Source organism: Pseudomonas sp. KBS0707, assembly GCF_005937945.2.
Classification (GTDB): Bacteria; Pseudomonadota; Gammaproteobacteria; order Pseudomonadales; family Pseudomonadaceae; genus Aquipseudomonas; species Aquipseudomonas amygdali.
This window is the reverse complement of record NZ_CP041754.1, coordinates 777,672-893,014: the sequence shown is the minus strand read 5'-3', so window position 1 is coordinate 893,014 and position 115,343 is coordinate 777,672. Positions and strand designations below refer to the sequence as shown.

72 protein-coding genes, 4 tRNA genes, 14 pseudogenes and 1 other annotated feature (1 of these 91 only partly in view) are annotated in these 115,343 nt (G+C 53.9%); of the genes and pseudogenes, 55 read left to right on the top strand and 35 right to left on the bottom strand.

Annotation, left to right across the window (positions count from 1 at the left end):
* Nucleotides 1-88 precede the first annotated feature (88 nt).
* The 4 genes from FFH21_RS04160 to FFH21_RS04145 form a co-directional block, all read right to left on the bottom strand.
* Nucleotides 89-15,412 carry a calcium-binding protein gene (locus tag FFH21_RS04160; protein WP_011167723.1) on the bottom strand — a complete coding sequence of 5,108 codons (15,324 nt, stop codon included), beginning with the start codon at nt 15,410-15,412 and terminating at the stop codon, nt 89-91.
* Nucleotides 15,413-15,660: 248 nt separating this feature from the next.
* A complete protein-coding gene (locus FFH21_RS04155; protein ID WP_011167722.1) occupies nt 15,661-17,013 on the bottom strand; it encodes an HlyD family efflux transporter periplasmic adaptor subunit in 1,353 nt (450 codons plus the stop codon).
* Nucleotides 17,006-19,168: a type I secretion system permease/ATPase gene (locus tag FFH21_RS04150; protein WP_011167721.1), complete on the bottom strand. Its 2,163-nt coding sequence runs from the start codon at nt 19,166-19,168 to the stop codon at nt 17,006-17,008. Before FFH21_RS04150 ends, FFH21_RS04155 begins: the two co-directional genes overlap by 8 nt.
* A 146-nt stretch (nt 19,169-19,314) precedes the next feature.
* On the bottom strand, nt 19,315-20,721 hold the full coding sequence (locus FFH21_RS04145; protein ID WP_011167720.1) for a TolC family outer membrane protein: 1,407 nt from the start codon (nt 20,719-20,721) through the stop codon (nt 19,315-19,317).
* 188 nt (nt 20,722-20,909) lie between these two features.
* Here FFH21_RS04145 and FFH21_RS04140 point away from each other — a divergent pair, with 188 nt between their 5' ends.
* The 17 genes and pseudogenes from FFH21_RS04140 to FFH21_RS04060 all read left to right on the top strand — a co-directional run bounded on the left by FFH21_RS04140 (nt 20,910) and on the right by FFH21_RS04060 (nt 34,039).
* Entirely contained in the window at nt 20,910-21,539 is a 630-nt protein-coding gene (locus FFH21_RS04140) for a DUF1780 domain-containing protein (RefSeq protein ID WP_003430735.1), read from the top strand.
* Nucleotides 21,536-22,069: an MOSC domain-containing protein gene (locus FFH21_RS04135; protein WP_011167719.1), complete on the top strand. Its 534-nt coding sequence runs from the start codon at nt 21,536-21,538 to the stop codon at nt 22,067-22,069. The genes FFH21_RS04140 and FFH21_RS04135 overlap by 4 nt, the downstream gene beginning before the upstream one ends.
* A 13-nt stretch (nt 22,070-22,082) precedes the next feature.
* Nucleotides 22,083-22,190, top strand: a complete 108-nt coding sequence (locus FFH21_RS04130) for a DUF3094 family protein (protein WP_080164415.1) — start codon at nt 22,083-22,085, stop codon at nt 22,188-22,190.
* 96 nt (nt 22,191-22,286) lie between these two features.
* A complete protein-coding gene (locus FFH21_RS04125) occupies nt 22,287-23,585 on the top strand; it encodes an NAD(P)/FAD-dependent oxidoreductase (protein WP_011167718.1) in 1,299 nt (432 codons plus the stop codon).
* A 479-nt stretch (nt 23,586-24,064) separates the two neighbouring features.
* Nucleotides 24,065-25,282: a methyl-accepting chemotaxis protein gene (locus FFH21_RS04115; protein WP_081002650.1), complete on the top strand. Its 1,218-nt coding sequence runs from the start codon at nt 24,065-24,067 to the stop codon at nt 25,280-25,282.
* A 9-nt stretch (nt 25,283-25,291) separates the two neighbouring features.
* Nucleotides 25,292-25,660 carry a response regulator gene (locus FFH21_RS04110; protein ID WP_002553206.1) on the top strand — a complete coding sequence of 123 codons (369 nt, stop codon included), beginning with the start codon at nt 25,292-25,294 and terminating at the stop codon, nt 25,658-25,660.
* 23 nt (nt 25,661-25,683) lie between these two features.
* Nucleotides 25,684-25,974, top strand: a complete 291-nt coding sequence (locus tag FFH21_RS04105; protein ID WP_005732323.1) for a lipid asymmetry maintenance protein MlaB — start codon at nt 25,684-25,686, stop codon at nt 25,972-25,974.
* A 46-nt stretch (nt 25,975-26,020) separates the two neighbouring features.
* Nucleotides 26,021-28,123: a chemotaxis protein CheA gene (locus FFH21_RS04100; RefSeq protein WP_011167716.1), complete on the top strand. Its 2,103-nt coding sequence runs from the start codon at nt 26,021-26,023 to the stop codon at nt 28,121-28,123.
* Nucleotides 28,124-28,153: 30 nt separating this feature from the next.
* Entirely contained in the window at nt 28,154-29,809 is a 1,656-nt protein-coding gene (locus FFH21_RS04095; protein ID WP_011167715.1) for a methyl-accepting chemotaxis protein, read from the top strand.
* 50 nt (nt 29,810-29,859) lie between these two features.
* Entirely contained in the window at nt 29,860-30,399 is a 540-nt protein-coding gene (locus tag FFH21_RS04090) for a chemotaxis protein CheW (protein WP_002553202.1), read from the top strand.
* A gap of 9 nt (nt 30,400-30,408) precedes the next feature.
* Nucleotides 30,409-31,218: a protein-glutamate O-methyltransferase CheR gene (locus tag FFH21_RS04085; RefSeq protein ID WP_011167714.1), complete on the top strand. Its 810-nt coding sequence runs from the start codon at nt 30,409-30,411 to the stop codon at nt 31,216-31,218.
* Complete coding sequence (cheD, locus tag FFH21_RS04080; protein ID WP_011167713.1) at nt 31,215-31,748, top strand: chemoreceptor glutamine deamidase CheD; 534 nt, start codon at nt 31,215-31,217, stop codon at nt 31,746-31,748. Before FFH21_RS04085 ends, cheD begins: the two co-directional genes overlap by 4 nt.
* Nucleotides 31,711-32,787 (top strand): chemotaxis response regulator protein-glutamate methylesterase, encoded by a 1,077-nt coding sequence (locus FFH21_RS04075; RefSeq protein ID WP_054073006.1) that lies wholly within the window; start codon nt 31,711-31,713, stop codon nt 32,785-32,787. The genes cheD and FFH21_RS04075 overlap by 38 nt, the downstream gene beginning before the upstream one ends.
* A gap of 66 nt (nt 32,788-32,853) precedes the next feature.
* Nucleotides 32,854-33,006 (top strand): annotated as a pseudogene (locus FFH21_RS04070) (M20 family peptidase); the annotation flags it as partial.
* Between the two features lie 196 nt (nt 33,007-33,202).
* A complete protein-coding gene (locus tag FFH21_RS04065; RefSeq protein WP_005745450.1) occupies nt 33,203-33,400 on the top strand; it encodes a hypothetical protein in 198 nt (65 codons plus the stop codon).
* Between the two features lie 64 nt (nt 33,401-33,464).
* A complete protein-coding gene (locus tag FFH21_RS29880; RefSeq protein ID WP_019742039.1) occupies nt 33,465-33,641 on the top strand; it encodes a hypothetical protein in 177 nt (58 codons plus the stop codon).
* 173 nt (nt 33,642-33,814) lie between these two features.
* Nucleotides 33,815-34,039, top strand: coding sequence for a hypothetical protein (locus tag FFH21_RS04060; RefSeq protein WP_002553187.1), 225 nt, complete (start codon nt 33,815-33,817; stop codon nt 34,037-34,039).
* Between the two features lie 34 nt (nt 34,040-34,073).
* On the opposite strand, the gene FFH21_RS04055 is transcribed toward FFH21_RS04060, so the two are convergent.
* From FFH21_RS04055 to FFH21_RS04040, 4 genes are read right to left on the bottom strand one after another with little or no spacing between them, the layout of a single operon-like run.
* Complete coding sequence (locus tag FFH21_RS04055) at nt 34,074-35,690, bottom strand: hybrid sensor histidine kinase/response regulator (RefSeq protein ID WP_011167708.1); 1,617 nt, start codon at nt 35,688-35,690, stop codon at nt 34,074-34,076.
* Entirely contained in the window at nt 35,665-37,131 is a 1,467-nt protein-coding gene (locus FFH21_RS04050) for a TolC family protein (protein ID WP_011167707.1), read from the bottom strand. Before FFH21_RS04050 ends, FFH21_RS04055 begins: the two co-directional genes overlap by 26 nt.
* An 11-nt stretch (nt 37,132-37,142) precedes the next feature.
* Entirely contained in the window at nt 37,143-39,281 is a 2,139-nt protein-coding gene (locus FFH21_RS04045; protein WP_041924441.1) for a peptidase domain-containing ABC transporter, read from the bottom strand.
* A complete protein-coding gene (locus tag FFH21_RS04040) occupies nt 39,278-40,534 on the bottom strand; it encodes an HlyD family secretion protein (RefSeq protein ID WP_054073231.1) in 1,257 nt (418 codons plus the stop codon). The genes FFH21_RS04045 and FFH21_RS04040 overlap by 4 nt, the downstream gene beginning before the upstream one ends.
* Nucleotides 40,535-40,783: 249 nt before the next feature.
* Here FFH21_RS04040 and FFH21_RS04035 point away from each other — a divergent pair, with 249 nt between their 5' ends.
* Nucleotides 40,784-41,008, top strand: coding sequence for a hypothetical protein (locus FFH21_RS04035; RefSeq protein WP_011167704.1), 225 nt, complete (start codon nt 40,784-40,786; stop codon nt 41,006-41,008).
* A 62-nt stretch (nt 41,009-41,070) separates the two neighbouring features.
* Here the strand turns inward: FFH21_RS04035 and FFH21_RS04030 are convergent, their stop codons facing one another.
* Nucleotides 41,071-41,571, bottom strand: coding sequence for a hypothetical protein (locus FFH21_RS04030; protein ID WP_011167703.1), 501 nt, complete (start codon nt 41,569-41,571; stop codon nt 41,071-41,073).
* A gap of 335 nt (nt 41,572-41,906) precedes the next feature.
* Here FFH21_RS04030 and FFH21_RS04025 point away from each other — a divergent pair, with 335 nt between their 5' ends.
* Together FFH21_RS04025 and FFH21_RS04020 are read left to right on the top strand one after the other, a co-directional pair.
* The gene (locus FFH21_RS04025; RefSeq protein WP_011167702.1) at nt 41,907-44,924 is read left to right on the top strand and encodes an autotransporter domain-containing protein; all 3,018 of its coding nucleotides are present in this window, start codon (nt 41,907-41,909) and stop codon (nt 44,922-44,924) included.
* A gap of 611 nt (nt 44,925-45,535) precedes the next feature.
* Complete coding sequence (locus tag FFH21_RS04020; protein WP_041924439.1) at nt 45,536-45,907, top strand: LacI family transcriptional regulator; 372 nt, start codon at nt 45,536-45,538, stop codon at nt 45,905-45,907.
* Between the two features lie 213 nt (nt 45,908-46,120).
* Here the strand turns inward: FFH21_RS04020 and FFH21_RS04015 are convergent.
* Nucleotides 46,121-47,343 (bottom strand): IS3 family transposase gene (locus FFH21_RS04015; protein ID WP_086004858.1). Its coding sequence is split into 2 segments (ribosomal slippage): nt 46,121-47,058 and nt 47,058-47,343, totalling 1,224 coding nucleotides; the frame shifts between segments, so codons are not numbered across the junction.
* Nucleotides 46,949-47,065: a sequence feature (AL1L pseudoknot), on the bottom strand. Its footprint overlaps the gene before it by 117 nt.
* Nucleotides 47,344-47,451: 108 nt before the next feature.
* Nucleotides 47,452-48,345, bottom strand: a pseudogene (locus tag FFH21_RS04010) (IS5 family transposase); the annotation flags it as partial.
* On the opposite strand from FFH21_RS04010, the pseudogene FFH21_RS04005 reads away from it, so the two are divergent.
* The 3 genes and pseudogenes from FFH21_RS04005 to FFH21_RS30160 form a co-directional block, all read left to right on the top strand.
* Nucleotides 48,305-48,676: pseudogene (locus tag FFH21_RS04005) on the top strand (IS5/IS1182 family transposase); the annotation flags it as partial. The pseudogenes FFH21_RS04010 and FFH21_RS04005 overlap by 41 nt on opposite strands.
* A 179-nt stretch (nt 48,677-48,855) precedes the next feature.
* Entirely contained in the window at nt 48,856-49,827 is a 972-nt protein-coding gene (gene xopAH / locus FFH21_RS04000) for a XopAH/AvrB family type III secretion system effector (protein ID WP_011167698.1), read from the top strand.
* A 112-nt stretch (nt 49,828-49,939) separates the two neighbouring features.
* The gene (locus FFH21_RS30160) at nt 49,940-50,479 is read left to right on the top strand and encodes a hypothetical protein (protein ID WP_172685766.1); all 540 of its coding nucleotides are present in this window, start codon (nt 49,940-49,942) and stop codon (nt 50,477-50,479) included.
* Between the two features lie 436 nt (nt 50,480-50,915).
* On the opposite strand, the gene FFH21_RS03990 is transcribed toward FFH21_RS30160, so the two are convergent.
* The 4 genes and pseudogenes from FFH21_RS03990 to FFH21_RS03975 all read right to left on the bottom strand — a co-directional run bounded on the left by FFH21_RS03990 (nt 50,916) and on the right by FFH21_RS03975 (nt 61,224).
* Nucleotides 50,916-51,662, bottom strand: coding sequence for a hypothetical protein (locus FFH21_RS03990; RefSeq protein WP_041924437.1), 747 nt, complete (start codon nt 51,660-51,662; stop codon nt 50,916-50,918).
* A 208-nt stretch (nt 51,663-51,870) separates the two neighbouring features.
* Nucleotides 51,871-52,941, bottom strand: a pseudogene (locus tag FFH21_RS03985) (Y-family DNA polymerase); the annotation flags it as partial.
* A 984-nt stretch (nt 52,942-53,925) separates the two neighbouring features.
* On the bottom strand, nt 53,926-59,451 hold the full coding sequence (locus FFH21_RS03980) for a YDG domain-containing protein (protein WP_145119515.1): 5,526 nt from the start codon (nt 59,449-59,451) through the stop codon (nt 53,926-53,928).
* A gap of 45 nt (nt 59,452-59,496) precedes the next feature.
* The gene (locus FFH21_RS03975) at nt 59,497-61,224 is read right to left on the bottom strand and encodes a ShlB/FhaC/HecB family hemolysin secretion/activation protein (RefSeq protein ID WP_011167694.1); all 1,728 of its coding nucleotides are present in this window, start codon (nt 61,222-61,224) and stop codon (nt 59,497-59,499) included.
* Between the two features lie 585 nt (nt 61,225-61,809).
* On the opposite strand from FFH21_RS03975, the pseudogene FFH21_RS03970 reads away from it, so the two are divergent.
* Nucleotides 61,810-62,908 (top strand): annotated as a pseudogene (locus FFH21_RS03970) (IS630 family transposase).
* Nucleotides 62,909-63,246: 338 nt separating this feature from the next.
* On the opposite strand, the gene FFH21_RS03965 reads toward FFH21_RS03970, so the two are convergent.
* A complete protein-coding gene (locus tag FFH21_RS03965; RefSeq protein WP_011167693.1) occupies nt 63,247-63,885 on the bottom strand; it encodes a response regulator transcription factor in 639 nt (212 codons plus the stop codon).
* On the opposite strand from FFH21_RS03965, the gene FFH21_RS03960 reads away from it, so the two are divergent.
* Both FFH21_RS03960 and FFH21_RS30960 read left to right on the top strand, forming a co-directional pair.
* Complete coding sequence (locus tag FFH21_RS03960; RefSeq protein WP_134933031.1) at nt 63,884-64,159, top strand: hypothetical protein; 276 nt, start codon at nt 63,884-63,886, stop codon at nt 64,157-64,159. The genes FFH21_RS03965 and FFH21_RS03960 overlap by 2 nt on opposite strands.
* A gap of 171 nt (nt 64,160-64,330) precedes the next feature.
* Nucleotides 64,331-66,079, top strand: a complete 1,749-nt coding sequence (locus tag FFH21_RS30960) for a transporter substrate-binding domain-containing protein (RefSeq protein ID WP_082226994.1) — start codon at nt 64,331-64,333, stop codon at nt 66,077-66,079.
* On the opposite strand, the gene FFH21_RS03950 is transcribed toward FFH21_RS30960, so the two are convergent.
* The gene (locus tag FFH21_RS03950; protein WP_004663854.1) at nt 65,998-67,101 is read right to left on the bottom strand and encodes an IS5-like element ISPsy19 family transposase; all 1,104 of its coding nucleotides are present in this window, start codon (nt 67,099-67,101) and stop codon (nt 65,998-66,000) included. The two genes, FFH21_RS30960 and FFH21_RS03950, sit on opposite strands and share 82 nt — an antisense overlap.
* 101 nt (nt 67,102-67,202) lie before the next feature.
* Between FFH21_RS03950 and FFH21_RS03945 the strand changes: the two genes are divergently transcribed.
* From FFH21_RS03945 to FFH21_RS03920, 7 genes and pseudogenes are all read left to right on the top strand, one after another.
* On the top strand, nt 67,203-67,916 hold the full coding sequence (locus tag FFH21_RS03945; RefSeq protein WP_011167691.1) for a periplasmic chaperone protein: 714 nt from the start codon (nt 67,203-67,205) through the stop codon (nt 67,914-67,916).
* 71 nt (nt 67,917-67,987) lie between these two features.
* A complete protein-coding gene (locus tag FFH21_RS03940) occupies nt 67,988-68,503 on the top strand; it encodes a CS1 type fimbrial major subunit (RefSeq protein WP_011167690.1) in 516 nt (171 codons plus the stop codon).
* A gap of 95 nt (nt 68,504-68,598) precedes the next feature.
* Nucleotides 68,599-70,089, top strand: a complete 1,491-nt coding sequence (locus FFH21_RS03935; protein WP_134933246.1) for a TcfC E-set like domain-containing protein — start codon at nt 68,599-68,601, stop codon at nt 70,087-70,089.
* Nucleotides 70,008-70,610, top strand: a pseudogene (locus FFH21_RS30955) (hypothetical protein); the annotation flags it as partial. The gene FFH21_RS03935 and the pseudogene FFH21_RS30955, both read left to right, overlap by 82 nt.
* Nucleotides 70,611-70,614: 4 nt before the next feature.
* Complete coding sequence (locus tag FFH21_RS03930) at nt 70,615-71,361, top strand: CS1-pili formation C-terminal domain-containing protein (RefSeq protein ID WP_371217764.1); 747 nt, start codon at nt 70,615-70,617, stop codon at nt 71,359-71,361.
* Nucleotides 71,362-72,511: 1,150 nt separating this feature from the next.
* Nucleotides 72,512-73,243: pseudogene (locus tag FFH21_RS03925) on the top strand (CfaE/CblD family pilus tip adhesin).
* A 54-nt stretch (nt 73,244-73,297) separates the two neighbouring features.
* Nucleotides 73,298-74,134: an EAL domain-containing protein gene (locus FFH21_RS03920; RefSeq protein WP_230383651.1), complete on the top strand. Its 837-nt coding sequence runs from the start codon at nt 73,298-73,300 to the stop codon at nt 74,132-74,134.
* A 79-nt stretch (nt 74,135-74,213) separates the two neighbouring features.
* On the opposite strand, the gene FFH21_RS03915 is transcribed toward FFH21_RS03920, so the two are convergent.
* The gene (locus FFH21_RS03915) at nt 74,214-76,502 is read right to left on the bottom strand and encodes a hybrid sensor histidine kinase/response regulator (protein ID WP_011167687.1); all 2,289 of its coding nucleotides are present in this window, start codon (nt 76,500-76,502) and stop codon (nt 74,214-74,216) included.
* Nucleotides 76,503-76,546: 44 nt separating this feature from the next.
* On the opposite strand from FFH21_RS03915, the gene FFH21_RS03910 reads away from it, so the two are divergent.
* The 5 genes and pseudogenes from FFH21_RS03910 to FFH21_RS03890 all read left to right on the top strand — a co-directional run.
* Nucleotides 76,547-77,650: an IS5-like element ISPsy19 family transposase gene (locus FFH21_RS03910; protein ID WP_011167686.1), complete on the top strand. Its 1,104-nt coding sequence runs from the start codon at nt 76,547-76,549 to the stop codon at nt 77,648-77,650.
* Between the two features lie 313 nt (nt 77,651-77,963).
* Nucleotides 77,964-78,761 (top strand): thioredoxin domain-containing protein, encoded by a 798-nt coding sequence (locus tag FFH21_RS03905; protein ID WP_011167685.1) that lies wholly within the window; start codon nt 77,964-77,966, stop codon nt 78,759-78,761.
* Entirely contained in the window at nt 78,762-79,022 is a 261-nt protein-coding gene (locus FFH21_RS03900; protein ID WP_019742064.1) for a hypothetical protein, read from the top strand. It abuts the gene before it with no gap.
* Between the two features lie 204 nt (nt 79,023-79,226).
* Nucleotides 79,227-80,774 (top strand): XopAG/AvrGf1 family type III secretion system effector, encoded by a 1,548-nt coding sequence (xopAG, locus tag FFH21_RS03895; protein ID WP_011167684.1) that lies wholly within the window; start codon nt 79,227-79,229, stop codon nt 80,772-80,774.
* Nucleotides 80,775-81,108: 334 nt separating this feature from the next.
* Nucleotides 81,109-81,456: pseudogene (locus tag FFH21_RS03890) on the top strand (recombinase family protein); the annotation flags it as partial.
* A gap of 78 nt (nt 81,457-81,534) precedes the next feature.
* On the opposite strand, the gene FFH21_RS03885 reads toward FFH21_RS03890, so the two are convergent.
* The 3 genes from FFH21_RS03885 to FFH21_RS03875 are packed head-to-tail and all read right to left on the bottom strand — an operon-like array spanning nt 81,535 to nt 82,467.
* Nucleotides 81,535-81,756, bottom strand: coding sequence for a hypothetical protein (locus tag FFH21_RS03885; RefSeq protein WP_004663650.1), 222 nt, complete (start codon nt 81,754-81,756; stop codon nt 81,535-81,537).
* Nucleotides 81,757-81,790: 34 nt separating this feature from the next.
* Nucleotides 81,791-82,207, bottom strand: coding sequence for a TraR/DksA family transcriptional regulator (locus FFH21_RS03880; protein WP_005748016.1), 417 nt, complete (start codon nt 82,205-82,207; stop codon nt 81,791-81,793).
* Nucleotides 82,208-82,242: 35 nt separating this feature from the next.
* The gene (locus FFH21_RS03875; protein ID WP_041924429.1) at nt 82,243-82,467 is read right to left on the bottom strand and encodes a carbon storage regulator; all 225 of its coding nucleotides are present in this window, start codon (nt 82,465-82,467) and stop codon (nt 82,243-82,245) included.
* A gap of 1,680 nt (nt 82,468-84,147) precedes the next feature.
* Between FFH21_RS03875 and FFH21_RS03855 the strand changes: the two genes are divergently transcribed.
* The 6 genes and pseudogenes from FFH21_RS03855 (at nt 84,148) to pilM (ending at nt 88,799) form a co-directional block, all read left to right on the top strand.
* The gene (locus FFH21_RS03855; RefSeq protein ID WP_011167682.1) at nt 84,148-85,389 is read left to right on the top strand and encodes a lytic murein transglycosylase; all 1,242 of its coding nucleotides are present in this window, start codon (nt 84,148-84,150) and stop codon (nt 85,387-85,389) included.
* Nucleotides 85,390-85,627: 238 nt separating this feature from the next.
* Nucleotides 85,628-86,116, top strand: coding sequence for a DUF1440 domain-containing protein (locus FFH21_RS03850; RefSeq protein WP_011167681.1), 489 nt, complete (start codon nt 85,628-85,630; stop codon nt 86,114-86,116).
* 498 nt (nt 86,117-86,614) lie between these two features.
* Nucleotides 86,615-87,091: a TIGR03757 family integrating conjugative element protein gene (locus FFH21_RS03840; protein ID WP_011167680.1), complete on the top strand. Its 477-nt coding sequence runs from the start codon at nt 86,615-86,617 to the stop codon at nt 87,089-87,091.
* Nucleotides 87,092-87,107: 16 nt separating this feature from the next.
* A pseudogene (locus FFH21_RS03835) lies at nt 87,108-87,329 on the top strand (twitching motility protein PilT); the annotation flags it as partial.
* Nucleotides 87,329-88,327 (top strand): annotated as a pseudogene (pilV, locus tag FFH21_RS03830) (shufflon system plasmid conjugative transfer pilus tip adhesin PilV); the annotation flags it as partial. The pseudogenes FFH21_RS03835 and pilV, both read left to right, overlap by 1 nt.
* A gap of 31 nt (nt 88,328-88,358) precedes the next feature.
* On the top strand, nt 88,359-88,799 hold the full coding sequence (pilM, locus tag FFH21_RS03825) for a type IV pilus biogenesis protein PilM (RefSeq protein WP_011167678.1): 441 nt from the start codon (nt 88,359-88,361) through the stop codon (nt 88,797-88,799).
* A gap of 556 nt (nt 88,800-89,355) precedes the next feature.
* Here the strand turns inward: pilM and FFH21_RS03820 are convergent.
* The 7 genes and pseudogenes from FFH21_RS03820 to FFH21_RS30415 form a co-directional block, all read right to left on the bottom strand.
* Nucleotides 89,356-90,312, bottom strand: a complete 957-nt coding sequence (locus FFH21_RS03820) for a tyrosine-type recombinase/integrase (RefSeq protein ID WP_011167677.1) — start codon at nt 90,310-90,312, stop codon at nt 89,356-89,358.
* Entirely contained in the window at nt 90,309-90,854 is a 546-nt protein-coding gene (locus FFH21_RS03815) for a GNAT family N-acetyltransferase (RefSeq protein WP_011167676.1), read from the bottom strand. Before FFH21_RS03815 ends, FFH21_RS03820 begins: the two co-directional genes overlap by 4 nt.
* Before the next feature lie 332 nt (nt 90,855-91,186).
* Nucleotides 91,187-93,871, bottom strand: coding sequence for a glycoside hydrolase family 3 protein (locus FFH21_RS03810; protein ID WP_041924428.1), 2,685 nt, complete (start codon nt 93,869-93,871; stop codon nt 91,187-91,189).
* Between the two features lie 2 nt (nt 93,872-93,873).
* Nucleotides 93,874-94,158 carry a hypothetical protein gene (locus FFH21_RS03805; protein ID WP_134933121.1) on the bottom strand — a complete coding sequence of 95 codons (285 nt, stop codon included), beginning with the start codon at nt 94,156-94,158 and terminating at the stop codon, nt 93,874-93,876.
* A gap of 886 nt (nt 94,159-95,044) precedes the next feature.
* On the bottom strand, nt 95,045-95,683 hold the full coding sequence (locus tag FFH21_RS03800; RefSeq protein ID WP_011167674.1) for a TetR/AcrR family transcriptional regulator: 639 nt from the start codon (nt 95,681-95,683) through the stop codon (nt 95,045-95,047).
* A gap of 357 nt (nt 95,684-96,040) precedes the next feature.
* A pseudogene (locus FFH21_RS03795) lies at nt 96,041-96,385 on the bottom strand (type II secretion system protein GspD); the annotation flags it as partial.
* A gap of 20 nt (nt 96,386-96,405) precedes the next feature.
* A pseudogene (locus FFH21_RS30415) lies at nt 96,406-96,528 on the bottom strand (integrase); the annotation flags it as partial.
* 295 nt (nt 96,529-96,823) lie between these two features.
* Between FFH21_RS30415 and FFH21_RS03785 the strand changes: the two are divergent.
* From FFH21_RS03785 to FFH21_RS03755, 7 genes and pseudogenes are all read left to right on the top strand, one after another.
* Complete coding sequence (locus FFH21_RS03785) at nt 96,824-98,362, top strand: P-loop ATPase, Sll1717 family (RefSeq protein ID WP_011167673.1); 1,539 nt, start codon at nt 96,824-96,826, stop codon at nt 98,360-98,362.
* A gap of 287 nt (nt 98,363-98,649) precedes the next feature.
* Nucleotides 98,650-100,101, top strand: a complete 1,452-nt coding sequence (locus FFH21_RS03780; protein ID WP_011167672.1) for a toprim domain-containing protein — start codon at nt 98,650-98,652, stop codon at nt 100,099-100,101.
* 204 nt (nt 100,102-100,305) lie between these two features.
* Nucleotides 100,306-102,099 (top strand): hypothetical protein, encoded by a 1,794-nt coding sequence (locus tag FFH21_RS03775; RefSeq protein WP_134933120.1) that lies wholly within the window; start codon nt 100,306-100,308, stop codon nt 102,097-102,099.
* A 380-nt stretch (nt 102,100-102,479) separates the two neighbouring features.
* A pseudogene (locus FFH21_RS03770) lies at nt 102,480-103,307 on the top strand (integrating conjugative element protein); the annotation flags it as partial.
* Between the two features lie 145 nt (nt 103,308-103,452).
* A complete protein-coding gene (locus FFH21_RS03765; protein ID WP_011167669.1) occupies nt 103,453-104,985 on the top strand; it encodes a conjugal transfer protein TraG N-terminal domain-containing protein in 1,533 nt (510 codons plus the stop codon).
* Between the two features lie 72 nt (nt 104,986-105,057).
* A pseudogene (locus tag FFH21_RS03760) lies at nt 105,058-105,339 on the top strand (transposase); the annotation flags it as partial.
* Nucleotides 105,340-105,350: 11 nt separating this feature from the next.
* Entirely contained in the window at nt 105,351-106,568 is a 1,218-nt protein-coding gene (locus FFH21_RS03755) for a site-specific integrase (RefSeq protein ID WP_011167667.1), read from the top strand.
* Between the two features lie 311 nt (nt 106,569-106,879).
* On the opposite strand, the gene FFH21_RS03750 is transcribed toward FFH21_RS03755, so the two are convergent.
* The 7 genes from FFH21_RS03750 to rluD all read right to left on the bottom strand — a co-directional run bounded on the left by FFH21_RS03750 (nt 106,880) and on the right by rluD (nt 112,033).
* Nucleotides 106,880-106,956 (bottom strand) — tRNA-Pro (locus tag FFH21_RS03750).
* A 95-nt stretch (nt 106,957-107,051) separates the two neighbouring features.
* Nucleotides 107,052-107,127 (bottom strand) — tRNA-Lys (locus FFH21_RS03745).
* Between the two features lie 5 nt (nt 107,128-107,132).
* Nucleotides 107,133-107,209 (bottom strand) — tRNA-Pro (locus tag FFH21_RS03740).
* Nucleotides 107,210-107,238: 29 nt separating this feature from the next.
* Nucleotides 107,239-107,314, bottom strand: a tRNA-Asn gene (locus FFH21_RS03735).
* Nucleotides 107,315-107,609: 295 nt separating this feature from the next.
* Nucleotides 107,610-110,174: an ATP-dependent chaperone ClpB gene (clpB, locus tag FFH21_RS03730; RefSeq protein ID WP_004663469.1), complete on the bottom strand. Its 2,565-nt coding sequence runs from the start codon at nt 110,172-110,174 to the stop codon at nt 107,610-107,612.
* Nucleotides 110,175-110,345: 171 nt separating this feature from the next.
* Entirely contained in the window at nt 110,346-111,074 is a 729-nt protein-coding gene (pgeF, locus tag FFH21_RS03725; RefSeq protein WP_011167666.1) for a peptidoglycan editing factor PgeF, read from the bottom strand.
* The gene (rluD, locus tag FFH21_RS03720; RefSeq protein ID WP_002551999.1) at nt 111,071-112,033 is read right to left on the bottom strand and encodes a 23S rRNA pseudouridine(1911/1915/1917) synthase RluD; all 963 of its coding nucleotides are present in this window, start codon (nt 112,031-112,033) and stop codon (nt 111,071-111,073) included. The genes pgeF and rluD overlap by 4 nt, the downstream gene beginning before the upstream one ends.
* A gap of 149 nt (nt 112,034-112,182) precedes the next feature.
* Here rluD and FFH21_RS03715 point away from each other — a divergent pair, with 149 nt between their 5' ends.
* The 4 genes from FFH21_RS03715 to FFH21_RS03700 form a co-directional block, all read left to right on the top strand.
* The gene (locus FFH21_RS03715) at nt 112,183-113,205 is read left to right on the top strand and encodes an outer membrane protein assembly factor BamD (protein WP_005733851.1); all 1,023 of its coding nucleotides are present in this window, start codon (nt 112,183-112,185) and stop codon (nt 113,203-113,205) included.
* A 129-nt stretch (nt 113,206-113,334) separates the two neighbouring features.
* Nucleotides 113,335-113,574 carry a PP0621 family protein gene (locus FFH21_RS03710; protein WP_002551997.1) on the top strand — a complete coding sequence of 80 codons (240 nt, stop codon included), beginning with the start codon at nt 113,335-113,337 and terminating at the stop codon, nt 113,572-113,574.
* Nucleotides 113,564-115,156: a nitrogen regulation protein NR(II) gene (locus tag FFH21_RS03705; protein ID WP_011167665.1), complete on the top strand. Its 1,593-nt coding sequence runs from the start codon at nt 113,564-113,566 to the stop codon at nt 115,154-115,156. The genes FFH21_RS03710 and FFH21_RS03705 overlap by 11 nt, the downstream gene beginning before the upstream one ends.
* A gap of 2 nt (nt 115,157-115,158) precedes the next feature.
* Nucleotides 115,159-115,343 carry the beginning of a sigma-54 dependent transcriptional regulator gene (locus tag FFH21_RS03700; protein ID WP_011167664.1) on the top strand. The gene runs 1,153 nt beyond the window's last position, so 185 of the gene's 1,338 nt are visible here — the first part of the coding sequence; the start codon lies at nt 115,159-115,161; the stop codon falls past the right edge of the window.

Sequence of the window (115,343 nt, the reverse complement as noted above, 5' to 3'; positions counted from 1 at the left end):
CCCAGAAGATCGATCTGAATACGACTACCACTAAATCAGTTAGAAAAAGAGATGCATCGATAACCGATACACCTCTTTTCCACCTACCTTACTGCCAGTTTGCAGCCAGCACAGCATCTAACTGAGTTTGCTGTGCGGCAGTCAGATTCCGCTCGGCCCCTGCATCAATTCCGAAAGACGCCATTTTGTCGACCAGGCTTTGCACTTGGCTATCCAATAGCGTTTTGCCGTCGGCAGTTTTGAACTGATCCACCTGATAGTCATTGGCTGCGTACCAATTGCTCACCAGCACCTTATCGTTGGTATCGATGATACTGACTTCCAGGTCGCTGCCACTGCGACGGAACCAGAGGTCTTCAAGGCTTACATCAGTACCGAATTGCAGCGCATCGGTGCCGCCGCTGACGTCGTAGTTGTTGATAACGTCTCGCCCTGAGCCAATGTTGAACTCGTAAGTGTCACTGCCATCGCCTCCAGCAAGGCTATCGTTGCCAGTGCCGCCGTTGAGTACATCATTGCCTGCGCCGCCGTAGAGGGTGTCGTTACCGGCTTCTCCATACAACCTGTCGTTCCCCTCTTCGCCATATAGCATATCGATCCCTTTGCCGCCGTAGAGGCTGTCCTTGCCAGCGCCACCGGAAACAGTATCGTCGCCGTCGCCAGCGTTGATGACATCGTCACTCGCGTAACCGCGAAGTGTCTGGTCAGATGAGTTTCCAAGCAGTACTTGTGATTTGATGGTCGACTGACTCCATAGGGTGCCATCAGCGAACTGCAGTTGATCGATCTGATATCCGCTGGTTGCGTCCTCAGCGAAGTGATTCATCACGCGCAGATTATCGGTTGTACCGTTAACGCGAATGAGCAGATCACTGCTGTCCCGGGTGATACTGACATCACTGACATTCAGGTCGGCAAGTTTTACGGTATCAAGTTTTCCGACACGGGCTTCATTGGCATAGTAGATCGTGTCCTGGCCAGCGCCTTTGCCAAACAGATATGTATCATCTCCGTCACCACCGTTCAGTTGATCATTACCGGCACCGCCATCCAGAACATCATTGCCATCTCCGCCGTAGAGCGTGTCATTGCTGGCCCCACCTTGCAGCAAGTCGTTACCAGCGTCACCGTTAAGCATGTCAGCACCCGCACCGCCGGACAAAGTATCGTTGCCGCTACCACCGTTCACAGTATCGTCGCCAGCACCGGCGCTGATAACGTCATTGCCAGAGGTACCCGATAACGTTTCATCACTATCCGAGCCTTGAAGTACCTGAGATTTGATTTGCGTCTGGTCCCAGACGCTGCCATCGGCAAAAACGAGACGGTCGATCTGATAACCTCCAGCCGCGTCGCTCTGGAAGTGATAAACCACTCGCAAGCTATCGGTACTGCCTAACACACGGATGATGAGATCATTACCGTCACGGCGCACGCTGACATCGGAAGCATTCAGATCGGTAAGTTTGATCGTGTCCAGCTTGCCTTCGCGATTTTCATAGGCGTAGTAAATCGTGTCTTGCCCGGCGCCCTTACCGAACAGATAAGTGTCGTCACCCTCGCCACCGTCCAGTTGATCGTTGCCAGCGCCGCCGTCCAGGGAGTCGTTACCCACACCACCGCTGAGGCTGTCATTCCCTGCGCCGCCGAGCAACACATCATTGCCCTCGCCACCGTTCAACGTATCGGCTCCGGCATTGCCTGTCAGAGTGTCATTACCAGCAGCGCCATTGATGACGTCATCACCTGCTCCCGCATCGATAACATCGTTGCCGCCGGTGCCCGACAATGTTTCGTCCGCATCGCTACCCTGCAGAACCTGGTTCTTGATGGCGGACTGATCCCAGAAACTTCCATCGGCGAACTGAATGCGATCAATCTGATAGCCATAAGTCGCATCATTGGTGAAGTGGCTCATCACACGGAGGCTGTCAGTACTGCCTAGTACGAGAATGAGTAGGTCACTTCCGTCGCGGCGCACACTGACGTCTACTGCATTAAGTTCAGTAAGCTTCACGGTATCGAGCTTGCCGATACGGCTTTCGTAGGCGTAGTAGACCGTATCCTGACCAGCGCCTCTGGCAAAGAGATAGGTGTCATCACCATCACCGCCATCAAGACGGTCGTTACCGGCACCGCCATCAAGGATGTCGTTACCGAGGCCACCGTTCAGGGTGTCATTGCCCATACCACCTAGCAACAGATCGTCACCGGCCTCGCCATTGAGAGTGTCTGCACCTTTGCTGCCTGACAACGTATCGTCGCCACTGCCACCATTGACGGTATCGTCTCCCGCACCTGCGTCAATACTGTCGCTAATGGCTGTGCCCGCCAACGTCTCGTCGGCATCCGTTCCCTGTAGAACCGCAGATTTGATCGACGCCTGATTCCAGCTATTGCCGTCTGCAAACTGGATTCGATCAACCTGGTAACCATAAGTCGCATCATTGGTGAAGTGAGCTACCACTCGCAGGCTATCGGTGGTACCCAGTACACGAATGAGCAAATCATTACCGTCACGGCGCACACTTACGTCCGCAGCATTCAAGTCGATCAACTTCACCGTATCGAGCTTGTCGGCACGACCTTCGTAGGCGTAGTAAATACTGTCTTGGCCCGAACCTTTACCGAACAGGTAAGTATCGTCACCGTTGCCGCCGTCCAGCATGTCATTACCAGCACCGCCGTCCAGTTGGTCGTTACCGTTACCGCCGTAGAGAGAGTCCTTACCGTCGCCGCCATTCAATACATCGTTGCCATCCTCGCCATTCAACGTGTCGGCACCGCTGCCACCGGAGAGAGTATCGTTGCCGCTTCCCCCATTGACCGAATCGTCGCCCGCTGCCGCATAGATGACGTCATCACTGCCGGTGCCCGACAGCGTTTCGTCAGCCTCAGTACCTTGCAACACCTGCGCCTTGATTGCGGTCTGATCCCAGAAGCCGCCGTCCGCGAACGCAATTCTGTCTATCTGATAGCCAGCTGTTGCATCGCCCATAAAGTGATAAACAACTCGCAGAGTATCGGTCGTGCCAAGAATGCGTATGACCAGGTCATAGCCGTCACGAGCAACACTTACATCAGCAGCATTGAGATCAACCAGTTTGACTTGATCAACCTTGCCCGCACGACTTTCGTTGGCGTAGTAGATGGTGTCCTGACCCGAGCCCTTGCCGAACAGGTAGGTATCGTCACCCGCACCGCCATCGAGACGATCATTGCCGGCACCGCCATCAAGTACGTCATTACCACTGCCGCCTGCGAGGCTGTCATTTCCAGCGCCGCCATTGAGGTAATCATCACCTTCATCGCCATTGAGCGAGTCGGCACCGTCGCCACCCAACAACCGGTCCTGCCCGGCGCCGCCATACAACGTATCGTCATCGGCGCCACCATCGATCAGATCGTCGCTCGCGAAACCCGTCAGAACCTGAGCAGCATCACTGCGTGTTAGCACCTGCGCCTTGATGGCAGACTGATCCCAATTGCTGCCATCGGCAAATTCGATCCGGTCGATCTGATAGCCGGCGGTGGCGTCACTCATGAAGTGATACATCACACGTAGTGTATCGGTCGTGCCGTTGATACGGATTACGAGGTCATAGCCCTCACGCACCACACTGACATCGGCAGCATTGAGGCCAACCAGCTTGACCTGATCAACCTTGCCCGCACGGGTTTCGTTCGCGTAGTAAATGGTGTCCTGGCCCGAGCCCTTGCCGAACAGATAGGTATCATCACCGGCTCCGCCATCCAGACGGTCGTTCCCGGCACCGCCATCAAGCACATCGTTGCCAGCACCGCCGTTGAGGATGTCATTGCCCGCCCCGCCTTGCAGCAGATCGTTACCCTCTTCACCGCTCAACGTATCAGCTCCAGAGCCGCCGATCAGGGTGTCATTGCCAGCAGCGCCGTTTATTGTGTCGTCCCCGCCACCTGCGTCGATCAAGTCATCGGTAGCGTACCCTGCCAGATATTGGTCCGCGTCATTGCCCAGCAAGGCTTGGATCTTGATTGTGTCCTGCCCCCAAATGTTGCCATCGGCAAACTGGATGCGATCAATCTGATAACCGGAAGTGGCATCGCCCATGAAGTGATACATGACCCGCAGCGTATCGGTCGTGCCATTGACCCGAACCACTAGGTCATAGCCATCTCGCGAAACACTGACGTCCGAAACGCCGAGACCGACCAACTGAATCGTATCGACCTTGCCTGCACGGGCTTCATTGACGTAGTAAAGGGTGTCTTGCCCAGATCCTTTACCGAACAGGTAGGTATCGTCACCGGCTCCGCCATCAAGTCGGTCATTACCGGCAGCACCATCGAGCACATCATCACCTGCACCGCCGGTGAGGGTGTCATTACCCGATCCGCCTTGCAGCAAATCGTTACCCTCATCACCGCTCAGGGTATCGGCACCTGCCCCCCCTGCAAGCTTGTCGTTGCCAGCGCCACCCACGATCGTATCGTCCCCGGCACCGCCGTCGATTAGGTCGTCAGTGGCGTAACCCGCCAGATACTGGTCGGCGTCACTGCCTTGCAATACTTGAGACTTGATCGCTTCCTGATCCCAGGCGCTACCGTCGGCAAACTGGATGCGGTCAATCTGATAGCCCGATGTTGCATCACCTGCAAAGTGATAAACCACGCGCAAACTGTCGGTAGTACCGTTGACCCGAATAACCAGATCACTGCCATCTCGTGAAACACTTATATCTGCTGCGCCCAAGCCAACAAGCTGGATCGTATCAACCTTGCCTGCGCGGGTTTCATTGGCATAGTAGATGGTGTCCTGGCCTGATCCTTTGCCAAACAGGTAAGTATCGTCACCCGCACCACCATCCAGACGATCGTTACCAGCCCCACCGTCTAGCAAATCATTGCCTGCGCCACCGTTCAGGATGTCGTTACCCGTTCCGCCATCAAGCACATCGTTGCCCGCGCCACCGTTAAGGGTGTCATTGCCCGATCCGCCTTGCACAAGATCGTCGCCGTCATCACCATTGACGACATCGTCCCCTGAATTACCAAAAAGCTTATCGTTGCCAGCAGCACCGTAAACAGTATCGTCTCCGGCACCGGCCTCGATCAGATCATCAGTGCCGTAACCCTCGAGATACTGGTCAGCATCTGTGCCTTGCAGTGCAAGGGACTTGATGGTTTCCTGCCCCCAGATGTTTCCATCGGCGAACTGGATGCGGTCAATCTGATACCCAGATGTCGCGTCGCTTAGGAAGTGATACACCACTCTCAGGCTGTCGGTAGTGCCGTTGACCCGGAGAACCAAATCATAGCCAGCTCGCGAAATGCTTATATCTCCTGCATTGAGGCCGACCAGTTGGATCGTGTCAACCTTGCCTGTTCGAGCTTCATTGGCATAGTAAATAACGTCCTGACCTGATCCTTTGCCAAAGAGATAGATATCGTCTCCAGCGCCGCCATCCAGACGATCGTTACCAGCCCCACCATCCAGTACGTCGTTCCCGGCACCACCGTTGAGAACATCGTTCCCTGATCCGCCTTGAAGCAAATCGTTACCGTCTTCGCCATTCAACGTATCGGAACCCGTGCCACCAGACAGACTGTCATTTCCGGCAGCACCGTTGAGCGTATCGTCTCCACCGGACCCATCGATCACATCGTCGCTGGCAAAACCGGTTAATGTTTCATCAGCGTTACTGGATTGCAGTACAAGGGCGTTTATCGCTGCAAGACTCAATACGTCGCCGTCGGCAAACTGAATATGATTTATCTGGTAGCCGTAAGTAGAGTCGTTGATAAAGTGATTACTGACTCGAAGAGTGTCGGTCGCTCCTTTAACTCTGATTAACAGATCGCTACTTTCCCGGGTGATCACCACATCACTACTGTTCAGCCCTGTCAGCTTGACGACGTCAACTCTGGTCGAGACAGGGTCATAGGCCAAAACAGTATCCTGGCCCGAACCTTTCCCAAAGACATAGGTGTCATTGCCATAACCGCCATCCAGACGATCATTACCCGCACCGCCCTCTAGTATGTCATCGCCGCCATTACCATAAAGCGTATCGTGCCCCGCCCCACCGGTCAGTGTTTCATTTGCTTCTGTGCCCGTAATGGTCAAAGAGCTCACCGGTACAACTGTGGAGAGATTGGCGTTGAGATCGTCCTTGTTCCAAACGACCCCATCCGCAAACTGTATCTGATCAATGCCATAACCGTAGATCGCGCTGGCGTAGAAGTGCGAGCTGACGCGCAGGGTTTCGTCGCTGTCCTTGATCTGGATAACCAGATCATCCGACTCACGACGTATCACTACGTCAGAAACATTCAGCCCCTCAAGACGAATGACATCCAGCTTGCCGACCGTGGTGTCGTTATAGGCGTAATTACTGATGGTGTCCTGGCCCGAGCCTTTGCGGAACACATAGGTGTCGGAGCCGAAACCACCGTCCAGCGAATCATTGCCGCTGCCTCCATCAAGTAGATCATTGCCGTAGCCGCCACTTAACGTGTCACTGCTTGTGCCGCCCAACAGCGTGTCGTCGCCATCCTCACCATAGAGCGTATCCTTGCCGTCGCCGCCGTCGAGAATGTCATCTCCCTGGCGACCACTAAGCACGTCGTTACCAGACTGCCCGAACAGACTGTCAGCCGAGTCGTAACCCGAAACAGTGTCATCACCTTCAGAGCCCGACAGCATTGCTGACCTGATCTGCGCATTGGTCAGCACCGAACCGTCTGCAAACTGCACCTGATCAATGCCATAGCCATAGTTGGCATAGGGATAGAAGTGCGAGCTGACACGCAAGGTTTCGCCACTGTCCTTGATCTGGATAATCAGGTCATCAGACTCGCGGCGCATCGCCACATCAGACGCATTCAGGCCTTCCAGGCGAATCACATCCAGCTTGCCAACCGTGGTGTCGTTGTAGGAGTAGTTGTTGATGGTGTCCTGGCCCGAGCCTTTGCGAAACACATAAGTGTCGGAACCATAGCCACCGTCCAGCGAATCGTTACCGGCTCCGCCATCAAGGGTGTCGTTACCGTCGCCACCACTAAGGGTGTCTCGGCCATCGCCACCTTTGAGGGTATCGTCACCTTGCAGGCCGTAGAGCAAATCGTTGCCCGACAGACCCAACAGATTATCGGCAGAGTCGTAACCCGAAATGGACTCATCACCTTCGGTGCCAGTCAGCAGCGCCGTCCTGATCTGCGCATTGGTCAGCACTGACCCATCTGCGAACTGCACTTGGTCAATGCCGTAGCCATAGGTCGCATTGGCATAGAAGTGCGAGCCAACACGCAGGGTTTCGCCGCTGTCTTTGATCTGGATAACCAGATCATCCGACTCACGACGCATCACAACATCCGAAGCGTTCAGCCCTTCCAGGCGAATAACATCCAGCTTATCGACTGTGGTGTCGTTGTAGGCGTAGTTGCTAATGGAGTCCTGGCCGGAGCCCTTGCGGAACACATAAGTATCGGAGCCGAAACCACCGTCCAGCGAATCATTGCCGCTGCCGCCATCCAGAAGGTCGTTACCATAGCCGCCACTCAGCGTGTCATAGCCTGAACCGCCCAATAACGTATCGTTGCCTTCCTCACCGTAAAGCGTGTCCTTGCCGTCACCACCATCAAGAACGTCATCGCCTTGGCGACCGTAAAGTATGTCGTTGCCAGACAATCCAAGAAGCCTGTCAGCCGAGTCATAGCCCACGACACTCTCATCGACCTCAGTACCGGTCAGCAATGCTGTCTTGATTTGCGCACTTGTCAGTACCGTGCCATCCGCAAACTGCACCTGATCAATGCCATAGCCGTAGTTGGCATAAGGATAGAAGTGCGAGCCGACTCGCAGGGTTTCACCGCTGTCTTTGATCTGGATAACCAGATCATCCGACTCACGACGCATCACTACGTCAGAAGCATTCAGTCCCTCTAGACGGATTACGTCCAGCTTATCGACGGTAGTGTCGTTGTAGGCGTAGTTGCTGATGATGTCCTGGCCTGAGCCTTTGCGGAACACGTAGGTATCGGAACCATAGCCACCGTCGAGCGAGTCATTACCGTTGCCGCCGTCAAGTAGATCATTACCGTAGCCACCGCTCAGCGTGTCATTGCCTGCTCCACCCTGCAGTGTGTCGTTACCGTCCTCGCCGTAGAGCGTGTCCTTGCCATCACCACCATCAAGAAAATCGTCGCCCTGACGACCATAAAGTATGTCGTTACCAGACAATCCAAGAAGCCTGTCAGCCGAGTCGTAACCTACTACGCTCTCATCGACCTCGGTGCCGGTCAGCAATGCCGTCTTGATCTGCGCATTAGTGAGTATCGAGCCATCTGCAAACTGCACCTGATCGATGCCATAGCCATAAATAACGCTGGCAGAGAAATGCGAAGTGACGCGAAGTGTTTCGTCAGTGCCTTTAATCTGGATAACCAGATCATCGGACTCACGCCGCATCAAAATATCCGAAGCGTTCAGGCCTTCCAGATGAATAACATCCAGCTTATCAACTGTTGTGTCGTTATAGGCGTAGTTGCTGATAGTGTCTTGGCCCGCGCCCCTGCGGAACACGTAAGTGTCTGAGCCGAAACCACCATCCAGTGCGTCATTGCCGCTACCGCCGTCCAGAATGTCGTTGCCATAACCGCCATTCAGCGTGTCATTACCTGCACCGCCCAGCAGCGTATCGTTGCCCTCTTCTCCATTGAGAGTGTCCTTGCCTCGACCACCCTCAAGCAGGTCGTTGCCAGTTCGGCCACTGAGGATGTCGTTACCGTCTCCGCCGGACACGCGGTCATCGCTCGCGTAGCCTGTGATGCTGTCGTCGCTCTCTGCGCCTATCAGCAATGCCGCTGTGATCTGCGCTTGGTCCCAAACGATGCCATTGGCGAACTGCAACTGATTGATCGCATATCCATAGCTCTGGTCTGCGTAGAAGTGCGAATTGACCCTTAGCGTTTCGCCCGTCTGATTGATCTGAATAACCAGGTCGTCAGACTCGCGTTGAATACTGACATCCTCTGAGGTCAGCCCCTCAAGCCGAATAACATCGAGTTTGTCGACAGTGGTGTCGTTGTAGGCATAGTTACTGATGGTATCTCGGCCATAGCCCTTGCCGAACACATACGTGTCGGAGCCTTTTCCGCCATCGAGCGTATCGTTACCGGCTCCTCCGTCAAGAACATCATTGCCTATACCGCCACTAAGTGAATCGTTTCCTGCACCGCCGAGGAGCGTATCGTTTCCGTCCTCACCATTGAGTGTGTCCTTACCATCGCCCCCGTCGAGCACGTCATCGCCGCCGCGACCGCTGAGAATGTCATTACCGACCAGACCTGACAGTTTATCGCCGCTGGCATACCCCGTGATGCTGTCGTCACTTTCAGTACCGATCAACAAGGCAGCCGTAATCTGCGCCTCGTCCCAAAGGGTGCCATCGGCAAATTGCAGCTGGTTGATTGCATAACCGTAGGACTGATCCACGGTAAAATGCGAACTGATACGCAGCGTCTCGCCCGTCTGACGAATCTGAATAAGCAAGTCATCGGATTCACGACGAATACTCACATCGCTGGTATTCAGTCCCTCCAGACGAACGACGTCCAGCTTGTGGGCTGTGAGGTCGTTATAGGAGTAGTTGCTGATGGTGTCCTGCCCAGAACCCTTTCGGTAAATATAAGTATCCGAGCCCTTGCCACCCTCCAACGAATCATTACCAGCACCTCCATCGAGGGTATCGTTGCCCGCGCCACCGTTCAGGGTATCGTTGCCGAGACCACCGAGCAGGGTGTCAGCACCGTCCTCACCGTTGAGCGTATCGCGGCCTTCACCACCACTGAGCAGATCATCGCCAGCACGACCATTGAGTACATCGTCACCCTCAAGCCCTGCCAGCTCATCGGCAGTGGCATAACCGATAATACTGTCGCTGCCTTCCGTGCCTATCAAAAGCGCCGAAGTGATTTTGGCCTGGTCCCAGACAGTACCGTCAGCAAACTGCAACTGATTGATTGCATAACCATACGTTTGATCAACTGCGAAATGTGAGCTGACCCGCAGGGTTTCGCCCGTCTGACGAATCTGAATGACAAGGTCATCGGACTCGCGACGGATACTGACGTCTTCAGCGGTCAACCCTTCCAGGCGCACCACATCAAGCTTGTTCGGAGTACTTTCGTTGTAAGCATAGTTGTAGACGATGTCCTGCCCCGAACCCTTACGGAAGATATAAGTGTCCGAGCCTATACCGCCCTCAAGCGAATCGTTGCCCGTGCCACCGTCGAGGGTGTCGTTACCTTCGCCACCGGAGAGAGTGTCATTGCCTGCTCCGCCCAATAGGAAATCATCGCCAGCCTCTCCGTTGAGACTGTCCTTGCCGTCTCCACCATCTAGCAGATCATTGCCATTGCGGCCGTTGAGTGTGTCATTGCCCGCGAGACCCGAGAGCGTGTCGGCCGTGTCGTAGCCTGTAATAGTGTCGTTGCCGTCTGTACCATCAAGAAGCGCAGCAGTGATATGTGCGCGATCCCAGATGGTGCCATCGGCAAACTTCAATTGATCAATGGCATAACTCCAACTGCCGGAGTCGGATGCGAAATGCGAACGGATTCGTAGGGACTCGCCAGTCTGACGAACCTGCACAATCAGGTCATCGGACTCTCGACGCAAACTGACATCTTCACTGTTCAGGCCGTCGAGCCGGACGACGTCGAGTTTGTTAGCGGTTATATCGTTGTAACTGGAGTTATCGATTGCGTCGGAGCCAGCCCCCTTAGCAAAGATATAAGTGTCCGACCCCTTGCCGCCTTCCAGCGTGTCGTTTCCGGTGCCGCCATCCAGGACATCATCACCGTTACCACCCGCCAGGCTGTCGTTGTCGGCCCCCCCGAGCAGCGTATCTGCACCGTCATCGCCATATAAAGTGTCGCGCCCCGCACCTCCGCGAAGAGTGTCGTTGCCAAGACCGCCAGAAAGTGTGTCATTGCCGACCAAACCTTCAAGGATATCGTCAGTGTCGTAACCGGTGAGCGTGTCATTGAACTCGCCGCCCGTTAGCAACGAAGCCTTGATCTGATCTACACCCCAGACAGTACCGTCAGCAAACTGCAGTTGATCGATGGCGTAGTTGTAATAAGTGCTGGAAGGAGAGAAGTGCGAGGAAACACGCAGGGTATCGCCGGTTTCTTTGATCTGGATAATCAGGTCGCTGTATTCCCGACGCAGGCTTATGTCGCTCAGGTTAAGCCCTTCAAGACGAATGACGTCTTGCTTTCCAACCGTGCCCTCGTTATAGACGCCGTTGCTGATGGTGTCCTGGCCAGAGCCCTTACGAAAAACGTACGTATCGGAGCCGTAACCACCGTCAAGGCTATCGTTGCCCGAACCACCATCCAGCACGTCATCGCCATAGCCGCCATTGAGCGAATCATTACCTGCGCGCCCCAGCAATGTGTCATTGCCATCCTCACCGTATAAAGTGTCCGCGCCATTGCCGCCGTCGAGCACATCATCGCCTGCACGGCCGCTGAGCGAATCATTTCCATCCAGGCCAGACAGGCTGTCTGCGGAGGCATAACCAGTAAGAGTGTCGGCCTCCTCCGATGGCTGAACAACGGCAGCCTTGATCTGAGCGCCACCCCATACAGAGCCGTCAGCGAACCTCAGTTGATCAACCGCATAGGCAGTGACGCCATCCTGACTAAAATGCGAGCGCACGGTCAGGGTATCGCCTGTCGCCTTGATTTGAATGACAAGATCGTCACTGGAACGATAAAAGCGCAGATCGGCCGAATTCAAGCCATCCAGTTGGATAGCATCAACCTTATCGGTAGCTGTTTCGCCGTAAGAGTTGTTGTTGATGCTGTCCTGACCATATCCTTTTGCAAAGCGGTAAATGTCAGAGCCACGACCACCATCAAGCGTATCGTTGCCGGTGCCGCCATCAAGGATGTCGTTACCATCAGCGCCGTAGAGAATATCGCTACCGGCGTTGCCCGCCAGCAAATCGTTCCCTTCCTCGCCATACAGATAGTCTGAGCCGGAACCACCGCTCAAAGTGTCTTGGCCAGTACCGCCATACAAGGTGTCGCTGCCTTCGTCACCATTTACAACATCGTTGCCGGCAAGACCACTGAGGACGTCGTCCCCCATACCACCGACGATACGGTCGTCGGACGCATAACCGGTAAGGGCATCATTACCATCAGTGAAGGTAAAGGCCGCCATGCTCTTGATTTGTTCAACGTTCCAGTGAGTACCGTCAGCGAACCTAATCTGCTCTACGGTATAGGGAGTATCGCCGTCATTCTGGAAGTAGCCGGAAATCGTTACCTTGTCCGTGGAGTGTTTGAGTGACAAGACCAGATCATTGTATGAACGGGTAACAACGATATCGACCGGAAGAATATCCGCCGCGAACTCGATAGCATCTGTCTTTCCAGCACTCGAATCGTAGTTATTGATCGAGTCCTGACCCCAGCCACGGTTGAAGCGATAGACGTCAGAACCCTCTCCGCCTATAAGGTAATCATTGCCAGTACCGCCCTCTAGCAGATCGTTACCTGAATCGCCGTATAGAGTGTCGTTGCCTGCATCGCCTAGCAGTGTGTCATTGCCATCGCCACCCGTCAGGTAGTCCCCGCCTTCTCCACCAGACAACTGGTCAGCGCCAACGCCGCCATAAAGGCTGTCATTACCGTCCTCACCGAACAGAGCATCATTTCCAGCCTCACCCGAAAGACTGTCAGCACCGGCTCCACCCTTAAGGATGTCGTCGGAGGCATAACCCCAAACATTGTCATTGCCATCTGTCGTGAGAATGGATAAGGCTTTGATCTGATCCAGATTCCATGTCGTGCCATCGGCAAAACGGATTTGCTCCAACGCATAAGGAGTAATACCGTCATTTTGGAAATAGCCAGCAACCGTAATTTTGTCAGTCGAATTTTTAAGCGACAGGATCAGTTCAGAGTTAGAACGGGTAACAGTGATATCGGCTGGGAGAATATCCGGCGCGAACTCGATAGCATCGGTCTTTTCTGCGCTTGAGTCGTAATTGCTGATCGAGTCCTGACCCCATCCACGGCTGAAGCGGTAGACATCAGAGCCATCGCCACCCGTGAGGTAATCGTTTCCAGCGCCGCCATCTAATTCATCGTTACCGGAATCGCCGTACAGAGTATCGTTGTCTGCATTGCCTAGCAGAGTGTCATTGCCCTCGCCACCGGCCAAGTAGTCATTTCCAGCTTCGCCCAGCAAGGTGTCATCACCAGCCTCACCCGAAAGACGGTCATCGCCCAAGCTACCGCTTAGAATGTCATCGGTCGCATAACCCCAGACGTTATCATTGCCCTCTGTGGTGATTAAGGCCATGGTTTTGAGCTGATTGAGAGTCCAGGTAGTACCGTCGGCGAAGTGGATGTTCTCTAAGGCGTATGGAGTAATGCCATCATTTTGAAAATAGTTGGAGACCGTGATTTTGTCAGTGCTACTTTTCAGCAACAGAACCAGATCATAACCTGAACGGGCAACAGTAATATCAGTCGGAAGAATATCTGCCGCGAACTCAATAGTATCAGTCTTATCCGAACTGACATCATAATTATTGATTGAATCCTGCCCCCAACCACGGGAAAAACGATAAATATCAGAACTTTCACCTGCATTGAGGTAATCGTTACCAGAACCTCCATCTAAGGAGTCACTACCCCCACCGCCATACAAGCTATCGCCACCTCCAAACCCCATTAAATATGAGCCAGAAGAAGAGTTGGAATACAAACTATCTGCGCCCGAAGTACCAATATTAGAGCTCAATCCGGCCAGACCTATTAACAAACCAAAGTCGCCATCACCTCCACCAACTTGCCGAACTGACGCCAATACTCTCGCTCCGTACTCACCAATATCCTTGAGAGATTTAAAATAAACAGAAATCTCCTCCAAGGAAATGTCACCACGATCGTAATCAGCTCGCAAAGACTGTACTATAGCTGAAGAATCAACAACATAATCTCCCGAGTTCGGCGCTACAAGAGCCTGCCCCGTATATTTGGAATAGTGAGTTTGTAACGAAAGCAAAGAGTAATAATAATCACTAATCATACCAAATGCATTACCGAGTTCTATTGAAGCTGCCGGACCGGGATCTCTAAGTCCACCGTTAGTTCCCGAACCTTGGATAAAACCCTCACCAACAAAAGCTTCAACAGCAAAAATCTTCCTCGCATCGAGAGCATACCCCCCTCGATCATCTGCAGAGTATCTGTCACTCCCTGTCCACGCCAATATGATTTGATCGACAATATCTTTTCTTATAGAGAAATTTTTTTCAGAGGAAAACCTCTCAACTAAACCTTTCAAGTTACCAGACACATCCTTCATCATAGCTTGATGAAGATCATCCACGTTACCGAAGCCAATCAAATCAGGAAGTACACTTACATCATGTGTCACATCCAAATAATTACGCGCTTCAGTATCTGCCTTATCTTGTTGAAACCAAACATCGGTCATTGCGCCAACTACGCCATCCGCTCTTACAAAACTTCCTAGCTGGCGATGCTGGTTGCCGTTTTCATCTACGTAAGCGTCATCCCTAAACTGAAGACTCAAAGAGCTGATACCAGCTTCGGCAAGAGATATTAATTCTCCATCATTCACAATAGCATCTGCACTCTTATCCTTCCAAACTTTAAGTTTGGAAAAACCCTCATCTTTGCCGTCAACGACTCCATCATTATTACTATCAAATTCAGCAAGCGCCTCAAATCCGTTTTTTACTACAGCACCATCTAAAATGTAATTACTACCAAAAAGCTCCCCTCCATCATCTATAGCGTTGTTATTATTCCTGTCGTAAACAAGCAAAGCATCCTCTTGAGAGACCCACCCCGTAAGCTCAGAAAAACCATTTCCATCATGATCAAAGTGGACGTCACTATCTAGCCCTACCGTCTTAACACCATCCCCATTTAAATCCAGTATGATAGGCGAAACAGTCTCACCGGCCTCTCCGAATTTCTTCTTAAGCTTTTCTTTAAACTCAAGCGTCTCACCGTAAATCTTCTCCAACATTTTTATTATAAAGCCGGGTGTGAGAAGAGGATCTTCATTAGGAACAGGATCAGTGGGCTTAAGCCCCTCTAAATTATTATGCTGCTCGTAAATTTTCCTTAATCGTTCCAACTCAGCAGAAGTTCCCGGATCGGCAGGATAAGGTAAATCGCCTAGATTGGCTGGTGTATGACTCCACCACCCACCGGTAGACGGATCATACTGCCACCCACCGATATTATTAGGATCAATATAATACCCGGTAGCAGGAACATGAAAGAAAGCACCTGCACCTACAAACTTCGCCTGACCAACACCATTAAAAAAAGATCCAACAGCCATTTTCTGCCCACGAGACAAAGCCATAACACTCACCTCACAAAAATTATAATTAATGCAACCAAAGAAATCACAACACAAACCCCAACGACAGAAACGAGGTAAAGATAATTACTACGCTCTCCCTCAAACCTCCCAAAGGTGATAACAAACAAAAATATAAATCCAATCCGGTAACAGATTTTATTAAAAAAGTAATCAATAATTATGTCCATCCCCCCTCCAATATTGTTATAGAGCACGCCCCCCCCAGTTCATAGATCCATTTTGCAAAGCTACCGCTCCCTCAAACTCTCCAACGCATGCTGCTGCAACGGACTCAGGAAATACTCGATCACACGCCGCTTGTTGGTCTTCACTTCCGCCGTGACCGCCATACCCGGCGACAGCTTGATGTCCACACAATTCACGTTCAACGTGTCGCTGTTGAGGCGGATCTTGCTGCTGTAGATCAACCCGCGTTTTTCATCTTCGATGGCGTCGTTGGAGACACTGATGACTTCGCCGTCGATCGTGCCGTACTTGGTGAAGGTGAAGGTCTCGACCTTGACGGTGACAGGCTGACCGGCGCGGACGAAACCGACGTCCTTGTTTTCCAGCATGGCTTCCACTTCCACCGGCTGGCCGTCGGGGACCAATACCATCAGCGGTTGCGCGGGGGTGAGGTCTTCCTGGTAGCGGGCCTTGGTCAGGTCCTGATTAAAAGACGCAATCTTTTGATCGGCTTGCTGCAGCAGGTCGAGCATGGCGCGGCGGGTCTGGGCGACCACGCCTTCGCGACGACGCTCTGCTTCCTGGCGGGCGGCTGTGGATTGCAGAACGCTGGCTTGCTGTACGCTCAGTTGGCGTTCCAGGTCCAAGCGAGCCTGCTCCTTTTCCAGATAAGCGTGGCGGGCGATGTACTGCTTTTTCAGCAGGTTTTCATAGTCGCTGGCCAATTTGGTGGCGATGGGCAGGGTTTTCTGCAGGCTCGTGACTTGAATACGCGCCGCCTGAATGTCTGCCTGACGTTGCTGAATCTCGGCATCGACCAGGTCAAGGCTGCTGCGGTACTCCTGATACTGGCCCTGCAGCCAGCGCTCAGCCGCCAGCACATGCATCGGGTCGGCATCAACAATGGTGCCAGTCAGATCCCGAGGCGGTTTGCGCTGGTTGATTGCATCGAGCATGGCGGCCGCTCGGGCACTGTCAATACGTGCAGCCAGCAAATCACTGCGGACGCGTCCGACATCAGCATCGGCTGATTTGGAATCCAGCTCCAGAAGCAACTGACCGGCCTTGACCGATTGCCCGTCACGCACATGAATCGCCTTGACCACCGCCGTTTCACTGGACTGAATGGTTTTGGTCTTGCCGCTGGGGATGATCTTGCCGCTGGCGGTGGCGACTACATAAATCTTGCCCAGACAGGCCCACAGCAGCGCCAGTGCCGCGAACGCCATGATCGCCCACATGAAAATGCGCGGTGCGGGGTGGCTGGGTTTGTCCTGTAACTCCAGCGCGGCGGGCAGAAACTGCACTTCATGCGCCAGGCGCTTGGGCGCGTCCATTTCTCGACGCTGTCGCCAGGATTGCCGCCAGACACGGCGATAGCGTTGTAACAGTCCGCTGGATTCGGCGTTAGACATGGCTGCCTCCTTGCTGCAGGCGATGGAGGCGCGAGTAGTGACCGGCTTGATGCGTCAGCAATTCGGCATGAGTGCCCTGCTCTACAATTTGCCCGCGATCCACGACGACGATGCGGTTGGCATCGCGAACGGCAGACAGCCGATGCGCGATGATGATTACCGTGCGCCCCTTGCAAATGGCCTGCATATTCTGCTGAACAATGCGCTCGGACTCATAGTCCAGCGCACTGGTGGCCTCGTCGAAAATCAGGATGCGCGGGTTGCCCATCAGCGCGCGGGCGATGGCGATACGTTGGCGCTGACCACCGGATAACGACGCGCCGTGCTCGCCGACCATCGTGTCGTAGCCTTCCGGCAGCTCAAGGATGAAATCGTGGGCACCTGCCAATTTGGCCATTTGCATCACAGCTTCCAACGGCGCTCCGGCATCACTCAAGGCGATGTTTTCGCGAATGCTGCGGTTGAACAGCATGTTGTCCTGCAGTACCACGCCGATCTGGCGGCGCAGGGAAGACACGTCTGCCAAGGCCAGGTCCATGCCGTCCACCAACACCCGACCGCGCTCTGGTACATAGAGGCGCTGTAACAGACGCGTCAATGTGCTTTTGCCAGAGCCAGAACGACCCACCACACCGATGACCTGCCCTGGCGTGATAACCAGATTGATGCCGCGCAGAATCTCCGAGCCATCCGGGCGATAGCGAAAATGCACCTGATCGAACTCTATGCGCCCCTTGATCGGCGGCAATGCACTGCGGTTGACTTGCGAGAGTTCGTTGCGGGTATTGAGGATGTCGCCCAGACGCTGAACCGACACACCGGTCTGCTGGAAGTTGGTCCACAGCTGCGCAAGGCGCATGATCGGTTGCGCAACGCGCCCGGCGAGCATGTTGAATGCGATCAACTGCCCCACCGAAAGTTGGCCGTCAATCACCAGACGAGCGCCGAACCACAGCGTTGCAACCGTCACCAGTTTGCCTATGAGGGAGACACTTTCGTTGGCAATGGTCGACAGGTTCTGGGTTTTGAATCCGGCAGCGACATAACCCGCCAACTGGTTGTCCCACTTGCGAATGGCTTGAGGCTCCACTGCCATGGACTTGAGGGTGTCGATGCCGTTAACGGTTTCTACCAGAAACGCCTGGTTCTCTGCGCCTCGAGCAAAACTGTCGTTAAGGCGTTTGCGCAGAACCGGCGTAATGAGCACCGACACCAGAATGTACAGCGGCAGAGACAACAGCACGATCAAGGTCAGCCAGCCGCTGTAATAGAACATCACGGCAATGAACACGACCGAGAACAGCACATCCAGAAGCAGGGTGATGGCGTTGCCGGTCAGAAAGTTGCGGATGTTTTCCAGCTCACGCACACGCGCCACTGAATCACCGACACGCCGTGCCTGAAAGTACGACAGCGGCAAGGTAATCAGATGGCGGAACAGTTTGGAGCCCAGTTCAACGTCAATTCGGCTGGCCGTGTGCGCGAATATGTATGTACGCAGGCCGGACAACGCTGACTCGAACAGCATGACCCCGGCAAGACCGATAGCGATAACGTCGAGGGTGGTCAGGCCGTGGTGAACAAGCACCTTGTCCATGACAACTTGAAAGAACAGCGGCGTGATCAGCGAGAAAATCTGCAGAACAAAAGAGACCAGCATCACTTCGCCCAGCAACTTCCGGTATTTGACGATGGCGGGAATGAACCAGGTGAAATCGAAACTTGAGGACTCGCCCGGCGTGCCAGCTTCAGAACGAATAAGCAATAATTGCCCAGTCCAACGCGCCTGCAAGGCCTCGAAAGTCACCACTTCAGGGCGCTGAGCCAGTGGGTCGTGAATCAACGCCTTGCCTTGATCAAGGCGCGCAATTATAAAGATCCCGCCGTTGTTATCCGCGGCGATGGCAGGAAGGGGTGTGCGGTCCAGACGTTCCGCGGTGGTTTTCGCAGCCTTGGCTTTCAAGCCGAGCTTGCGGGCCGCAAGTAGCAGGCTATCTTGCGACAGGCACTGGTCAGGGCTGCCAAACTCATGGGCCAGTTGTTCTGGTGAAGCTGCCACCTGATGGAAGCGCGCAAGCATGACCAGCGAGGCCAGTCCGGTGTCGAGGCGAGGGACATTGTCAGGCGTCTGAGCGCCCATTTCCGAATCATTCATAGCGCTTCCCTGCCGACATGCCACTGGTAGGCAAATCTGATCATTTTGCCAAATAATGGCAACAAGCCATCTGTGACGCACATCACACTTTTAAAACTTAATGTATCCGGATTGAAACTATTCAGCTATGCAATCTAAAAATTCATCTAAACACCCGGCGGTAGAAAGTCCCTGGCCGGGTCGTAGTCCTGCTTTAGATAGGCCGCCAGTGCTCTAAGATCGTCAGGGCTCAGCGTGCCGGCAGCCTGTTTGAGCTTGAGGTTGTCGAGGATGTAGTCATAGCGAGCATCGTTGTAATCGCGAACGGCCGCGTACAACTGACGCTGGGCATTGAGCACGTCAGCGATATTGCGCGACCCCACATCTACGCCAACCTGGTTGGCTTCCACGGACTTCTGACCGGACACGATGCTTTGGCGGCGGGCTGCAATCTGCTCTATGCCGGCATTGATGCCGCGAAACGCATTACGCGTGTTCAGCACCACTTCGCGGCGGCGGTCTTCCTGTTCGTCTTGGCTCTGATAAAGACGCTCGGTGGACTCCTTGATCTGGGAGCTGGTCATTCCGCCGGAGTAAAGAGGGATATTGAGTTCAATACCAATGCTGCTTTGGGCAACGTTGTCGCGATAGCCATTAGCGCCGAAGTCAGTCGGGGTGCTGTAGCCAAAGCTGTCGTTGTCGCCCTTGCGATAGGACGCGACAGCATCAATGGTAGGTGCGTGCCCGGCCTTACGCTGACTGAGTGTCTGCTCGGCAGCACTGACGGCACGCTCGCTGGCTTGCAGCTCAAGATTCTGCCGCACGGCGATGTCGACCCAGGCACGGGCATCATTAGGTATGGGAGCCTCAATCGGCATCTGGTGCCTCATGCCTGCAATTGACGTGTAGCTGTGCTTGGTCAGGCGCTCCAGCGCTTCATAGGCATCATCCACTTTTCGCTGAACCAATTGGCGGTTGGCGCGAGCATTGTCATAAGCCGCTTGGGCGTCATACACGTCCGTGATGCTTGAAGCACCGTCGTCCAGTCGGCCCTGAGCCTGATCGCGCTGGCGTAACAGCGCAGCCTCTTCTGCCTGGGCGGCTGCGAACGCGTCCAGTTGGCGCAGCGTTTCAAAGTAGGCTTGAGCAGCGGTCAGCAGCAGGTTCTGCTCTTTGGCGGAGAGTTCAAGCTCCGCCTGATCCACGCTCGATTGCGCAGCCTTCAATTGAAACCAGCGATCTATGCGGAACAACGGCTGACTGAGATTCGCACGAAACGTTGTGCCGCTTCGCTCACGGCTTAAGGAAGGCTCGTCCCGCTCCAGACGGGTGACTTCAGACGTTGCCCCGGCGGTGAGATTCGGCAGCAGGCCTGCCCGAGCCTGAGGCACGGCTTCGCGTTGCGCGTTGTAGGCATGACGCGCAGCAGACAATTGCGCATCGTTAAGTGATGCTGCCTGATAAACACTCAGTAAATCAGCATGCTGCTTAGCTTGCTCTCGAGCGAACACAGTTTCGCCGCACGCACAGGCGCAGGTCAGGATCACCAGAACGAGCGGGGAAAAAGGATTCATCTACGTTCCATGCGAAAAGAACTCCTGAGTGCCATTAAATTGGCTTGTCATGAGTTCGGCGCAAATGAAGAAAGCTTTAGTCGGCTGAAAGGTTTTTTCGCTGACGCTCGAGGTCCGAGCGAAAAACTCCCGAAAACACCTCAGTCTTTGTTTATCACCTTCACATTTGGGCGGTAAGCTAGCGCCCTATGGATGACTCAGACTACCTACGCCTGTTGACGATCCAGGCCGAACAAGCCAACGCCTTTCTTTCCAATGCGCGGAAGTGGGAGCGTGAGCGTTGGGTTTGTCAGCGCCTGTTGCAGGGGCTGAACATTGCGCATCGCAACGAGGACTTCACGCCTGCCACTCAGGAGCCTCCGGATGTGCTGTTTCGTGACGGGCGTTTCGAGGTGTTTTTTGTGCTTGATGAAGGGCGTCGTCTCAATGACGAGTGGCGCGAGGAGCTGGCGCGACGACGTAGCGCTTTTTCGTTGAGCCAACTGGTACGTCGGGAAGCCAAGCCTAAACGGATTCCTGCCTCTGAACTGCTGCACCGACTCGCCCCTACCCTGCGCAAGAAATCCACCAATTATCGCGAACGCGGCATTGACCTGGGCGGGCTGGATATCATCGCCTTCGCCAGCCTCAAGCGCGAGGTGCTGGACCTCAACAGTCATTTTCCGCCACCGACCGAGTACCTGCGTCAGGGGTGGCGTTCGTTGTCGCTGGTGGGGCCGACCTTTGCTCGGGTATTGTTCGCGCATCCGGGCGCTCCGGACTTTTTGCGTACCAACCTGGGGCGCAGTGTCGTTTTCGATGTTGGAATCAGTTTATGAGCCCCTTGCAGGAACTGCTGGCCGATGTGCCTCAACAAGGCCGTGTGCGCTGGATTGGTGTGCGCCCGGAGTCGCGGGCCGAGATGATCGAACTGGACGCGGTGGAGGCGCGGCGCGAAGCGGGGCTGACCGGCGATCATTCGCGACCTGGTCCGCGCAACGCCCGGCAGGTAACGTTGATCCAGTGGGAGCATCTGGCGGTGGTCGGTTCATTACTGAACCGCGCGGCGGATAACCCCATCGTGCCGCAGGACTTGCGACGCAACCTGGTGATCAGCGGCATCAACCTTTTCAGCCTGAAAAACCGACGCTTTCGCATCGGCCAGGCGATTTTTGAAACCACTGGCTGGTGCCAGCCTTGTGCGCGTCTGGAGCAGCGCCTTGGTCGCGGAACCTTTCAGGCGGTGCGTGGGCATGGCGGAATCACTGCGCGAGTGTTACAAAGCAGCATCATCCGCCTGGACGATGTGTTGCAGGTAGAGCCGCTGGAAATCACTGATCCCTGGCCCCCTGCCCGTCAGCACGCTTGAGACAACGCATAAATTGAGCCGCCACCTGAACCCGGAACCGCAAAGGTGTGTCGAAGAGTACCTTCAGGCAAACCGGCATCCAGTCGAGCGCAGGCCGCTCCTGATCCCGGTGTTGCCGTGATGAACCCGTTTATTGAGCCTTCTGACGCTATGAGCTACCTTGCGCTCGCGAAGATCAGGCTCCCCGCGAATTCCTTAAACCTTCCGAGTAATCCTTATGACGCATCGTATTGTTATCGTTGGCGGCGGCGCTGGCGGTCTGGAGCTGGCGACCAGCCTGGGTAAAACCCTGGGCAAGAAAGGCACGGCCAGTGTCACGCTGGTCGACGCCAACCTGACGCATATCTGGAAACCGCTGTTGCACGAGGTCGCGGCCGGTTCGCTCAACTCGTATGAGGACGAGCTGAACTACGTGGCGCAGGCCAAGTGGAACAACTTTCAGTTTCAGCTCGGGCGCATGACCGGGCTGGATCGCGCCAGTCGACAGATTCACCTGGCCGAGACGCTGGATGAAAACGGTGCCGAACTGGTTCCGGCACGCAGCCTGGGTTACGACTCGCTGGTCATCGCCGTGGGCAGCACCACCAACGACTTCGGCACCACGGGCGCGGCGGAACATTGCCTGTTTCTCGACAGCCGCAAACAGGCCGAGCGTTTCCACCAGCAACTGCTCAACCACTACCTCCGCGCCCACGCCGGTCAGGCTGACAGTGCTCAGGAAATCACCGTGGCCATCGTTGGCGCAGGTGCGACTGGTGTTGAACTGGCGGCAGAACTGCACAACGCGGCGCACGAGCTGGCGGCTTACGGGCTGGGCCAGATCAAGCCGGAAAACCTGCGCATTACCGTGATCGAAGCCGGGCCTCGGGTGCTGCCTGCATTGCCAGAGCGTATCGGCGCGCCTGTGCACAAGACACTGGAAAAACTTGGCGTGACGGTGCTGACCAATGCCGCGGTGAGCGAAGTGACCGCCGACGGCTTGATCACGGCCAGCGGGCAGGTCATTCCGGCCAGTTTGAAAGTCTGGGCGGCAGGTATTCGTGCCCCGGCGTTTCTGCATGAGCTGGATGGGCTGGAGAGCAACCGGATCAATCAGTTGCAAGTGCTGCCGACGCTGCAAACCACCCGTGACGAGAATATTTTCGCCTTCGGTGACTGCGCCGCCTGCCCGCAAAAAGGCACCGACCGCAACGTCCCGCCACGCGCTCAGGCTGCTCATCAGCAGGCGTCGTTGCTGGCAAAATCGCTGCGCCTGCGGATCGAAGGCAAGACCTTGCCGGAGTACACCTACAAGGACTACGGATCGCTGATCTCGCTGTCGAGCTTCTCGGCAGTCGGCAATCTGATGGGTAACCTGATGGGCAGCGTAATGCTTGAAGGCTGGCTGGCGCGGATGTTCTATGTGTCGCTGTATCGCATGCACCAGATGGCGCTGTACGGCACCTTCCGCACCCTGATGCTGATGCTGGGCAGCAAGATCGGCAAAGGCACCGAGCCACGGATGAAGCTGCACTAAGGCCCGCCAGCCGAGAGGCGTGCGGGAACACACCATCGTGCCCATGCTTCGCGTGGGCATGCCCTTCTGCGCGCCCTGCGTCCTCTCTTGAAGTGACCTGTGCAGCGCAGTCCGCAAGAACACCATCGTGCCCATGCTCCGCGTGGGCATGCCGTTCTGGACGCTCTGCGTCCTCCTTGAATTGACCTGTGCAGCGCAGAACTTGCGACGCAGAGCGTCGTGAAATTCATTCTTACGCTGGAGCGTGAGGAACGAGAGGCGTGCGGGGAGAACACTATCGTCATGCCGCTCTGGACACTCTTGAGTGCATCTCGCTCTGCGCTGACTTGCAGTGCCCTGAATACCCGCTATTTTTAGTCTGACCGGGCTCTGCGCGATGCGATCGGACGGAAGGCGCTCGTACAGGTATCAAGTTCGTCTGCACCGCGCAGATAACCATTGAGTCGTGTACAACGCTGCACTGTTCAGGGATCGAACCCATGATGTCGAATCATTCCAGCAGTACTCCTGCGCAAAGTCGTCCGCATTTCATCTGGTTTTCTCTGATTCCCGTCATACCTGCCGTTGCCTGGATCCTCACGCAATCCGGTACGAGTACGACCAATCTGCTTGCTTGTGCGGCACTGCTCGCTATCGGTCTCGGTGCCTGTGCACTGGCTGCCCGCACCCAGCAGAACGACGTGCGTCGCGCTGTTGCCCAAGCGCTGGACCATCACCAGGCACATAACGCTCAAACCAGCACCATGGCCTCCCATGCACAGCTCAATGAAGTCTTTCTCGGTGCCATGCCGATCTGGGCCAAACAGGTCGAAAGTTCGCGCCAGCAGACCGAAACCGCCATTGTCGAGCTGAGCAGCCGCTTTATGGGGATTTCCGAACGCTTGCAGGAAACCGTGCAGGCCTCGCAGCACGCTGCCGGTGAGCTGGACGGTCAGAATGCCGATGGCGCTCTGAAAGTCCTGTCCCAGAGCGACAGCGAGCTGAGCCAGGTGATTGACTCCCTTAAAGCCACCCAGGCCAGCCGCGACCAGACGCTCTCCCAGGTTCGCAGCCTGACCGCCTACACAGGCGAGTTGCGCACCATGGCCGCGGACGTCGCAGCGATTGCCGCACAGACCAACCTGCTGGCCCTTAACGCCGCGATTGAAGCGGCCCGCGCAGGCGAAGCTGGCCGTGGTTTTGCCGTGGTAGCCGACGCGGTGCGCAGCCTGTCGAGCAAGTCCAGCGAAACCGGTCAGCAGATGTCGGCCAAGGTCGACATCATCAATAACGCCATCACGCAACTGGTGCAGGCCGCCTCCAGCGGTGCTGATCAGGACAGCCATTCGGTGGCCGCTTCCGAGCAAAGCATCCAGAACGTCCTAGAGCGTTTCCAGAGCATTACCGGTCGCCTGGCCGAATCCGCCGACCTGCTCAAGCAGGAGAGCTTCGGTATTCGCGACGAAATGACCGAAGTCCTTGTAAACCTGCAGTTTCAGGACCGGGTCAGCCAGATTCTCGCTCACGTACGCGACAACATCGACTCTTTGCACGCGCATCTGTTGCAGGCCAGCCAGTCTCCCGATGAGGCCGTCGCCATCGACGCCCGGCAATGGCTGGCGCGCATGGAGTCCACCTACGCGACCGACGAACAACGCCGCACTCACCGCGGCGAATCGGCAGCACAGCAGGATTCGCAGGAAATTACGTTTTTCTAGGAGTAGATCATGGCTAAAAGTGTATTGGTGGTCGACGATTCAAGCAGTGTCCGGCAGGTTGTCGGCATCGCGCTGAAAAGTGCCGGATACGACGTTATCGAGGCCTGCGATGGCAAAGATGCACTGGGCAAGCTGACCGGACAGAAAGTGCACTTGATTATCAGCGACGTGAACATGCCGAACATGGATGGCATCACGTTCGTCAAGGAAGTGAAGAAGCTGGCCAGTTACAAGTTCACGCCGATCATCATGCTGACCACCGAGTCTCAGGAATCGAAAAAGGCAGAAGGTCAGGCGGCAGGTGCCAAGGCGTGGGTCGTCAAACCGTTCCAGCCAGCGCAAATGCTCGCAGCGGTTTCCAAGCTTATCCTGCCCTGAGATCAAGGGCCATGGAGGCCAGCATGCCAACCCCAGACGACAATCAGGCTGACGCCACCCGCGTGCAGATCGACGGCGAGCTGACGATCTACACCGTGACCGAACTCGCCGCCCGTTTGCTGCCACAGATCACTGGTGCGGCGCGAGTGGAAGTCGACTTGTCGCAAGTTACCGAGATGGACGGTGCCGGCCTGCAATTGCTGGCAGTCATCCAGCGCGAAGCCGGCAAGACCGGGACCTCGCTGCGCATGACCGGGCAAAGCAAGGCAGTCACCGAAACCTTCGAGTTATGTAATCCCGGTGTCGTGCTGTAGCGCGTCCATTTGCATTATTGCCGAGTGATCGATCAAGGAAGTCATCGTGAGTATTAATCTCGATCAGGCACAGCAGACGTTCATCGTTGAAGCGCGTGAGCTTTTGCAGGCCATGGAGGAATCCCTCCTGCAACTCGAAAGCGAACCGGGCGATCAGGACGCGATTGGCGCAGTGTTCCGCGCAGCGCACACCATCAAGGGTTCGGCCGGGCTATTCGGGCTGACGCCTATCGTCAGCTTCACCCACATCGTTGAAGACGTGCTCGACCGCCTGCGTGAAGGCAGCGTGTCGGTGGACGCCGGGCTGATCGCAGTGCTGCTCAAGTCCGGCGATCACATGCTTGAGTTGATCGACGTAGTGGCCAGTCGTGGCCAGACATTGCAGCCACCAGCACTGGAACGCGAAGCGGCGCTGCGTCAGGCATTACAGGTCTATCAGGCGCCGGGCAATGCCCAGCCTGCTGACGAGGCGCGAGCGCCAAGTGTGATCGATGAACAGCCTGCCGAAGTGCTATGGCATATCTCGCTGCGTTTTGGCGTGGATGTGTTTCGCAACGGCATGGACCCGCTGTCGTTCCTGCGTTACCTCAATACGCTGGGGCAAATGGTTCAGGTCACCACAGTCACCGACAGCATCCCGGCGTTGGAAGCCTGGGACCCGGAATCCTGCCACCTGGGCTTCGAGATCGATTTTCGCTCGTCTGCCGGGCATGCCGCGATCAACGAAGTGTTCGACTTCGTGCGGGAAGACTGCGCCGTAGAAATCACCTTGATGAGCGAGACAGCAAACCACGTCGAGCCCACTGGCACAGACCTGGTCTCGCAGACCGGACAAAGTCCTACGGTTGCCAGCGGCGAACTGCTGGGTGACCAGCGTGCCGTGCCGCGTGCGCCTGCTGCGGCAACAGCTGTAGAGCGCCCTTCTTCGGCCAGCGAGCAGAAAAACAAGGACGGTCGTTATGTGCGCGTCAATGCCGACAAGCTTGATGAGCTGATCAATCTGGTCGGCGAACTGGTCATCGCTAGCGCCGGGGCCAGCCTGCTGGCCCCTTCGTGCGACAACGACCCGCTTCAGGAAGCCAGCTCGACCGTGTCGGGGCTGGTCGAGCAAATTCTGGATGGCGCGCTGCACCTGCGCATGATCCCCATCGGCGACACCTTCAATCGTTTTCGCCGCGTAGTACGTGATGTCAGTCAGGAACTGGGCAAGGACATCGACCTGATTATCAACGGTGCGGAAACCGAACTGGACAAAACCGTTGTCGAGAAGATCGGCGACCCGCTCATGCACCTGCTGCGCAATTCCATGGACCACGGCATCGAAAGCGCCGAAGCACGTCGCGCGGCAGGCAAGCCGGCAAAAGGTCATTTGAGCCTTAATGCGTACCACGACTCCGGCAGCATCGTCATTGAAATTGCCGACGACGGTGCGGGGCTCAACCGCGAGCGGATCCTCGACAAGGCCCAGCAGCGCGGGCTGGTGGCAGCTGGCGCAAGCCTCACCGATCAGGAGATCTACAACCTGATCTTCGAGCCCGGTTTTTCTACCGCCGAGGCCGTCACCAACCTGTCAGGGCGTGGTGTCGGCATGGATGTGGTGAAACGCAATATCACCTTGCTGCGCGGCACTGTGGACCTGGACAGCCAGCCCGGTCAGGGCACCATCGTGCGCATTCGCCTGCCGCTGACGCTGGCGATCATCAATGGTTTTCTGGTCGGTATCGATCAGTCGACTTACGTGATCCCGCTGGACATGGTTCAGGAATGCATCGAGCTGGACGAACAGAATCGTCACCTGACCCGCGACAGCGGCTACCTCGACCTGCGTGGCGAAGTGTTGCCGCTGGTCTATCTGCGTGATCACTTCAACCATGAAGGCCCCGCTGCACGACGCCAGAACGTGGTGGTGGTGCGCTACGCCGAACACAAGGCCGGGTTGGTGGTAGATGACCTGCTCGGCGAGTTCCAGACCGTTATCAAACCGCTGGGCAAACTGTTCGGCGCACTGCGCGGCATCAGCGGCTCGACGATTCTGGGCAGCGGTGCGGTGGCGTTGATTCTCGACATACCGGCCTTGCTCAACCAGATCGTACAAATGGAAGCCCGCTCGACCCAGGCGCCTCAATCCCTATTGCCCACTTCTCGCTGACGGATTTGCAATTCCCAAGGAGTTACTTCAATGAAATGGTTTTACGATCTGAAGATTTCCACCAAGCTGATTACCTCGTTTCTGGTGGTTCTGGCGTTGACCGCGGCCATGGGAGTCTTTGCCATTATCCAACTGGGCCAGGTCAACCAGGCCGCCCAGGACATCAAGGAAAACTGGATGCCGTCCATGCGCGCGGCGTCGGGCATGCGCTTTTACGCAGCCAACTTCCGGCTGAAGGAAAACCGCCACATTGCCGCCGACTCTGCCCAGGAAAAGGCGCAGATGGAGCTTGAGGCAGCAGAAGCGCGCAAACAGTTTGAAACGCGGCTGGCCACTTACGACAAGTTAATCGTCAGCGATCAGGACCGGCAGATGTTCAGTGCCGTGAGTGCCTCATGGTCCGCCTACCTGAAAGTCAGCGACAATCTGTTCGCTCTCTCCCGGCAGGGCCAGGAGGCCGAAGCGCGTGCCTTGCTGCGCGGCGAGTCCAAACTGCACTTCGACGAAGTCACCAACCAGTTGCAAAAAATGGTCGAGCTCAACGACGCCGGCGCGACTGCCGCTGGCGACAAAGGCACCAGCCTGTACGAAAGCGCGCGCATCTCGATCATTGCCGTGCTGGTTGCAGCCCTGCTAGTCGGCCTGGGTCTGGCGCTGTTCATTGCACGGATCATTTCCCGCCCACTGAAAGAGGCAGCGACTGCCGCCGAGCAACTGGCCGAGGGCAACCTGAACGCCCACATCGGGCACGGTTCCAAGGATGAAACCGGCATGGTGCTGAACGCCATGCGCAACATGGTCGGCAAGCTGTCACACATTATCGGCGAAGTGCGTAACGCCGCCGACAACCTGGCCAGCGCTTCGGAAGAAGTCAGCGCCACCGCGCAGTCAATGAGCCAGGCTACCAGCGAACAGGCGGCCAGCGTCGAAGAGACCAGCGCGTCGGTCGAGCAGATGAGCGCCAGCATCAACCAGAACACCGAGAACGCCAAAGTCACCGATGGCATGGCCAGCAAGGCTGCCAAGGAAGCGACTGACGGCGGCGAATCGGTGCAGCAGACCGTCGTGGCGATGAAGAAAATCGCCCAACGCATCAGCATCATCGACGACATCGCTTACCAGACCAATCTGCTTGCCCTCAACGCGGCCATCGAAGCAGCCCGTGCGGGCGAGCATGGCAAAGGCTTCGCGGTAGTGGCCGCCGAGGTGCGCAAGCTGGCTGAACGCAGCCAGGTCGCGGCTCAGGAGATTGGCGAGCTGTCGTCCAGCAGTGTGGAAATGGCCGAAAAGGCTGGCAAGCTGCTGGACGAAATGGTGCCGTCGATCAACAAGACGTCAGACCTTGTGCAGGAAATCAGCGCGGCGTCAGAGGAACAGGCTGCCGGTGTGGCGCAGATCAACACCGCCATGACCCAGCTCAATCAGGTCACTCAGCAAAACGCATCAAGCAGCGAAGAACTGGCCGCCACCGCTGAAGAGATGAGCAGTCAGGCCGAACAGCTGCAACAGGCCATGAGCTTCTTCACCCTCGATGCATCGCCAAGGGCCGTCGCACAAGGCAGCCCTGTCGACGGCCGCAGCAACCCGAACCGCCAGCCCCCGCGCCCACCGCAACAGGCTCCGCGCAAGGCGTTTGCGCAAAGCATGGCGGGCGCCCCGGACGAATCGGAATTCACTCGTTTTTGATGACTGGCTGCTGATTGCCGGCCTCGATAGCGATTCACAGGGAGAACGACATGGGCTCATTGGTCACGACTCGACAGACCGCCACGGCGGTCGAGGAAGAGGCGCAGTACCTGACTTTCATGCTCGGTGGCGAGATGTTCGCCATCGGCATTCTGGGCATCAAGGAAATCATCGAATACGGCAGCCTGACGGTGGTGCCGATGATGCCCGCCTTCGTGCGCGGGGTGATCAACCTGCGCGGTGCTGTAGTGCCCGTGGTTGATCTGTCGGCGCGCTTCGGGCGACAGAACTCGGACATCACCCGGCGCTCGTGCGTCATCATCATCGAGGCCAGCAGCGAGGACGGCCAACCGCAGGACATCGGCCTGCTGGTCGATAACGTCTCGGCGGTGCTGGAAATACCGGCCTCGCAGATCGAACCGCCACCGAACTTCGGTGCGCGCATTCGTGCCGACTTTATCAGCGGCATGGCCAAGGTCGACGGCAAGTTCGTCATTGTCCTTGAGGTCGATCGGGTGTTGTCTATCGATGAGATGTCCAGCCTCGCCGAGGCAAGCCAGTCGCTGCCTTCCGACGCCGACGCGACGTGAGACCTGCACATGCCTGACACAGCGTCGCTCACTGATCGCGAATTCGGCCAGTTCCAAGCCTGGTTGTACAACGCTGCGGGCATCAAACTGACGCTGGCCAAGAAAGCGCTGGTCGCCGGCCGTCTGTTTAAGCGTCTCAAGCATTACGAGCTGGACAACTATGGCGAGTATTTCAAGCTGATCATGAACGATCAGCGCAACGGCGAGCTGCAAGTGGCGCTGGACCTGCTGACCACCAACGAAACGTACTTCTTTCGCGAACCCAAGCACTTCGATTTTCTGCGTCAGCAGGTGCTGCCCAAGGTCACGCACGGCAAAATGTTCCGCATCTGGAGCGCTGCCAGTTCGTCTGGCGAAGAGCCCTACAGCCTGGCCATGACCCTGGCCGAACAACTGGGCACAACCCCTTGGGAAGTGGTCGGTTCGGACATCAGCACCCGCGTGCTGAGCAAGGCGCGCAGCGGTCACTACCCCATGGAACGCACCGAGACGTTACCGCAACCTTTGCTGTTCAAATACTGTCTGAAAGGCATAGGTCGCCAGGAAGGGACCTTCCTGATCGACAAGTCGTTGCGCAGCCGGGTCAGTTTCGTGCAGGTCAATCTCAATGACACCCTGCCGGATCTGGGCGAGTTCGACGTAATCTTCCTGCGCAACGTGATGATTTATTTCGATCAGGAAACCAAAAGCAAAGTGGTGGCGCGGTTGATCCCGCGTCTCAAGCCAGGAGGCTATTTCATCATCAGCCACTCAGAAAGCCTGAACGGTGTAAATGACATGTTGAAAATGGTCTCCCCTTCGATTTACCGCAAACCATGAACACGCCTGTCGGTGTAGCCGAAATAGTGCTGGGGCCTGGCGAAGTGGTCTTTCAGACCCGGCCGACTCGCCTGCGCACGTTGCTGGGTTCATGCGTGGCGATTACCTTCTGGCACCCGTGGCGGCGTATTGGCGGCATGTGCCACTTCATGTTGCCCGGGCGCATACGCAGGCATCAGCCACTGGACGGCAGGTACGCTGACGAAGCGATGGAAATACTCATTCGCCATGCGCTGGCCAATGGCACCCTGCCGGAGGAATATCAGGTCAAACTGTTTGGCGGCGGCGAAATGTTTCCAGCTCATCGCCATGACCCGCACATGCAGAACGTCGCTGACAGCAACGTTCATGCGGCGCTTGCGCTGGCCGAACAGCACCGCTTAAAGCTGATGGCTCAGGACCTGGGCAGCACCGGTCATCGCAACATCATCTTCGACCTGTGGAACGGAAACGTATGGGTCAGGCACCAACCAATGGAAGCAATCGAAAAAGATGCCAAACAAAAAAATCAGCGTATTGCTGGTCGATGATTCGGCCGTCGTTCGCCAGGTACTCGTGGCCATTCTCAACGACACCCCCGATATTCATGTCATGGGCGCGGCGTCGGACCCGATATTTGCCATGGCCAAGCTGGCTCAGGAATGGCCGGACGTCATCGTGCTGGACGTGGAAATGCCCCGCATGGACGGCATCACCTTTCTCAAGAAGATCATGAGCGAACGGCCGACACCAGTGGTGATCTGCTCGTCGCTGACCCAGAAAGGCGCAGAAACTTCGTTGCAGGCGCTGTCTGCCGGGGCGGTGGAAATCATCACCAAACCTACCACCGGCCTGAAGAACTTCCTCATTGATTCAGCCGCCGAGCTGGTCGCGGCAGTCCGCGCAGCGGCGAACTCCAACGTCAAAAACCTCGGTAAGCGCATGGCTCCGCCCGTTCTGGCCCCGGCAAGCAAACTCACCGCAGACGCCATTTTGCCCGCAGCCAGCGGTCACGCCATGGCGCAGACCACCGAGCGCATTGTGGCCATCGGCACCTCGACCGGCGGCACTCAGGCACTGGAAGCGGTGCTGACTGCCCTGCCCAGAGTCTGTCCGGGCATGGTCATCGTTCAGCACATGCCGGAAAAATTCACTGCCTCGTTCGCCGAACGTCTCAATGGCTTGTCGCAGATCGAGGTACGCGAAGCCAGAAACAACGACCGCATCCTGCCCGGCCTGGCCCTGATTGCGCCCGGCGGCAAACACATGATGGTCACTCGCAGCGGTGCCTCTTACTACGTTCAGGTCATCGACGGCCCACTGGTCAACCGCCACCGCCCTTCAGTGGACGTGCTGTTTCGTTCGGTGGCCAAATTCGCTGGCAAGAATGCTACGGGCATCATCATGACCGGCATGGGCGACGACGGCGCACGCGGTTTAAAGGAGATGCTTGATGCCGGAAGCTCGACAGTGGCTCAGGATGAAGCCAGTTGCGTCGTATTCGGCATGCCCAAGGAAGCCATCAAACTGAATGCTGCGCAGAGGATCATGCCACTACAGGAAATTCATCAGGCGATATTGCACCGATGAGATTGGAGGAGCGCCCTGGCTTGGGAACATATCAAGGTCAGGTTCGCCCGCATCATCGTGAAGACAGGCCCAGGAGAGCCGAGCATGGCCCACAAGGTGGATGAGTATTGTGAGGTCAGCAAACTTCAACAGTGCGTCGAGCTGTATGCCGGTTTGATCGAAGACTGGGCAAACATTCAATCCACCGCTGCAGCACAACACACTAACGCATCACAATAATAGCCTTTTAATATTAACCCACTGTCTTAGCACACCTGTACTATTTCCTTAGCCTGCGCACTGGTTAATTATTGTAACGGCCACTAACACTTATCAGGCAATGACTGAAATGCCTGTAATGCGCTAATGGCTTACTGACCAGAAACTTTGAAATAACACGACAAACAGGTGATTTCAAATGAATAAGGAATTAATGATGCGCGAACTCAATAATGAAGAACTGGCACAGATCGGTGGAGGTATGACAGTAGGAGAAGGCGTGGCAGCCATCGGCGTAGTGGCCGCTGCAACGGCGCTGGCTCCGGTGACTGCGGTCGGTGCGGGTGTCATATTGGTCGGCGTGGCAGGGGCCAGCGCGATTGACGCCTTTCAGACCTACCAGATGGCGCAGTAACACGCCTTGCCATTTCGGGTGGGCAGCGCAGTGCAGGCACCTACCGGGAAAACAGGAGAACATTATGATGCCCGATCGTCATAAGCTCTTTGGGAAAACCGTCAATTCGTCGGGACTGTTCTGGCTGGCAGCGCTTGCGTTTCTTATTGCCGCCAGTCTTGATTTTCAATGGCATTACATTGGCCTTGCCGGCATGTTTACAGCGCTGGCCGCCACCGCTCGGCGTCGGCAGGAAACCTGACAAGCCCAGACTCATGATGAATGACTTGATCATCTAACCTCTTGCAACGGTTGGTCCGGCTGCAAAACTCACAGACCGCCAGCGCTTGGATACAACTGATTGCACACGAGGATCAAGCCACCCGACAGCCAACTCGGTTTACAGTATTTTCAATAACGACCACGAGGTTTGACATGATTATCCGCAATCAGAAAACCACTGGAACCACCGTCGACAATTATTCGGTTCATGCTCATGTACTGACCGACGCCGAGATGTACAGCGTCTCCGGTGGTGCCGATTTCACCATCATGCCGGTGCCTGGCATTGGTGTGATCAAACCGGACCCGATCTGCGTGTATCCATTCCCTGACGTGCCCCCGCCGTCGGATATTCGCGGGCCATTCATTACTGCCTGATGCCCCGTTATTCCCTGGCCCGTATGCACGCAGGTCAGGAAGTACTCATCCGCCGCTCGCGAATCGAGAGCAGGTTCAGACGCAGTTCCGAAGGCCGCAACGGCTTGGACAACACTGACACTTCCGCGCCCTGCATTGACTCAAGCACGACTTCCACTTCCCTCCCGGTAACAATCAGCGCAGGCACATCCCAGCCACGGGCAGCTCGTATACTCTCGATGCAGTCCAGACCATTGGCCACTGTGCCCAGATCGTAATCAGCGACGATAATGTCGCAATGAGTGGTGAGCCCCTCCGCCGATCGGGCGGTCTGCACTTCGCATCCCCACCTTTCAAGCAGCGCTGCGGTGGCCATCAGAACGTTCTGGTCGTCCTCCACCAGACACACCCTGACCCCTTTGAGCAGGCTCTCGCCCAATGCCTTCTTGGGTACCACCCGAACAGGCGCGCTCACCTCTTCAAGCCCATGAATGGTGACCGTAGTCCCGCGGTCTATTCGCGAGGCAATCGCGATTTGCACATTGAGAATCTGGCTGAGCCTTTTGACGATTGACAACCCCAACCCGACGCCCTCCACGTCTTTGTCGCGCACATGGCGGATGCGGTAGAACTCGTCACAGACCCTGGGCAGATGTTCGGCAGCAATACCCCGGCCCCGGTCATACACACTGATCGACAGACGCCCCGCATGGCTGCGCACACCGATCAGCACCGGGTGATCAGGGGCATATTTGAGCGCATTGGAAATGATGTTCTGTACCATCGTGGCGAGCAACGTGGCATCGACCCTGACCCAGCGTCGACAAGGTCGCACCCGAAGCTCTACACCGGCCCAGCGGGCAGCCGCAGTGTTCTGATGAGCGACTTCATTGAGCATGTCACCCAGATTGACCACATCCGACTTGGCTGAAACCTTGCCGCTGTCCAGCGTGTAAATATCCAGAATCGAGCGAAACAGCTGCGACACGTTGTGCAGGGAGCGATCGATATTATCGACCAGTTGACGCTCATAATCGCCCAGCGGGCTGGACCGCAGGCAAGCGGTAAACATGCCGATGGAGTGGATGGGCTGGCGCAGGTCATGGCTGGCCTGAGCCAGAAACCGCTCTTTCTCGCGATTGGCCACGGTCGCCTGCTCTGACGCCTCGCGAGCCCTCACCAACAGAATGTGCGCATAGCCAGGCACCAGAATAGTGACGGCGACGAGCATCAGGACCATAAATGGCTGCGCCTGCCAGTACGGCGTCAATTGATAGATGACCAGTATCGCCAACAAGGCCAGGGACGCCGCAATTGCAAGATATCGCGAACCAAAGCGCATGCCGTTGCCTAGAGTGACCCAGACCATCACGCTGAAAACCGGCAGTGTTGCCTCCCCGCCAACGATCAGTCCGACGGAAATGGCAGTGTAGTCATGCACCATCCCGAATACACGGCGCAACGCAAATACACCTGGATAGCTGATGATGTGCTGGCGCAAGACCAGAGAAACCACCAGAAAGCCCGCATAATAGAAAATGATGGGCTGATAGGTGGCAACCTTGAGCCCCGGCAGAAGGCCAATCAACGATACATAGCTGATCGCGAACGTCGCCACGATCAACCGCAATGTGGCCTGATCCAGTTCAGCGTTTTTCTTTCGGTCTTTCATGGACGCACCTCGTTGTGCAGGGAGCGCAGTACATTCTCGCGTCCATGCAGTCGATCACCCGGGGCCTGTGACGGCATCGGTCGCCGATGTTCAGGCTGCCAAGGTCAGATGCCAATTGCAGCTTGGCGTTATGCCAGTTGACCAGAGACTCCACGCGTTTCTGGGTCGCCGCGCTCAGATCGTTTTGCGAGCGCAGAAGCTCAAGAATACTGCCAACGCCTGCTTTGTAACGACCCTGGGCTATTTCGTAAGACTTGCTGGCACTCTCGACAAAAAGACGACTGATTGCCAGCGCCCTTGTTCTGGACTCCAGGGTCTGTCGACTCTTCCAGACACTGAGCGCAATACTGTTTTCAACCTCGTGCAGGGCCTGTTCGCGGGCGGCGCTTTCGTAACGGGCGGCCCGCGCTCTGCGCCGATTGAGAAAGCCATCGAAAATCGGCACGGTGATTTGCACACCGATAGTCCAGGTGTTCACCTCCTGACGGGTTGAAACCTGCTCGATAGGCGTGTCCTGACGGCTGTAATTGCTGAACAGCGACACCGTCGGCAGCCCCTGGGCTTTTGCCGCATCGGCCTTGGCCTGGCTTGCCGCCCAGTCGGCGCGGGCCTTTTCGATAGCCGGATGGGACGCTCTGGCCTGCTCCATCAAACTATTGACGTTGCCCAGAAACACCCCTTCATCAGCCCCGGGTTCATCCAGCTCAACCAGCTTGAGCGGTGCCGACGGCGACAACCCCAGCTGACTGGCCAACTCGCCTTGCACCGCTGCCAGATCGCCCTCCGCCATGACCCTGTTCAATTGTGCTTCGGCATAACTGGATTGAGCCTGGAGACGATCCGTCTGCTCGCCGGCACCCTCGCGATACTTTGCGTCAGCGGCTTTCAGACTGTTGGCCGCCAGACGCTCGGCGCTGATTCTGGCGTGTAACAACGCCATGTTCGCCTGTACTTGATAGAAAACCCGGGCGGTGGCAAGCATCGACTTCTGCACCTCTTCGATCCGGCTGCTACTGGCGACATTCAATAACTGCCGGGCGCTTTCGACTTTGGCGGCGCGCAGGCCAAAGTCGAACAATACCCAGCTCAGGTTGAGGCCGTAGACGCTGGTATTGGAGTTCAGCCTGGAGTCAGCTTCGGGAAAACCCGGGTAGCGCGTGGTCTTGCCAGCCCGCCCCTTTTGAAACTGCCCCTGCACGGTCGGATAGTAAGCCGAATGCTCGGCGTCCAGGTCAGCCTGCCGTGCCAGCTCGGTCAGCCAAACCTCACGCAATTTCGGGTCGGCACACAGCGCAACAGACACGGCCGTTGCCAGACTCAATGCGTCTGGCAGACGACTGGAGCCGGGGCACGCGTCCACACGAGCATCGGCCAGGCACAACGACGCCATTAACAGGCCGAACGCGCTCAACAGGCACTGCCAGCCAGCGCAACGAATCATGCCCCGCCGCCTCACGCTGAAGGAGCCTCGTTAAGCACCGGGCCGTCGTAGGCAACCCGGCCTTGCGCAAGTGCCACGACCCGATCCGCCGTGCGGATGGTTTCCGGACGGTGGGCAACGATGATGCGGGTGATGTTCAACGTTTGCAGCGCCTGATTGACTGCGGCTTCCCTGTTGATGTCCAGGTGGCTGGTCGCTTCATCGAGAAACAGGAGTTGCGGGCGCTTGTAGAGGGCGCGGGCCAGTAGCACCCTTTGCTTCTGCCCACCGGACAGTACCGTGCCCATGTCGCCCACCAGCGTGTTATAGCCCATCGGCATCTGCGCTATATCATCGTGGACAGCAGCGAGATGCGCGCATTGCTCGATCCATTTCTGATCGGCACCGGTCTCGAAAAAACTGATGTTGTCGCCGATGGAACCGGCGAACAGCACATCGTCCTGAAGCACCGTACCGGTGATACGGCGCAGCCTGCCGATGTTTTCCGGCCCGACCGGCAAGCCATCCAGCAGAACACTGCCCGCGCAGGGCGCCAGAATGCCCAGCATGACATTGAGCAAGGTACTTTTACCGCCACCCGAGGGACCGACGATGGCTACCGATTCGCCTGCGCGGATATGAATCGACACGTCGTCCAGCACATACGGTTCATGCTCGGAATAGCGAAAGCGCAATTGCCGTACTTCAAGGCTGGGCACCCTGTCGTTGCACGCGTCATCGAACGTATCCGGACCGGCAATCGGCTCGGCATCGTGCAGCACGATGTCGGCGAGCCGCTCACCGTGCAGGCGCAACATGATCACGTCGACAATCTTGTCGATCAGACCAGCCACCCGACCGTTGAACTGCTCCTTGTACGAGTTGAACGCAATCAGCATACCGGCGCTGAATTGCCCTTCCAGAACCAGTCTGGCACCCATCCAGATAACAATGATCGTGACCAGCCCGAACAGCACGCCGTTGAAGGCCCGATAGGCCAGTTGCAGTTTTTGCGGGTGCAGACCGGCATTGATTTCCTCGACCAGTAAAGCGCTCCAGGCACTGCAACGCTGCTCATGCCGATTGAACAGCTTGATGGTGCGCACGCCGCGCGCGCTTTCCAGAAAGTGCGACTGCTGACGAGCAGCATGGACCAGCTGGTTCTCGCTGGCACGCCGCAACGGCCCGAACCAGATCCAGCGCGCCAGGCCGTAGATAATCATCGCCACCACAGCAACAAGCGCCAGCTTCGCGCTATAGGCAATCATCAGCCCCAGCGTGACGACCGTCATCAGCCCATCCAGCAGGGCCTCAATGAACGATGTCGTCACGGTCTGCTGGATGGCCTTCAGAGAACCGAAGCGCGAGACGATATCGCCCAGATGACGACGCTCGAAAAATGCTACCGGCAGGCGCAGCAGATGGGTAAAGACATTGATCTGCCACTGTGACCCGAGCATCGTACCCAGGTACATCAGCGCCCATGCACGGGCCAGCGCAACGGTGTGTTGAATGATCAGCAATAGGCCAAAGCCGATCGCCAGCACCGTCAGCAGGTCCAGATCCGCGCTGACCAGCACCTTGTCGATAACGGTCTGCATGAAAAACGGACTGAGGATGGTACACAGCTCCAGCGCCAGGGCCAGAAGCAGCACCTGCGTCAGCACCCGGCCAAAGCCCTGTACTCGCCCCAGCAGTTTGCGCAGCGGGATCGGCGGCTGTGCAGCGGCGGGCTGAAAATCACTTTCCGGCCACAACTCCAGTGCCACGCCGGTAAATGCTGCCGACACCTCGTCAAGCGTCAGCTTGCACAGGCCACGCCCCGGATCATGCACCACCACACCGCGTGCATTGACCTCCTTTAGCACTACGAAATGGTTGAAGTTCCAGTGCAGCACGCAGGGCAACTGCAACTGACCGAGCGCATTCAGCTCGACCCGCAACGCACGGCTGCCCAACCCGAGCCGCGCAGCCATGTGGGTCAGTTGCTTGAGGTTGACCCCTTTCATTGAGGGCGAGAGGCGTTGCCGCAACGACAAGAGGTCACTGTGCTGGCCGTGATAACTGGCGATCATGGCCATGCACGCCAGGCCACATTCAGTGGCTTCGGCCTGGAGCACAACCGGCAGCTTTCTCCCCACACCAAAAGCGAAGGTATTTCTCAGGTTCAAAGCCGCTTTCCTATTCCGCGCAAGGGCTCCAGCATCCACTCATAGAGCGGCAGCCTTTCCTGCATGATGTCGGCGTCCAGTTGCATGCCGGAACGCAAGCGCTCGTGCATGCCCTGGCCGTCGATGGTTTGAGACGCCAGGGCAACCGTGACCCGGTAGAAAGGCCCCTGTTCACGCATCGGCTCAGAGACGTTGCCCAGGGTCATGACTTCATCGGCCGGCAAGGCGGTACGCGAGATCGATGACACCCTGCCCGATTGCAGTCCAAAGCGTTGATAGGGATAGGCCTGGTAACGCAACATCACCGTGTCACCAGTGCGCACGAACCCCACGGAGCGGCTGGGCAGATACAGTTCGGCGTGCAGTTTTGCGTCGGCAGGCACAATGCTCAGTAACGGTCGCGTACTGTCGACTCGTGATCCATTGGAGACCGCGATCGCCGTGGCCTCACCCAGCGTCGGTGAGGTGATGAAAATCTCTCGTTTGGTTTCACTTTCGATCAAGCGGTCCTGATTCTCGGCCAGCCTGCGTCGCAGATCGGCAAGCTGCTTGCTCTGGTTGAACGGCAGCTCGACCAGTTCCGCCCGCAGCCTGGTGCTTTCGGCACGAACCGTCAGCAGCGAGCGATTCAGCTCTTCGCCCCGCAAGCGCATGTCCAGAACTGCATCCTGTTTTTCCTGAAGCTGGTCACGGGACACGTAGTCCTGACGTTGCAGGTTGGCGTAGCGCTCGGCAAGGCCCTTGGTCAAAGCCAGCCGCTGACGCGTCAGGTCGATTTGCGCGAGTATTTTCTGCTGCTCGGTTTCAAGCGCCGCGACCTGACGTTTCTTGCCCTCCAGCTCCTGAAGATGCAGAGCGAGCGTCTCGTCGATTTCCTGAGCGAGGCTTTCCTGACGACGTTTGATCGACAGGCTGATCGCCCGTTGCGCGCCACCCGCCTCACCGCTTTGTGTGTCGCTGGACAAAGCCATCAGCACGGCGCCGTCTGTAACGTGTTGCCCCTCGACGATGTCGAGCCGGGTGATCACGCCAGCTTGTGGTGAGTAGATCCTGATCAGGCCGGTTTCAGGCAGCAGTATGCCGCTTGCGGCTGTACGTTTGGTGTAGGTGGCGAAGGTCAGGAACAGGCCCATGCTGATGCAAAACAGCAACGCCACCGCAGCGGCCAGCCTCATCGACAATGGACTGACCAGCAAAACCGTCCCCAACGTACTGCGCTTTTGCGCATCAAGCGCTTCAGGTCGAAAGAGCATGAATGACCATCGCTTCAATCATCAGGAATGTTCCATAAAACAGGCACCGCAAACGGACCACGCATTACAGTCCTGACGACAAGTAACCTCAATAGCACACATGAACTAATGGCCAAAATACACACTAACAAGTAGCTCATTTGTGCTATTGAAGTGTTTGTAAGCGGTGACTTTAATGGTGTTGTCTTCCGTCGTTCAACGGTACGGAAGCCCTGATTTATCAATGACCCTTTCAGAGGAAACAACGCCATGACTCAAGCAATGAACCCACAACAGGCACATGATGCCCTTCCTGCCGGACCAGCACTTCGAGTGCTGAACGAGACCGAGTTGAGCCAGGTCGGCGGTGGTATTGAATTCAGCGCATTTGGTTATACCTTCGCAGGCGGAGAGTCGTTTGCGCCAGGTTTCAATTATGCATCCATCACCAACTCGCGGGGTATTCCGGTTTATTACACAACCTGGCAGAACTGACAGCGTTATCAATGCACGGCTTACAGAACCCGGACATTGTCCGGGTTTTATGCTGACGGCTTCTATTTCTGAAGTATGAATTCGGCTTTGTCAAAAGACAGCCAGCAAGCATCATTGTCGGTCCACTTTGATTCACTGGTGCCCAACACACCTTTCACAAGAACCCTGTCGCCCTTCTTGAAGCTGCTTATTTTTTTCTTGTTGACCAACAGGTCATCGCGGGTCAAGCCCTGGCCCGTGCATTTGGGATTGGACGGATCGCTGAAGATGACCGCAATCTGATTCTGACCGACCGCCGTCCCAGTTTTAGTAATGCGCTGTACGACGCCAGGAATGATCAGTGTTTGAGCGTCCCATTTTTCTTTCGCGATAACCTCATTGTTCTGCCAATCGCGCCATACTTCTGTCAAGGTTGTTTCTCTGGCTTCGGCCAGCCCTCTGAAATCCCCGCTCAGTACATCACCCGTTTGATCAAGAACGCCATTGGTCATTGACATGGCCTGATCAAGACCCGCACACCCCGACAATGCCAGAATCAACGGAAACAAGGCTACACTTTTCATTCATACACTCCACTGACTGGCACACCAGACACCTAACGCTGCCACTCATTATTTAAATAATTAACGTCGAATAATTTCGCACGCAACCGTAGTCACGGCGTAACAGAATATCAATAGTACAGATGCACTACGTCATCCCTGACTAACTGATTAACCCAGGCATTAATATGTGCCACTAGTACATACGCGTACGTGCCACTAGTACATGCGTGCTATTTCCATTCAACCTTCGCCTCTCAATACTCCCGTTGTTGGCACCCCGCCGAACGGAAACGCCTAAGCCCTCAGGGCTGGCAGCCACCCCTTGTGGTCTTTATGGAGTATCTGGAGTCGCTATGAACCCCTTATTCAAACTATCCCCGCTTGCTTTTGCGGTTACTCTTGCACTGCTTCCAGATGCTCAGGCAGCGGATTACGTTCTTACCAATGGTCAGGAAACCTTTAACAGCGACCGCGTAATTGATGGCTCGATCGAGGTGCGGTCAACTGACGGCAACTCTTCCAGCCTCACCATCAACAGTGGCGCAACCGTGACCAGCGAAGGCGGCAACATTGTTGGTCAAGCCAGCAGTACCGGCGTCAACCAGGCCCAGGCCAGCGTCATAGTCGAAGGGGCCGGTTCGCGCTGGGTAGTACCGCGTACCTCATTTGTACTGGGTAACACGATCGTTGTCGGTGGGGTCGGTCAAGGCGACCTGAACGTGCGCAACGGGGGTCAGGTGTCGGTGCGGGATCTGGATCTGGGTGAAGTCAACGGCTATCGCTCCAACGAATTTTCGAACGCGCAGTTGCTGGTCAGTGGCCAGAACTCCTTGGTCGACGCGGTCAATATCGAAGCCGGTGGGGTGTTTGTCTACAGGTCGAGCATAACGGCCAATGATGGCGGCAAGATCAACAGCCAGCAGGTAGACATCGACTCCGTCGTCAATCTTTCCGGTGCCGGAACCCGCTGGGACAACAGTGGCGCGTTCAGAAACAGAAACAACCTTACTCTCGATAACGGCGCAGTACTGACCACCGACTCGCTCTTACTGGGTTCGGCCATCATCGGCCGCAGCAATCAGGTGAGTATTTCCGGACAAGGCACCCGCCTGGCAGCGCAAAGCATGACGCTCGGCACCAGTGACTCTCGCACTTACCTAACGCTGTCCGACGGTGCCGAGCTGAGTTCTACCAACGGTATTCTCATCAGCACCATCAGCAGCATCAACAATCCGACACGCGGCACGCTTGCTGTGGGCGGTCCGGTCGTGACCGACCCCAACCGTACCGATATCGATTCGACGACTGCCGGAACAGCTCAGGCGGCCGGCCGACTGGACCCGCAAACCGCCATTAATTTCGGCACCGGCAACGGGGGGCATTTGGCGTTCAACCATACCGATACTGATCTGCAGGTTGCCAACACGCTGAACGGAACGGGCCGAGTGTATGCGTTCAACGGCAACACCACATTGAGCGGCGACCTTACCGGGCTGGCCGGCAGCGTCGTTGTGCGCGGCGGGCGACTGGTGCTGTCGGGGAACGTCGACCAGGTCAATCAGCGCGGCAATACAGCCACCACCCAAAGCCTTTCGCGGTTTAACGTAGGCAATGGCACCCTGGTGGTCAATGGTATTGCCGGGCGCACCGAATTCGGGACTTATACCAACAGCGCCCAGGTACTGGACGGCGGTGTTCTGGCCGGCGTCGGTCAGGTGGGTACTACGCAGGTAGCTTCCGGCGGTACTCTGTCGCCCGGCGAAAGCGCCATAGGTGCGCTGGCCATACAAGGCGACCTCGACATGGCCGCAGGCTCACGTTACGCCGCGGACATCGCAGGCGATGGTAGAGCAGACAAGATCAACGTAAGCGGCACAGCCACACTGCGCGGTACGCAGGTCAACGTGACTGCGCTGGATCCTGCGCAGAGCTATCAGAGCGGCAGGACTTACACCCTGCTCTCTGCTCAGGGCGGTGTGGTCGACGGTGCCGCCGCAGGCACCGCCTATGCCCAGGCGCTGACCAACTCGGCGTTCCTGAATGTCGGACTGCAGCGCACCGCCAATGATCTGAACCTCACCATCGAGCAAAAAAGCGTAGAGCCTACGCCTACGCCTACGCCAACTCCGACTCCTGAGCCAACTCCAACACCGACACCGGAGCCAACTCCAACTCCTGAGCCGACACCAACACCAACACCAGAGCCTACACCTACGCCCACTCCAGAACCCGCACCAACACCAGGCATCTTTCAGACGGTCATGCTGACTCAAAACCAGTTCAATACCGCTGGCGCGCTGAGCGTACTCGAGCAAAGCGGTGAGCCGCTGCGCCTCTACAACAACCTGCTGGTTCTGGATGCCGAAAGCGCTCGCAACGCAGCCGATCAACTGTCTGGCGACTACCTCGGCAGTACCTCGACGGCCTTGATCGCCAATAGTCAGGTGGTATCGGGAGTGCTGGGCACTCGTATGCGTAATCTTCTGGATACGGGAACATTGCGCATGCCAGCCATGGCACTCAATCTGATGCCAAGCACACCGACCACGCAAAACGGCGCCTGGGTGCAGCCATTCGGCAACTGGACCAAGACAAGCGGCAATAACGGTGCCGGTGGTCTGCACCAAAGCACTGGCGGCCTGCTGTTCGGGGCAGACGGTAGCTTCACACCGGATTGGCGCGGTGGCGTCTACGCCGGGTACAGCCGTTCGAAGTTCGACGCCGATGACCGCGATGCCGACGGCCACAGCGACAACTATCATCTGGGCCTCTACACCGGTGGTCAGATCGATGCCCTGCGCCTCAGTGCTGACGTCGGTTACACCTGGCACAAGCTGGAAAGTGAGCGGAACGTGGCGTTTGCCGGATTCAGTGATCACTTGACCGGCAAACGCAATGCCCAGTCGCTGCAGGCAAGTGGTGAAGCGGCCTACCGCATACCGGTCGGCAGCATGGCTCTGGAGCCTTTCGCCGGTCTTTCCTACGTGCGCTACGACGCCAAAGACCTGCACGAAAAAGGCGGACCAGCCGCACTGGACGTGTCCAGCGATAAACAGGACACCTTCTTCTCGACACTGGGTCTGCGCGCGTCGTCGAGCATCAATGTGGCGAACGTCAATACGCAGGTTTACGGCTCAGTAGGATGGCGACGTGCCTACGGTGACCTGGACCCGCGCAACGTCCAGTCTTTCGCTGGCGGGCCAGACTTCGAAGTGCAAGGCGTCGCTCAAACGCGCGACACCGCCTTGACTGAAGTGGGCGCGAAACTGCGCTTGAACAGGCAGACCGATCTGGACCTGTCCTACCAGGGGCAGTTCGGCACCGACACGCGTTTCCATTCGGTTAATGCAGGCGTGACGGTTCGCTTCTGACCGTAGTTGTAGCGCTCGGCGTTATACACAAGTCTGCTCTCGATTCTGGCCAAAGGCCGTGGGAGCAAGCTTGCTCGCCAAGGGGCCAGTACAGCACCGGAAACGGGGCGTCTGGCCCCTTTTCTTCGTGAGCAAGTTCATCACGGACCTCTGGATCGAACTCACTCTCGAATGAAGATAGATCGCACTTCTCGTTCAGCTGCCTGAAGAACCTCGAACGCAGCGTAGCGCCTGCGATGCTGGTCTGCGAGCGCTCCCTGTACCGGTGTAAATACGCGGTCCAGGCTCGCCATGCGTTCCATGACATCGAGCAGACGTAGAACCGCTTCAGCAGCAACGGAAATTCGGGCACCAAGTGCAGACCGTCGGCCAGGCTCAGCGCCGCGCCGCGCTGCCGAGGGAGCCGCCCCCGCCCGCATGGGCGTCGATCAGTGCGGCGCTCAACAGCTCCTAACGAAAACGACGGATCAAGGAGGCGACGGCGTAGCTCATCCAGTCTCTCTCTGACGAACACGGCTACAGCACCAATCTGCAGGCCCGTGGCCTGCGACAGTCTCGTTCCGGCCTAGTCGGGCTGATGCTGCCGCGATCCGCAATTGGAGCTTAGTAACGTGGAGTCGCTGCTGGCCTACTGCATCGACGAGCTATTCATCGTCGACGCTACCGATCCGGACAGCATCCACAGCGCCTGCGCGCGTGCCGGCGTGCGGCATGTCAATCTCGACCTGCCGGGTACCCTCGCGCCATCGATCCCCAGTGACAACTACCCCGGCGCCTTCGAGCTGACGCAGGCAATCCTCAGCGAACTGGCGCCCATCAGCGACCTGTCATCGACGGATCTCTGCCTGTTCGGCGGCTACTCCGACTATGCCAGCCGGGAACGGATCGGCGGATTTCTGGCCGCCAAGCGAGCGCATTTCGGCGAAGCTACCAGCGACGACGTCTTCAGCGAGGTGCCCTATGTTCAAAGCGGTCTCGACTGAAAATTTATCCTTGAACAAAAAAAGCGTCCCTGGGGACGCCTTTTCTGTTGAGCTCAATCTTCAAGTCAGGCTTGTACCTGGCTCAAGCTTGCTCGTCTTGTTTGTCATCGTCGTCGTGCTTGAGTGCTGGCTTCATGCCTGGCTGAGGCGCGTGTTCAGCGTTGGGCGCGATTTTGAACCGCCCCGGGTTTCTCGGAGACCCTTTTGTTTGAGTCATGCCACCTGGGCAGACTCGGTGAGTTGCTGATAATAGATGGCTTCTGCCTCGACCGGTGGAATATGACCGATTGGCTCCAGCAGGCGGCGGTGATTGAACCAGTCCACCCATTTCAGCGTTTCCAGCTCCACCGCCCCCCGTGTGGGCCAAGAGCGTCGATGAATCACTTCAGCCTTGTAAAGACCATTGATGGTCTCAGCCAAGGCATTGTCGTAAGAGTCACCGACACTCCCGACCGATGGCTCAATACCGGCTTCGACAAGACGCTCGGTATAGCGAATGGACACGTACTGCACGCCACGGTCACTGTGGTGAATGAGTCCACCCTGCTTGACTGGGCGACGGGCGTAAAGGGCTTGCTCCAGTGCATCGAGTGCAAAATCGGTACGCGCTGAACTGGACACCTTCCAACCGACGATGAATCGGGCAAAGACATCAACGATGAAGGCCACGTAAACAAAACCCTGCCAGGTACTGACGTAGGTAAAGTCCGATACCCATAGGGCGTTCGGGCACTCAGCAACAAACTGACGGTTGACATGATCCTGCGGGCACGGCCTGGCTTGGTCGCTGACCGTCGTCTTGACGGGCTTGCCGCGTACCACGCCTTGCAGGCCCAGCTCTCCCATCAGGCGTTGCACCGTACAGCGGGCGACTTGCTGGCCTTCACGCAGCAACTGTCGCCAGACCTTGCGCATGCCATATACATGGAAGTGCTTATCCCAGACTCGCTGGATGTGCTCACCCAGTTCCTGGTCACGCTGCGCACGCGCTGACTGCTGGCTGGGGTCAGCCTGCTGAGCAGCGTACCGGTAGTACGTCGACGGGGCGATTGGCAACACCTTGCAAATCGGCTCGACCCCGTAAGACTGGCGGTTTTCATCAATAAACGTCTTCATCGTTTGAATGGGCGGTCGAGCTCCGCCTGGGCAAAATAGGCTGAGGCCTTGCGCAAGATCTCGTTAGCTTGACGCAACTGACGGTTCTCACGCTCCAACAGCTTGACTCGCTCACGTTCGACTGTGCTCAGCCCATCACGCTGGCCGGTGTTGCGCTCAGATTGGCGAACCCACAGCCGTAATGTCTCGGGCGTGCAGCCGATCTTGGGGGCAATGGCACTGATGGTGGCCCACTGCGACTCGTACTCAGGAAGGTGTTCGAAAACCATCCTGATGGCCCGCTCACGGACCTCTGGGGAGTACTTCGGTAGTTTTTTCATCGCTCCATCCTCTCAAAGGTTGGAGTCTCCGAGAAACCCGGGGCGGTTCAATCATGACAGAGCGGAACCGAATAAGAGGTTACTACCACTAAGAGGGTGTAGACAAAATCATGTAGTGAGTCGGCGCGCGAGTATTCGAGCCTCGGCCAACCAAACCCATGCCTCGCTTACCGCAAAAAGGCGATCATGATGCATGATCAGTCGCCGAGCTCTCTCATTCCAGGCATGAGTTCGCTCCACTACCCATCGCTTGGGCATGACCACAAATCCAGTCTGAACAGGCTCCACGGAAAATAGATCGCCTTGTTCAGAGTGCCATTGCCCTGTTCTTCTGTTATTCGGGCCACGGATCACTTGAACATCGATAGCGTGCAGTTGATGGGTGCGCTGTGCCCATTTTCCTGCGTACGCACTATCAACAAAAAGCGTGCTCAGTGACGGATATTTTTCCTTCGAGTACGCCACCGCATCATCCGCCGCGTCACGATCCTGCACGCTTGCAGCACTGATACTGACAGCCAGCAGCAGGCCCAATGTATCGACAATCAGACTTCGTTTACGCCCCTTCACTTTTTTGCCTGCGTCGTAGCCGCTGTCACCGCCTTGAGGAGAACTGCGGGTCGACTGTGAATCCAGGATCGCTGCTGACGGGCTGTCAGCGCGTTCTTCCCGCTCACGCCATTGAGCTCGCAAGCGATCATGCATTTGCTCGAACTTGCCTTGAGCGCTCCACCGGCGGAACGTTTTGTAGACATTGTCCCAATGAGGAAAATCGCGGGGTAGCATTCGCCATGAGCACCCCGTGCGTACGACATAGCAACAGGCTTCCAGCAACGTGCGCCGAGAGTGAAGCGGTGGCACTCCTCGTCCGCCCTGGCTTTCAAACAGGTCGGCGACCAGTGCCCACTCGGTATCTGTCAAGCAACTCGGATATAGCTGCTCCGGCAGTTGGCGGCGGTGGGTTGCCAAACTGCTGCACGGCGAGGAAAACGTAGTCTGCGCCGACGCAGGTTACACCGGGGTCGAGAAGCGCGAAGAACACGCTGGGCGCAAGGTCATTTGGCAGATTGCCGCCCGCCACAGCACTTACAAAAAGCACGGAAAACGCAGTATTTTGTACAAGGCGATCCGCAAAATCGAGAAGGCCAAGGCCCAGGTTCGCGCCAAGGTCGAGCATCCGTTTGGGGTCATCAAACGCCAGTTTGGCTATGAAAAAGTGCGCTTTCGGGGCTTGGCCAAGAACACCGCGCAGATGGTGACGTTGTTCGCCCTGTCAAACCTGTGGATGGCCGGCCGACATTTGTTGGCGAGCGCAGGAGAGGTGCGCGTGTAATGCAGGAAATGGTTACCGCAAAAGGCTTTGCAGCGGCCGAAAGAGCTAAAAAGCGAAGATAATTGAGCAAATTTCGACATGCATCGTTTTTTGAAAAGTGCTGAGGACTCGGTAGCCGGAAAACATCCGGCTACTTCAGACCTTCCCTAAGGCTCGTCATCTAAAAACGGGGTTTAATTATGGGATGCATTACTTCAAAACCACTGGTTAGCTCTCCCCGGTGGCATAATTCAGCTACTAATTCCGAAAATTTAGAAACTGGTCAAAGAAGCCATAAAGCCTCTCTTTATGGTGCTATTTCTGGATCACCGGAAAGGAGTGAATTGACTTGGCATCAGCAGTCGTTGGTTGGCGTAGCCCGATGGCCTGACAAAGAATATAATAGAGATCATGTCCCCCTGCAAATGGAATACGGTAGGTCTTTTTGGAATGAGTCGCGAAAAATAGGAAGTGCATTAGCTAATGGTGAAATTCAGAATTTTGAAGACTTATGGGAGAAAGCACGCGATTGGCGATGTTCAATGGCTAATCATGATGAGAATATATTTAAGAAACCTCGCAATAGTTATAATGAGTTTCCTTTTACAACCCCATTAATAAATCAATACAATTATATTAAAGAAAGATATAGTGCCCGTACTGATGGGAGCTTGCAAAAACTCGATGATGAAGGCTTATTGCCACCAGCAAAAGAATTTTTGATAACGGATAAGATTTTTGGAGAGCCAATAAGCCTGACAAAGATAGTTTGCAGTTCAGATAGTTCTGCGCACCGAGACCAAAGACGATATTCGGATTTATGGTCGCGAGGCTTAGACTATGGAGAGCCACACTACATCCAACATACTTCATCGGAAGAAGTCCCTAAAATTCTTCATCATGTAAACGATTTGTTTGATGAGGTCCTACAATCAAACTTATCTACCAAGAAAGCACTTAAGTTTTTAGGCGAAATTCACTGGTGGTTGGCACATGCTATGCCTGATGAAAGGGGGAGCGCAGCCAAGAGTGAGCTTTGTGTACGTGCTATAGCCCAAGCCAAGGGCTTAGATTTACCCCCTATGAAAAGTGGAATAGTTCCAGACTTGGAAGCAATGACTATGTCGCGTGAGCAATTTATCAAGCAGTATCCGTCAATGTTTGATGATTAATGCAGAGAAGCCCGCAGAATTCGTAACAAATCGTACTAGGTTCATGCATAGGCATTTTGAAATGCCTATGCATCAAGAGCGCAGGCACAACATCACATAGAGATGGCTGATCATGAGGCGAAGCGAAGGTAATTGGCACGAAGCGGTCGGGGAAGCGATTAAAGCAATGGGTGCGGATATTGCCGAGATCAAAAGGTTTCAGCAAGACTGCGAGCGCGATAAAAACATCGCAATGCTGATGCAGATAAATGAAAAACAGATGACGCAGGCGAGCACTTATACAAATCTGATCTTGGTCGCTGGGTACGCTGGTTTTTTTGCGTTCTGGTCAACGCTTGTGGCTAAGCTTCCGGGCTGGGTCTATGCCCTCAGCGGAGTACTCGCCCTCCTGTCGCTGATCTGCTTCATTTGTTGGGAACTGATCAAGATGATCTGGGGCAACGTACACTTAAACCGCACGAACGAGATGATCATAAAGACGGTGCGCGGACCCAAAGCAATAGCATTGATTGATGCGGCGTCATCCCTGCACAGCGCCAAGATCACTAAGCTGTGGATGTGGTTCTTGGTGCCTACGGTTGCATGCGGGATGAGTGCAGGTTTTTTACTGGTGGGATACTTCGTGCTGGAAGTCTGGAAGTCACTGCACTAAGCCGTTTTCTGGCGAAAATCAATTTCTGTGCCGCGCGCATGGCGCACATCGAAGGGCGATTGCCTGTGCTGGCTGGAAAATAATGTGGCGCCCTTGGGCCATCCGCAGAGCAATCAAATGCGGGCCGACCTGGCCTGCTGGGAAAGCTCCAAAGGGAACCAGAAATAAGAATTACTGCTAAATAGACTTGGCACGACCATCATCAAGGGGGTGTAAGCCAGAACCGCCGAAAATTCCGTCGGAAAACGTCTGAGGCTAGTTTTTCGGCTGGTTCGTCTACCCGACATGGTTTTACGTACACGTTTTACCCATGGAAAGGTGCCATCTTCGCGCTTGGCGCGGCAGCATCGGAAATCAACTGTTTGGCGTCAATCCGCATCAGTACTGGCTTCCCGCCTATGACGGAAATTTCGGCGGTTCCGGCTTACAACCCCGTTCAGGGCAAAACACCCCCTGAGCCTTCATCTGATGCAGATAGCCGCGAATCAAGTCGTTGACCTCCGACGTCCGGCACCCTATTGGCAATGTCGCGGAGCGACCCCACCGAAAGGGTAAAAGCCTCCTCAACTTCGTTTCCTCGGTCTAGGGCGAACCTGTACTCCCTCTGATGAGCGTAATTATCCCGCTTTCTCAGCACGGCTTGCGCTTTATCAAACGAACCGTTGAAGGTCAAAGAATCGTAGTAGTCCACAAGCCCAGCCACTGCACCGAAGCCCCTGCTATGGATTTCATCGAGGACTCTTTTCTGAAATGCCCCGGTGTCGACAACCACGGCTGCATAGTCGCCGAGGTCATCTACTTCAGGCTTCATAATCTGAGCCTCAACAAAGCGCTCGAAAGCCTCGTCGGACTCGAAGGTGCATCCCCGCTCATGCACCGCATAAAGACATAGGACGTTCAGGGGGTTATGACCGTCGAACTGAATAACCGAGGGCCCCGCCAAGTCCTCCGCAGGGATGGTGTATTCCCAGTCTGGCAGGTCATCACACGTTAGGGTCATCGTGAACTGCCCCGGCTGTAGTAGCGATATCGTCCCTTCGTGTCGGTCCCCGATATTCGCCTCCGCCTGTTCCTGATATCTGCGGAAGAAACCTAATGTATTCATGTACAACAAGCCGTCGAGAAAGCCTTCACGGTGCGCTTCTTCGCCGCATACCTTTACCTGAAAAAAAATCCTATTCATGCCAATCATCCTCGAAAGCGTCCGTGTCTAGCGAAGTAATGTGTAGTGGTCAACTGATCCCGGACACGACGTTAAGTTTTTTCTCGGCCTGAGCCGATGGCAGCCCACCACTAAATTGGTGCGGTCGAATCCAGTTGTACACACGTTTTTCACGAGCGGCTTGTATGGCTTAAGTGCACTTTCTGTTCTGTTACTCCCCAAACCCTGATTACTTCGCCTTTACAACCCACAACTGATCGAGGCGCGTCGTGTAGCTCTGGCTCATCAGCTCACGCCGCATGCCCCAGTCCGGCGTCATTGGCACTGAACCAGTGCGCAAAGTCCCACGACCCCACTTGCCATTGATCATGTCCAAAGCAGCCATCAGTCGATCCGAACTCACCGGCTGATTGGTCGTGAACAGGTCATCGGTAAATTCGCCTGGCTGGCAGATATCCATCAGCAGCACTTCTGCTTTGCTGTACCTGAAGCCTGGGCGAAATATCCGCGAAACCGCCTCTGTCGCGTATTGGGTCATCACCCTCACATCGTTGGTGGGGTAGGGAAGCTGGACCAGTGCGCCATTCGCATACTTGGCCTCGTCAGGATTGAACATGCCAGTGCGGATACTCACCCTGATCTTTTTACACACGGAGCCCTGGGCACGTAATTTTTCAGACGCACGCATCATGTAGGTGGCCACCGCCTCCTTGATCAGCCCCAGCTCGGTCAGTCGCTTGCCGAACATCCTGCTGCAACAAATCTCCTGGCGTTGAGGTTCGACTTCGTCCAGCTCCAGGCACGCGGTACCCGCAAGTTCGCGTGCGGTTTTCTTGATCACAACGCTGAACGTTTTGCGCAGCATCCAGGGATCCGCCATAGCGAGGTCCTTGGCCGACAGGATCTGCATGCCCTCCAGGTGCGCTTTCATTTTTCGACCGATGCCCCAGACCTCACCGACAGAGGTATTGCGCAACACCCACTCGCGTTTTACAGGGTCGCAAATGTCCACGACCCCGCCTGTGTGCGCCTGGAGACGCTTTGCTGTGTGATTGGCCAGCTTGGCCAGTGTCTTGGTCGGTGCAATCCCCACCCCCACGGGAATTCCGGTGCAGCGATGGACTTTGGATCGTATCAATCTGCCCAGTTCGGTCATATTGCCAGGCATCCCGGTCAGGTCTGCAAACGCCTCATCAATGCTGTAAACCTCAACGGCAGGTACCATGGATTCTATGATGGCCATCACGCGCTGGCTTAAGTTGCCATAAAGCGCAAAATTGCTGCTGAACGACGAGAAACCCGGGGCGGTTCAGTTTTCTGAAACGTCGAGTAAATCTCTCATGTTGAATCCGAAACTGGACATCTGGGTGACCCGGGTTATTGGCTATATCTCCGCCGTCTTCACCACGATGCTGCTCCTCAGCATAGCCCAAGAATTAGTAAGCGGCGCCACTACTTTGACAAATAAATGGGGCCCAAGGACTGTGTACATTCGGGCCAGCGAACCTCTCAAATACTGGGAGTCAGTGGTGTCACATTGTGCAATTGCTCTAGTACTGGGCACTCTGGCGGGAGGAGCTCTCTGGCTGGACTGGCTAGAATGCAAGCTCAAAGCGCCAGTCAAAAAAATGCCTGAGCCATAATTGCCACCCTAATGCCTTAAGGCACAGTTAAATACGTTTTGGTTGTTTTGCTTCGAAAAATAGTAGTACGCAAGCGGTGCTTGGTCAAATCCTAGATATATGATCTTCTGGGATTTACGCACTGTTGAAGTATGAATAGGAGCGTTGGGCATTCAAATACTATAACTCCCTCAATGAGCGAATGCGTGCGGCGTTGCTGACCATTCGATGTAAACTAAAACACTTATGACTCGTCTTTAAATCTTGCGCCATTGACTTGCCCCAAATGACAACGGGCTCCTTTAATAACTATAACTCAGCATCTGAAAAATCAGATTTGTTTTGGCGCTTGCCCCCCCTCCCTATGACTGCAAGCACTCAAACGTGAGAACCTACGAAATCGACTTCAATGCTCGCTCCACGGGTGTCTTACTGGGCTCTACATATCTAGACCTAAAACGCACGTACTTACCCTAAAGATCGATTCGTGCCAAATACCCAAGCATAAGCGGTATTATATCGCTCTGCACTTACGCATTTTTTCGCGCAGGGCAGGTGATTACTATCGCTACCGCAGCCATTAATAGCCATAAGCTTCGATTGAAACTTTATATGGCGCGATCCCCACCAGCGACTTGTAAAGTATGTAGTTGCGCTAATATTTATTCATTTTTTTCGTTTAGACGAATGAAGCCGCCAGCAGCAAAACCTAAGGGAAACCTGTACCGTCTATTAAGTAAGATGTCATCATCACGTAGCTGCACAGACCGGTTCTCCAAATACTCTGCCACCTGGGATTGGCTCAAACCACGCTCAATTTCGCCTGCTGGAGGAGGTATCAAGTTAGGTAAAACGGGAACTGATGTGATCCGCAAACTCCCATTCTCGTAACCGATAATATAGTTACCGAACGTCAATGGCCCCATCGGCTCAATAGAATAAGTTCCGGCTACAACAGCGTTTTGGGCGGAGCCTGCATAGCGCAGGGGCAGACCAACGATTTCTTTCGCATCTTCGCCTGCCACGAATCCGGCGTAACGGACGCCGTTACCTCCCGAATAAGGGCGACCGCTCCAAGGCACAACCTGGTCGTTCGCCGTTATCTTCAAGGTAGCCGGGAGTATTGAGGCGACGATGCTGCCGTTACTCCGAGCGATAAATTGATAGTTGCCCGCATCGGCTCCGGTCAGGCTGCCGAGGACGCTGACCGCTTTGCCTTGACCGACGTTCTTGTCGGCAAATAGGCCGTTGGTGGTGACACTCAGGTCATCACCCGCCACGACAGTATTGCTGTCGAGACCGCCATGCACAGTAGCGGTGGTGGTGCCGTCATAGACCTTGTTGTCGGCGGTGAAGGCACCGCCAATCGTCCTTGGGGTGATGGCCGCGACAACGCTGCCGTTACTCGGAGCGATAAATTGATAGTTGCCTGCATCGGCTCCGGTCAGGCTGCCGAGGACGCTGACCACTTTGCCTTGACCGACGTTTTTATTGGCAAAAAGGCCGTTGATGGTGACGCTCAAGTCATCACCCGCCACGACAGTATTGCTGTCGAGGCCGCCATGCACAGTAGCGGTGGTGGTGCCGTCATAGACCTTGTTGTCGGCGGTGAAGGCACCGCCAATCGTCCTTGGGGTGATAGCCGCGACAACGCTGCCGTTACTCGGAGCGATAAATTGATAGTTGCCCGCATCGGCTCCGGTCAGGCTGCCGAGGACGCTGACCGCTTTGCCTTGACCGACGTTCTTGTCGGCAAATAGGCCGTTGGTGGTGACACTCAAGTCATCACCCGCCACGACAGTATTGCTGTCGAGACCGCCATGCACAGTAGCGGTGGTGGTGCCGTCATAGACCTTGTTGTCGGTGGTGAAGGCACCGCCAATCGTCCTTGGGGTGATGGCCGCGACAACGCTGCCGTTACTCGGAGCGATAAATTGATAGTTGCCTGCATCGGCTCCGGTCAGGCTGCCGAGGACGCTGACCGCTTTGCCTTGACCGACGTTCTTGTCGGCAAATAGGCCGTTGGTGGTGACACTCAGGTCATCACCCGCCACGACAGTATTGCTGTCGAGGCCGCCATGCACAGTGGCGGTGGTGGTGCCGTCATAGACCTTGTTGTCAGCGGTGAAGGCACCGCCAATCGTCCTTGGGGTGATGGCCGCGACAACGCTGCCGTTACTCGGAGCGATAAATTGATAGTTGCCTGCATCGGCTCCGGTCAGGCTGCCGAGGACGCTGACCGCTTTGCCTTGACCGACGTTCTTGTCGGCAAAAAGGCCGTTGGTGGTGACGCTCAAGTCATCACCCGCCACGACAGTATTGCTGTCGAGACCGCCATGCACTGTGGCGGTGGTGGTGCCGTCATAGACCTTGTTGTCGGCGGTGAAGGCACCGCCAATCGTCCTTGGGGTGATAGCCGCGACAACGCTGCCGTTACTCGGAGCGATAAATTGATAGTTGCCCGCATCGGCTCCGGTCAGGCTGCCGAGGACGCTGACCGCTTTGCCTTGACCGACGTTCTTGTCGGCAAATAGGCCGTTGGTGGTGACACTCAAGTCATCACCCGCCACGACAGTATTGCTGTCGAGACCGCCATGCACAGTAGCGGTGGTGGTGCCGTCATAGACCTTGTTGTCGGTGGTGAAGGCACCGCCAATCGTCCTTGGGGTGATGGCCGCGACAACGCTGCCGTTACTCGGAGCGATAAATTGATAGTTGCCCGCATCGGCTCCGGTCAGGCTGCCGAGGACGCTGACCGCTTTGCCTTGACCGACGTTCTTGTCGGCAAAAAGGCCGTTGGTGGTGACGCTCAAGTCATCACCCGCCACGACAGTATTGCTGTCGAGACCGCCATGCACTGTGGCGGTGGTGGTGCCGTCATAGACCTTGTTGTCGGCGGTGAAGGCACCGCCAATCGTCCTTGGGGTGATAGCCGCGACAACGCTGCCGTTACTCGGAGCGATAAATTGATAGTTGCCCGCATCGGCTCCGGTCAGGCTGCCGAGGACGCTGACCGCTTTGCCTTGACCGACGTTCTTGTCGGCAAATAGGCCGTTGGTGGTGACACTCAAGTCATCACCCGCCACGACAGTATTGCTGTCGAGACCGCCATGCACAGTAGCGGTGGTGGTGCCGTCATAGACCTTGTTGTCGGTGGTGAAGGCACCGCCAATCGTCCTTGGGGTGATGGCCGCGACAACGCTGCCGTTACTCGGAGCGATAAATTGATAGTTGCCCGCATCGGCTCCGGTCAGGCTGCCGAGGACGCTGACCGCTTTGCCTTGACCGACGTTCTTGTCGGCAAAAAGGCCGTTGGTGGTGACGCTCAGGTCATCACCCGCCACGACAGTATTGCTGTCGAGACCGCCATGCACAGTAGCGGTGGTGGTGCCGTCATAGATCTTGTTGTCAGCGGTGAATGCACCGCCAATCGCGCGTTGGGAGATGGTGTATGTCCCCTGGACATAACTGATGTCGTAGCCGAGTTGATCGGAGTAGAGGCCACTCATGCTCAGGGCATAGGCTCCGGCATTACGGGCAGAGGTGCTAGCATAGGTCGGCGTGCCCAGGACCTGGGCACTGCCAACTGATAGCGTAAAACCATTTCCGCTTACCGTTGCAGTGCTCCCGTCGTAGACCCGGCCATTATCGTTCACTGTTGCATTCACTGGTTTGAGAAAGCTGCGCAGCAAAGGCGTCGTCTGCCCCTCGTATAGGCGCCAAGTCCTCCCGGTCCCGCCCGTAGCATCGATGTCCCAGTTCTGGAAAGTGCTGAGCGTGGTCAGCTCGCTCCGGCTCTTACCGATGCCAACGCTGTTGTAATTGCTCGCATTATTAATGCCCGCACCTGAGCTATCGGTGGTCGCGTAGAAGGAGTCGGTGATGGTATTGCCACTGTGCTGCCCGAGCAAACCGCCAACGAAGGTCCGATTACCCCGCAAGGCTGTTGCGCTGCCCAAGGCGTAACTTTGCTGCACTGTACCGATATTGTCTGCGACCAACCCGCCGGCATAGTTCAAATCGATACCGCCACTGGCGGACGCAGATCCCACGGCGTAACTTTGATAGATGGTTGCCTGGACATTGGTACCGACTAAACCTCCCGCGAATGCAGAAGTTTTGCCCCCGGACGCGATGACTGACGCCGTGGAGTAGCTGCCGCTGATAGTGCCCCCTTGCGCGGTACCGTTCACCGTTGTGAAGGTGTTATTGCCTACCAATCCTCCAGCGATATTTTGATCCGCGTTAGCGTCGCCAGTTGCAACGGAACCCGTGGAATAACTGCTGTCGATACTCCCCAAATTGCGCGCGGCGAGGCTACCAGCAAAATTATCATTGCCGCCGGAAGCCGAGAAAAAACCGTCAGTAAGGCCCAAGTGGGTAACATGAGCCCCGCTTCCTAAAGTGCCAAACAGCCCGGCCTCAGCGTTGGTGCTTTGCGAGGAGGCATGGACCGAGACCTGAAGCTTATCGATCAGGTGACCGCCACCGTCCAAAGAGCCTGTGAAAGGTCGATCGAAGTTGCCGATAGACACAAATCCACTGCAAGAGGAATCACAGTTCCAGTTCTGGGTACCTACAGCCTGGATATCATTGGCCAGTTTGAAGTGGCTGCTCAGGAACCCTTGCATCCCCTGCACACCATAAACGTCGGTGAGCAGGTAAGGGTTGCTTGAACTTCCATCCCCCCCGTTCGCGCGCAGGAAGGAGCCGCCATTCAAGCGAAAGTCATGGGCCTGAAATGTAGGTAGGTTTGCACTGTTTTGAGTCCAGGTTCCCCCCAGGAAGTAAAAGGTTCCCACATCAATCGCGGCGTTGACGTTAACGTTGCGCGCTATGTTCAGTGTCAGGCCGCCATTGACGGCGCTGATGGGCGCATTGATATTCACGTCGCGCAACGTAAGCAGGCTCAGGGTAGTTGCGGCATTCCAGCTGATTGGCGCCTGGATATTCAGATCTCCAGGCTCGCTGCCTTGAGCGTCAGTTTGCAGAAGAACATTGGTGCTGGCCAGATTGGAGACGAGAGTGTCTGCACCAATGCCGCTGGTGGTTTGAGCTTGGCCACCCGCCGATACGGTGAAATCGGTGGGGTCGACAAGCCACTTGCCGGTCTGTCCCTTGGGCGCCTGAGTAGTGACTCGAGTCGCCGGTGCTATCTGTACCTGTGCACCACTCGTTTCGACGAAACCGCCGTTGCCACCGTTGATGGCGCTGGCATCCAGAGTACCGGCAACCTCGGCACGCCCACCGTGCTCCAGATCGGCCAATAGCAGGATCTTGCCCTCGTGTTCCGCCATCGTGTGAGCCTGCAGCGTGCCAGTATTGCTCACCACTGCCGAGGCGAGAGCGTTGGAGCCCTGAGCATTGAGTACGATCTGCCCACCATCAGCGTAGATTGCACCGCCGTTACGGATGCTGGACTGCAACTCAGACGCACTGACGGCAATCTGCAGATGGCCGTCGGCACCCGCTGCGAAGCTGACTTCCTGACCGCCCGCGAGCACGACGTTGCCGTTATCGGCCGATATACTGCCGGTGTTGCCGACGGTTCGCCCCAGCAGTGCTACGGTGCCATTCCTGGCGCTGATGTGACCTTGGTTGACAACCTCGCCCTTGCTCTGGTTTGTGAGCACGAATCGGTCCCGCCCGGCCAGGAAGTCCTCGTTGGCAATATCCAGCGTCGAGGCGACCAGACCTCCCGTGTTCACTTGGGCGCTGGGGCCGAAGAGTACTCCTGCGCCGTTGACCAGATACACCCTGCCATTAGCGGAAAGGCTGCCCTGGATCAGCGATTGACCACCGCCGCCCGTGACACGATTAAGCGCTGTCGCATTCGAGCCTGGCTGGTTGAAGCGCACACTTGCGTTCTGACCTATGTCGAAGGATTGCCAGTCAAGGATGGCACGATCGGAATGCTGCTCGACAACCAGCTGATTGCCCTGCTGATGAAGTAATGCCTGGCCGCCGACGACCTTCCCGCCCGTTGGTAGTGCGCCGGGCTCAACCGCCACGCCAGGTGTGGACACCATCAACAGGCTTACCACCATCGCCAGGTGCACTGAATGAAACGCTGGTTTTCGATAGGGGACGTTAACCCTGAAAGTCCACCTCAACCACGCCGCAGGTTCGCAGTTCAGTGCACGTGACGCCGCAGGCCAGGGAGTTGCAAGGGGGGCTTGTCGTTTCATGGTTATGTCCCGCGCAAAAGTCTGAGCAGTTGTGAGTCAATCAACCTAGAAGCTTTGACTGGCGGTGAGCCAGACACGCGGTCCGGTCGAGCCACCATCCTGGTCTTGATCGCTGCGGGTACCACCGGGATTGTTGCCCAGCGGCACCGCGAATATCCCATTGATGGCGAAACCACGCGTATGGGTCCAGGCAAGACCGACGCCGCTGGCATAAAGGGGATAGGTGTTACGGCCGCTACCTGCAGTATCCCATCCTCGCCAGGGAGTCTGATGTTGGCGTGTGACACCCGCATCAAAGAAGGCATAACCATCCAGGTTCGCAATACCCAGCATGGGTAGCAGGCTATGCAGTTCCAGTTGCATCAGGGCACCACTGTCGCCACTGCCCTCGTTGACCGGATACCCCCTCACGCCGTAGGGGCCACCCAGGCTGAACTGTTGCGACGAGGCAAGGTTATTGAAAGCGAGCTGACTGGCGAAGCGCCCTCTCAGATAGAGCGCCGGAGCCAGTACCTGATCGCGGCGAAGTTCGACCCCAAGCGCAGCGAAGCCGCCTTCAACGCCCGCGCTTTGGGCGTCCTGATCACGGTCCGCGGCAATCCGCAGCGCGGCGCGCCCGCCCTCCAGTGAGAGTCTTGCGGCGGTGACACCGCCACCGCCACCGCCCCAACCATCCCTGGCGTCGCCGCGCAGTTCGAGCGTCGCCAGTTGAATATCTCGCCGGCGCAGGGTGACATCAAAGGCCTCGTCTTCCAGACGCGCATGGCTGACGTCCAGCCCCACCGTGATATTGCGTTCTGTGCTGCGCAACAATGGATAGCTCAGGCCCGCATACAGGGTGCGACTCTGGCCGCGTGCGTCCAAATCGGCAAACTCTTTACCCAGTTGGTAATGCAATTGACCATAGCCGACGCTGGCGCGCAGGCCGTCATAACCCACAGGCGCGCTGTAAGAGACGCTCTCATAATCGAGTCGTTCACTAAGAATCCCACTGATCTGCAACTGATCACCGAAGCCGCTGGGATTGTCGAGCCTGACGGTGCCGAAGCCCTGCCCTCGCCCGGTGAAACGGTTGCCAAAATTGTTGGCGCCGACGAGACCCGCGAATAAAGGCGTGTCGCTGATCTGCAACGCCAGATCACTGGTGCCCGGCGCCTGACCTGGGCGCAGTGTACCTTCAGCCCGAACTCCGGGTAGATCGTTGGCCAGCAATAACCCGCGCTCAAGTTGTGACAATGAGTACGGCTCATCAGCATTGAGATCTCGGCCCGCTAGAGTGGATACGAAATCTCTGCGGACACGACTTGTACCGGGTGCAACTTGCAGACGTCCAAAGCGCCCTTCAACGATGTTGATGCGCAGCGTACCGTCGCTGACATCCTGCGTAGGCAATTGCACTCTTACAAACCATCCGCGCTCGCGATAGTAACCTACCAGTTGTTGTGCGGCAGTCTGCACCTCACTCAAGGTCAAAGGACGATTAAAGTAAGGGTCGAGTTGAGCTGCAAGCTCGGTAACCGGTATGAGTTTGGCGCCGACAATATCGACACGCCGAATAACAACCTTGGGCCCGCGGTGATCGGCGCCTGAAATGGGCGCCGGTGCGGCTGGCGACGGTGCAACGACCGGCCTCTGCAGGTTCTGGTCTATCTGGCGCTGAAGCTGGCCCGCGTCCGGCGCAACCTGGGCTTGAGCCGCTGAAGCACAGAAAAAAGCTGCGCCTATGGCAAGACGTACTATTGGACGTTCCCCACATGAGCATGCCGTTCGCATAATTAATGTCCGTTTGAAAATGCGCTATACAAATTTTAAAATATAGTATTCCTAAGTTTTTTCTATAAATTTTTTAGAAAAAATGTTTCAGAGGCCGTTTGAGTTTTCGCAACGGAGATTTCTTAGGAGCTCGGGCAAGCTTCCCGCATTGCGACCGTCTATGAAAATCACATCGGTACTAAGTGCTACCATAAACGGCGTGATGCATCGTGTTAAGGGCTTTTTTGCTCGATCTCCCGCGTTAAGCAAGCCCCCTGCACCCATCAACAGCTTTCGAGTAATCCAGAGGGCCGACAGAGCGAACAAAGTGGTCAACTGGGTAATATTTAGCCAACGAATGGGCATTATCCTGCGCTCAAACCGGCGCCTAATGATTCAAGGCGATGCTCGACCCCGGCCCCTGCCTGAGCCTTGAAGTACTCGATCTTGCGTTTAGCCTTTTACAAAAGACTGCGCCAATCCAACTGGGAACGCATACTGCGGCGCGGCGCAACTTGCCAGACTACCTAGCGTGCTGCTCTCGAAATAATTTTTCTCCGGTCTTGACTACACTGTCCCTGCCATTCAGCGCTCGGAGGAACGTCAGTGAACGCCCAAGAGATTGTCCTCAGCCCGAAAGAGCAAGCAGAACTGAGCCGCAGAGCACGCTCGGCCACCATCAGCCAGCGCGAAGACCGTCGCGCCCAAGTGATCCCCCAGGCAGCTCAAGGTAGTTCGCGGATAGAAATCGCTCGCTTGACCGGTCTCTCACTCCCAACGATCATCTGTTGGTGTCAGCGCTTTCAATCGCTGCGATTGGACGGCGTGCCCGACAAGCCGCGTCGTGGGCGCAAAACGTCCTTGCTGGCTGAAGCCGTGTGCCGTGTCCTTGAACAGGTCACTCAGCCGCGAATCGGCGAGCCTCGATGGAGCCGTGGGAGCATGGCCCGAGTCGCCGAAATTTCAGCCACTAGCGTGCACAAACTCTGGGCCGCCAATGACCTGAAAGCGCACCTGACCAGTGCCTTCAAACTGTCCAGAGATCCTCATTTAGAAGAGAATTTTTGGGATGTTATCGGACTGTATCTCGACCCGCCAGACAAGGCGTTGCTCCTCTGCAGCGATGAAAAGCCAAGCTCAAGCCTTGTAGCGCACGCAACTTGGTTTGCCTCTGGGGATCGGGCATATCCGTACGCAATCACTTGACTATATCCGCCACGACACTGCCACTTTGGTTACTGCGGTGGATTATCTATAATCACGCTTGATCAGCCGCATTGAGCGTCAACATCGGCATCAGGAATGGGTGGATTTCTCAAAAAGATCAATCACGAGACGCCCAGGCATCTTCAGTTGCATCTGATCGTGGACAATTAAGCCACGCACAAGTACCTGAAAGCGCAGGCTTGGCTTGAGAAGCACAGACGCCTCCACATGCATTTCACCCCGACCTCCATTTCGTGGATGAACATGGTTGAGCGATTTTTTCGGGAAATCAAGGTATACTTCCGATAGGGCAGTTTCAGCTCAATTCGCGAATTAGAGTTCGATCACCACATTCCTGCCATTGCGAAGTGCGCTGCCAACCAGCTATGTGTGAATGCGAGGGAGAGGATATCTTGATAATATACAGCGTACCCGTGAGGCAATGGCCTCACAGACTGGCGGGCGAGTTATTTTCATACAGCACGTTAGCCTGTATTGAATACATCGAAATAAACTATCTAAGCCGCATATGGCCGTCAGTACTTCACTTTTAATGAGCGTGCCCTCATACCGCGCAGGCGCTAGTCATAAAACAGCGTAGTGCTGATATCGGCAAGCAATCCGTTTACGCACAGGCTGTCGACTCGCATGTTCGCTGCCTATTCGATAGAGAAGATAGGTTTGGCTCTCGAGGGTTAAGGTGTTGACGACTAACCGGCGCAAAGGCGCTGGGTGTATATGAACGAGCGTTATTGGAGAATTGATGCCTAAGAGCATACATTAATAGATGATAGATGGAGTTCGCTGCGGCGCTATAGCTTTTCCCCTAGCTCTAACCTACGTACTAAGGTGGGTGTTACGGGCATATTGATAAAGTTCTGCATCGGTTTTTATACCTAATTTTGTTTTTGCCGAAACCTTTGTCCAGCTTATAGTTTTTATACTTCTGGATAGCTTTTCAGCAACTTGAGCTTGGGTTAATCCGATTGCTAGAAGCCGAACGACCTCAAGCTCTTTAGGTGACAGCTTTACAGAAGGACGATCGAAATTTAATATGGACACATCGGCCAAGGCCTCACGAAAAAACGGACTAATATAGCGCTGATGTCGGGCAACTTTTTTTATTGCCTCTATCAGCTCGAACTGATCTGCATTCTTCTCAACAACACCCTGAATGCCAAGATTCAGAATACCAAGAATCAAGCTTGAGTTTCGTATTGAGGTGAGAACGATAATTTTAAGTTCAGGGTGCAGACGCCTGAGGCGCTTGAGCATGATCAATCCATCGCGACGGCTATTGGGCATGGCGAAGTCAGTAACCAGCAAATCACAAGGGGTACTTTTTAAAATAGCCTCAAGCTCTTCAGGGTTTTCTGCCTGCCCCACAACTAGGCCGCTCCCACCCTTTTCAACTATAATTTTCGCGCCTAACAATACAACTGGATGGTCATCCGCTATGATGATTCTGAGCTGCATGTCAACCCCCAATTTAAAAAAAACCACCGATTATGAGAAGCATTCTCAATCATGCTGCGCAGCGCTAATCGCTCTGTTAAATGTACTACTTTTGACAGTTTTTTTCATTCCCTATAGCGACATTTCTCACGCAGATGATCTTAAATCTAGCATAGCAGAGCAATCATTTCTTAAGCAAAACTCTGAGTGGGTTGTCGGTTACGTTGACGTTGGCTTGGGCAGCGAAAGAGAACCAATCAGCTTTAATTATGGTAATGAACTACTGACCGCATAAGCCAAGCAGCTAAATGTCTCACTTGTCTTCAAAAGATTTTCATCTATTAGCGATCTGGATGAAGCAATTTGTCAAAAAAGTATTGATGTCGGCACAGATGTCCACCTGACTAGCAACAGCTCTTCCTGTGCGGCTTTCTCGCCCCCCTATTTCAAGATACCTGCACTAATCATGGGCGCCGACACAGTGATCAATGGAGCTCCAGTAGAAGAGCTGCTTAAACTGCGAGTTGTAACAATTAAGCGTAATTCAGTTTCTAACTGGCTCAAGATTTTGCATCCAAACACGCCAGTACAAGAAGTGCTCAACTTGAACGACGCATTAAATTTGATAAAATCAGGAAATGCTGATGTCATAGTTGAAGATGGTGCAGCTATTTATCCTGACATGGTCAGCTTGGTATCGTTGCGTATAGGAGTTCGACCAGTTCCAGATCTTGTTACATCTTTGCGCTTTTCTGTCGCGCAAAATGAACCGAAACTCGTCGCGCGCCTCTCTAACGCAATGCAAAACATTCCAGCGATTACGCTTTCGCAACTCGATTCGCGATGGCAGAATCTCGAACTCTCTTCTTCTGGTTTTTTATTAAGTGATCAAGAACGGCAGTATCTGGCTAGCTTACCTGTCCTGAAAGTTGCATACGATCCCGATTACCGACCGGTCGCCTTTATTAATAAAAACGGTCAAGAGGACGGTTTGGCGGGAGAGTATTGGCGTGAGATAGTTGCCAAGCTTGGATTAAAAAAAGAATTGGTTCCCGCGACGAGCTGGAAGCAACTACTATTCAAAATGGCAAGTGGTCAAGCTGACGTCATTTTGCCAGTGAAATATGTCGAAAGTGATGTTGGCCAAGTGCTCTACAGCCGCCCCATGCTCTCCTTTAGCAACGTCATCGTAACCTCCGGCCTCCGAGTGTCAAACCTGGCCGAGCTCAATGGCAAGACGCTGGTCGTAAGTGACCCGGTATATCTACGAGATAAACTGAAAGCGTTGCTGCCACTGAGCACCATTAACGTTACAGACTCACCTCTCCAGGCAATGCAACAAGTTGTGGATGGAAATGCGCGCGCCTACGTAGGTAATCTATTGATAATCACCAAATTAATGATTGAACACTTTTCTGGAACATTGCAAATAGTTGCTCCGGCAGAAATACCAGGTGATCTATCTATAGGAGTGACTTCAAGATATGAATCGTTGCTACCGCTCATAAATCGAGTATTACGCACTCTCACAAAAGAGCAGCGAGAGGCCATGAACACCAAGTGGCTTTATGCTGCGCAGCAAGAGAGCGTCCCCTGGGCAGCAATTAAAAAAACGCTTTGGTTAGCCCTTTCGGGGCTGGTTCTGCTCGGTGTTCTCCTATTCATCTCTTATCGTCGCTTGCGCATAGAAATCAATCAGCGCCGGGAAGCGGAGCATTCGTTAGGCGATCAGTTGCAATTGCGAGATGCGTTGATTGATACCTACCCATACCCTGTGGTTGTAAAGGACGTGAATAAACGCTATCTCCTGATTAACCACGCTTATGAGGTGGCGTTTTCAATCAATAAACAAGAGCTGCTTGGTAGAACCACTCTTGAGACAAGCCACTACCCGGATGACTGGTCCATTACCATTGATGAACTTGCGACTCAGGTGATGAGGAAGCGTGAAAATTTTCATTCCGAGTTTTCTATTGCAAATGGCCAAGGAGAGATGCGCACCTGGTTGTACTGGATGAAACCTTTCTATCGAGCCAATCAGGCGCTGGCTGGTGTGATGGTTTCGTTGGTCGATATCACCCTAATCCGGCAGGCTGATGAGAAGGCGAAATCCCTAGGAGGGTGTAGACAAAATCATGTAGTGAGTCGGCGCGCGAGTATTCGAGCCTCGGCCAACCAAACCCATGCCTCGCTTACCGCAAAAAGGCGATCATGATGCATGATCAGTCGCCGAGCTCTCTCATTCCAGGCATGAGTTCGCTCCACTACCCATCGCTTGGGCATGACCACAAATCCAGTCTGAACAGGCTCCACGGAAAATAGATCGCCTTGTTCAGAGTGCCATTGCCCTGTTCTTCTGTTATTCGGGCCACGGATCACTTGAACATCGATAGCGTGCAGTTGATGGGTGCGCTGTGCCCATTTTCCTGCGTACGCACTATCAACAAAAAGCGTGCTCAGTGACGGATATTTTTCCTTCGAGTACGCCACCGCATCATCCGCCGCGTCACGATCCTGCACGCTTGCAGCACTGATACTGACAGCCAGCAGCAGGCCCAATGTATCGACAATCAGACTTCGTTTACGCCCCTTCACTTTTTTGCCTGCGTCGTAGCCGCTGTCACCGCCTTGAGGAGAACTGCGGGTCGACTGTGAATCCAGGATCGCTGCTGACGGGCTGTCAGCGCGTTCTTCCCGCTCACGCCATTGAGCTCGCAAGCGATCATGCATTTGCTCGAACTTGCCTTGAGCGCTCCACCGGCGGAACGTTTTGTAGACATTGTCCCAATGAGGAAAATCGCGGGGTAGCATTCGCCATGAGCACCCCGTGCGTACGACATAGCAACAGGCTTCCAGCAACGTGCGCCGAGAGTGAAGCGGTGGCACTCCTCGTCCGCCCTGGCTTTCAAACAGGTCGGCGACCAGTGCCCACTCGGTATCTGTCAAGCAACTCGGATATAGCTGCTCCGGCAGTTGGCGGCGGTGGGTTTCATTGTAGCCATAGGCTTTATTAGGTTCAGGTGACTGAAAACTTCCCTTGGCCCGCTGCTTTACACGCGTAATCCCTGCCATTTTCAACGCTTTTGCAAAGGTGTCGGGATGCGCAGTGATACCGGTTTCGGCGAAGAATACGAGCGCCAATTCGGCCTGGCTGGAATAGGGCTGTGCATGAGCGAGTTTCACCAGCACGGGATAGTGCTCGGCGGCAATCGAGCGAGGACGTCCGGTTTTAGGCATGGCTTGAGGGCTATTCAGACAAGGGAGTGAAAGTTTAATTTATTTTGTCTACACCCTCTTAGAGCTTTAGTCGAAATTAATTTTTTACAGGCGTTCAATAAATGAAAATCTCGAAGCAAATTTGCTGCCTGCTTTTTTTGGTATTATTTTCAGGTATGGCCAGCGCTAACGTAATGGTGTATCCGATGTCGTTAACGATGAACGATGTCAATCTCAGCAAGAACCAGTTTAAAGTCTATTCTAAGTCGGATAGGGTTCAGTATCTAAATATTTATGTTAAGGAGGTGTTGAACCCGGCGACTGCGCAAGAAAAAGAAGTGCCAGTTTCGATACTTAGCGGATCAGGCATTATCGCATCGCCGCAAAAAATAATCCTGCCGCCGGGAGGAGAGCACACGGTTAGATTGCGCTCGTTGTCGAGTCCAAATAAAGAGTTGTTATATCGTGTATATGTCGAGACTGTAGCTGCGAATACGGATGAAGATCATGTGGTTACAGAGGGGGGTGGCAGCGTTGGTATTAGTCTAACATGGGGGGTGTTGGTATATAGCAAGCCTAAAATCTCTGAAGTAAAGCTAGGTGTGGATTTAAAAAAAGGAACGATTGAAAATGCCGGTAATGTTCATACATGGATTAAAGATGTTTCTATGTGCTCAGGATTGACGCCTGACACCTGCAAGAAAACTAAAATTGAAAGCAGTGTGTTTCCCGGATTGTCAATTAATATGCCTAAAGAATTCGCAAGGGTAAAATCTGTTGTAGTGAACTATCTAACTCAAGATTCCGATCTGAAGTCTCAACGCTGGGATTTCTAGTCTGAACAGTGCTTGCCATTGCCTGCTGAAAAATGGCGACCTCAAGTAAATTGATCAAAGGAAAATATCTCATGAAAAAGTCATTTCTGCTGCTCCCGTTCACCCTTGTTGCGTGCGGCCTAATGGCATCTACCGCAAGCGCTTATGAAACCGATATCGTCGTCACCGCCAATGTGGATACTACCCTCGGATTCACGCAGGCAGATGGTAGTGCAATTCCAAAAACATTGGACATGCAATACGTTCCGGCAACCGGTCTCAAAGACAAAATTATTCAAACCCGACTCTATACTAATGACACCGCAAAAAATCTGCTGATGCGACTAGGCTCTGCTCCACAATTGACTAACACAACTAACAGCTCAGCACCTGTAGTGCCTCTGACTGTCAGCTTCATGGGTAGCGCGCTGGGCGCTGATAAGGATCTGACAATTTTAGCTAGCAATTTGAATTTTAGTGAAGATGGGACTTCAGCGCCTGAGGAATTCAAAATCAGCCAAACTCAGAAAGGTCCACTCACCGCAGCTGGTATCTATTCTGGTAATGTTAATCTAATTATTACTCAAGCTGCGGCAGCGCAACCGTAATCGTAATCGTAATCGTAATCGTAATCGTAATCGTAATCGTAATCGTAATCGTAAGCTAAATTAGATTTGGTTTTTGCTAAAGCCGTACTTGACGATTGAACATCGAAAAGTATGGCTTCAGCCACTCGTTAAATATAATTGAAGCAGTTAAAAAAATGCAATCTATATTTATTAGAAAGCATAGCTTTTTTAGCTTGCTGTCTATTACTCTATTTATCACTAATGCTCAGAGTGCTGAACTACCACCCAAAGGTTTTGAGTTTTTAGCGCAGACTCAAGCCTTATCTTTAGAAGTGTCTGTGCCAGGTAAAAAATTAGGCATGTTTTTAGCCGATGTCGACTCCGACTCGGTAACATTCGAGGACCCCAAGGCAGTACTCGATGCTATGCCTTTGAAAGTTTCGATGAATAGCACTGAACGCCAACAATTATTGGCGCTTCTGAGCACTCCGCAGAAACGTAACTCTCAACTGTCATGTCAAGATAATATTCAGGTTAATGGCTGTGGCTATATAAATACCGATTCTGCAGCCTATATTTACGACGAGGCCAGTCAGGTTATTACGATATTTTTGAATCCTAAATGGCAAAGCTTGAACAACGATAGCTCAAAGCCCTTATATTTCAAGCCCAATGCAGATCTAAAAAATGCGTTTGTTCATAGACAAACTATCAACTATTCGGGAAATAGCGAATATAAAAATTTGTCCGTCACGGGTATTGGTGCTCTTGGAGTAGGGGAGAGTGGCTATCTTGGTAGCGCCTGGCGCTACATCGGTGAGCAATCCCCACAACTAAACACCAGCAATACCTATCTCGACCAGCTTTTCTATCGCTTTGACATGAATGATCGTTATTACATGCAAGCTGGCCGAATGGACCAACGGAACCTTTCGAGCAACTTGGGTGGGGCTTTTAGCTTTTCTTTATTACCAATAGGTAAGACGGATGGTATACGCATGGGTACGACTCAAGCCTATCTCAATCAAGCCGCACAAAACAAAGGAACACCCGTAAACCTTATTTTGACCGCCCCTTCGCGGGTTGATGTTTATCGCGGGAATCAACTGTTAAGCACTAATTATGTACAAGGTGGGCTGCAGGATATCGATACGGCAGCGTACCCAGACGGCAGCTATATTTTGACTATGAAAGTGTTTGAGAACGGGCAACTCGCTCGTACCGAGACTCGACCTTTTTCCAAGTCGAGTGCAGCCAGTGGAAACGCTGGCGACTTTCAATGGTTTGTCCAAGCAGGCATGGCTGAAGACCCGACTGCTCAAAGTTTTGGACCAGGGCAGACACAAAAAAGCTCATCAGCGTTGGTTGGGGGCAAGTTGAACACCGGCTTCAACACCGCGACGACCTTTGGTGTTGCTCAGGTGCGTAACGCTCATTATGCAGAGAGCAAATTCGACTGGAGCCTGCCAACCCGTTATGGCAACCTGAATACAACAGCTGACTTTTTTATGGCTCTGATGGTAGCCATGGTGATACCCAGCAGATCTATTGGAACGACGGGTTCAGCGCCAGCCTTTATCGTTACAACGTTGGAAATACACACTGCGAGACGGACACTTACCTAAGTTGCTATCAATCGCTGAACGCAACAGTCGGGACTAATATTTTTGGCTGGAGCACTACCTTAGGCTACAGCGTTTCGAAAACTCAGAATCGCCAGAGCGAACTGATCAGCTACCAAGACAGCACTGTCTCGGTTAATAAAACTGTCAATTTTTATGCAAATGAATACGGTTCGTCAATCAATCGCTTTGCTAATCGCTCTGTACAATTAAGCTTCAGCAAAACTTTCGTCAAAGATGACTGGATCTTCACCCCGAACGTTTCGTTGTATCGGGCGCAGAACAACCACCTTCCAGACAACGGTATGACCTTGACAATGAGCTTTTCTCATCGGGCCCGTATGACTGCTAGCGGGCGTACAGACTTCCAGTCGGCGCAGGCAAACGTGAGGCAGAGCAAGCAACAACCGGCTCAGGAGAACTATCAGGTCAGCCATGTCAGCAATTGGACCGATAATGGCTACCGTGAACTCGGAGCCACACTTTCCACGACCAATAACAACGAGCGCGGCATTAACATAAATGGCCGTGTTGAAACTGACATGGGGCGGCTCAGCGGTGCAGTCAGCCACGTCGCAAACGCGAACAGACATAAGCGGCACGTACTCCTCATCGTTTGCGGTAACTCCTCATCAGTTCATTTGGGGCACGGATAATGGCGGGTCCGATCCGATGGGCGGCTTGTTATTTGAAGCGCCCAAGCAAGATGCAAGTGATGAGCAGCCTCAGGCAGTGGCTGATATTCAGATGCCTGGAGCCACAAAAGTAACCTTGCATGCCGGGGAAAAAATATTTGCTCCGGTTGAGGGATTTCAGAGTGTGCAGAGTCACGTCGAGGATTCCACATCGCGTACTGGAGACGGCATCGCGACTCTTGACCAAGGCGCAGGCGATCTGACTTGGTTTATGCAACCTGGGAAGCTGGGTGTGCGAAAATTAACGGCAACTACTCAATATACCTATTTGGGACAGTTGATGTTCAACGGAACGAATGCGTTAGCCGGCGGGTTAATTTTGAACGCCACAGTACCAAACATAAATGATGACGGAAGTTTCGTGGCCGAGTTTAAAGGGCAGCCTAAGGAGCTTTATGTTGTCAAAGACAAGGTAATCTACCAATGTCCTGTTCGCGTTATAAAAAATGAAAACGGGTTGAGGAACCTAGGCAGTGTCAGTTGCAAGACTACTTCAGTTAATGACCTTCCAGACAAACTCAGAAAGCTGCCCCGTGTCGTGAAGGTACTGAAAAAAACTGACTTACTGGCAAAATACTGAACAGATATAGAAATTATACTTTCATGTTAAAGCGATTGGGTTTCAAATCAGAAATAATAAAATTGTCATTCGTATGACTAGCGTCACTGATCGGAACGGCAGCGCTATAAATCAACACTTGTTCCGGATCAGACCCAATGCAGTTTGGACAGCCTCAATAGCCATAAAGTCGATTGAGACGGTAACACCTAATTCATGAAGGTATTTTCCTAAAAAAGGAGTTGTTGGTAATATAGAAAATCCAGTATTATTGAGAGTGCTAAGTTTTCTAGTAGGCTAATAGCAATGCGGATCGTCTATTTTTCCATTAAAGGGCGGTACCGCAAATAGGGTGTTGAGTTGTATTTAAGCTAAAAGCTCTGATATAAAAACTGCTACCAGAAAGCGGGTTTTATATTAAATAGCAATTAACAGAAATCTGAATGCAAAGGGCGTCTACCATCTGATTCTTTACAGCAAGCGCATCGGGTCTTAGCTGAATCGGTAGTTTTTATATAGCGGAAGGGCTACTGTGCTCAATACATTTCAGTACACCTTGCATTCGGCATAAAGTGCAATGAATGTAGCTGTTTTATTTGTTTGGTGGCAATCCAGGAAATTCTGGGTTTTTTCAGGGTAAATAATGAGAAGATGTGTCTGCGCGGTGGTGTTATGAAAATCCAATTCGAAGTATTTGTGAAACTTATTGATGTGTTGATTTTTTGGAGCGATTAATGATTATTGTTTACAGGGCGACGAATAAACTTTTTTTATCAATATTATTGACGCTGTACTCAGTTACTTGCATGGCTAACTCGGTTGGGGGGGATTCCGGTCACAAACAAAAATATATCTTTAAAAGTCACTACTCAAAAAAATTCAGCAACGGATCTAATCATCTGGAACGCTGAGTCTGGAGGAAAAGGATCGAGCGCTGACATGCCGCAGCCGATAGCTGACTATAATTTCTTTGGGACTATGGCCTGGGCTTGCACATCTAACAGCGACTCAGCCTTTGGCAAGTGCCCAAACTTTGTATATACTATATACTATATACAGTATACCCCTTACCAGTATTTCGCTAAATTTCACAGAGCAACATACCGGTATTAGTAAAGTCCTAACCTTGGAAGGCTTTAATGAGAAAGTTGATTAGAGTGGGCATAATCTTATGTCCGCAACTTTTGCTATTAATAGCTCCGCGAGCAACTCCAATATTGTGGCGCAATCATTATTAACTGTGAGGCTTTCGAAAGAACAAATAGAGAGCCTGCCAATAGGCGGGGAATGGTATGCTAAGCTTATTTTGCATCAGTGGGCCTATCGTCCCAACCGTACCAAATTGGTCACATGGACAGCTGGTATTACAATTAACTTGGTTGACAATTAAAATATCCAAGTTTATCTGCCAAATTACAGTACTGCGTCACCTACTGTGGATCTTGACTTGAAGCGTAAGCCAAGTCCGGATCGCAGCCCTATATTAGCTGGCGATGTGAAAATAGATGCTTGTTTGTATGATGGTTATAATGCGCAGAGTAAAAAGTACGACATCACGTTTTCCTCGCCTAGCTCAAAAGGTAAAAATTTTTATATAACCAATACAATGATGAATCCCGACCCTAAACTCAGCAACACAATTCCTTATCAGGTCTGGGTTTCAACACCGGCGGCGCCCTCCGTGGCATCAAAGAAAGTTTTACCCAATACACTGTTCAGCTTTACCGGAGTCAATGAATCAACTCCAAAGCTCGTAACACTTCCCAATATACCAAACCCAGTATACTGCACTCCCTGGCTGATTAATTTAAAAACTGCCGATATTTCACAAAACACCCAAGCTCCTGGTCATTACCAAGGCTCACTGCACTTGAAGTTCACGCCTTCGTCAAGCAGTCTGTAGGCGAGTAGTACAAAAAATCGATAATTCTGCCATGTAACAGTAAGATTTATCTTGATGAATTGGAAGGTATTTGTAATTATGCTTAACCAAAAGAAAAGTTCAGTATTTTTCGCAAGTAGTATTAACTATTACGATATAGTTTTCGCGCTAAAATGTGCCGAGTTTAAATCTTATTTTCAACCAAAAATTGAGTTAAGTAGCCTTGAGGTTTCGGGTTTGGAAGTGCTAGCTCGATGGAAACTTCCTAACTCTCAACTCTTGACGCCCGATATTTTTTTACCCGCTGTCAAATCCGCAGGTCTATTAAATGAGTTGACGCATACGTTAACCGATCAAGCATTAACCACTTACAATGCGTTGAAGCGCTCCGGCCTGGACGTTCCTCTGGCACTGAATCTAGATGCTAGTCAAATCGGCGATAGCAGTTTTATCGGTGCACTCATTACCCAAGTCAATCGCAATCCTATCCACAATCAGCCACTAACACTCGAAATTACTGAAAGCGGTGGAGAGGCACTTACGGCATCACACTTTATTAAAAATTTGGCTAGGCTCGATGCTTGTGGATGGCGGTTGTCAATCGACGATTTCGGTACTGCTTATTCTGCCCTAGAACGTGTATGTCAGATACCATGTTCTGAAATAAAAATTGATCGAACATTCACTCAAAATATGCTGGCCGACATACGTTACAAAAAAATTGCCAAATATATTATAGCCATTGGTAAGGCTATGCAATTGACCGTTGTCGCAGAGGGCATCGAAACGCTTGAGCAACTTAACTTCCTACAAGGACTTGGCTGTGATCAGGGGCAGGGCTTTTTATTCTCAGCTGCACTTCCGGCTGAGGATATAGAACGATGGTGCTTGAGATGGAACGGAGCACTTTAAATTTAAAATATGAAGTCAGTAACTAATTCATCCGATTTGAGCATTTTGTTAAATGCTCAAGAAATTCGCTTATATAGTTCTAGAACTCTGCAAGTTCGACCGATATATCTTCCGCGCTACGTTTAGTTAGTTCTCGCTCAATCACCTCCGAACGAGCAGCCAGTTCAGTTAGGCGAAACATACGCATCCCACCGCGTAGACGGTGGAGTTGTTCCAGCAGCTTCTGCTGCTCCTTTGGCATTGAAAGGGTTTCGATATGCGCAATATCTTCCTTGGTCGTTCGGATGAAACCGTTGATCAGCTCTTTGAATTCAGGGCTCTCATCAAGCAAACCGAGTAGCGCTTGCCAATCCCCACTCCTTTCAATTTCGTTGGGCTGTACCTGCATGGGAATTTTTGAGGCTGGGAGTAATCTGCTCAGCGCTTCCCGTAAAGTGTCCAAACTCAGAGGTTTTAACAGGCACTCATCTATGCCTGCAGAGGTACACCGTTGTTGTTCCTCAATCAGAATGCTTGCAGTTATTGCCAGGATCGGAAAATGTCGACCACTGAGTTTGCTTCGCAGCTTTTCTGCCAGGGTGTAGCCGTCCATTACCGGCATATAACAATCGGTTATCACCATGCAGTGGACATTCTCATTAAACTGATGTAGTGCCTCACTGCCGTTTGCAGCTATTTCACAATCAAACCCTAATCGGTCAAGCTGGCTTTTGATCAAAACCTGATTGGTAGGATGGTCCTCTGCTACCAGGATCAATGGTCGATCGGAGCCGCCTGTTCGCGTGCGAGACTGCGTATTTATAATGCCAATCCCAAGCAATTCGCTGCATACGTATAACACGCTGCCCCACATGAAAGGGTTACTGCTCAAGGTTGGATATCCGGCGCCTGTGTCTCGCCATCCCGATAATATCGGACTTGCCGTCACCTCCACGGCGAGCGTCTCAGATAAGTCCGGTATTTTTTCGGGGGCATCAAAGAAGTACAAATCGCAAGAGTGAACTGAATCCACTTCTGATGCTGATACCGGCGTCGCACCGAGGGCCAATAGCAAGTCATTCAACTCTCCTCGATCCTCATCATCACCCAGATCAACGCATACGCGCTTGCCTATTAGCTTTTTGGATTGGCTATCGGCACTCGAAGCGCTGACCGGTAACACTACTGTCACGTTCGTACCTACGTGTTCTTCGGTCTCCAGTGCCAGTTCTCCTCCCATCAGCCGTATCAAATGCTGACTGATCACCAAGCCTAATCCGCTCCCACCATAGCTGCGGGTGATGGATGCGTCGCCTTGAGTAAAAGGTTCGAAGATGCGTTCTCTTTGCGAATCGCTCATTCCCAGTCCAGTGTCAATGACTGAAATAGCAAGGTGTTGAGTGGTGTCGCTAGAGCGGGTGACTGCAACCTTTATCGAGACTGTACCGACCGCTGTGAACTTTATCGCGTTGCTCAGAAGGTTTAGCAGAACTTGACGAAGGCGCATATCGTCTACCTCTACACTGCTCGCTAATGCAGGGCTTATTGTGATACGCACACGCAGCCCTTTCGCATGAGCTTGGTGAGCCATTATGCCCACTACACTGCTGATCAAGGCGCGAAGATCTGTCGGCTGCCGGTGAAGTTCAAGTTGGTTAAACTCAATCTTTGAAAGGTCGAGCACGTCATTGAGCACCGTCATCAGTGACTTTGCCGACTCATCGATCATCAACATGATTTGCTGTTGATCAGGACTCATCGACTTGGAGTGCAGTAGCTCCAAGAGGCCCAGAATACCGTTCATGGGCGTGCGTATCTCATGGCTCATCGTTGCCAGAAATTGAGACTTCGCATGAGCCGCCTCCTCAGCCGCGTCCTTTGCTTGTGAGAGTTTCAAGGACTTCTCTCTGGCCTCCGTAACGTCGACCCATACGCCCTTCCAAATAATCGAACCTCCGGAGGTTTTCTCGGGCACAGCGTCAATACGTATATGCATTTCGCGGCCCATTGTCCGGCAGCGAAAGAAAGCTCGCAACGGTTGCTCGCTTTCCGATTTAGCATCCATGTTTGCCATCAATGCAGTAAGGTCCTCCGGCAGAACCGTGTCAAAAAGCAAGGTCGAATCGGCTAATACATTTTTGATGTTTTGTCCTAGGAGCTCCTCAATGGGCCCTGCGAGATAAGAGAATACTGGCAATTGTCCGCGTTCCTGATTCGCTTCAAAAACACCCACTAATAGATTGCTGGTAATTCTGTTGAGTCGGGCTTCTAGGTATCCTCTGAAAAAGCCCATTTTTTTGGAGAGGAACCGGGCTGGAGCGCCTATATTTACTGGCTTCGACTTTTGAAGAAAAGGCTTTTTCAGACCTTCCCTAGAAGGTGTAGACAAAATAAATTAAACTTTCACTCCCTTGTCTGAATAGCCCTCAAGCCATGCCTAAAACCGGACGTCCTCGCTCGATTGCCGCCGAGCACTATCCCGTGCTGGTGAAACTCGCTCATGCACAGCCCTATTCCAGCCAGGCCGAATTGGCGCTCGTATTCTTCGCCGAAACCGGTATCACTGCGCATCCCGACACCTTTGCAAAAGCGTTGAAAATGGCAGGGATTACGCGTGTAAAGCAGCGGGCCAAGGGAAGTTTTCAGTCACCTGAACCTAATAAAGCCTATGGCTACAATGAAACCCACCGCCGCCAACTGCCGGAGCAGCTATATCCGAGTTGCTTGACAGATACCGAGTGGGCACTGGTCGCCGACCTGTTTGAAAGCCAGGGCGGACGAGGAGTGCCACCGCTTCACTCTCGGCGCACGTTGCTGGAAGCCTGTTGCTATGTCGTACGCACGGGGTGCTCATGGCGAATGCTACCCCGCGATTTTCCTCATTGGGACAATGTCTACAAAACGTTCCGCCGGTGGAGCGCTCAAGGCAAGTTCGAGCAAATGCATGATCGCTTGCGAGCTCAATGGCGTGAGCGGGAAGAACGCGCTGACAGCCCGTCAGCAGCGATCCTGGATTCACAGTCGACCCGCAGTTCTCCTCAAGGCGGTGACAGCGGCTACGACGCAGGCAAAAAAGTGAAGGGGCGTAAACGAAGTCTGATTGTCGATACATTGGGCCTGCTGCTGGCTGTCAGTATCAGTGCTGCAAGCGTGCAGGATCGTGACGCGGCGGATGATGCGGTGGCGTACTCGAAGGAAAAATATCCGTCACTGAGCACGCTTTTTGTTGATAGTGCGTACGCAGGAAAATGGGCACAGCGCACCCATCAACTGCACGCTATCGATGTTCAAGTGATCCGTGGCCCGAATAACAGAAGAACAGGGCAATGGCACTCTGAACAAGGCGATCTATTTTCCGTGGAGCCTGTTCAGACTGGATTTGTGGTCATGCCCAAGCGATGGGTAGTGGAGCGAACTCATGCCTGGAATGAGAGAGCTCGGCGACTGATCATGCATCATGATCGCCTTTTGGCGGTAAGCGAGGCATGGGTTTGGTTGGCCGAGGCTCGAATACTCGCGCGCCGACTCACTACATGATTTTGTCTACACCCTCCTAAGCGTGTTTCGGCGAGCCGATGACATTATGTCGAAGCTATTTCTACAGGTAACCAAGAAAATTCTGGGTCGTTCGCAATTTTACTCGTTTGCAACTAATCTCTATTTGCTAGTGCTTTTGAATATACGGCGCAGATAGGATTGCCGTAATGACTGGCTGGCCTCTCGCACTCATGGCAGAGCGTTACGAACTCTCCGCGCATCCCAAAAAACCATGGGCATCGGAAAATGTATTTCCTACTGCGCTTCGTATAACGGTTTGAGAGGGTGTCATCGCTTTCGCGCGAGGACGCCCATGAACCTACCACCCCCTACTCAAAACACCGTCGTACTCAGTGTCTGCCTGATCATTCTGGCAGGCACGTTGTGCTATGAGCATTATCAGCTTTCTCAGCTCAGCAACAACTTGGCTGCCACTGCCGACAAAAGCTCGCTCGATACACTGCTCACACGCCTAGCCTTGGCAATTCTGGCCTTTAAATGCCTGCCAGATGTCAGACAGGCCATGCAAATGCTCAACACCGTCAGCCAGACATCCAAACAGACGAAGCATAATGGCGCTTGGGTTTACGGGAGCAGCAGTGCCAGATTCACCATCGTCGAGTATGCAGATCTGGAATGCCCGTACTGCAAGGATTACTTCCCACAGCTCAAAGCATGGGTGGATCAGCATCCAGACGTGAACCTGCAGTGGCACAACCTCCCTCTTCCCATGCACGAGCCGACCGCGAGCTATGAAGCTCGGTGGGCTGAGTGCGCGGGGATTGAGCGCGGCAATGACGCTTTCTGGCTCGCCGTCGAACTCATTTATCAGCGCACTCGGTCGAACGGTGCTGGAACTGCTGGCAATCCGCAGATCCCGGGGCTTGAGGATCGACAGCACTTCATCGATAACTGCGCGTCGAGCAACCCGGCTGTCCGACAGACCGTTGTTAGCCAGGCGCACAAGGCCGGCCTGGACGGCATCACTGCCACACCGACGCTGGTCATCAAGGATAAAGTCTCTGGACGATCGATCAAGCTGCAGGGAGCACCTGACGGTAACGTGCTGCTTTCCGCAATCGACTGGCTGGCCAGCACGAAGGATTTATAAATGAACCCAGCCTTTGAACAAGCCTTACAAGCGCGCTTACTATGGGTGCAGGTCCGTAGCTATGGCTCACTTGGTTTTCATCAGATGGCGAAGATCGTTGCCAACAACGCGTACTGGCTTGTGGAAGAGCTTGCTATGCTGCAAGCGCGCTGCAAGATGCGCTACGCAGTTCCCTACGGCGCAAGATGCCGACTTATTCTCAGTGACGTTCCCAAACTGGCGGACCTGAGCAGGCTCAAGCGACGAAGCTCGGATCGTTGAGGAGGAGCGCGAAGCGGCTGCGGAACACCTCCGAAGGGAACAATCGAAGACCTACGCTATCAAGTGCATCAAACGTAACGACTGGAAAGCGCTGAACCTTCCATTCCCCGGACAGAAATTTTCTGCGGAACTCTATGCTTTGTGATGACCACGTATAATCTTGTTACATGAACAAATGCCTCATAGCATTAGGAGATATAGATTATGCAAATAAGGAACAGTCATCTCTACTCAGCCTCAAGACTGGTGCAGAATACCTTTAATGCCTCGTCTACGAAAGAAGCGGCTAATACAATAGCAAAAAATAATGAGTCCGCTGCGCTGAGCGCAACTCAAACCGCACGGACACACGAGGGCGATTCGAAAGGCAAATCTAGTAATGGCTCTCGATCACACCTCCGAAGTATGAGGTACGCTGCTTATCTTGCGGGCAGCGCCTACCTCTACGACAAAACAGTCAATGATTTTTTTCTTTCTACCACTTCCTTAAATGACGGCAAACAAGGCTTTACCAGCGACGCCCGCCTGCAGAAGGCAGAGAAAAAGGCAGAAGCTAATTATCATGCCTACCATAATCGTGCCAATTTTGGAGGTGTTGCGCCGACGCGTTCTTCATTATTGCCAAAATTGTGTGGGGAAAACCTTTTCGTTACGATGTTGGATTTTCGCGCCGCTACAAAAGTGCACATGAAGAACTTAATCGACACCAAGGAAGCGCATGATTCCATAGCTAATAATATTTCTTGCATCATGGGTGAGCGTGTCAAGCCTGAGTTGTTGAAAAAACACGGTATTGTCCAAACTCCGCCAGATTTCGATATAACCAAGGGCGCGTCTTATGATTGCAAAAATAAGTATTCTTTGTCCGGCGTTCCAAATCAAGAGACAGGGTCTTACGGCTATGCATCACGATCTGTCTCTAATCCTTTTATTGAAAAAGGCGAGAACCATCATGCCCGAGCAATCAACAGTGAGCGGGCATTGACGCCAAGGAATTGTGTCGATGCATTGCAGCCGCTCCTACAGAAAAGTGAGCGCCTAAGTCCTGAAGCCCAATTCCGTGCAGGGCAAGCTCTGCTGATACTCAGGCCGTTGTACTGTAGTTCAGAAAATTGGGGAGATGCTCACAAAGTACTGATGCCCTTTCTTGAAAAAAAGGGTCTAGTTTCTTCTCAGGAAAATCAAAAGCTTGGCGCAACTAGGCCGTTTACACAAACCGATATGGAAAAAGGAATTGCACGGCGCAATACTAGCCTTGCAGGACCTACACTAAACAAGCTTAACATATTTTTGCAAAAGTCGATTTACAACAAAGATGAAAAAGCAATAAGTGATCTGACAGCCAAAAAGCTGGGTGAAATGAAATACATCCCTATCGCCCATTTCAAGATGAATGAAGATGTTTCCAGCTTTGAGGATTCTTCTGGTCTGGCTGATTCATTTACTGGATATAACGTATCGGCATACATCAATCATGCACGCTTGTTGAGTGGTGAGGACAGACTTTCCAAGAAAGACGTGATCGCCATAGTAGGATGCCTTAATGCGATTTACGACAACGCCAGTAGTGAACGCCACACTCTTAGGGAAATTGCGCACGGGTGTTTCGTTGGAGCTGGCTACACAGTGGAGGATGCTGAAGATTTTTACAATGACGCATGCAAGGCTGCAGCGACAGAGTTTTATGGCGGAAGGGCGATCAATGTACAATCGCAGCTATACAGTAGCTCGGTTGACAAGCCTGATTCGTAACGTTTCTGTAGGCAGCATGCGTATTTGCGGACGGGCGTCGGGGTTAAGTTAACTTTCTGTTCCATTGCTCCTCGCCCCTCCCCCACCCGATAGCTGCGTGATATTTCTTATCGCCCAATGAAGGTGCATAGAGAAGTCCGCAGATGCGGCATAACCTGGCGACTCAGTTTCAGCAGCTTTTTGCAGATATCGACCTGACCGCTTGTGAAGCGCTTCATCAGCTGTTGCTTTGCTTGTCTGGTCATCTCGTCTGACCTGTGTACCGGCTTTGCTGCCGATTCGCTTAGGTCGATCGGGCGCACAGGTGCGTGACAAAGGCGCGATGCGAGGCCGCAGCTACGGCAAGGCCAACGCATCGTGTTACATGGAAAATGCCAGTGACAGCCTTGCCGACCGCCCGGAATTAATCCGACTACTCAAAGATTCTCGCTGAAGTGACGTGCCGCTGGTGGAAAGTATCGATCGGCCGTCGCGGATGGATGACCAGTCATGGCGATCCCTCAAAACAGCAATCGATAACCGAGGCATACGGATCGTCTCGGTGGATCTGCCTACCAGTCATCAAGGCATGAAGGCGCATTCAGGGGACGAGTCCACCCACCGCATGCTGGAGGCCATCAACTGCATGATGATAGATATGATGGCCGAGATCACCAAGAAGGACTATCAACAAAAGAAAATATAGCCTTTGGCCTGAAGCGGCTCAGTAAACGTTATGAACCCCATAACAGGGGTAGCAATCGCGTTCATAGAATTTCCCTTAGCCCTTTGGCTGTGCAGCGGCCCATTGGATATAAGCGCTTTCGATCAACCACGCAGCATCAGCTGCTGTGGGTACAGGATTGAGCGCTATTTGAGCCAGCTTTTTTTCTATCCAAGTCAGCAGTGCGGTACGTCCTGCTGGACAAGGCATCAGATCGCGCTCCAAATGGTCGGCAAGCTCTGAGATAGCCATATCGCGCTCGACACTTTTTGCAGTCATCGCAATTCTCCTGGATCACATCGCTGCGGCGACTTTACTGGGCCGCTTGGCGTTGGTGCATTCCCTTGGCCTCCAGCGCACGCATCGATTCGACCGAGTACAACGACTCGGGGACCAGTAGCAGGCGTTTTATGCCTATGGCCTCACCAGTTTCCTGAAAAAAACCGTAGTCGCCCAGAGCGAGAATTTCCAGGGCCTTAAGCACATGGCTCAACGTCTGTCTGTCCCTTTCTATCATGCTTGCTGCCACCGCTCTGTTTTCCTCATCGGAAGCGAAGTCGGCTTCGTCCGGGTGACGCTCGATCTCGCAACTGACCTGACAGCTGAGCAAGCGATCACGAAGCTCTGCGGCTTTGACCTCCAACCTGTCTTTGAAAAAGACCAGCTGGTCTACGCTCATGTACTCGTCCTCTGCTTGATTCAGCAGTTGGTCAACGCTCATCAATGCCATCTTGTGCTCCTGATCTGGTTGGTCATCCAAACTTCCTACTGAGTGACCAACGAACGCCACCGCCGCTTATGAGTAATAACAGGGCCAGGCTTGTGAGCGGTCACTTCGTTCCCAACGGTTCTGCCTTGGGCCTCGACGACATCCGGGGCTTCAATCTGGATAAGTACATTCCCAGTATCCTCTGAAACGCTTAAGACTTGGATCTGAATTCCATCGCCAATCATAATATTTTCACCTTCGCGGCGAGTCAGAAGGAGCATACGATTTTCCTCTTTACCTAGAAAACTGGATCAGCGCTCTGCCTCTGACATAAACCAACGCTGTATTGAGCAACCAAAGGACAGCCACCACCGCTGCCCGGATGTTCAAGTCAGACGATAGACCTCGCGCCCAACTGACGAACAAAATCATGGCAGCCGTACCAAGGCACCGACCTGGCCAAGGGTGCCGGTCGATACGCTGGGCGTAAACCGAATACCAAAATGCATGAACGGGTCATCGCCCTCAACAGCGGTGGATGTAGCATTCCGATTAAAGCACGCAGCAAAACACGATGCAGCAACAGTGCGACTTTACGTTTGGTCGTTATCGCTGATAAGCGATGTCATAGGTACCCTTGAGCCTCAAATTTCATGCTTTTTTGATGCAGATCAATAAAGAATCTCTGGGCCTATTGCTGATGGAACCAAATCGCTGGCTACGCTAACCAAGGCCTGTGTTACGGAAAAATTGCGAAAAAGAGACGACTTGTAGATGGTGGGATTACAGAAGACCGTAATTCAGTTACAGCGCTTTGTGATCCTCAATGGAATGCAATGATTTGACCCTAGCGGGCCAGTAAGACTTTTTATTCAAGGAGAAGTTCAATGGTAGGAATTAATAATTGGAGCAGCAATCTGGATGCCTACAGGATACTCCAAGAAGCGCAAAGTTTGACTGAGGAGCCCCCTCACTTCGATACGGCTTTTCCCATTGAACCTGAAAGCATTGCGCCACCGGAGCATCACAACCATCGCTACGTTATTGGACAAGAGGAACACCGTGTCAGACGTCTTGCTGCAAACAGGAATAAGGGCCGCCCCTCAGCACGTGCGTTCGGAAACGCCAGAAATAACAGTACGCGAAACTGAAACAAACAGGCTTATGCTTAAACGCTTCTGGATCTTCGGTGCGGAATTTGAATAGAAATCACCTTCCTCTCAGCGTCAACTACTCAGTTTTCAAACTCTATCAGCAATCACGGAAGAAGCACATGACCAATTTTTTTTACCTCGTAAACCCCAATGATATTCGGATTGATCGGAAGTCGAGTCCCCGTACTGCTACAGTGCGAGGTGCGGGTGGCGAACCGGTACTGACAGTTCCCGCCAGCCTGCCTGACCAAGAAATAATGAACTTGGCAGACACGTTCAACCTTGTTTATGCGCAGGGATTTGAACTTACCAAACGGCAAGAAGGATAAGACGGCAAAGGTTCGTGTGTAGGAATTCAAAATCCTACACATCGAGATTGAGACGGCGGCTAGAAAAAACAGATGCTCCGTCACCAGCTCAGCCGGCAGACATGACGGAGTGACTACCAAGCAGTGGAGACAGAGGAGTAAGAGGGCCTGTTTCCTACAGGAAGTGCTGACCGTAAGGTTTGTCCCCGAATGCTGCGGGCTCCGCGTTGTCGACATAGCGTGATAGTGCAGGACTTGCATTGCTGATAGAAATTTCCGATGGAACCTCACGCTTAGTGATGACCACGCATAGCCCCGCAACATGAACAAATGGCCCAGCGCACAGGATATGTAGATTATGCAAATCAGGAATGTCCAAACTTCTTCACTGATAAGGCTGGCGCAGAATACCTCGACACCTCGCCAAGTTAGAAGCACCACATAGGCCACTTTCACTTCACAAGCACCGTATTGGAATCTTTACAGGAGAGTAAAAGCTATGCGTTCCAGGGTTATAACTCCATCGCTGGTAGTCATTATGCTTGCATGTGCATCAGCCGCGCCAGCTTGCTTCGCCACAGACATGACTCCCGGCGTGCAGAACGAGAGCACGTCAGAGGCGGATTTTCAGCAATGGCTGGCTACTTTCCGCAGCAATGCAACTACTAAGGGCATCGACACAGCCACACTCGATCTTGCCTTCCAAAACATCACGCTTGACCCAACTGTGCACCAGTTGGACACGGCGCAACCAGAGTTCACGACGGCCATCTGGGATTACTTGTCTGAGCGTCTGACTCCGAAGAATACCCAGCAAGGGCAGGAGCTTCTGCAAAAAGAGCCAGTTTTGAACGAGGTAGAGCGTCATTACGGTGTGAATGCGAAGATTATCGCGGCCATCTGGTGTATTGAGAGCGGCTACGGGAAGGATATTGGTAGTCGCGATGTGATTCGTTCCTTGGCCACGCTTGCTTACAAGGGCCGGCGGATGAATTACGGGGCTACACAGTTGATGGCCGCCCTTCATATCCTGCAAAACAAAGACATTGCTCGCGCGCAATTGATTGGCTCGTGGGCTGGCGCGATGGGGCAGACGCAATTCATCCCGACGACCTATCTTGACTATGCAGTTGATTTTAACCACGACAATCGGCGCGACGTTTGGAGTTCCCGTGCCGATGCGCTGGCCTCCACTGCCTCTTATTTAAAACGCAGTGCTTGGAACTCGCGCATCTCTTGGGGACAGGAGGTGCAGTTGCCCGAGAATTTCGATTACGCTCAGGCTGACATGTCGATCAAGAAACCCGTTGCAGAATGGCAACGGCTCGGGGTGATGGGAACGACACACGCGATTCCGGGCCAGCTCGCACAGGAGCAAGCATCGGTCTTGCTGCCTGCTGGTTATCGCGGGCCAGCATTTATGGTCCTAAGTAATTTCCGTAGCATTCTGCGCTATAACAACTCCATTGCCTATGCGCTAACGATCGGGCTACTAGCCGACAGTTATGCTGGCGGGACCGGCGTGTCTCACCCGTGGCCGACTGATAATCCTCCCTTGGGCAGCATTGCGCAGGTAACCGATTTGCAGAAACTGCTGACTGCTAAGGGCTACTCCCTGGGTACTGCTGACGGTGTGATAGGGGCGATGACCCGGGCGGCCATCCGGGCTTACCAGAAGGATCAGCATTTGCCACCCGACGGTTACGCTAGCACTGTACTACTGGAGAGTCTGCGCCGATAGGTGTACTCACTTCATAGGTTTAGCTCGCTATATTTTTTTTGGGGGGGGGCGCCGGGTTACACCCCCCAGAAAGTTTGTATGATCGTGTGCAGCCCCAGAATAAGATCGCTTCGATATTTATAATTTACCTATTAAAATCATAGTGATACGAATAGCCGTCGGGTTCTATTTTGAGGAAACGCTCTGGGCGCGGATCTGGATCTCTCAAGCCTGGTCTATCGAAGGAAAGGATGTTGACTTGAAAACTCGTGAATATTATGTCGCGGCAGCGGCCGGTTTAATTGGAGGTAACGTTTCTAGCTTTGTCAAGTGGGGGACGGAAATCCCATTTCCGCCTCGCACACCAGATCGTCCAATCCCGCCTTTAGAGATGCTTGATTCGCTCGGTATCAACGCTAATCAGCTTACCTACGTGTACTCCGAGCACATGGTGAATTATGGCAGTGCCTTGATTCACCAAAGCTTTTCCATTTTTTTCGCCATTTTCTATTGCCTGACTGCGCTTAGGTATCCGCGTATTGCCGTTTGGCAAGGTTTTGGCTTTGGCATGCTTGTCACCCTGGCTTTTCACGGGGTACTTTTACCGATGTTTCACTGGGCTCCTCCGCTCTGGGAGCTTCCTCCAGCGGAATGGGCATCTGAAACCTTTGGACACTTGCTATGGATATGGGTGATCGAAGTCATACGTCGCGATCTGCAGCAACGTTGGTCGCCCGGCCCTGGTTAGCTGTAACGACCTGCAATCGAAATGGCCTCAACCTGCGACCATCGCGTTTTTCGACCGGGATTGATTGCTTGGCGGTAAAAGCGACGTTTCAAGCTGGGCCAGCTCTGTGACGCGCAGGCCAGCTGTGTGAGTGAGCCAAAGCAGCAGCACGTCCGCTCTGGCATGCGGCCTGTCATCGAAGCCACTCTTATGAGGTGTTTGATTTGACCACGTCAAAGGTATTTTGCACTACGGATCTTGGCTGTAGTGGAACTCTCTATCAGGATTGGCGGAAATTCGCTGTCGTTCCAAAGAGAGTCAGCAGCAGGCCTCCGGGAAAGCCTACCACCAGTGTTTATGCGGCGTTATAAGAAAATGCTACCGCGCCTGCTGCTCGATGGCAGGCGCACGGCCCAGACAGGCGCCACCAAACCCCAACCGTCCCGATAACGGTTTCCTACTGACGGCTCTTCATCAATCGCGTTTCCTGTACCTGACACCATCTGCAGGTACTGCCACATGCTTCCCTCCAGAACCTATTGCTTCAGATCCAAACGTAGCCTTTTGGGCTTCCTGGGCTTGGTCATGGCCGCCCAGATCACCCTCGCACACGCGGAGACGTGGGTCATTACGGACCGTAACCATCCCGTTCAGACACCGGCACATGTCCGGCTGATTCTCCTGGACGAGCAAGAGCGGCTTGAGACCAAGCTTTCGGAAGGGCTACCAGCGAATCAGCAACAAGCCATCACCATCATGCAGCAGCGCCTCAAGAGCGCCGATGCGCAGCGCTTGCAACGCGACCTGGCCTTAGCTCAACAAAACCTCGTAGACGCCTGGAGCATCAGGGTCACGAAGGTGCCTGCTGTGGTGGTCGACCGCACGTTTGTTGTGTATGGCGAAACCAATGTTCTGGCGGCGGAACATCGCATTGCCCAGTGGCGTACTGCAGCCAAACATCAAAACGACGCTGGTCAGGGAGATACGCCGCAATGAACCTAGGCTACTGAGCATGAGCCCGATCATCGACACGCCCTTTATAGACCTCTATCTGGGGCCTGATTTCACGGACGTAAAAGGCTTGGATGGCCAGAGCGGACGTGTCGAGGCTCCGGAGAACTGGAAAGAAAGCGCGCAGCTTTTACGAGAGGAGTGCTCGAGGCATTTTGAAGTGCATCAGGATCCTGAGTTCTCGTTGATCAAAGACGGGACGGTGCTTCGCGTCACTCAGATACACGGACGATTGCGGAAAATATGGGCGCGCCGGGTGGCTTCATCCCGTTCAACAACACCGGCGTTATTCAAGGAGTACGAGGCGGCTGGCAACTGGCGCTGAGCAACTATGGGATCAACCCAGGCGTTGGCCACACTGCGAGTGCCTTGTTTCTCCAGGATGGCACGCTCTCCAACGACTACCTGTACCGCAACGCCATCCCAGGAAAGCCTGAACTCAATCGCATGAACACGGCGCTCAGTATGGGAGGAAACAATGTCAACGATGTAGCTGCATTGAACGCCTCTGGAACAGTGACGGTTGGAGGGAATGTCGACACAGCTGGATCAGTTAACGCCACTGGTAATGTGAGTGCGTCTGGATCAGTCACAGCCCAGGGAAATGTAAGTGCATCAGGATCCGTCACAGCCCAGAGCAACGTCATCGCTGCAGGTGATGTATACGCACAGTCGGTGAACGCCTCGGCCAACCTCACGGGCGCGGCTGCCCGCATATCAGGCGAGACTGTCACAGGCGGTTGGTTTCGCACTCAGGGCGACACCGGCTGGTACAGCGAAAAATGGGGCGGTGGCTGGTACATGAGTGACTCGGACTGGGTACGGGTCTACGGCGACAAGAACCTCTACACAGCCGGGAATATCCGAGGTGGGACAGTCACTTCGGAAGGTCGCGCGACCGTCGGTGAATACCTGCAGCTCAATGGCGTAGCCACTGCCGGGACAGCCTGTGCTGCAAACGGAATGGTTGGTCGCACCAGTACGGGTCGATCGCTTTCCTGTGATAACCAGGTCTGGGTAGTGAACGGTTCAAGTGCCCCTACCTGTACGGCACAGACAATCAATGGTTACGACGCAAATGACGCGACTACCTACTCCTGCCCAGTCGGATACACCAAAGTCGGGTGGGACACCACTGGCTCCGGCCAACGAAACAGCAGCACTCCGGGAATTGTGATCGGCCAGAACGACTTCGCCACCATTTTCTGTTGTCAGTTTTGAGCAGGCTCATAGCAGTCATCGAGGACGTAGAGTGAACATTTACTGGCTTGCAATGGTGGTGATTACAGCAGTGCTCGGAATGGTTTACGAGAAGTCACACCAGGCAGAACAGAGCTCCCAGACCGTGGAGATCTCCCTGATTGCTAATAACGTCCTCGTCTACAGAAATGCCTTGGCCGAGTATGCATACACTCACAAAGCTGCGTCAGGCAGGGTGGCAGATAACCAGTTGGTTCTGCCTACTTGGTACGCTCGTTACCCTGGAGTGGAGGGCGTGATCGATGCTGGACGAAGTTACGCGTTCTTCGGATCCCCTCCTCCCGGTCTTGTTTCAGAGATGATCAATTTGACTGATGGATCGCTGGCCATCGGCACGGCGGCGTCTGGCAATCTTGTCACACCGTCATCAGGTAGCGTAGGGGTCGCATTACCGGCAACAGTACCCAACGGCGCAGCCGTGGCTTACCAATGAGTCCATTGACGGATCGTCACAGATGCAAACAGAAAGGTAGCAGGGGCGCATGCCCCTGCCGCTGTTACTTAGAATTGTTGAATCAGTCGAATCAGACGAATAGACCAGTACGCGGTCTGCAGTGCTCTGATCAACTCTTCAGGTATGAATCGCAGCATGGCGATGTCCTCGCAGAGTGAATGGGATCAGGATTGGGCCCCTGACATATCCACACGACAGCGAGTAAACCCCCTATAGGAGTTGACGCAGGGGGTTACCAGCAATACTCTGAGATTTCCGAGGTCCCGTTGTATGCGTCATGTGTTGCATCGATGTTAATCGCAAGAAAATTGCATTGCCACCTGATATCGATAGTGACGCCCCCAGCCCCCGCCTCGCGCGGGGGTTTTTATGACTACGCGATTTTCGTAGAAATGGTGTTTTGAGGTATCTGGAAGCATCCGGGAGACCTCTACGAGCGTTTCCGTCAAATTTCGAGATTTGGAATAAGCAGTAGCTACCAACTCTAATTCTCCGACGAGTGGTAGTGATTAAAGGGGCCTACAATCGGCGGCTCTCAGTATTTGACCTTAAACGTCGGAGAGTCTTCCGGTCGATGACCGCGCCGATCATACAAACGCGTCGTGCTGATGTTTGCGTGCCCCAGCCAGATCTGCACCTTGGCAATGTCGGCATCATGTTCAAGCGCGTTGGTCGCCGCCGTGGCCCGCAGGCCGTGCACGCCTAATCCGTCCACGTGGATCTGCGCTGCGCTTGCCCACTTACTGACAACGCCATAAACCCCCTTGCCGGTAATCCCTGTACCTGACGTCTTGCCGCGCAGCGAGCGGAAAAGCGCACCCGGCGTCTGCGCTCGATCACCATCACGCACCAGGTATACGTAGATCCGTTCAGCCGCGACCGGGTGCAGTGGCAGGTAGCGGATCTTGCCGCCCTTGCCGTGGATCCGCAGGTGCTTTACACCACGGCGCTCCTGCAGGTCGCCGGTCTGCAGCAGGCTCAACTCTTCACGGCGCAGTCCTTGGTACAACAGCACCGCGAGTATCGCCCGGTCGCGCACGCCCTGGAGCGATTCATCGTCCGGCGCATCAAGCAGCCGCTTGGTCTGGTCGCCGCCCAGGGCGGGAGTCTTGCCCTCATTGGTTTCAACTGGGGGCCTGGCCACTCCATGCACCTGGTTGCCCCCGGCCAGTGCATTGTTGTCCAGGAGGTAATCGAAGGGGCTGGCCAGCGTCGCCAGTTTGCGCCGGATCGTGGCTCCAGAAAGAGCGCGTCGCTCCAGCTGGGCACGCCAAGCTAAAACGTGTGCCCGGTTCACGACGCGAAACTCTTCGGCACCGGCCAGGTCGACAAAGCTGCAGAACTCGCGCAGATCGGCCTGGTACGCACGGCGCGTGCGCGGGTTGCGGATATTGGCGAACCACTCGACGGCTGCCGGCACTGAGGCCAGTTCCTGGAATTCCAGTGCAGTCAGTCGCCGCTCGCCGGCGTTGGCCATCACCAACTCACTCATGCATTTCGCTCCGCATCGTGCCGCGCTTTGATGGCCGGCCACTCGGGGGAAGTCATAAGCTCGCGGATCAGGCGCTTATGTTCCGGCTCTGGCACCAGGTGCTGCCAACGCTCCTGCTCCAGCTCCATTTGCATGACACCGCGTAACTGAGCCTCAATCTTCACACCCGCTGCGCCGAGGCGCGCACGTGCCTGACACCAGAAACCTTCCGACGTGATGTATTCGTACAGCGGCACGATGGGCAGCCCGTGCAGTTGCCAAAGGTGCCAGAGGACGGCAGAGCCGATGCCCTGTCGCTGACTACCGGGCCTAAGCTCAATCATGTTGATGTACAGCCGGTCGCGCAGCGGGTTGATGCTGTAGTCGATGTGACCCACACGCTGGCCGTCGACCTCGATGTGATCGATGAAGTCAGTACCGGGAAACACGAAATGACCAGGCTGCGATTCGGTGCGCTCGTTCACCAGGGTAATGGGTCGCATCACCACACTCGCGACGTGCCGTCTACTGAAAAAACCACGAATACTGCTGAAAAACGTCATATGCCCGCCTGTTCGAAATCCAAAGCGGGTGTATCTATTCCCGGCCTTAATTCGGGGCACGACGCCATCGATAAAGACGTTACTACTATAGCAAGCATGCCATCAGATACTGGGTGGTAGCCTTCTTTCATCCTATATCCTCATTTTTTTGTAAGCGCCCGGCTAAGTCTAGATAGGTCACAGTGCGTCATTTGTCTTAAAACTAGACCCTAAAAAAGGGCATCCAGTAACCGCTTTCGTAGGCGGATACCGATGCCCTTGTGATGACTCTTACCCGCGCTCAGCGAGGGTGTAAACGAGGGTGCTCGTGAAAGACACGTGCATTGGCCGAATCAGTAGGCGCGACTTGCACTCACTTGGACCGCTTTTCTCACCGCCTTTGGAAGCGGATTGGAGGTTGTTGTACTGAGCTCCGTTGAGTAGAGGCTAGTCAGCGTGTCAGACAGCGGTAGATCATCAGAAGATGAGCCCACCTTGACGGTGAATCGACCAGCGTCCAACTGCCAAGATTTGTCTTGCTCGTCGAAATAAGCCAGCGAGCGGTCATCCAGGGGGATGCTCACCGTCTTGCTCTGACCTGGCTTCAGGTAAATCTTGTCGAAGCCTTTCAGCTCTTTAACCGGACGGTCCACTTTCGAGTTCTTTTGGCTCACATAGAGCTGCGCGATCTCATAACCAGCGACTCGGCCGGTATTGGTTACCTTGAATTGCGCATTGATCGTCTGGCCTGGGACCAGCACCTTGGACGACAGCTTCAGGTCGCTGTATTTGAAGTCTGAGTAGGACAGACCATAGCCGAATGGGAACAATGGCTTTTTATGGTTGTGATCATAGCCACGATACCCAAGGTACAGGCCTTCGCTGTAGGTCATTTCAGTGGCGGCATTCGGACCCTGATAGGCCTTGATATCCGGGTAGCTGGCATAGGCAGGGTTGTCTTCAATGTCTTTATCGATGCTGATTGGCAGCTTGCCCGACGGATTGACTTTACCGTAGATGATCTCAGCGACTGCTTGGCCGCCATACTGACCAGGCATCCAGGCATGCATTACCGCGCCGGCTTTTTTGACCCATGGGGAGATCTTCTGCGCGGATCCGCCGTGCAGGACAACGACCGTGTTTTTGTTGGCTTTGCTTAGGTTCTTGATGAGGTCCGACTGGTATTCAGGCATCTCATAAACATGGTCAAAGCCCTCACCCTCATACTCTCCGTTCATCCCAGCTGCAATGACTACCGCGTCGTATTGCTTGAGGTTGTCAGGTGCAGCCAGAGGTGCCCAACTCATACGAATGCCAGTGAAGCCGCCATTCCAGGTCACGAAGTCACCGCGCAGACGACGGTATTCAAGCTTTACGCTGTACTCTTGACCAGCCTTAAGATGTACAGCCTTTCCCGATTTCGGAGGATCGTAGACCAGATCGAGTGCGACTGGCTCGCCGTCGCTCTCAAGGATCAACTCATCGTTGACCCAAAGACGATAGGCGCCGTCTGCATGAATTTTAAATACCTGATCGCCGCTGACCGTTGGCTTGATGACACCGGTGAATCGAGCAGAAAAGCTGCCACCTGCGGGGTTGAACCCAGTGGTGTTACTCACGCCGTTTACTGTGGAGTTTGAGCCCGTCGACCAGTCCCAGTTTACGCCAGGTTCAGTGCGGGTAACTGCTGGATCACCCGACAAGTCAACATTATTAAAGTACTCAGCTTTCAGACCCTGAGCGCCGCTTTTGTCTTCAGGGGCATGAGTGAGGTACCAGGTAGCTTTGGCTGGTCTCAGGGAGTACTGCTCCAGGTAATCCACCTGGCCCTTGCGTCCTGCGACCTTGCGCAGGCCTGCCAACTCACTGACATAAGTGGTAGGCGGAGAATAGTGAGAGCCAAACGGAGACGGCGAAATATCATCAGCAATACCGCCGATAACCGCGATCCTGCTGGTTGGATCTAGAGGCAGAACCTTGTCGCCCCCTTTAGCATCATCATTCCGCAGCAGAACGATACCTTCGCGCGCAACGTTTAGAGACGCTTTCCCGCCGTGTTTCAGATTCTCTATCCCGTTAGCTTGGGGAATTCCTTTGTCATATCCATAGCTGAGCAGCGCTCGCAGGTTGCGTCTAGCTTTATCGTTGAGAAGTGCCAGTGGAAACTCCCCGCTCTCTACAAAAGGAAGCAGATTGGCCTGGGTGAAGAAATTACCGCCCCCAATCTCCATATCAGTGCCTGCAAGCGCTGCTTTGATAGGCGTCTGCAACCCTTGATAATCGGTCATCACGAAGCCCTTAAACGACCATTCATTCTTAAGAATGTCCGTCAGGAGATGATGATTTTCACAGGCGTATTCGCCGTTCAGCTTGTTGAAGGCGCACATCACTGAGGCGACGTTTGCGTTCTTCACCGCAGATTCAAAAGCTGGCAGGTAAAGCTCCCTGAGAGTACGCTCGTCTACTTTGATGTCGACATTATGCCGGTTCGACTCCTGATCGTTGCCGACCAAGTGTTTAGCGACGGTCTGCACCCCCTGGGCCTGAATACCGTTAGCCACGGCAGGGCCTAGCACGCTACCAATAAAAGGATCTTCACCGCTCAGGTATTCACCGGCACGGCCACCATAAGGGGTTCTGTAAAGATTGAGGCCGGGGGCAATGATCTGCTGCCCGCCGAGCTCACGTGTTTCGTAGCCAATCGCCAGACCGTATTCTTTAGCTCGGTTGATGCTCCACGAGGCGGCAAGGGCTGATGGTGAGGGAAACTGTGTGCCAGGCACAGGATTGGTGGTATGCACTGCCATGGATGAGTCATAGGTCACTGTGCCCGGCAAGCCCAGCTTCGGCTGTGGCGGGATCATGTAACCATTATCCGACCGGGTGTAGTCGATTTGCTCACCCGGCGTCATCTGTTGGGCGTAGTTTTCGACCCGTTGCTCTACGTCTTTGGAATTAACAGGTGGGTTCGCATAGGTAACCCCAGCCTGAACCAAGCAGCACATCAAGACGCTGCTTTTATTGATTATTCGACCCATGATCACTCTCCTGCTGCGTTTTGCTTGTCGTCGTCTGAGTCACTCGCCGAGACGGGTGAATCTTGAGTCGGAGCCTCTGCGTCGAGCAGATCTGAATCGGACTGTTTAGCCTTTGGCACCTGGTACGTGGACCGCTGACTCACGACCTGCTGGCGCTTGGCTTCGTATTCTTTGATGGACTGCTCGATGCTCTTGGTGCCTTGGACACCTGTGCCGCTATCAGCACGGGCAGCTAATGGAGCAAGGCAGCAGGCCACCAACACCCCGGACAAGAAACATGCTTTCATCGTATCTCCCAACACGCTAAGACTGATTGATATCATCAACACTGTGCTTCCGCTGCGGCCTAACGCTGTCAGCGGCTTCTGTTTCGTCCACACAAAAGCCCACCATTGCAAACAGCGAGAATATTCTTTATCAAATACCTTGAAGAACCGTTAAGAGCATCTATCCTATAAGGTAAACGCGCTTCACAGGCGACACATACTGTTAAACAGGCGCACGCCAAAGTCCCAGTTTTAATTTCAGGCGCCTAACAAATCCCTAGTTCAAAAATGAGTGCGGTGAGGCACCGCTATAGTTTCGAACGTGATAACTGACAGCGCTGATGACATCTGAAAGATGCTTCATGCCTTTATCACGCCTGGCTTCATGCCGGGATGGTTATTACATTAATGTTACAATTTCGTAAAGGCTAGTGCCCTCAGGCTCGTCAACAGGCATAAATTTTCAATTTGAAATCTGCCATGGCAACGTACGAATTTATATGACGCTCAATGATGCAGGCCGCATATAAAAACATGAACTTTCCTCCGAACCTGAGAGTACTAAACACTGAAAATGTTCAATCACCTGCCTTATATTTTTCCGTTAATCAATCATCTGACCGAGAACAAATTCAGTTCCTTTAACCGACCACAAGATAGAAATTTCACATGCACGTACGGACGATGCATGATAACAGCGCGCGAAACTGAATAGTAGTTCAGATTGATGCATAGAAGAAAACGTGCTCTAAAATGCTTTAATGTGGTGATTAGCCTCAATAAAAGCACTGCGAGCACAATTATTCACATGTTTGGCGTCCAAAACCGAAATGTAAAAATCGTGACGATATAATGACGAGTGATGGCCACTCGCCACACTTCAAGGAAATTTGCCGGCGTTCTGCTCTCAGGGTGAGAGCGTCACCTTCAAGCGACTGAGGTAATCATCGAATTGCGCTACTGGATCCATATCGTCGGGTCGTCTTAGCCACTGCAGTTGCGTGCCATCCATCACAGCGCAAATCTCACGAGCAACTACGGATGTCTGAGTCGATCTTATCTCACCTTCTTCTATCAATGACTCAAGATAAGATGCTATTGCGCTATGGACATTTTTGAACCATGTCTGAAAACGATCGTGCGCTGGATGCAGTTGTCCTAAGGATTCAACATTGAGCATCATAAAAGCTTGACTTATCATCTGTGTCTCAATGCTTCTTCGGAATATCACCCTAATACTTTTTATAAAACCTGATAGGGATGTTCTGGCGTTCAGCTGATCAAAATATTGATCTGCCTCGCTTTCTTTACGATCAAGAACGGCATTTAGTAGCGCAGTTTTGTTAGGGAAGTGGTATAGCAGACCAGCTGCAGTAACGCCGGCCAACTTTGCAATATCTTTCATTGAAGCGTGTGCGTACCCTACCTGTGAAAATACTGAAAGTGCGGCCTCAAGGAGCGCTTCACGCCGAAGCTCGCCCCTTGGAGCTGGCCGTCTATGCTTCGACGGTGATGAAGATTCAGGTTCGTGGATTCCTGCAGCCATTAGACATTAACCTGCGACTATGAGTGGGTCTTCAAACGGCCCATTATGGCTCAGGTCATCAATGGGTTAAACCTCAAACCCATCGTCCTAGAGCCGTCGACGGCCTCGATTTTGGCACGGCTACCGACACCTGTAGATCTTCATCGATGCAGATATGGGGGGCCCATTATGGTTGGCGTAACGCAGCTGGATTGCAATCAAGCGCTACTGATCTCAATTTTTTTGCGTTGACGAAGCTCTTGAATCTGCACAGGATGTGTTAATCACGATACAATTGCAGAAAAGTAATAGGCTCCACGCATCAGTATTTGTTGCACATAAGCGGCCCTTGACGCAAAGAGTTGCCTTGGCCGCTATTCAAGGGATCGGCTTGATCAGCTGCAACGGCTGACGATAGTCATCAGTCACTTGCCGGGCCTGGCTGTTGCTGGTGATGACCCGTGGGGTGATCAGCACTACCAGCTCGGTGCGTTTCTTGCTTTTGACGGTGTTGCCGAACAGCCAGCGCAGTCCCGGGATGCTGCCCAGATAGGGCACGGCGGACACGGTGTCGGCGTTGTCCTGTTTGATCAGGCCGCCGAGCAATACGGTCTGGCCGCTCTGCACCGCCATCTGAGTGGATACCGAGCGCGTTGAGATCCGCGGGTTGCCGTTGGCGTCACTGACCTGCTGCTGAATGTCCATGTACACCAGACCGCCAGGTCATTTTGGTAGGCACGTCATGTTCGAGGATTGTCCAGGTTGGCAAACCACTGAACCGCGGCCGGAACTTGGGCCAGCGCCTGAAATTCGACCGATGTGAGCCGACGCTGATCATTCTTAGGGGCTTTGGTCAGTTCGTGCATATATTTCTCATCATTGGCTCGTTTGCGATCATTGGTGAACCCTGTAGTCACCAAAGCAACTGAAGATGCGCTCACTAGCCATAAAACCGACAAGCGGCATTAATTGGGGATAACGTATTTTATCACTCCATTTCATCCGATAGATGCCCATTCGCAAAAGGTTTATATCGCTAACCAAAAATGCCTACCTTCCCCTGCTCGGGTTTCACATGCACTCAGAAACATTGCTAAAAGAGAAATATCTTGAGAACGATTGGCATATTGGTATCCTGAGTTCAGTTAAATGGAGATGACTATGGCAACCTTGATATTCAGACGCAATACGAAAATCGGCAACCTAGATGCCGAAACCGATACTTTTCTAAAAAGCTGCTTTTTGGAAACGGATGTTTACTCAAACCTGTTGAGCTTCGAAGATGGAATAGATTTTGCCAAACGGATAATCGTCGGGCGAACCGGATCAGGTAAAACCGCACTTATAAAACAGTTATCTGAAAATCCAAAAATAAAGAAGCACTTAACCATTGAGGCTGAATCAACCGTTTTTGAACACATAAAAAACAACGTATTTATTTCAAAATTAATCGACAACAACGTTGACTTGAGAATATTCTACAAATCCTTATGGATACACGTCCTACTTGTTAAAGTTGTAGAGTTATTATACCCAGGCAAAAACTTTTTTGAAATGATGCTAGACTTACCGACCACCGGCAAGAAGAAATACAACGCAACACTAGCGAAAGAATACGTCGAAAAATTCAAAGACAATTTTTTTAATGAAAGCATAGTTAGTGAAATCACTGAGAAAATGCAACTAGAGCTAGCGGGCGGCTTCACAATGCCGCCTGCAAAGTTAGATGGTAAAGCTAATACAGAATTGACCGAGAAGATACAGAGAGCCACTGCCCAATACGTTAGTACCGAACTGCTTCGAAAACAAAAGGAGCTGATCAAGGTTCTCACTGAGGAGAAATCTCGTGAAGGTCAACATCGTTTCATAATCAGCATCGACGACCTTGATAAATCTTGGCTGAGCTCAAGCGAAATACGATATGACTTCATAAATTCGTTATTGGATGCCTTCAAAGAACTCCTAGACATAAAAACGGTAAAAATCATCATATCTATTCGAACCGATATAATCCGTGGGATATATCTTAAAAACCTGAGGCAAGAAGAAAAAGACAAGTCTTTGATTTTGGATATCCATTGGGACGAACTCCAAATCCAAAAAATCCTTGATAATAGAATTGACTTTCTCATCAAAGACAAATACCAGTCAAACGCTACAACTCGATTCTCTGATATTTTCTCTTTTCCAATTAAAAGCGAAGTTGCCCAAGATTACATACTGAGAAGGACCATGCTAAGACCGAGGGATGCTATCGACTTTGTGAACTTATGTCTTTCAGAAGCTGATGGCTCAACCGCGCTGAATGAGAACCAAGTAATCGAAGCGGAAGAAAAGTTTTATGTATCTAGAAAGCAAGCATTATGCAAAGAATGGGCAAGTATTTTTCCCCAAATAACCAGATACATAAACGGCTTAGCAGAAATAGAAACACCCTCCTTCTTTTCGGTTGACATACAAGATAAAATCGAACAAATCCAGATGGCGATTCTATCCTATACCCAAGAAGCTTCGGACACGCTTACAAACGACATGGTCAGCGACTTCAACCTACTCCTAAATATCTGGTTCATAGTTGGTGTGATAGGGATAAAAAAATCAGACTCACTGATCATCTACTCTAGTTTCGAAAAGCAAGAGCTTGATATCAGCGACTATAAGAAAGAGTTCTTTATTCACCCACTTTTTTTTCGATACTAGCTCCCAGCTACTTTCTGAATAAAAATAACACATACACTAAATCAGCTTTACCGCCTGCCCCTCCAAGGCAGGCATGCGATCTGCTGTGGTGGCCCCTGAGACAGGGCCATTTTTCCTACAAACTAATGAGAGGTATCACTCAGTAGCACAACACTCGACCGATGAGTCCCTACTCACGGGTGGTCCGCATAAACCGATTTTGACTTGGTTTAGGGTTTCATGAGACGGCGTTCAAGGTTTAGGTGCATCGTCTCTTTCCTAAGCTGCAACACCTCATCGGAGTCCTTATGCGTTTGTATCTGTGCGAGAAGCCCAGCCAGGGTAAAGACATCGCCGCCGTACTCGGAGCCAAAGCACGAGGTAACGGCTGCATCAAAGGCAATGGTGTGGCCGTGACATGGGGAATTGGACATTTGCTGGAAACCGCTCCTCCCGATGCTTATGGCGAGCACCTGAAGAACTGGAGCTTGGACACCCTCCCAATCCTGCCAGCGCAATGGAAAGTGATCGTTAAGCCGAAAACATCCAGTCAGTTCAAGGTCGTCAAGCAACTGCTCAAGGAGGCCACTGAGCTCGTCATAGCAACCGATGCGGACCGCGAAGGTGAGCTGATCGCACGCGAGCTGATCGACTACTGTGGTTATGCAGACGATCTGTTCTACCTACTGTTCCGGATCCTCACCAGACGTATGATCGAGGACGGCTATCAACCCAACGCGCGAGGGAGCATGGCACCGGCTGCAATGTCCTTTATGCGAGATCACGGGGTATTGAAGGATATCTACACCGAGCGAGATGGCAGTTCTCACAAGACGGCCAAAGGTAAGAAACTCTCCGTGCGGACCGTCAAAGCTCCAGGGTTTGGGCCGAAAGGCATTCACCGCTTCGTTCTACCCTTCACTGTGTTCCTGAAACTCAAGGATATCGGCGGCAACGTGCTACCTGGTTATCGGGAGGAGTTCATTGATGTTCCGATGTCTCCAGACCAAGAGGCGGCTCACCGTAAGCTTGCCCAGACCTTGACCGTCGAGCTTCGGCAGGCGCTGGCCCGTAGAGATACGACGCTGTTAGGGGTGGTGTTGAACGTGCTGTTGGCATGGCCGGACTGCTGCTTTCGACCTGAGGTGGTGAAACATCCTCGATCCAGAGACACGTTGGCTTTCGTGCCGTCGGTCTTCGATGACGACGAACTCATGCCGAAGGAACAGGCCCTTCTGGACCTATGTCTTGCTGAAAAAGCTCGGAACCGCAAGGTTCTGGTCTGCTCGGTTTACACGGGTACCAGAGACACCACAAGCCGCATGAAGCGGGTGCTGGAACAGTCGGGACTGAAGGTGGCAGTGCTGCGTGCATCGGTGGACACAGCCAGGCGCGAGGACTGGATCCTCGACCAGGTTGATCGAGGTGTCGACGTACTAATCACCAACCCGGAGCTCGTAAAAACAGGTCTGGATCTGCTCGACTTTCCGACCATTGCCTTCATGCAGACGGGTTACAACGTCTACACGGTGCAACAGGCGGCGAGGCGGTCATGGAGGATCGGACAGAAGCAGGACGTCAGGGTGATCTTTTTCGGCTACATCGGCAGTTCTCAGATCACCTGCCTGCAGCTGATGGCCAAGAAGATCGCCGTATCACAGAGCACGTCAGGGGATGTTCCAGAGTCTGGTCTGGACTCGTTGAACCAGGACGGTGACTCCGTAGAGATGGCTTTGGCGAGGCAGCTTATCAACGTTTAAAAATTGCCACCTTCGGGTGGCATTTTATTCTGCCCGAACTGGCGGTAGGTGCCTCAAACACAAAAGTCTTGACTGACGGGCCGAGCAAAGTTACTAGTACCAGTCTGCAATGTGTGACATTTCAACCACTAGCATCAGAAGTTGCACTGTAGGGAGCTTACCCGAACGTACCAATTAGCGCCGATGCTGCCCAAGGAAGAAAAATTGAACTACATCCAAGACATTAAAACAACATTAAAAAACTTCGCCACAGAAGATAACGATTCTTCTATAGTTTTGAAAGGGGCCTGGGGAACAGGCAAGACGCACTTATGGCAGCAAGTCGTATCAGCCGAAGCAGGACTCTTCAAGAAGCGCAACTACAGTTACGTATCATTATTCGGAATAAGCACTTTAAAAGATTTGAAGCGCGCTTTATTTGAGAATAAAGTCCTCCGAGAAAGTGCAGCATCACAACCCAGCGCAGATAGCTTTCACGAAAATCTAAAGGATTTAGCTGGTAAATCCTCCAGCTGGCTTCGTAAAGGCTCATCACTTCTGAACGACATAACCGCATTCGGATTCCGCGGAGTAGGACCTGCAGTCGAGGCGCTCCAATTTTTCAGGGTAACAGACACACTGATTGTGCTGGATGATTTTGAACGCAAGAGTTCCTCCCTACATGACAAAGAAGTCCTAGGCCTAGTATCTCTGCTAAGCGAGAGCAAAAACTGTCGTGTTCTGATGCTTCTAAATGACCAAGGACTTAGCGCCGAATACACCTCATACCACGAAAAAGTTTTTGACTACGAAATCAATTTTGAACCATCTGCCAGAGATGCTGCTTCAATCGCACTTCCCGAGAACCCAGAAGTCTTTGGCATTCTCAAGGAAAACTGCATAAAACTTGAGATTACCAACCTCCGACTACTTACCAAAATTAGGCGCTACGCTGAGATAATCTTAAAATCGATAAAAAACAAAGATCTCAAAGTAGTTGATCGAGCCTTTTTAGTGTTACCCCTAGCCATCCAATCAATTTATGGGGGGCCGAACGCCAAAGCCGAAATTGAGTTCATATTGCGAGAGCAATATAGGCCTTGGTTTGATTTGAACGATCCAGATCCTGCCATGCAAAAAAAGCGAGAGGAGCACGACAAAAAACTTCAATATTTACATGACTACGGCTTATCAGCTATAGATGAGCTCGACATGTCTATTATTAAGCTTGTCCAGAATGGGTACGTTGAGCAGAGCAAGCTTGACGAGGTTGTTAAAAAATTTGAAGAAAAAATAGAACATGAAAAGCATATGCACAAACTCAGAGCGGCATGGGACTTTTATCACAAATCTTTTTTTGACAACGAGCAAGCTGTGATAGATGGCTTTAACGGTGCAATTCTTGAAGGCCTCCATCACTTCACACTAAGCGAACTCGACTCCATTACCGGCCTGTACTACGAACTCAATCGTGCAGATGAGATAAACCCGATAATCGAACAATACATGTCCACTATTATTCAAAAATTTAATTTTGAGGACAAGGAGGATGTATTCCATTGGCCAGCATCCAGCTACCTAGATGAGAAGCTTAATGAGTACTTCTTGGCCAAATGCAGCGTAAGAAACCGCAACTTGCAAGAGCTTATAAGCAGCGCAATGGAATCAAAAAGTGGAATGCAAGTTCATGGGGTCATCGAAGGATTATCATTAGTCGACGAAAAAGAATACTTAAACTACTTAGCGACTCTAGAAAACTCTGAACTAACCAACATAGTTAGAATGCTTTTGAAATGCGGAAACGTGGTCACACACGACACGGATGCTCAAAAGGCTTACAAACTCACATTTTTGAAGACATACAGAAGCCTGCTGGAGCTAGCGTCACGCTCACAGCTAAACAAAACGAGAATGGTAAAGTTCCTGTCCTATGAAAAGCTATATCAACGTCTCGAATTGGAGATTAAGCAGCAAGAATCTGAAAAGTTATCGTCATCAGATTCCATATCCGAGGATTGAAATAACTGGCGGTGATGGGCGGCGAGGCTCAGCACTTACGGCAACGCATTCTAAGCCTGAGGCGAGGTAGCTCAGCTGGATAGTGATCCGTCAGTAGATTTGAAGATGGATGTGTTCCAAAAAAAACCGTGAGCTGCTATCACATAGAGCTTACGGCGATCTAAACCTATTCCGACCGGAAAAGGGTTTCCTACTGTTACAAACCACATTTTTTGCGAACGTGCCTCACATCTTGAGTGAGGTCCTCCATGAAGCTGCCACTGCGCCCTTCTCTTTCCCGCACCACCGTCCTGCAAATCGTGGCCCTGATCGTCCTGATCGGCATGCTGGTCTACCAGCAGTGGCAGATTCTCCACCTGAAAACAGGTTTTGAATCAGCTGCGAACCTGGTCTGCGGAAACATGAACATGAACAACACGCTCCAGAATCAGTTAAATGGAGCAACTTCCGGATTTCAGACGATCATGGGGTCGATGATCTCAAACGCTACCAGCGCCGTTTCATCACTACCTGGACTGATTATTCAGCGTGCTAACCCCGCTTTGTACAACCTGCTCACCAACGGCATCCTGCAGGGTCGTCTTGACTTCGACCGATCCAAAGGCACTTGCCGTGCCATTGCTGACAAGATGCTCGATGTCGCCGGAGGACAGATGGGCTGGAACAAGATCGCCGAGGGCCAGGCTATGAGTCAGGCGGTGAAAAACGGGAACACAGATGCTGTATCAGCCGTTGCACAGGTCGAAAAGCAGGGAGGGAATGACGGTATTACGTGGCTCGGAGGAAATAAGGCCGGCGGATCTGGCCAACAACCTATCAAGGTTGTAGGCGACGTTACCCGTGCAGGATACAACTTGCTGAACGGACGCGGCGCGGCCGATACATCGTCCATTAGTCCTTCGGCCTGCAACAACGGCATGGTGTGTTCCACCTGGTCATCGCCTCAGGCAGCCACCACTTTCGCCAATCGTGTACTGGGAGAGCAACAACAACGCACTTGCGAGGATTGCACCAAAACAACCTCCACTGCCGGCGTTGGGCTCACTCCTCTCATCCAGGAATCCTACGACTCCAAGCTAAAGGCGCTGCAGGAATTGATCTCGGGCAGCAAAGCGCTCACCTCGGAAAACTTGACTGCAGCAAGCAGCGATTCTCTGCCTGTTACCCGTGGAGTGGTCGAGGCACTCAGGACTGAGCATGACCAGGATACAGGCTAAGGCGCACCCTTAAACAGCGAGCGTCAGACACAAATCTAATCCCCTCGGGACTTCGTCGCTGCGAGGTCATGGCCATCTTCGTCATTCTCCTTTTCGAGCTTCGGCGCGCCGCCACTGTAGCGGGAGTTGACCTGCCATGATCTTGCACACGAATGACTACCTTGAGTATTACCTGACGTTGGTCGGATGGCTCATAAACGGCGGCATCTGGAACATGATCGAGGACAGCGGACTCTTCGCAGCCCCTTTTGCCGCCATTGTCATCAGCGAATGGCTCAGGGCCCGCGGTGAGGGGGCTGATGAGGGCAACAAGGGCGTCCTCTCCCTTGCCCGAGTGGAGAACCGTTTCTACACAGCGATCCTAGTCATCATTCTTGCCTGCATGCCCTTGGTGAACGTCAGCATCGATACCATCCAGTTCGACCGAAGCCGATCTGATCAATGCCAATACTCGATACCTAATCCGGCTGACACGGGCTGGGAAACATCCTTCAGCACGCTGAACGGCAAAAGCGCCACCGTGCCCGTATGGTGGCTATTTGTGCATGCCATGTCCAAGGCAGCAACTGCCGCCTCAGTCGCGGCCATTCCGTGTGGAGTCGACTTGCAACAGGTCCGGATGGACGTCAACAAGGCCCGCATCAACGATCCGCTGCTTGCCCAGGAGGTCGCTGACTTCACGAACGATTGCTACGCACGTGCGCGCGCAAAGCTGTTCATGACCCAGCCTACCCTCAGCAATGATCAACTCAACGACGTCAACTGGATCGGTTCGCACTTCTTCCTGCAAACATCCGGCTATTACAGCGATGGTTTCTCTGGGTTCAGGTCACACACTCCCCGAACCAAATGGCCCTATGACGCAACCCGGGACGCAGGCCTGCCACAAACCACTGGTGGTGGTGGGTTTCCTACATGCACTCAATGGTGGTCGGATGGGAGCGTCGGCCTCAGAGCCAGGCTGCTGGAACAAGTTAGTCCAGATCTGCTGAGCAAGCTTGCCCAGTGGGCAAAGTTCATGACACAGACCGAAGTCGATGACTCAGTCATCCGCGATCTGGTCTCGCCAAGGAAGCAGCAACTGACTCAGGGACAGGTTTATTCAGACTATGGCGGTCAAGTCGGTGGCTCAGTGCTAAATGACTTCACACGCCTTGCAGCTACAGCTGGTCAGGCAGCGGGATCTCTTGTGATGTATCCAGCCATGGACAGCGTAAGGCAAGCCGCCCCAATGGTGATGGCCTTCCTGAAGATGGCTCTCATCATTTGCATTCCATTTGTGCTGGTGATCGGGATGTTTGATCTGAAGGTCGTTATGACGATTACTTTTGCTGCGTTCGCTTTGATCTTCGTCGACTTCTGGTTCCAGCTGGCCCGCTGGGTGGATAGCACGATTTTGGACGCCCTTTACGGGAACGGGATCGGCAGTAACGTTCCCCACTCCAATTTTGACCCAGTGTTTGGGGCCAGCAATGCTCAGGGAGACTTGCTGCTGGACTTCGTAATGGGTGCCATGTTCCTAGTACTTCCGAGCTTTTGGGTAGTTGCCTTGGGCTGGACCGGAATGAAGCTTGGCTCACTCATGAATGGGCTAAGCGAGGGAACAAAATCTGCCCAAGCCGCAGGGGGAAAAGGAGCTGGAGAAATTATAAATCAGGTAAAAAAGTAACAGCGCAGAATAAAGAAAGGAGACTGTCAGAAATTTTGTGTTCGGGCATAACATGTAGCTAGAGGTGCATGTATGCCGACCAAAAAGAAGTCCGCCAATGCAACAGCGAGGGAGTTGCCCTCGATTCCCCAAGAGCTGATCGAGCAGTTTGTTAAAGGCCCGATGAGCGCCGAAGCCATTCAAGACGCGTCCATGGCGTTCAAGAAGGCTCTGATCGAGCGTGCGCTAGGCGCCGAGCTGGGTCACCACCTTGGTTATCCTCAGGGCGCGGAGCGCCCTAAGGAGTCGACCAATCAGCGCAATGGCAAAAGCAGCAAGACGGTTCTGACCGACGACGGGCCGCTTCGCCTGGATACCGATATGCAATGGAACATGGCCTCGTCGAACTGAAGGTCAACCCTTTGAAAGAAACACGTGTGATCCCAACCAAACGACCGAAGAAAACCATTAATACAGACGCCATTGTGCGCGCAAGAAACTGGCTAAACATTTTGGTTCAGGAGGAACGGGCCACCGCCAAAAGAGCAGAGATCACCCCCGCTTGGTTCTGGCTGGCCGTGTTTGAAATGTTCTATTACACCGGCATTAGACTCAACGCCCTGATCTGCTTGAGATACGCCGATATCGACATGGGAGAACGCCTGATCAAAGTGAGGGGAGAGACGGAAAAAACGCACCGAGAATTCATGATTCCGATACCGGACAGACTGATGCCTCACCTGAAGCAGCTCATGGATATTGCCCACCGAGTAGGATTTTCCCCTACAGATCAGATTTTCAACGTGAACAGGTTTTCCGGCCATTACAGCCGGTCACAGATGAACTCCGATCAGGTGGAAGCCATGTACAAAAAACTCACCGCCATGACGGGCGTGAGAATGACCCCTCATCGCTTCAGGCATACCATTGCCAGTGAAATGATGCGACAACCGGAGCGTAACATTCACATCACAAAAAGCCTGCTCAATCACTCCAACATCACGACCACGATGGAATATATCGAGCCTGATTACGACGTGATGCGCGAGGTTATGAATGAACGCGGCAAGAGGTCAGCGAAAATTAATTACATGCCTCATTCTGATGCCGCGAACCGAAAGAATGAACGCAAAGGCAAGAAAGCGCCCGTGAAGAATCTGGTTCAGAGCTCGGTAACGAGCAGCCATTCCCCAGATACAGGTATGACCTTTCAAAGCACACAAGCCCCTGCCCCAGAAGAAAATGCTCATTCACAGCTGAACGCTGATAGCGTCTACCGCACCAATGCTGAGGTCGAAAAAACCGAGTCGAACCGAACTGAAGCATCCAGAGCAGATCCACTGCCCATAGACCAAACAGATCTTTTTGGTGACCCTTCTGACCCGCGAATGGGACGGGCTATCCCTCACGGGGATATGATTCCGGAGTACCTCGCGCGGCGGCTTGTCGAATTTTCGCTGTGGCTGAGAGAAGCCGCTAGCGGCAGATTGGTTATGGGGCCTACCACCGGGAGCGACGCGATACCGTCCGGGCCGAACGAGCAAATAGCAAAGTTGACACCGGCATGCATTCAAACGAACACCTGGAACAGCCGAACAGGGTAAAGCACAGGGCGCGGCTGATTCTTAAATGCCATTAAAAATCCTCAATCCCGAGACGGTCTGAAGCAACAGCCAAATTCAGGAAGGCGGTCATGCGGCCGATAAAGCGTGAGCACTGAGTCGCGCGCACAAAAAAACGCCTTGTTCACAAGCTTTCGCTTGGAACAAGGCGCTGCAATTTGACATCACCGCGTGCCGGCGTTATGTTTCGCGACAGACGGCTGCTTGTCTGGATAAATCGCTTCACATGCAATGCTCGCCTCGAGAAGCAAACTACACACCGCAGTTGAAGATCTGAAGCACACAACAGTGTTTGGTCGGGGTAAGGGGATTCGAACTCCTGACATCCTGCTCCCAAAGCAGGCGCGCTACCGGACTGCGCTATACCCCGGTAAATCAAGGCACCTCAACTAGCTGCCTGCGACCTGATACGAGTGGCATCAGATCTTTAAAATTCGGCTCCAAGGTGAACCTTGGAACCAAAAATGGTGGGTCGTGTGGGATTCGAACCTACGACCAATTGGTTAAAAGCCAACTGCTCTACCAACTGAGCTAACGACCCAAATATGGTCGGGGTAAGGGGATTCGAACTCCTGACATCCTGCTCCCAAAGCAGGCGCGCTACCGGACTGCGCTATACCCCGACTGAAACTGCATTGAACCTTGCGAAATCTGGCTCCACGACCTGGACTCGAACCAGGGACCCAGTGATTAACAGTCACTTGCTCTACCAACTGAGCTATCGCGGAACTATCGTTTTCAGATTCAACTTTACAACCTGTTGCCTTGAAACCAGCGTGCTGTTAACTCGTTGATTTCAATCTCATCGACTTTCGCGCTTCGTTTGTATCGTTGCCTTCACGTCTCTGAGGCGCGCTATTCTACAATTTTAAAACCACCTGTCAACCCTATAAATTGCTTTTTAAGACAATGAATTGCGATTTTTTCCCAGATCCCCTTTCAGGCCCGATTTTACTGCTGGCAGCATCCTCAGAAAAAAGGCCCTCGGCGAGAGGGCCCTCTATATAGAGCTGGCGAGCGCTATCAGGCAAACACGATCTCGTCGTCGACCACCTTGCCGGTGATGGTGGTACCGGGCATGAAGCTGCCCGAGAGGATCATCTGTGCCAGCGGGTTCTCGATCCAGCGCTGGATCGCCCGCTTCAGCGGCCGTGCTCCATAGACCGGGTCGTAACCGACGGCAATCAGCTTGTCCAGCGCCTCGGGGCTCAGGGTCAGCGCCAGCTCGCGCTCAGCCAGACGCTTGCGCAGGCGGCCCAGCTGGATATCGGTGATACCGGCGATCTGGTCACGCGCCAGCGGTTCGAAGATCACCACTTCGTCAATCCGGTTCACAAATTCCGGACGGAAGTGCGTACCCACCGCATCCATCACCGCAGCACGTTGCGCCTCACGATCACCGACCAGTTCCTGGATCTGGGCCGAGCCCAGGTTGGAGGTCATGACGATCACGGTATTGCGGAAGTCCACCGTCCGCCCGTGGCTGTCAGTCAGGCGCCCGTCTTCAAGCACCTGCAACAGGATGTTGAACACGTCGGAATGTGCCTTCTCGACCTCATCGAGCAGGATCAGCGAGTACGGCTTGCGACGCACAGCTTCGGTCAGGTAGCCGCCCTCTTCGTAACCGACATAGCCCGGTGGTGCGCCGATCAGACGAGCCACGGAATGTTTCTCCATGAACTCGGACATATCGATACGCACCATCGCCTCTTCGGTATCGAACAGGAATTCGGCAAGCGCCTTGCAGAGTTCGGTCTTACCCACACCGGTCGGACCGAGGAACATGAACGAACCGCTTGGACGATTCGGGTCGGAAAGCCCTGCACGCGAACGACGTACGGCATTGGAGACCGCGACCACCGCTTCTTCCTGACCGATTACCCGGTTGTGCAGCAGGGTTTCCATGCGCAACAGCTTCTCGCGCTCGCCTTCCAGCATTTTCGACACGGGAATACCGGTCCACTTTGACACGACTTCGGCAATTTCTTCCTCGGTCACTTTGCTGCGCAGCAATTGGTTCTCGGGTTTGCCGTGCTGATCGACCATTTGCAGGCTGCGTTCCAGGTCCGGAATGATCCCGTACTGCAACTCGGCCATGCGGTTCAGGTCGCCACGACGACGCGCCGCTTCCAGTTCCTGACGGGACTGCTCTATTTTCTGCTGGATCTGTGCAGAGCCCGTTACTTCAGCTTTTTCCGAGGTCCAGATTTCTTCGAGATCGGCGTATTCCTTCTCAAGGCGCACCACTTCTTCCTGGAGTTTTTCCAAGCGCTTGATAGCCGCTTCATCCTTTTCCTTCTTGAGCGCCTGAGCTTCCACTTTCAGCTGGATCAGGCGACGCTCAAGACGATCAAGCACTTCAGGCTTGGAATCGATCTCCATACGAATGCGGCTGGCCGCTTCGTCGATCAGGTCGATGGCCTTGTCGGGCAACTGGCGATCGGTGATATAGCGATGGCTCAGCTTGGCCGCGGCGATGATCGCACCGTCAGTAATGGCGACCTTGTGGTGCACTTCATAGCGCTCTTTCAGGCCACGCAGGATTGCGATGGTGTCTTCTTCGCTCGGCTCGTCCACCAGCACTTTCTGGAAACGACGCTCAAGCGCAGCGTCCTTCTCTATATATTGGCGGTACTCGTTGAGCGTGGTGGCACCGACACAATGCAGCTCGCCGCGAGCCAGCGCAGGCTTGAGCATATTGCCAGCGTCCATCGAGCCTTCGCCTTTGCCGGCGCCGACCATGGTGTGCAGTTCGTCGATGAACAGGATGATCTGGCCTTCCTGCTTGGACAGTTCGTTGAGCAGCGATTTCAGGCGCTCTTCGAACTCACCACGGTACTTGGCACCTGCAATCAATGCGCCCATGTCCAGCGACAGCAAGCGTTTGCCGCGCAGGCCATCCGGCACTTCGCCGTTGATGATGCGTTGCGCCAGGCCTTCGGCGATAGCGGTTTTACCCACGCCAGGCTCACCGATCAGCACCGGGTTGTTCTTGGTACGGCGTTGCAGGACCTGAATGGTGCGACGAATCTCGTCATCACGACCGATCACCGGGTCGAGCTTGCCCTCTTCGGCACGCTTGGTCAGGTCGACGGTGTACTTGTCCAACGCCTGACGCGACTCTTCGACGTTAGGGTCATTCACGGCACCTTCGCCGCGCAGGTTGTTGATGGCATTTTCCAGAGCTTTCTTGCTGACGCCCTGCCCCAGCAACAATTTGCCGAGCTTGCTGTTCTCGTCCATTGCCGCGAGCAGCACCAGCTCGCTGGAAATGAATTGATCGCCTTTCTGCTGTGCCAGACGGTCGGCCTGGTTAAGCAGGCGCGCAAGATCCTGCGACATGTTGACGTCGCCAGTGGGGTTCTGGATTTTTGGCAGTCGGTCCAGCTCTGCGCTCAGTTCCTTGCGCAAGCTGTTGATGTCGAAGCCTACCTGCAACAGCAGAGGCTTGATGGAACCGCCCTGCTGCTCAAGCAGCGCCTGCATCAAGTGCGCAGGTTCGATGGCGGGATGGTCGAGGCCAACGGCCAGCGACTGGGAATCGGATAACGCTAACTGTAATTTACTGGTCAATCTGTCGATACGCATTAGTCACCTTCCTTTAATGCAGGCCGGAGCAATGAACACACCTATAAAGAAAACCTGCTGAATAGCCAGTTAGATGCGGACGATTCTGCGCGTTTCAAGCGGGCCGGGGTTGATACAGATCAGACGAGTGTTCAGGCAAGTCTAGCTGGAATGTGCAAAACAGCCCGGCAATCAGGCGTGTTCGATCCATATCAGCGAAGCGAAGCGGCCAGTGCGCGTGGCACGCCTGTAGGAAAAGAAGCGCGGGTCGGTGAAGGTATCCAGCCCGCCGCCATACACGGCAGAGACACCTTGGGCTGCCAGTCTTAACCGGGCGAGCGCATAGATGTCGGCCATGAAACGATCAGGATTCGAACTGGCGACAAACGCAGCGGCTGTCTGCGGGTGGCTGGCGGTAAAGGCCTCGCGCACCTCGGGGCCGACTTCGAACGACGGCTGGCCGATGGCCGGACCCAGCCAGACCATGATGTCTTCAGGAGCGCACTGCAAACTGTCGGCCGTCGCTTCCAGCACCCCGGCCGCCAGCCCGCGCCAGCCGGCATGCGCGGCAGCCACACGCGTACCGTCACGACGACAGAACAGCGCGGGCAGGCAGTCGGCGGTCATGATGGTGCAGGCCACGCCTGGCGTGCTCGTCCAGCTGGCATCGGCCTCGACGACACGGGATGGATCGGCAGGTACAACGTCTACGCCATGCACCTGCTTTAACCAGGCGGGCTGAGCCTTGAGACTGGCGGTCAGGCGCTGGCGATTGCTCGCCACGGCCTGCGGGCTGTCATCGACGTGATCGCCCAGATTGAAGCTGTCGAACGGGGCCAGACTGACCCCAACCGAGCGGGTGGTAACGCACGACTTGATCTGAGCTGGCGCAGGCCAGTCAGGTATCAGCCAGTCATTCACCCGATGAACGCCTCGCGATCCTGCTTGAGCAGCGACAGCAACCAGACGAAATCATCCGGCAGTGGCGACTCCCAGCTCATGCGCTTACCGGTGGTCGGATGATCCAGCTCCAGAAAGCGGGCATGCAACGCCTGCCGCGGGAAGGTCTTGAGCGAATCGACCATGGTCAGGCTGGCCGCTGGCGGAATACGGAAACGACCGCCATAGGCAGGGTCGCCGACCAACGGATAGTTGATATGCGCCATGTGCACGCGAATCTGGTGGGTACGCCCGGTTTCCAGCTTGACCCGTACATGGGTGTGCGAACGGAAGCGCTCCAGCACGCGGTAATGACTGACCGCCTGCTTGCCGCCTTCCATCACGGCCATGCGCTGGCGCTGCTGGCCGTGACGGCCGATCGGTGCGTCGATCTTGCCGCCTGCGGTCACCACGCCAATCACGATGCACTCGTAGATACGACTGACACTGCGACTCTGCAACTGGGTAACCAGTTGGGTCTGTGCCTGAATGGTCTTGGCGACCACCATCAGACCAGTGGTGTCCTTGTCCAGACGATGCACGATGCCGGCACGCGGAACATTGATGATGTCCGGCACATGGTGCAGCAAGGCATTGAGCAGCGTGCCGTCGGCATGACCGGCAGCCGGATGCACCACCAGACCCGCAGGCTTGTTGATGACGAGGATCTGGTCGTCTTCATAGATGATGTCGAGCTCGATGTCCTGAGCAACCCATTCACCCTGGGCCTCCTGCTCGGCAATCAGCTCGAGAACAGCGCCACCATGCACGATGTCGCGGGGGCGCAATACGCCTCCGTCCACAGTCAGGCGGCCGTCCTTGATCCAGGCGGAAAGGCGCGAGCGCGAGTGCTCAGCGAATAATTGTGCGGCGACTTGATCGAGGCGTTGACCGCCCAATTCGGACGGCACCTCTGCGCGGAGTTCTATATTTTCGGACATGACCAGACTAGGTGGCGGCTAGCCTTTGGTTTCGGCAGCGCGCTTGTGGTTAAATACGGCGTCTTTTGTCCCGCCGGTATCGCGGGGCGCTCATCATAACAGGACGGCCCCGCCCAAGACAGCAGGCCGTTATAGGGACGCAAGCCGCCATGCAAGTGAAACACCTGCTGCTGATCGCCATCCTCGCATTGACTGCGGCCTGTTCGTCGAAGGAAGTCATCGACGAAAACCTCAGCGAAGTCGAGCTGTACCAGCAGGCGCAGGCCGACCTGGGAAATAACAGCTATAACAGTGCCACGGAGAAACTCAAGGCACTGGAATCACGCTATCCGTTCGGTCGCTACGCTGATCAGGCCCAGCTCGAGTTGATCTACTCGAACTACAAGAACGGTGAACCCGAAGCAGCCAAATCCGCTGCCGAGCGTTTCATCCGTCTGCATCCGCAACACCCGAACGTCGATTACGCGTATTACATGAAGGGCCTGACCTCCTTCGATCAGGACGTCGGCCTGCTGGCGCGCTTCCTGCCGCTGGACCAGACCAAACGTGACCCGGGCGCTGCCCGCGACTCGTTCAACGAGTTCGCTCAGCTGACCAGCCGCTTCCCGAACAGCCGTTATTCGCCGGATGCCAAGCAGCGCATGATCTACCTGCGCAACCTGCTGGCCTCCTACGAAATTCACGTAGCCGACTACTACCTGACCCGTCAGGCCTATGTCGCCGCCGCCAACCGTGGCCGCTATGTCGTGGAAAACTTCCAGGAGACGCCATCGGTAGGTGACGGTCTGGCCGTTATGGTCGAGTCCTATCAGCGTCTGCACCTCGACGATCTGGCAGCCACCAGCCTTGAAGTGCTCAAAACCAACTACCCGAACCACCCGCAATTGGCTGACGGCAAGTTCACCCCGCGTCAGGCCGAAGCCGACAACCGCTCGTGGCTGTCGAAAGCGACCCTTGGTCTGATCGACGGTAGCGCACCGCTGCCACCGGGCCAGACCCGTGCCGATCAGGACATCAAGAAGCAGTATCAGGACGCCAAGGACGCCATTCCGAAAGAGCTGTTGCCGGAAAATCAGGCAGAGCTGGACGAGCAGGCGGAAAAAGACGCCGAAGCGAAAGGCACCAAGAGCCGTTCGTGGTTCAGCTACATGACCCTGGGTCTGTTCGACTGATCTTCACGGCATTAAGAAAGAGGCCTTCGGGCCTCTTTTTTTATGCAGCACATTTATGCGCCGCAGCCACTGTGCGCCTGACTGTACCTTGGCTACACTGCGCCATCGTCAATCACTAAGCTGGTAGTCATGGTTCGCTTACTCATGTGGGCCGCGTTGATCGCGGCGGTGATCTGGTTCGTCAAGCGCCTGATCAATCCCCCCAAGCCGAAGTCCCGTGCCGAGCCGCCTGAAATAGCGGCCACCCCAATGGTGCGCTGCGCACACTGTGGCGTTCATCTCCCTCAGGATCGCGCGCTGAGCCAGGCACAGCAATGGTATTGCAGCGAGGCACACCGCCTGGAAGGCCCTGCGGCACGTGACCGCTGACACGCCCTCGCTTGCCAGCCCACAGGCGCAAAGGATTCTGCGACTTTACCACCTTTATCGACTGACCATCGGCGTGGTACTGGTCCTGCTGATTTCCAGCAGTCTGGAAACCGAACTGTTGCAACTGGCCAATCCAAACCTGTTCCGCTCGGGTTGCTGGCTGTATCTGGTGTTCAACATTCTGGTCGTCGTGCTGCTGGAGCGTCCCAGCCGTCAGGCGCAGCTGTTCAGTCTGGCAATGACTGACGCAATCATGCTCTCTGCGCTGTTCTACGCGGCGGGTGGCCCTTCCAGCGGCATCGGCAATCTGTTGATTGCTTCCGTAGCAATCAGCAATGTATTGCTGCGGGGCCGTATCGGTTTGCTGATCGCCGCCGTTTCTGCCATCGGCATCATCTACCTGACGTTCTATGTCAGCTTCGGTACACCGTCGGTTTCCAACGACTACGTGCAGGCTGGCTCTCTGGGTGCCCTGTGCTTCGCCGCCGCAATGCTGGTGCAGGCGCTGACAGCGCGCATGCAGGTCAGCGAAGTGCTGGCCGAACAGCGTGCAGCGGATGTCGACAGCCTTGAAGAACTCAACGCGCTGATTCTGCAACGCATGCGTACCGGCATTCTGGTACTGGATGCCAACCGTCAGGTGCTGCTGGCCAATCAAGGAGCCCTGACCCTGCTCGGCCACGAGCGACTGGTCGGCCAGGTTATCGACGCTTACTCGCCACAGTTGGTGGAACGCCTGCGTCAGTGGCTCGTCAACCCGATCATGGTGCCGCGCAGCGTCACGACTTCACCCATCGGGCCGGTGCTGCAACCGAGCTTTGCCGCACTCAATCGTGGCGATCAGCGCCAGACGCTGATCTTTCTTGAAGACCTGTCGCAAATTGCTCATCAGGCGCAGCAGCTCAAGCTCGCCGCGCTGGGACGCCTGACCGCCGGGATTGCCCACGAGATACGCAACCCGCTGGGCGCAGTCAGCCATGCCGCACAGTTACTCAACGAGTCGGAAGAACTCAGCGCAGCGGACCGACGCCTGGGGCAGATCATTCATGATCAGTCGGGGCGTATTGATCGGGTCATCGAAAATGTTCTGCAATTGTCGCGCAGACGCGAAGCGCAGCCCGAACTGCTCGATCTGAAAACCTGGCTGGAACACTTTGTCACTGAATTTCGCAGTTCCACTGCGCCCAATCAGTCGATTCATGTCGACATAAGCCCCGGCACGCTGACAACCCGCATGGATTCCGGGCAACTGACCCAGATCATGACCAACCTGCTACAGAACGGCCTGCGCTACAGCGGCAGAAATCATTCGTCAGCGCAGGTCTGGCTGAAGCTGCATCACGACCGACAAAGCGATTTGCCGATTCTGGAAGTACAGGACGACGGGCCGGGGGTCAGCGAGCAACATTTGGCCAAGCTATTCGAGCCGTTTTTCACCACGGAAAGCAAAGGCACCGGTCTTGGTCTATATCTGTCACGCGAGCTGTGCGAAAGCAATCAGGCGCACCTGGAATACGTCCCGCGGCAAGGTGGCGGCAGTTGTCTGCGCATAACCTTCGCCCACCCGTTCAAAACGAGCTGAGCATGAGCCAACGGCAAAAAATCCTGATAGTCGATGACGAGCCGGATATCCGCGAACTGCTGGAGATCACTCTGGGGCGCATGAAACTCGACACCCGATGCGCCCGCAATGTTGCCGAGGCCCACGACTGGCTGGCCCGCGAGCCGTTCGATATGTGCCTGACCGACATGCGTCTGCCCGACGGCAA

Excerpts from the sequence above, each read along its gene's own strand:
- FFH21_RS04140 (WP_003430735.1), top strand. The coding sequence starts at position 20,910 with ATGGATGACTCAGACTACCTACGCCTGTTGACGATCCAGGCCGAACAA.
- FFH21_RS04055 (WP_011167708.1), bottom strand. The coding sequence starts at position 35,690 with ATGAAAGACCGAAAGAAAAACGCTGAACTGGATCAGGCCACATTGCGG.
- FFH21_RS03905 (WP_011167685.1), top strand. The coding sequence starts at position 77,964 with ATGAACCTACCACCCCCTACTCAAAACACCGTCGTACTCAGTGTCTGC.
- FFH21_RS30960 (WP_082226994.1), top strand. The coding sequence starts at position 64,331 with ATGGGCGCCGACACAGTGATCAATGGAGCTCCAGTAGAAGAGCTGCTT.
- clpB (WP_004663469.1), bottom strand. The coding sequence starts at position 110,174 with ATGCGTATCGACAGATTGACCAGTAAATTACAGTTAGCGTTATCCGAT.
- FFH21_RS03980 (WP_145119515.1), bottom strand. The coding sequence starts at position 59,451 with ATGAAACGACAAGCCCCCCTTGCAACTCCCTGGCCTGCGGCGTCACGT.
- FFH21_RS03900 (WP_019742064.1), top strand. The coding sequence starts at position 78,762 with ATGAACCCAGCCTTTGAACAAGCCTTACAAGCGCGCTTACTATGGGTG.
- FFH21_RS03940 (WP_011167690.1), top strand. The coding sequence starts at position 67,988 with ATGAAAAAGTCATTTCTGCTGCTCCCGTTCACCCTTGTTGCGTGCGGC.
- FFH21_RS29880 (WP_019742039.1), top strand. The coding sequence starts at position 33,465 with ATGATGCCCGATCGTCATAAGCTCTTTGGGAAAACCGTCAATTCGTCG.
- FFH21_RS04040 (WP_054073231.1), bottom strand. The coding sequence starts at position 40,534 with ATGCTCTTTCGACCTGAAGCGCTTGATGCGCAAAAGCGCAGTACGTTG.
- FFH21_RS04150 (WP_011167721.1), bottom strand. The coding sequence starts at position 19,168 with ATGAATGATTCGGAAATGGGCGCTCAGACGCCTGACAATGTCCCTCGC.
- FFH21_RS03815 (WP_011167676.1), bottom strand. The coding sequence starts at position 90,854 with ATGACGTTTTTCAGCAGTATTCGTGGTTTTTTCAGTAGACGGCACGTC.
- FFH21_RS03780 (WP_011167672.1), top strand. The coding sequence starts at position 98,650 with ATGCGTTTGTATCTGTGCGAGAAGCCCAGCCAGGGTAAAGACATCGCC.
- cheD (WP_011167713.1), top strand. The coding sequence starts at position 31,215 with ATGAACACGCCTGTCGGTGTAGCCGAAATAGTGCTGGGGCCTGGCGAA.
- FFH21_RS03910 (WP_011167686.1), top strand. The coding sequence starts at position 76,547 with ATGCCTAAAACCGGACGTCCTCGCTCGATTGCCGCCGAGCACTATCCC.
- FFH21_RS03885 (WP_004663650.1), bottom strand. The coding sequence starts at position 81,756 with ATGACTGCAAAAAGTGTCGAGCGCGATATGGCTATCTCAGAGCTTGCC.
- FFH21_RS04085 (WP_011167714.1), top strand. The coding sequence starts at position 30,409 with ATGCCTGACACAGCGTCGCTCACTGATCGCGAATTCGGCCAGTTCCAA.
- FFH21_RS04105 (WP_005732323.1), top strand. The coding sequence starts at position 25,684 with ATGCCAACCCCAGACGACAATCAGGCTGACGCCACCCGCGTGCAGATC.
- FFH21_RS04025 (WP_011167702.1), top strand. The coding sequence starts at position 41,907 with ATGAACCCCTTATTCAAACTATCCCCGCTTGCTTTTGCGGTTACTCTT.
- FFH21_RS03990 (WP_041924437.1), bottom strand. The coding sequence starts at position 51,662 with ATGAATAGGATTTTTTTTCAGGTAAAGGTATGCGGCGAAGAAGCGCAC.
- FFH21_RS03805 (WP_134933121.1), bottom strand. The coding sequence starts at position 94,158 with ATGAAAGCATGTTTCTTGTCCGGGGTGTTGGTGGCCTGCTGCCTTGCT.
- rluD (WP_002551999.1), bottom strand. The coding sequence starts at position 112,033 with ATGTCCGAAAATATAGAACTCCGCGCAGAGGTGCCGTCCGAATTGGGC.
- FFH21_RS04075 (WP_054073006.1), top strand. The coding sequence starts at position 31,711 with ATGCCAAACAAAAAAATCAGCGTATTGCTGGTCGATGATTCGGCCGTC.
- FFH21_RS03785 (WP_011167673.1), top strand. The coding sequence starts at position 96,824 with ATGGCAACCTTGATATTCAGACGCAATACGAAAATCGGCAACCTAGAT.
- FFH21_RS03960 (WP_134933031.1), top strand. The coding sequence starts at position 63,884 with ATGTCAACCCCCAATTTAAAAAAAACCACCGATTATGAGAAGCATTCT.
- FFH21_RS03755 (WP_011167667.1), top strand. The coding sequence starts at position 105,351 with ATGGAACATGGCCTCGTCGAACTGAAGGTCAACCCTTTGAAAGAAACA.
- FFH21_RS03945 (WP_011167691.1), top strand. The coding sequence starts at position 67,203 with ATGAAAATCTCGAAGCAAATTTGCTGCCTGCTTTTTTTGGTATTATTT.
- FFH21_RS03875 (WP_041924429.1), bottom strand. The coding sequence starts at position 82,467 with ATGCTCCTTCTGACTCGCCGCGAAGGTGAAAATATTATGATTGGCGAT.
- FFH21_RS04160 (WP_011167723.1), bottom strand. The coding sequence starts at position 15,412 with ATGGCTTTGTCTCGTGGGCAGAAAATGGCTGTTGGATCTTTTTTTAAT.
- FFH21_RS03810 (WP_041924428.1), bottom strand. The coding sequence starts at position 93,871 with ATGGGTCGAATAATCAATAAAAGCAGCGTCTTGATGTGCTGCTTGGTT.
- FFH21_RS04030 (WP_011167703.1), bottom strand. The coding sequence starts at position 41,571 with ATGAAAAGTGTAGCCTTGTTTCCGTTGATTCTGGCATTGTCGGGGTGT.
- FFH21_RS03800 (WP_011167674.1), bottom strand. The coding sequence starts at position 95,683 with ATGGCTGCAGGAATCCACGAACCTGAATCTTCATCACCGTCGAAGCAT.
- FFH21_RS30160 (WP_172685766.1), top strand. The coding sequence starts at position 49,940 with ATGAGGCGAAGCGAAGGTAATTGGCACGAAGCGGTCGGGGAAGCGATT.
- FFH21_RS04145 (WP_011167720.1), bottom strand. The coding sequence starts at position 20,721 with ATGAATCCTTTTTCCCCGCTCGTTCTGGTGATCCTGACCTGCGCCTGT.
- FFH21_RS04095 (WP_011167715.1), top strand. The coding sequence starts at position 28,154 with ATGAAATGGTTTTACGATCTGAAGATTTCCACCAAGCTGATTACCTCG.
- FFH21_RS04065 (WP_005745450.1), top strand. The coding sequence starts at position 33,203 with ATGCGCGAACTCAATAATGAAGAACTGGCACAGATCGGTGGAGGTATG.
- FFH21_RS04125 (WP_011167718.1), top strand. The coding sequence starts at position 22,287 with ATGACGCATCGTATTGTTATCGTTGGCGGCGGCGCTGGCGGTCTGGAG.
- xopAG (WP_011167684.1), top strand. The coding sequence starts at position 79,227 with ATGCAAATAAGGAACAGTCATCTCTACTCAGCCTCAAGACTGGTGCAG.
- FFH21_RS04155 (WP_011167722.1), bottom strand. The coding sequence starts at position 17,013 with ATGTCTAACGCCGAATCCAGCGGACTGTTACAACGCTATCGCCGTGTC.
- FFH21_RS04060 (WP_002553187.1), top strand. The coding sequence starts at position 33,815 with ATGATTATCCGCAATCAGAAAACCACTGGAACCACCGTCGACAATTAT.
- FFH21_RS04050 (WP_011167707.1), bottom strand. The coding sequence starts at position 37,131 with ATGATTCGTTGCGCTGGCTGGCAGTGCCTGTTGAGCGCGTTCGGCCTG.
- FFH21_RS03765 (WP_011167669.1), top strand. The coding sequence starts at position 103,453 with ATGATCTTGCACACGAATGACTACCTTGAGTATTACCTGACGTTGGTC.
- FFH21_RS03820 (WP_011167677.1), bottom strand. The coding sequence starts at position 90,312 with ATGAGTGAGTTGGTGATGGCCAACGCCGGCGAGCGGCGACTGACTGCA.
- FFH21_RS04135 (WP_011167719.1), top strand. The coding sequence starts at position 21,536 with ATGAGCCCCTTGCAGGAACTGCTGGCCGATGTGCCTCAACAAGGCCGT.
- FFH21_RS04110 (WP_002553206.1), top strand. The coding sequence starts at position 25,292 with ATGGCTAAAAGTGTATTGGTGGTCGACGATTCAAGCAGTGTCCGGCAG.
- FFH21_RS03950 (WP_004663854.1), bottom strand. The coding sequence starts at position 67,101 with ATGCCTAAAACCGGACGTCCTCGCTCGATTGCCGCCGAGCACTATCCC.
- FFH21_RS03880 (WP_005748016.1), bottom strand. The coding sequence starts at position 82,207 with ATGGCATTGATGAGCGTTGACCAACTGCTGAATCAAGCAGAGGACGAG.
- FFH21_RS03920 (WP_230383651.1), top strand. The coding sequence starts at position 73,298 with ATGAATTGGAAGGTATTTGTAATTATGCTTAACCAAAAGAAAAGTTCA.
- FFH21_RS03710 (WP_002551997.1), top strand. The coding sequence starts at position 113,335 with ATGGTTCGCTTACTCATGTGGGCCGCGTTGATCGCGGCGGTGATCTGG.
- FFH21_RS04115 (WP_081002650.1), top strand. The coding sequence starts at position 24,065 with ATGATGTCGAATCATTCCAGCAGTACTCCTGCGCAAAGTCGTCCGCAT.
- FFH21_RS03855 (WP_011167682.1), top strand. The coding sequence starts at position 84,148 with ATGCGTTCCAGGGTTATAACTCCATCGCTGGTAGTCATTATGCTTGCA.
- FFH21_RS04090 (WP_002553202.1), top strand. The coding sequence starts at position 29,860 with ATGGGCTCATTGGTCACGACTCGACAGACCGCCACGGCGGTCGAGGAA.
- FFH21_RS03840 (WP_011167680.1), top strand. The coding sequence starts at position 86,615 with ATGCTTCCCTCCAGAACCTATTGCTTCAGATCCAAACGTAGCCTTTTG.
- FFH21_RS04035 (WP_011167704.1), top strand. The coding sequence starts at position 40,784 with ATGACTCAAGCAATGAACCCACAACAGGCACATGATGCCCTTCCTGCC.
- FFH21_RS03965 (WP_011167693.1), bottom strand. The coding sequence starts at position 63,885 with ATGCAGCTCAGAATCATCATAGCGGATGACCATCCAGTTGTATTGTTA.
- xopAH (WP_011167698.1), top strand. The coding sequence starts at position 48,856 with ATGGGATGCATTACTTCAAAACCACTGGTTAGCTCTCCCCGGTGGCAT.
- FFH21_RS03975 (WP_011167694.1), bottom strand. The coding sequence starts at position 61,224 with ATGCGAACGGCATGCTCATGTGGGGAACGTCCAATAGTACGTCTTGCC.
- FFH21_RS03715 (WP_005733851.1), top strand. The coding sequence starts at position 112,183 with ATGCAAGTGAAACACCTGCTGCTGATCGCCATCCTCGCATTGACTGCG.